103 protein-coding genes (1 of these 103 running past the window's edge) are annotated in these 115,343 nt (G+C 46.2%); 45 read left to right on the forward strand and 58 right to left on the reverse strand.

Annotated features, from left to right (window positions below; all coding sequences use genetic code 11):
* Positions 1-233: 233 nt before the first annotated feature.
* The 4 genes from LZD49_RS17240 to LZD49_RS17255 all read right to left on the reverse strand — a co-directional run bounded on the left by LZD49_RS17240 (position 234) and on the right by LZD49_RS17255 (position 5,993).
* Positions 234-3,377: a DUF3427 domain-containing protein gene (locus tag LZD49_RS17240; protein WP_234668816.1), complete on the reverse strand. Its 3,144-nt coding sequence runs from the start codon at positions 3,375-3,377 to the stop codon at positions 234-236.
* A 103-nt stretch (positions 3,378-3,480) separates the two neighbouring features.
* The gene (locus tag LZD49_RS17245) at positions 3,481-4,266 is read right to left on the reverse strand and encodes a DUF2971 domain-containing protein (protein WP_234668817.1); all 786 of its coding nucleotides are present in this window, start codon (positions 4,264-4,266) and stop codon (positions 3,481-3,483) included.
* A 181-nt stretch (positions 4,267-4,447) separates the two neighbouring features.
* On the reverse strand, positions 4,448-5,695 hold the full coding sequence (locus LZD49_RS17250; protein ID WP_234668818.1) for a type II toxin-antitoxin system HipA family toxin: 1,248 nt from the start codon (positions 5,693-5,695) through the stop codon (positions 4,448-4,450).
* Position 5,696: 1 nt separating this feature from the next.
* Positions 5,697-5,993, reverse strand: coding sequence for a helix-turn-helix domain-containing protein (locus LZD49_RS17255; protein ID WP_234668819.1), 297 nt, complete (start codon positions 5,991-5,993; stop codon positions 5,697-5,699).
* 152 nt (positions 5,994-6,145) lie between these two features.
* Here LZD49_RS17255 and LZD49_RS17260 point away from each other — a divergent pair, with 152 nt between their 5' ends.
* On the forward strand, positions 6,146-6,742 hold the full coding sequence (locus tag LZD49_RS17260; RefSeq protein WP_234668820.1) for a hypothetical protein: 597 nt from the start codon (positions 6,146-6,148) through the stop codon (positions 6,740-6,742).
* Between the two features lie 100 nt (positions 6,743-6,842).
* Here LZD49_RS17260 and LZD49_RS17265 read toward each other — a convergent pair whose 3' ends face one another.
* Positions 6,843-7,259 (reverse strand): hypothetical protein, encoded by a 417-nt coding sequence (locus LZD49_RS17265; RefSeq protein WP_234668821.1) that lies wholly within the window; start codon positions 7,257-7,259, stop codon positions 6,843-6,845.
* 557 nt (positions 7,260-7,816) lie between these two features.
* Here LZD49_RS17265 and LZD49_RS17270 point away from each other — a divergent pair.
* Both LZD49_RS17270 and LZD49_RS17275 read left to right on the forward strand, forming a co-directional pair.
* Positions 7,817-7,969 (forward strand): Arm DNA-binding domain-containing protein, encoded by a 153-nt coding sequence (locus LZD49_RS17270; protein WP_234668822.1) that lies wholly within the window; start codon positions 7,817-7,819, stop codon positions 7,967-7,969.
* 59 nt (positions 7,970-8,028) lie between these two features.
* A complete protein-coding gene (locus tag LZD49_RS17275) occupies positions 8,029-8,442 on the forward strand; it encodes a phage integrase SAM-like domain-containing protein (RefSeq protein WP_234668823.1) in 414 nt (137 codons plus the stop codon).
* Between the two features lie 57 nt (positions 8,443-8,499).
* On the opposite strand, the gene LZD49_RS17280 is transcribed toward LZD49_RS17275, so the two are convergent.
* A complete protein-coding gene (locus LZD49_RS17280; RefSeq protein ID WP_234668824.1) occupies positions 8,500-8,883 on the reverse strand; it encodes a helix-turn-helix domain-containing protein in 384 nt (127 codons plus the stop codon).
* Positions 8,884-9,024: 141 nt separating this feature from the next.
* On the opposite strand from LZD49_RS17280, the gene LZD49_RS17285 reads away from it, so the two are divergent.
* From LZD49_RS17285 to LZD49_RS17295, 3 genes are all read left to right on the forward strand, one after another.
* Entirely contained in the window at positions 9,025-9,816 is a 792-nt protein-coding gene (locus LZD49_RS17285) for an SDR family oxidoreductase (RefSeq protein WP_234668825.1), read from the forward strand.
* A 21-nt stretch (positions 9,817-9,837) separates the two neighbouring features.
* Positions 9,838-10,095, forward strand: coding sequence for a nuclear transport factor 2 family protein (locus LZD49_RS17290; protein WP_234668826.1), 258 nt, complete (start codon positions 9,838-9,840; stop codon positions 10,093-10,095).
* A 416-nt stretch (positions 10,096-10,511) separates the two neighbouring features.
* Positions 10,512-11,147, forward strand: coding sequence for a hypothetical protein (locus LZD49_RS17295; RefSeq protein WP_234668827.1), 636 nt, complete (start codon positions 10,512-10,514; stop codon positions 11,145-11,147).
* Between the two features lie 85 nt (positions 11,148-11,232).
* On the opposite strand, the gene LZD49_RS17300 is transcribed toward LZD49_RS17295, so the two are convergent.
* From LZD49_RS17300 to LZD49_RS17315, 4 genes are all read right to left on the reverse strand, one after another.
* A complete protein-coding gene (locus tag LZD49_RS17300) occupies positions 11,233-12,636 on the reverse strand; it encodes a hypothetical protein (protein WP_234668828.1) in 1,404 nt (467 codons plus the stop codon).
* 182 nt (positions 12,637-12,818) lie between these two features.
* Complete coding sequence (locus LZD49_RS17305) at positions 12,819-13,577, reverse strand: SDR family NAD(P)-dependent oxidoreductase (RefSeq protein ID WP_234668829.1); 759 nt, start codon at positions 13,575-13,577, stop codon at positions 12,819-12,821.
* A gap of 119 nt (positions 13,578-13,696) precedes the next feature.
* Positions 13,697-14,320 (reverse strand): NADPH-dependent F420 reductase, encoded by a 624-nt coding sequence (locus tag LZD49_RS17310; protein ID WP_234668830.1) that lies wholly within the window; start codon positions 14,318-14,320, stop codon positions 13,697-13,699.
* 53 nt (positions 14,321-14,373) lie between these two features.
* Positions 14,374-15,138 (reverse strand): SDR family NAD(P)-dependent oxidoreductase, encoded by a 765-nt coding sequence (locus tag LZD49_RS17315; protein WP_234668831.1) that lies wholly within the window; start codon positions 15,136-15,138, stop codon positions 14,374-14,376.
* Between the two features lie 108 nt (positions 15,139-15,246).
* Here LZD49_RS17315 and LZD49_RS17320 point away from each other — a divergent pair, with 108 nt between their 5' ends.
* The 5 genes from LZD49_RS17320 (at position 15,247) to LZD49_RS17340 (ending at position 19,498) form a co-directional block, all read left to right on the forward strand.
* Complete coding sequence (locus LZD49_RS17320; protein ID WP_234668832.1) at positions 15,247-15,606, forward strand: helix-turn-helix domain-containing protein; 360 nt, start codon at positions 15,247-15,249, stop codon at positions 15,604-15,606.
* Between the two features lie 48 nt (positions 15,607-15,654).
* Positions 15,655-16,179: a relaxase/mobilization nuclease domain-containing protein gene (locus LZD49_RS17325; RefSeq protein WP_234668833.1), complete on the forward strand. Its 525-nt coding sequence runs from the start codon at positions 15,655-15,657 to the stop codon at positions 16,177-16,179.
* Positions 16,180-16,241: 62 nt separating this feature from the next.
* Positions 16,242-17,252: an alpha/beta fold hydrolase gene (locus LZD49_RS17330; protein WP_234668834.1), complete on the forward strand. Its 1,011-nt coding sequence runs from the start codon at positions 16,242-16,244 to the stop codon at positions 17,250-17,252.
* A gap of 72 nt (positions 17,253-17,324) precedes the next feature.
* Positions 17,325-19,013, forward strand: coding sequence for a DUF4375 domain-containing protein (locus tag LZD49_RS17335; RefSeq protein ID WP_234668835.1), 1,689 nt, complete (start codon positions 17,325-17,327; stop codon positions 19,011-19,013).
* A 71-nt stretch (positions 19,014-19,084) separates the two neighbouring features.
* Positions 19,085-19,498 carry a hypothetical protein gene (locus tag LZD49_RS17340; protein WP_234668836.1) on the forward strand — a complete coding sequence of 138 codons (414 nt, stop codon included), beginning with the start codon at positions 19,085-19,087 and terminating at the stop codon, positions 19,496-19,498.
* Between the two features lie 247 nt (positions 19,499-19,745).
* Here the strand turns inward: LZD49_RS17340 and LZD49_RS17345 are convergent, their stop codons facing one another.
* The 22 genes from LZD49_RS17345 to LZD49_RS17450 form a co-directional block, all read right to left on the reverse strand.
* On the reverse strand, positions 19,746-19,991 hold the full coding sequence (locus LZD49_RS17345; protein ID WP_234668837.1) for a DUF3253 domain-containing protein: 246 nt from the start codon (positions 19,989-19,991) through the stop codon (positions 19,746-19,748).
* Between the two features lie 124 nt (positions 19,992-20,115).
* Positions 20,116-20,787 (reverse strand): FISUMP domain-containing protein, encoded by a 672-nt coding sequence (locus LZD49_RS17350; RefSeq protein WP_234668838.1) that lies wholly within the window; start codon positions 20,785-20,787, stop codon positions 20,116-20,118.
* A 113-nt stretch (positions 20,788-20,900) separates the two neighbouring features.
* The gene (locus tag LZD49_RS17355; RefSeq protein ID WP_234668839.1) at positions 20,901-22,424 is read right to left on the reverse strand and encodes a hypothetical protein; all 1,524 of its coding nucleotides are present in this window, start codon (positions 22,422-22,424) and stop codon (positions 20,901-20,903) included.
* A gap of 93 nt (positions 22,425-22,517) precedes the next feature.
* Positions 22,518-23,702 (reverse strand): radical SAM protein, encoded by a 1,185-nt coding sequence (locus LZD49_RS17360; RefSeq protein ID WP_310590493.1) that lies wholly within the window; start codon positions 23,700-23,702, stop codon positions 22,518-22,520.
* Positions 23,703-23,713: 11 nt separating this feature from the next.
* A complete protein-coding gene (locus LZD49_RS17365; protein WP_234668841.1) occupies positions 23,714-23,881 on the reverse strand; it encodes a hypothetical protein in 168 nt (55 codons plus the stop codon).
* A 7-nt stretch (positions 23,882-23,888) separates the two neighbouring features.
* Positions 23,889-24,080, reverse strand: coding sequence for a bacteriocin (locus LZD49_RS17370; RefSeq protein ID WP_234668842.1), 192 nt, complete (start codon positions 24,078-24,080; stop codon positions 23,889-23,891).
* Positions 24,081-24,248: 168 nt separating this feature from the next.
* Positions 24,249-24,980, reverse strand: coding sequence for a glycosyltransferase (locus LZD49_RS17375; RefSeq protein ID WP_234668843.1), 732 nt, complete (start codon positions 24,978-24,980; stop codon positions 24,249-24,251).
* A 19-nt stretch (positions 24,981-24,999) separates the two neighbouring features.
* Positions 25,000-26,907, reverse strand: coding sequence for a glycosyltransferase (locus LZD49_RS17380; RefSeq protein WP_234668844.1), 1,908 nt, complete (start codon positions 26,905-26,907; stop codon positions 25,000-25,002).
* Positions 26,908-26,973: 66 nt separating this feature from the next.
* The gene (locus LZD49_RS17385) at positions 26,974-28,908 is read right to left on the reverse strand and encodes a glycosyltransferase family 2 protein (RefSeq protein WP_234668845.1); all 1,935 of its coding nucleotides are present in this window, start codon (positions 28,906-28,908) and stop codon (positions 26,974-26,976) included.
* A gap of 73 nt (positions 28,909-28,981) precedes the next feature.
* Positions 28,982-29,707 (reverse strand): hypothetical protein, encoded by a 726-nt coding sequence (locus tag LZD49_RS17390; protein WP_234668846.1) that lies wholly within the window; start codon positions 29,705-29,707, stop codon positions 28,982-28,984.
* Positions 29,708-29,717: 10 nt separating this feature from the next.
* A complete protein-coding gene (locus LZD49_RS17395; protein WP_234668847.1) occupies positions 29,718-31,976 on the reverse strand; it encodes a peptidase domain-containing ABC transporter in 2,259 nt (752 codons plus the stop codon).
* 13 nt (positions 31,977-31,989) lie between these two features.
* On the reverse strand, positions 31,990-34,386 hold the full coding sequence (locus tag LZD49_RS17400) for a TonB-dependent receptor domain-containing protein (protein WP_234668848.1): 2,397 nt from the start codon (positions 34,384-34,386) through the stop codon (positions 31,990-31,992).
* Between the two features lie 26 nt (positions 34,387-34,412).
* The gene (locus LZD49_RS17405; protein ID WP_234668849.1) at positions 34,413-35,435 is read right to left on the reverse strand and encodes a 2OG-Fe(II) oxygenase; all 1,023 of its coding nucleotides are present in this window, start codon (positions 35,433-35,435) and stop codon (positions 34,413-34,415) included.
* 11 nt (positions 35,436-35,446) lie between these two features.
* Positions 35,447-36,433 carry a hypothetical protein gene (locus LZD49_RS17410; RefSeq protein ID WP_234668850.1) on the reverse strand — a complete coding sequence of 329 codons (987 nt, stop codon included), beginning with the start codon at positions 36,431-36,433 and terminating at the stop codon, positions 35,447-35,449.
* Positions 36,434-36,484: 51 nt separating this feature from the next.
* Complete coding sequence (locus LZD49_RS17415; RefSeq protein WP_234668851.1) at positions 36,485-37,858, reverse strand: radical SAM/SPASM domain-containing protein; 1,374 nt, start codon at positions 37,856-37,858, stop codon at positions 36,485-36,487.
* Positions 37,859-37,988: 130 nt separating this feature from the next.
* A complete protein-coding gene (locus LZD49_RS17420; protein WP_234668852.1) occupies positions 37,989-38,147 on the reverse strand; it encodes a hypothetical protein in 159 nt (52 codons plus the stop codon).
* A gap of 65 nt (positions 38,148-38,212) precedes the next feature.
* Complete coding sequence (locus LZD49_RS17425; RefSeq protein WP_234668853.1) at positions 38,213-38,371, reverse strand: hypothetical protein; 159 nt, start codon at positions 38,369-38,371, stop codon at positions 38,213-38,215.
* 116 nt (positions 38,372-38,487) lie between these two features.
* Positions 38,488-38,658: a hypothetical protein gene (locus tag LZD49_RS17430; RefSeq protein WP_234668854.1), complete on the reverse strand. Its 171-nt coding sequence runs from the start codon at positions 38,656-38,658 to the stop codon at positions 38,488-38,490.
* A gap of 256 nt (positions 38,659-38,914) precedes the next feature.
* Positions 38,915-39,808, reverse strand: a complete 894-nt coding sequence (locus tag LZD49_RS17435) for a DUF6734 family protein (RefSeq protein ID WP_234668855.1) — start codon at positions 39,806-39,808, stop codon at positions 38,915-38,917.
* A 246-nt stretch (positions 39,809-40,054) separates the two neighbouring features.
* Entirely contained in the window at positions 40,055-43,132 is a 3,078-nt protein-coding gene (locus LZD49_RS17440; protein ID WP_234668856.1) for a lantibiotic dehydratase, read from the reverse strand.
* 275 nt (positions 43,133-43,407) lie between these two features.
* Complete coding sequence (locus LZD49_RS17445; RefSeq protein WP_234668857.1) at positions 43,408-44,172, reverse strand: LytTR family DNA-binding domain-containing protein; 765 nt, start codon at positions 44,170-44,172, stop codon at positions 43,408-43,410.
* Positions 44,169-45,167: a sensor histidine kinase gene (locus LZD49_RS17450; RefSeq protein ID WP_234668858.1), complete on the reverse strand. Its 999-nt coding sequence runs from the start codon at positions 45,165-45,167 to the stop codon at positions 44,169-44,171. Before LZD49_RS17450 ends, LZD49_RS17445 begins: the two co-directional genes overlap by 4 nt.
* A gap of 286 nt (positions 45,168-45,453) precedes the next feature.
* On the opposite strand from LZD49_RS17450, the gene LZD49_RS17455 reads away from it, so the two are divergent.
* The 6 genes from LZD49_RS17455 (at position 45,454) to LZD49_RS17480 (ending at position 52,618) form a co-directional block, all read left to right on the forward strand.
* A complete protein-coding gene (locus LZD49_RS17455; protein ID WP_234668859.1) occupies positions 45,454-48,495 on the forward strand; it encodes a TonB-dependent receptor in 3,042 nt (1,013 codons plus the stop codon).
* A gap of 17 nt (positions 48,496-48,512) precedes the next feature.
* Positions 48,513-49,859: a RagB/SusD family nutrient uptake outer membrane protein gene (locus tag LZD49_RS17460; protein ID WP_234668860.1), complete on the forward strand. Its 1,347-nt coding sequence runs from the start codon at positions 48,513-48,515 to the stop codon at positions 49,857-49,859.
* Positions 49,860-49,888: 29 nt separating this feature from the next.
* Positions 49,889-50,422, forward strand: a complete 534-nt coding sequence (locus LZD49_RS17465) for an antibiotic biosynthesis monooxygenase (RefSeq protein WP_234668861.1) — start codon at positions 49,889-49,891, stop codon at positions 50,420-50,422.
* A 62-nt stretch (positions 50,423-50,484) separates the two neighbouring features.
* Complete coding sequence (locus tag LZD49_RS17470) at positions 50,485-51,072, forward strand: bifunctional 2-polyprenyl-6-hydroxyphenol methylase/3-demethylubiquinol 3-O-methyltransferase UbiG (RefSeq protein WP_234668862.1); 588 nt, start codon at positions 50,485-50,487, stop codon at positions 51,070-51,072.
* Positions 51,073-51,128: 56 nt separating this feature from the next.
* Entirely contained in the window at positions 51,129-51,767 is a 639-nt protein-coding gene (locus LZD49_RS17475; protein WP_234668863.1) for a hypothetical protein, read from the forward strand.
* Positions 51,764-52,618, forward strand: a complete 855-nt coding sequence (locus tag LZD49_RS17480) for a nucleotidyl transferase AbiEii/AbiGii toxin family protein (RefSeq protein WP_234668864.1) — start codon at positions 51,764-51,766, stop codon at positions 52,616-52,618. Before LZD49_RS17475 ends, LZD49_RS17480 begins: the two co-directional genes overlap by 4 nt.
* 34 nt (positions 52,619-52,652) lie before the next feature.
* On the opposite strand, the gene LZD49_RS17485 is transcribed toward LZD49_RS17480, so the two are convergent.
* Entirely contained in the window at positions 52,653-54,290 is a 1,638-nt protein-coding gene (locus LZD49_RS17485) for an ABC-F family ATP-binding cassette domain-containing protein (RefSeq protein ID WP_234668865.1), read from the reverse strand.
* A gap of 148 nt (positions 54,291-54,438) precedes the next feature.
* Here LZD49_RS17485 and LZD49_RS17490 point away from each other — a divergent pair, with 148 nt between their 5' ends.
* The 3 genes from LZD49_RS17490 (at position 54,439) to LZD49_RS17500 (ending at position 56,004) form a co-directional block, all read left to right on the forward strand.
* Positions 54,439-54,687, forward strand: a complete 249-nt coding sequence (locus LZD49_RS17490) for a hypothetical protein (RefSeq protein ID WP_234668866.1) — start codon at positions 54,439-54,441, stop codon at positions 54,685-54,687.
* A gap of 144 nt (positions 54,688-54,831) precedes the next feature.
* Positions 54,832-55,185 carry an outer membrane beta-barrel protein gene (locus LZD49_RS17495; protein WP_234668867.1) on the forward strand — a complete coding sequence of 118 codons (354 nt, stop codon included), beginning with the start codon at positions 54,832-54,834 and terminating at the stop codon, positions 55,183-55,185.
* A 42-nt stretch (positions 55,186-55,227) separates the two neighbouring features.
* Positions 55,228-56,004: a hypothetical protein gene (locus LZD49_RS17500; RefSeq protein WP_234668868.1), complete on the forward strand. Its 777-nt coding sequence runs from the start codon at positions 55,228-55,230 to the stop codon at positions 56,002-56,004.
* Between the two features lie 31 nt (positions 56,005-56,035).
* Here LZD49_RS17500 and LZD49_RS17505 read toward each other — a convergent pair whose 3' ends face one another.
* On the reverse strand, positions 56,036-56,323 hold the full coding sequence (locus LZD49_RS17505) for a hypothetical protein (RefSeq protein ID WP_234668869.1): 288 nt from the start codon (positions 56,321-56,323) through the stop codon (positions 56,036-56,038).
* A gap of 193 nt (positions 56,324-56,516) precedes the next feature.
* Between LZD49_RS17505 and LZD49_RS17510 the strand changes: the two genes are divergently transcribed.
* The 5 genes from LZD49_RS17510 to LZD49_RS17530 all read left to right on the forward strand — a co-directional run bounded on the left by LZD49_RS17510 (position 56,517) and on the right by LZD49_RS17530 (position 60,926).
* A complete protein-coding gene (locus LZD49_RS17510; protein WP_234668870.1) occupies positions 56,517-56,780 on the forward strand; it encodes a MarR family winged helix-turn-helix transcriptional regulator in 264 nt (87 codons plus the stop codon).
* A gap of 92 nt (positions 56,781-56,872) precedes the next feature.
* Positions 56,873-57,085, forward strand: a complete 213-nt coding sequence (locus LZD49_RS17515; RefSeq protein ID WP_234668871.1) for a hypothetical protein — start codon at positions 56,873-56,875, stop codon at positions 57,083-57,085.
* A 39-nt stretch (positions 57,086-57,124) separates the two neighbouring features.
* On the forward strand, positions 57,125-58,426 hold the full coding sequence (locus LZD49_RS17520) for a glycosyltransferase (RefSeq protein ID WP_234668872.1): 1,302 nt from the start codon (positions 57,125-57,127) through the stop codon (positions 58,424-58,426).
* Positions 58,427-58,482: 56 nt separating this feature from the next.
* Entirely contained in the window at positions 58,483-60,282 is a 1,800-nt protein-coding gene (locus tag LZD49_RS17525) for a 7TM diverse intracellular signaling domain-containing protein (RefSeq protein ID WP_234668873.1), read from the forward strand.
* A gap of 2 nt (positions 60,283-60,284) precedes the next feature.
* Positions 60,285-60,926: a response regulator transcription factor gene (locus LZD49_RS17530; RefSeq protein ID WP_234668874.1), complete on the forward strand. Its 642-nt coding sequence runs from the start codon at positions 60,285-60,287 to the stop codon at positions 60,924-60,926.
* A gap of 350 nt (positions 60,927-61,276) precedes the next feature.
* On the opposite strand, the gene LZD49_RS17535 is transcribed toward LZD49_RS17530, so the two are convergent.
* From LZD49_RS17535 to LZD49_RS17570, 8 genes are all read right to left on the reverse strand, one after another.
* Positions 61,277-62,926, reverse strand: coding sequence for a hypothetical protein (locus LZD49_RS17535; protein ID WP_234668875.1), 1,650 nt, complete (start codon positions 62,924-62,926; stop codon positions 61,277-61,279).
* Between the two features lie 128 nt (positions 62,927-63,054).
* Positions 63,055-63,621, reverse strand: a complete 567-nt coding sequence (locus LZD49_RS17540; protein WP_234668876.1) for a putative glycolipid-binding domain-containing protein — start codon at positions 63,619-63,621, stop codon at positions 63,055-63,057.
* 24 nt (positions 63,622-63,645) lie between these two features.
* Complete coding sequence (locus LZD49_RS17545; RefSeq protein WP_234668877.1) at positions 63,646-64,680, reverse strand: SGNH/GDSL hydrolase family protein; 1,035 nt, start codon at positions 64,678-64,680, stop codon at positions 63,646-63,648.
* A gap of 293 nt (positions 64,681-64,973) precedes the next feature.
* Positions 64,974-65,603, reverse strand: coding sequence for a response regulator transcription factor (locus tag LZD49_RS17550; protein WP_234668878.1), 630 nt, complete (start codon positions 65,601-65,603; stop codon positions 64,974-64,976).
* A gap of 3 nt (positions 65,604-65,606) precedes the next feature.
* Positions 65,607-67,892, reverse strand: coding sequence for a sensor histidine kinase (locus tag LZD49_RS17555; RefSeq protein WP_234668879.1), 2,286 nt, complete (start codon positions 67,890-67,892; stop codon positions 65,607-65,609).
* A 150-nt stretch (positions 67,893-68,042) separates the two neighbouring features.
* Positions 68,043-70,430: an ABC transporter permease gene (locus LZD49_RS17560; RefSeq protein ID WP_234668880.1), complete on the reverse strand. Its 2,388-nt coding sequence runs from the start codon at positions 70,428-70,430 to the stop codon at positions 68,043-68,045.
* Between the two features lie 170 nt (positions 70,431-70,600).
* Positions 70,601-72,316, reverse strand: coding sequence for a PQQ-dependent sugar dehydrogenase (locus tag LZD49_RS17565; protein WP_234668881.1), 1,716 nt, complete (start codon positions 72,314-72,316; stop codon positions 70,601-70,603).
* Between the two features lie 155 nt (positions 72,317-72,471).
* Entirely contained in the window at positions 72,472-73,638 is a 1,167-nt protein-coding gene (locus tag LZD49_RS17570; protein ID WP_234668882.1) for an AIR synthase-related protein, read from the reverse strand.
* Between the two features lie 295 nt (positions 73,639-73,933).
* On the opposite strand from LZD49_RS17570, the gene LZD49_RS17575 reads away from it, so the two are divergent.
* The gene (locus LZD49_RS17575) at positions 73,934-74,410 is read left to right on the forward strand and encodes a C40 family peptidase (RefSeq protein WP_409021333.1); all 477 of its coding nucleotides are present in this window, start codon (positions 73,934-73,936) and stop codon (positions 74,408-74,410) included.
* Here LZD49_RS17575 and LZD49_RS36090 read toward each other — a convergent pair.
* Positions 74,359-74,568, reverse strand: coding sequence for a transposase (locus LZD49_RS36090; RefSeq protein WP_409021334.1), 210 nt, complete (start codon positions 74,566-74,568; stop codon positions 74,359-74,361). The genes LZD49_RS17575 and LZD49_RS36090 overlap by 52 nt on opposite strands.
* 115 nt (positions 74,569-74,683) lie before the next feature.
* Here LZD49_RS36090 and argH point away from each other — a divergent pair, with 115 nt between their 5' ends.
* Both argH and LZD49_RS17585 read left to right on the forward strand, forming a co-directional pair.
* Entirely contained in the window at positions 74,684-76,018 is a 1,335-nt protein-coding gene (gene argH / locus LZD49_RS17580) for an argininosuccinate lyase (RefSeq protein WP_234668884.1), read from the forward strand.
* A 6-nt stretch (positions 76,019-76,024) separates the two neighbouring features.
* Complete coding sequence (locus LZD49_RS17585; RefSeq protein ID WP_234668885.1) at positions 76,025-76,531, forward strand: hypothetical protein; 507 nt, start codon at positions 76,025-76,027, stop codon at positions 76,529-76,531.
* An 88-nt stretch (positions 76,532-76,619) separates the two neighbouring features.
* On the opposite strand, the gene LZD49_RS17590 is transcribed toward LZD49_RS17585, so the two are convergent.
* From LZD49_RS17590 to argB, 6 genes are all read right to left on the reverse strand, one after another.
* Positions 76,620-78,314: a SusD/RagB family nutrient-binding outer membrane lipoprotein gene (locus LZD49_RS17590; RefSeq protein WP_234668886.1), complete on the reverse strand. Its 1,695-nt coding sequence runs from the start codon at positions 78,312-78,314 to the stop codon at positions 76,620-76,622.
* Between the two features lie 40 nt (positions 78,315-78,354).
* Complete coding sequence (locus LZD49_RS17595; protein ID WP_234668887.1) at positions 78,355-81,693, reverse strand: SusC/RagA family TonB-linked outer membrane protein; 3,339 nt, start codon at positions 81,691-81,693, stop codon at positions 78,355-78,357.
* 193 nt (positions 81,694-81,886) lie between these two features.
* Positions 81,887-83,218, reverse strand: coding sequence for a vanadium-dependent haloperoxidase (locus tag LZD49_RS17600; protein ID WP_234668888.1), 1,332 nt, complete (start codon positions 83,216-83,218; stop codon positions 81,887-81,889).
* Positions 83,206-86,538 (reverse strand): VCBS repeat-containing protein, encoded by a 3,333-nt coding sequence (locus LZD49_RS17605; RefSeq protein WP_234668889.1) that lies wholly within the window; start codon positions 86,536-86,538, stop codon positions 83,206-83,208. Before LZD49_RS17605 ends, LZD49_RS17600 begins: the two co-directional genes overlap by 13 nt.
* A gap of 26 nt (positions 86,539-86,564) precedes the next feature.
* Positions 86,565-87,893: a cytochrome c gene (locus LZD49_RS17610; protein ID WP_234668890.1), complete on the reverse strand. Its 1,329-nt coding sequence runs from the start codon at positions 87,891-87,893 to the stop codon at positions 86,565-86,567.
* Between the two features lie 151 nt (positions 87,894-88,044).
* Positions 88,045-88,833, reverse strand: coding sequence for an acetylglutamate kinase (gene argB / locus LZD49_RS17615; RefSeq protein ID WP_234668891.1), 789 nt, complete (start codon positions 88,831-88,833; stop codon positions 88,045-88,047).
* A gap of 187 nt (positions 88,834-89,020) precedes the next feature.
* Here argB and LZD49_RS17620 point away from each other — a divergent pair, with 187 nt between their 5' ends.
* Together LZD49_RS17620 and LZD49_RS17625 are read left to right on the forward strand one after the other, a co-directional pair.
* Positions 89,021-91,129 (forward strand): cytochrome c biogenesis protein CcdA, encoded by a 2,109-nt coding sequence (locus LZD49_RS17620; protein ID WP_234668892.1) that lies wholly within the window; start codon positions 89,021-89,023, stop codon positions 91,127-91,129.
* A gap of 114 nt (positions 91,130-91,243) precedes the next feature.
* Entirely contained in the window at positions 91,244-93,727 is a 2,484-nt protein-coding gene (locus LZD49_RS17625; protein ID WP_234668893.1) for a glutaminase family protein, read from the forward strand.
* 103 nt (positions 93,728-93,830) lie between these two features.
* Here LZD49_RS17625 and LZD49_RS17630 read toward each other — a convergent pair whose 3' ends face one another.
* Positions 93,831-94,610: a hypothetical protein gene (locus LZD49_RS17630; protein WP_234668894.1), complete on the reverse strand. Its 780-nt coding sequence runs from the start codon at positions 94,608-94,610 to the stop codon at positions 93,831-93,833.
* 273 nt (positions 94,611-94,883) lie between these two features.
* On the opposite strand from LZD49_RS17630, the gene LZD49_RS17635 reads away from it, so the two are divergent.
* From LZD49_RS17635 to LZD49_RS17650, 4 genes are read left to right on the forward strand one after another with little or no spacing between them, the layout of a single operon-like run.
* Complete coding sequence (locus LZD49_RS17635) at positions 94,884-95,294, forward strand: hypothetical protein (RefSeq protein WP_234668895.1); 411 nt, start codon at positions 94,884-94,886, stop codon at positions 95,292-95,294.
* Entirely contained in the window at positions 95,291-95,644 is a 354-nt protein-coding gene (locus tag LZD49_RS17640) for a helix-turn-helix domain-containing protein (protein WP_234668896.1), read from the forward strand. Before LZD49_RS17635 ends, LZD49_RS17640 begins: the two co-directional genes overlap by 4 nt.
* A 41-nt stretch (positions 95,645-95,685) precedes the next feature.
* Positions 95,686-96,864, forward strand: a complete 1,179-nt coding sequence (locus LZD49_RS17645) for an ATP-binding protein (RefSeq protein ID WP_234668897.1) — start codon at positions 95,686-95,688, stop codon at positions 96,862-96,864.
* Positions 96,865-96,888: 24 nt separating this feature from the next.
* Positions 96,889-97,266 (forward strand): hypothetical protein, encoded by a 378-nt coding sequence (locus LZD49_RS17650; protein WP_234668898.1) that lies wholly within the window; start codon positions 96,889-96,891, stop codon positions 97,264-97,266.
* Here the strand turns inward: LZD49_RS17650 and LZD49_RS17655 are convergent.
* Positions 97,263-97,493 carry a hypothetical protein gene (locus LZD49_RS17655; protein WP_234668899.1) on the reverse strand — a complete coding sequence of 77 codons (231 nt, stop codon included), beginning with the start codon at positions 97,491-97,493 and terminating at the stop codon, positions 97,263-97,265. The two genes, LZD49_RS17650 and LZD49_RS17655, sit on opposite strands and share 4 nt — an antisense overlap.
* Entirely contained in the window at positions 97,490-97,837 is a 348-nt protein-coding gene (locus tag LZD49_RS17660) for a hypothetical protein (protein WP_234668900.1), read from the reverse strand. The genes LZD49_RS17655 and LZD49_RS17660 overlap by 4 nt, the downstream gene beginning before the upstream one ends.
* Before the next feature lie 585 nt (positions 97,838-98,422).
* Between LZD49_RS17660 and LZD49_RS17665 the strand changes: the two genes are divergently transcribed.
* From LZD49_RS17665 to LZD49_RS17675, 3 genes are all read left to right on the forward strand, one after another.
* Positions 98,423-98,665, forward strand: coding sequence for a hypothetical protein (locus tag LZD49_RS17665; protein WP_234668901.1), 243 nt, complete (start codon positions 98,423-98,425; stop codon positions 98,663-98,665).
* 109 nt (positions 98,666-98,774) lie between these two features.
* The gene (locus LZD49_RS17670) at positions 98,775-99,005 is read left to right on the forward strand and encodes a hypothetical protein (RefSeq protein ID WP_234668902.1); all 231 of its coding nucleotides are present in this window, start codon (positions 98,775-98,777) and stop codon (positions 99,003-99,005) included.
* Complete coding sequence (locus tag LZD49_RS17675) at positions 99,002-99,436, forward strand: PIN domain-containing protein (protein WP_234668903.1); 435 nt, start codon at positions 99,002-99,004, stop codon at positions 99,434-99,436. Before LZD49_RS17670 ends, LZD49_RS17675 begins: the two co-directional genes overlap by 4 nt.
* Positions 99,437-99,586: 150 nt before the next feature.
* On the opposite strand, the gene LZD49_RS17680 is transcribed toward LZD49_RS17675, so the two are convergent.
* The 5 genes from LZD49_RS17680 to LZD49_RS17700 form a co-directional block, all read right to left on the reverse strand.
* Positions 99,587-102,709 carry an efflux RND transporter permease subunit gene (locus LZD49_RS17680; RefSeq protein WP_234668904.1) on the reverse strand — a complete coding sequence of 1,041 codons (3,123 nt, stop codon included), beginning with the start codon at positions 102,707-102,709 and terminating at the stop codon, positions 99,587-99,589.
* Positions 102,710-102,733: 24 nt separating this feature from the next.
* Positions 102,734-103,786 carry an efflux RND transporter periplasmic adaptor subunit gene (locus LZD49_RS17685; protein WP_234668905.1) on the reverse strand — a complete coding sequence of 351 codons (1,053 nt, stop codon included), beginning with the start codon at positions 103,784-103,786 and terminating at the stop codon, positions 102,734-102,736.
* An 86-nt stretch (positions 103,787-103,872) separates the two neighbouring features.
* Positions 103,873-105,204, reverse strand: coding sequence for a TolC family protein (locus LZD49_RS17690; protein ID WP_234668906.1), 1,332 nt, complete (start codon positions 105,202-105,204; stop codon positions 103,873-103,875).
* An 84-nt stretch (positions 105,205-105,288) separates the two neighbouring features.
* On the reverse strand, positions 105,289-105,756 hold the full coding sequence (locus tag LZD49_RS17695) for a MarR family winged helix-turn-helix transcriptional regulator (protein ID WP_234668907.1): 468 nt from the start codon (positions 105,754-105,756) through the stop codon (positions 105,289-105,291).
* A 184-nt stretch (positions 105,757-105,940) separates the two neighbouring features.
* Positions 105,941-107,410 carry a M48 family metalloprotease gene (locus tag LZD49_RS17700; protein WP_234668908.1) on the reverse strand — a complete coding sequence of 490 codons (1,470 nt, stop codon included), beginning with the start codon at positions 107,408-107,410 and terminating at the stop codon, positions 105,941-105,943.
* Between the two features lie 308 nt (positions 107,411-107,718).
* On the opposite strand from LZD49_RS17700, the gene LZD49_RS17705 reads away from it, so the two are divergent.
* Together LZD49_RS17705 and LZD49_RS17710 are read left to right on the forward strand one after the other, a co-directional pair.
* Positions 107,719-108,534 carry a 1-acyl-sn-glycerol-3-phosphate acyltransferase gene (locus LZD49_RS17705; RefSeq protein ID WP_234668909.1) on the forward strand — a complete coding sequence of 272 codons (816 nt, stop codon included), beginning with the start codon at positions 107,719-107,721 and terminating at the stop codon, positions 108,532-108,534.
* A gap of 28 nt (positions 108,535-108,562) precedes the next feature.
* Entirely contained in the window at positions 108,563-109,474 is a 912-nt protein-coding gene (locus tag LZD49_RS17710) for a TIGR01777 family oxidoreductase (protein ID WP_234668910.1), read from the forward strand.
* Positions 109,475-109,555: 81 nt separating this feature from the next.
* On the opposite strand, the gene LZD49_RS17715 is transcribed toward LZD49_RS17710, so the two are convergent.
* On the reverse strand, positions 109,556-111,052 hold the full coding sequence (locus LZD49_RS17715; protein ID WP_234668911.1) for a M61 family metallopeptidase: 1,497 nt from the start codon (positions 111,050-111,052) through the stop codon (positions 109,556-109,558).
* Positions 111,053-111,159: 107 nt separating this feature from the next.
* On the opposite strand from LZD49_RS17715, the gene LZD49_RS17720 reads away from it, so the two are divergent.
* The 6 genes from LZD49_RS17720 to LZD49_RS17745 form a co-directional block, all read left to right on the forward strand.
* Entirely contained in the window at positions 111,160-111,825 is a 666-nt protein-coding gene (locus LZD49_RS17720) for a hypothetical protein (protein ID WP_234668912.1), read from the forward strand.
* 142 nt (positions 111,826-111,967) lie between these two features.
* Entirely contained in the window at positions 111,968-112,600 is a 633-nt protein-coding gene (locus LZD49_RS17725) for an acetyltransferase (protein WP_234668913.1), read from the forward strand.
* 45 nt (positions 112,601-112,645) lie between these two features.
* Positions 112,646-113,254: a DUF177 domain-containing protein gene (locus LZD49_RS17730; protein ID WP_234668914.1), complete on the forward strand. Its 609-nt coding sequence runs from the start codon at positions 112,646-112,648 to the stop codon at positions 113,252-113,254.
* 118 nt (positions 113,255-113,372) lie between these two features.
* Positions 113,373-113,567, forward strand: coding sequence for a 50S ribosomal protein L32 (gene rpmF, locus LZD49_RS17735; protein ID WP_015813599.1), 195 nt, complete (start codon positions 113,373-113,375; stop codon positions 113,565-113,567).
* A gap of 131 nt (positions 113,568-113,698) precedes the next feature.
* Positions 113,699-114,637 carry a phosphate acyltransferase PlsX gene (plsX, locus tag LZD49_RS17740; RefSeq protein ID WP_234668915.1) on the forward strand — a complete coding sequence of 313 codons (939 nt, stop codon included), beginning with the start codon at positions 113,699-113,701 and terminating at the stop codon, positions 114,635-114,637.
* An 88-nt stretch (positions 114,638-114,725) separates the two neighbouring features.
* A protein-coding gene (locus LZD49_RS17745; RefSeq protein ID WP_234668916.1) for a beta-ketoacyl-ACP synthase III crosses the window boundary here: on the forward strand, positions 114,726-115,343 show its 5' portion. The gene runs 378 nt beyond the window's last position; only the first 618 of its 996 coding nucleotides appear in the window; the start codon lies at positions 114,726-114,728; its stop codon lies off the right edge, out of view.

Raw genomic sequence — 115,343 nt, forward strand, 5'->3', positions numbered from 1 at the left:
CTGTGAATTTCCTCCGGCTTTGTTTCATTTTCTCATCGGTTTAATGTCAAGTTACTAAACTTAACCGATGGCCTCAATTTTGGGGAGTATTACAAGGCATTATCGAATGAATATAACGATGGGAAGCTTTGCGAATCATATCTTTGGCCTGACGTCAACCTAAGGAGCTGCATTCGTGAAGCGCTACTCGTCCTGTCAAGGGTGACACTCACACTAGCTACCATAAATTAAACTCACCCAACCGCCATCTTCGCCATCTCCTTCCAGATATAATGCGGAGCTGATTCGCGCAATGCCCAATTGATACTCATCGGCTTCGCTCCGTAATGGTCGATGTAATCCGCCAGGCCCAGGAAGACATAGGCAATCGTATTATTGAATTCATCATTGTTCTTCTCCCGCACAAAAAGAAGGATCGATTTCTCCGTTTGCTTTTGCCTTACATATGACAGCCCCTTGCCAGTTTCCGGCCGGGCCGTGTTTTGAGATTGCCAGTGAAATATCTTCTCACTGACTGCGTAATCGTTATACAATGTTGTTGGAGAGTAGTTTGCTTCGGTCTTTTCAAGCGTTATGAGCAGCAGCTCGGCATTCTTTGCTTCCAGGTTTACGACCCCCTCGCGGTTGCTGGATTTCCTTTCAAATGTGTTTTCTCCGAAAGCGGCCAAGATCTGTTCTCTTGAATACCGGCTATGTACTTTGAGTGGTTGAAGGAAAGGCAGATCAGCGTCCATTTCGATGTGGGCAATTTTGTCGATAACAAGTTCGAGCAGCTCGACCATTTCACTCACTAACTGTTCGTTTCTTCCAATTTTTGCAATACTTGCCGATAAGTCCTCTGCTCCACCTGGGCTTTGCCAAAAGTCGTAGTGAAGCATGGTCAGCATTAATTTTTCATGATTGGGCAACGCATTTACATCTACCTGAAACTTCCGCTTCGCCATCCTTAGAATGAATGACAAATAGCTGAATGAATTACAGCAGAGCCATTTTTTCAGGATCGTGCGCTTCGTCTCTTCCTCATTGATTGGCGATAGATCATCTAACCGATTCGCCAACTGACAGAGTTTGCTCCAAGTCCCTCGCTTGTAGATCGCTTGCAGCGGAATGTTATGGAAAGCGACAAAGTTTTTAAGCGATAACTGCAGTGTGGTTTGATGCCGAAAATTGGCGATTTTGGTAACGAGCTGATTCGTATTAAGCTGGGTCGCCGACCTAATATTTTTTAGAATGATTTCCTTTGCCTTCTTTTCCAAAACAATGGAACATCCCAATGGCAAATGTGGAAAATCACGTTCGAGCTCTTCCAGTGTGGAAGTATTCGTTTTGCCGATGAGCGCTCTGAATTTACCTTCAAAATCGTATTCCGGCCGGGCATTGCCAACAAAGTCAAGAACAGTCAGGCACTCCTTACCTTCTGACAGTCGCAAACCCCTACCAAGTTGTTGAAGAAAGACTGTCAAACTTTCGGTAGGTCGTAAAAACAGCACTGTGTCAATTTCTGGGATATCGACCCCTTCATTAAAAATATCAACCACGAAGAGGTAATTGATATCCTTTCGCAACAATTTAGATTTGATGGTGGATCTCAGTTCTTCACGGTCGCCTCCGCTGATAAGGTAATCCGCTTTTAGCCCCGCAAACGTAAACTTTTCTGCCATGTAGATGGCATGTTCCCGAGTTACACAAAAACCTAATGCCCTGACATCCTTATAGTCTGTGAGATAGTTTCTGCAATGATTAATTATTTCTCCCACCCGAAGATCATTGTGTGTGTAAATTCTTGTCAGCTCGCTTGGGAGATAGCGTCCATTCTGCCAGGTCGCATTAGATAAATCTGTACTGTCGCTAATTCCAAAATATTGAAATGGACAGAGCAATTTTCTGTTCATCGCCTCAGGCAATCTGATTTCGGCTGCAATTGTATCACAAAAATCCGCCAGAATATCAGCCCCGTCAGTACGCTCGGGAGTCGCGGTTAAGCCGAGAAGCACCTTCGGCTTAAATTTATTTAGAATTGGGCGATAGCTATTTGCGGCGATGTGGTGCACTTCATCAACGATAATGAAGTCATAATAGCTTTCCGAAAGTGGTAGCTCCTGAATGCGATTTGCAAGAGTCATCACGGACGCAAACACAACATCGTAATTGTCTGGCTCAATGCCGTCAACCCAGAGATCGCCAAAGTTGTTGTTACGCAGAACGCCCGCAAAAGTCGCCCTTGCTTGCATAAGTATTTCCTTTCTGTGTGCGACGAAAAGCAGTCTCGCATGGGGCTGCGTTTTAAGAAAGTTCTTGAAATCAAATGCCGAGACTACCGTTTTGCCTGTACCGGTCGCAGCGACAATCAAGTTTCTATACCTATTATGAATTTGCCTTTCTGCTAAAAGCTTTTCTAAAATCTCCTCCTGGAACGGCAAAGGCTTTATATCAAAGAAAGAAGTCCCTTCGACCTGGCCTTTGTTCTTCTCTCTTCCAAGGGCCACTTTTAGTTTCTGCGAATGTTCCCCTGACCGGAAAAATTCAAATTCTCCGTCTTGCCAATACGTTTCGAAAGTCTTTGCGAATTTGTCTATGATGTGACCAACTTCCTGAGTCGTTACTTTCAAGTTCCACTCCAATCCGCTGGTAAGCGCGCTTCTCGAAATGTTGGATGAGCCAATGTAACCCGTATTGAAGCCCGTATTTCGGAAGAACAGATAAGATTTAGCGTGTAGCCGCTCGTTTTCAGTATTGTATGAGACCTTCACTTCACAATTGGGCAATCCGGCTAAAAACTCCACTGCTTTCAAGTCGGTCGCGCCCATGTAGGAGGTCGTGATGATTTTAAGGGAATTACCTCGACGCGTGAATTCTTCTAGTTCTTCCTGGAAGATTCTAATACCCGACCATTTAATGAAGGAAACCAGGAAGTATATCTTATCAGAAGAGAGAATTTCTTTTTTCAACTCACTTTCAAGCGAAAGCCCTACATTGGAACCTGTGAATAACTCGCTTTGTCCTAAGCCTGTAAATGGGGTTATTTCCTTAATATGTTTTTCAAAATCGGAGAAAGGCGCATCCATTTTCGCGAATACAGCATTCAGGATTTTTCCATTTAGGGAGATTAAATCCTCGTCAAAATCAGCGTGCTCAAGCTCTGTGCGAAGCACGCTTATAATTTTGTTAGATACTTTAATTTGACGTTCAATACTGTCATCTCCCGTAAGCAAGCTCAGACCGTAGTTCAAAAGGCGACTTACATGCTGACTAAGCAAGCGAGCGACCTCACTCTTTTCGATAGGTGTTTCCTTGACAAAGAATTGTTTTTTATCGAGGGAGCTGATCTTTGAATCGATAAGCTTGGTTATTAAATTCTCGTAGAGGCCTTGCTGCATAGGGAGCGTTTAGAAATAGTATGGCAAAAATGATGTTACTTGATCCTTCTCGGCTTTCATAAGTAGGTATTTATAGCCCGAATACCTTAATTGTCGATTACTCTCAATTGACGCTCTCAAAAATCACCTCATATTCATTCTCGTCAATAACACCCTGAAAAACACCCACATGTGAGAGGTCTGGACGAGCCAAGATCTTTAGAATGTCTTCCTTCAAAGTTGCATTAGAATTTACTCCTAAGAAGACGTTTAGTATCGATGCTGCCTCTAATCCTTTGACAAAAATTCCCGGCGATACCTCTCGAACACCTTCATCATTAAGCGTTGTCAACATCCTTAATTCTTGCTCATATTTCCAGTCGAGACTCTTCATTAGAAATATCTTCCTCAACAAGCTTGACAAACCTTGGGCGTTGTCAAGTGAATCCAGTAAGGTAGCCGACGGTCTTTGTCCCCTGTATGATACCTTTTGTAGTGATCTGAATAATTTGATCTTCGACTTGGCATTTTGGAAAATTTGTGATTCCGGCCTTAATTCGATCACAAAACCCTTATGCTCAAAGGCATAATGACTCCACATTGTTAAATTATCGTTTCGAGTTGTAAGACTTAGAATACCAAATCTGTTATTCAGGTCATTTTTCAGGTTGAAATTAAGTCCTGGCTGCTTGGCAGTTAAATGCAGTAATATAAGTGGATCTAAAAGTGTACTAAATAGCGTCGGAAGCTGAGATGATTTCAGAAATTGTTCAATCACTTTCTTTTCCGCAGGAGAGAGAAAAGACAAATTCTCATCGATTACATTTGGAATCAGATTTTGAAAATCTTCTTGTATCTCGAAATTCGACAATAAAGGACCAAGAAAGTTCCTGTATTGAGATTCCGTCATTAAAGCTGATACGTTTAATAATAGCTCGAATGGATCGTTTAATTCGTTCGGCTGCGTGAATCGAATGGATAAGTTTTCGAGGATATTGATCCTGTCCGGGTGAACATATTTAAAGAGTCTCAAGGTGCTGCTATATTTAAACTCATATGAATTAATACAAGACCTTCGATAATAAATAATACTAAATTCTAAACGCCGCAGCCATCAACGTCTGCTCGCCACGACTTATTCCAATTTCACTAGCCAATTTCTGCCATCCAGCCACGGCTGATCTTACTTCTTCTATGATGCCATCGATATCCTTCTTCCCCAAACGAAAGTAGACGCCAACCTGCTTAGCCAGGTCCAAATCAAGTTGATTGCTGTCCATATCAATATTCAGCGCAAGTCCATCTTTATCAATCGAAGGATTAATATCAAAAGCTGGCGAAAGCCTCCATCCTGAGGAAGTGAGTAAGAAGCCGTGATTCCGCAAATGGTCATCCGTATTGGATATGAGGATGTTGAATACCAATCGTCGCCATAGCTGGGCTAGGTCTTCGGCCACGTTGGCTCCTGAAAACTGTATAAATTCGACTATATCAAGATATGAAGGAATATCGTCGCGAATCAGTTCTTCATTCTTACCTGTCATGGTCATGGCGGAGGCAAAATGAATGCGCGAGCTCTTTACCCGGTCGAATCGCTTTGTGAAAAAAGTATGATACTTTCCCGCCACATGCTCTAATTTGCTTTCGGCCATCTCGATTCCTGCATTTGTCGCCAGTCGATAAGCCAGGTATTCCCATGCTGCCCTGTCTAGTGTATCATTTTTTGACGGAAATTTAGCGATCCAGGGCTGCCCCTTCTCGTCAAGGATGTTCGCTTTCGGTCTTGCCCCACCCAAAGAGGAGCCCGGCGCCATCAACATCGCTAGCCATTTTCTCACTTCCGCAGTGTCTTCGTTGGATTCTATGAGCTCCGCTCTATGTTGAAGTTCGCGGATCGTCGCCCATGGCGGTGTAGGCGAAACAGAATTGTTGTCTAAAAATGGGCCGTCAGGATCAAGTTTGAACCGTAACGCACCCATTCGGCTTTCGTCATGGACTCCTAGCAAAAAATCTATATCATAAAGGGTAGATGCCTGCTTTCCATTTTCCTTTGCTACGATGGACGCTCTTCTCTTCATAAGCGTGCGCCCCCAGGTATCCGGCATCGAGTCGAGAAACACGCCAAAATTCTCCTTTTGGTTAGGATACTGCGCACCGCCAAACCAGGCGATGTCAGGATCGAGCAGAAATTGCTCAAGAGAAGCGATCCACCCTCCATTATATGTAAAGCTGAATGATTTCCTACCCTTGGCCTGTTGCGCAGAAAGGGTCCCGATCAGCTTTGGCTCCTTCATGCCAATCCAATCCGCATAAACATAAATGTCCGTCCGGTCTGCCATACTAAGACTTGCCAATCAGTTTCAAATCCTGCAATTTTCTGCCCAACTCATCATCAGCCGCCAATTTGAGAAAATCGTCTTGCAAACCCAGGACTCGCAGGACATTGAAATACGCTCCTATCGATACGCTAGGGTTACCTTTCTCAACGTGGTACAATGTAGTACGATCAATCCCCGCCCGCTCAGATACCTGAATGGTTGTAAGTTTCCGCCGCTTGCGGGCCAGTTTTATGTTTTCACCGAGTTGTTCCAGGATTTTCTGGAACCGGGGTAGCACAATTTGCTTTTTAGTCCGCATAATGTTGATTATTACAAACAAAAATATAAATAATGTTGAAGATAATCAACATTATTTATAGGCCATGCTCCATCTCGTAGTCCCGGAGGATAATTTCGGGTGCCTGCCAAGCCGTTAGAACTTCACTAAGCATTATATTGCTTTTAACATCTATGTCTTCTACCATGAACCTTTGGACTGAGTCGAAATTTCTTGACGGGATCATTAAATTGGCTAGTGAACTGAAAAGCCCTACAACGGAGAAAATCTCTAAAACTTTACAGTTAGAGCATCGGGATGTCGCCTGCTTTTGTGAAGAATTAAGAGATAAAGGATACTTAGCTCTACTGCCAATTAGTACCAAAGGAGGTTACCGAGGACAAGAATATATTGTAACAGTAACCAATAAGGGACTGAATTTTTTACTCACCGAGGGAGGCTTTAAGCGGCAATTCTTCAATCGGGCCTTGGATCAAAGCTGGAAATTAGTCAAAATATTCGCAGCCGTAGCCAACAGCATAGCGATCTTGGTACTATCATACCTCTCCTACGATTTTCAGAAGCAAAAGGATGAAAGGGAGTTAAAGCTGAAAGAGCAAGAACTAACTATTAAGCGTCAGGACGCCGATGCTGCGCGATTAAAAGACTCAACAGAGAGAATTTTGCTCAACAAGCAACGGCAAATGGACTCTATTCAAAACGTACACAAAGAACTTTTGAAAAAGCTGAAAAAAAGTACGGACGATTTACAGAAGTCCCCGTTTGCATAGATTGGTATCCCACCAACACCTCGCCTTTATTGGTACCAATAGTTACCAAATCCTTATTTTTCTAAAGCGAAAAGGCCATGTATACCACTTGATGTCTAGTCTACCTGCTCACCCAATAAAACTCGCATTTACTATATTTCTCGAGAAGAAACGAAAACGAAGGAAAGTCACGCCGGATGTAAGGGCCAGTCATATGATCATAACTAACAAACAATAATTCACCTTGCCAAAAAAGGCGTTGATGAACGATCTTATCGTAAATTTCAAACTCCTCAATTTTTTTGATCAGATCTTCGTGGTTGCCTTCACTGATTTCTATATCCCAGCCGTTGCCGCGATACGGAATTTGATACTTAGAGAAATCTACTGGAATCCTTTCCCAGGAATCTTCGGTGATGTTCCAAATGGAGCCTGATGGCGCGTTTGCAATGATGTCAGTTAACAGATCTTTCTCTGTGAGCATGTTTTGTAGCGCTTTGTCCCAACGGAAATATGAGACCGGGTCTTCGTCTTTCAAAGGGGCACGAAATTTTGTAACTTTACCCCAGCAACATCACAGTTACCACCGCCAAAACCCACAGGCATTTTACAACCTTTGAACACCCAAAACCACCCGAAAACTCACCCAAAACAAGCGAAAATCCACCATTAAATCGAGCAATTTTCGCTAAAAGAATTATACATAACAAATATACTGTTGTACTATATGTATAAAAAATAGTGAGTCTTTCGTGTAGTTCACCTCAAATAAAGGAGGCAAATCCTTGACTACGAGCCCATTAAAGGCAAAGTTCGAGACCCGTCTCCCTCCGCGCGGCGGCCGCCCTTGAAATAAATTCAAAGTCAAACAAAATGCCTGTAACTCAATGATTTGCGGGCATTTTTGTTTTTCAGATCATATCAAAAAATGCAAAAATTCCCATGTTTTCCAGCGTCATTCGTGTAGTTCGACGCTTTGCGAAAAAAGACGCTGGAAAATGCCCGTAAGTTTCTGATTGACAAGCTGTTTACGCCGTAAACATCTTGTTTGGAAAGGCCGGTAACGCGATATTTAACCACTTAAATGTTAGCGTCATGTTGGAAAAAAATTTCGGCCTGTTTTTCTATCTAAAACAAGCCAAGAATCAGAAGGACGGTTTACGTTACGTTTACCTCAGAATTACCGTCGATGGCAAGCCCGTCGAAATGTCTACAAACAGCTTTGGAGCCCTGCCAGATGGAATGTAGATGCAGGGCGAGCCATCGGCCAAAAAGAAGATACCCGCACTCTCAATGCCTATCTGGACATGCTGAGTTCAAAAGTTTTTCAGGCAAAGAAGATGCTGATCGAGGATGACAAGGAATTGTCCGCAGAGGCATTGAAGAATGTTCTGCTTGGAAAGAGCAATGAGACTCGCACTATCCTTGAAGTCTTCCAGCGCCATAATGAGCAAATGGAGGCACTAGTCGGCCAGGAATTCGCACCGCTTACTTTAAAGCGCTATAAGACCGCCAAGGAGCATACCGCCTCCTTCATCAAGTGGAAGTACAAGAAGGACGACTTTGAAATCAAAGACCTGAATTTTGAATTCATTACTGAATTTAATTTTTGGCTTCGCAGCGCGAGAGGATGCAATCACAACTCTGCAATCCCCTTCAGTCTTAAAATATCCTCGGTTTGCGACGAGGGTTATTGCATTTGTCAAAAGCTGTCCACATAGGCACCTCGTTATATTGACGCCCAAAGATTAGAGCTATCTTGTTGATAAATAGATTAGCTAATTAAGGGTTATGCCCAAATCAGAACTTACCGCCTGTTTCAAAATCACCTCCCGCAAACGCTCTTCGTGCTCATCGCTCCATTGCCCCAATGTGGCAATCACGGGAATTAACGTCTTACCAAAATCAGTAAGGCTGTATTCTACTTTCGGCGGTACGACGGGATAAATTTTCCTTGTAACCAGTTCATGATCTTCCAATTCTTTCAACTGGATATTCAAAACCCTGCGGGAAGCATCGGGAATTTTACGTTGCAGTTCGCTCGGGCGTTGATAACCCTGGTCAATAAACCAGAGTAAGCGGATTTTCCATTTGCCATAAAGCACTTCACCGATCAGGTCAAGTCCGCAATTCAGGTTTGGTGTTGTCTTTCTCTCATACATATTTCAAAATTAAGCGTATGTATCAGTTAGTGCAATAGGGGATCAATTTATCCCTATATGAATCGTAATTCCGTACTTGTCTAAACTTCATTTACACTCCAATTTTGTCCTATCATTCATTTTTAAGCAAAGGACAATACAATGGAACAGTTTAATTTCAACAATGAATTATCAGGTAAAATTGCACTGGTAACCGGGGGTACAAAAGGCGCCGGAAGAGCAATTGCAGAAAGGCTTTTGCAAGCTGGTGCAACCGTTATTATTACCGCGAGGAATGCGCCGGAAGAAGAAAACAAGAGGTTGCATTTCATTCCCGCTGATTTAAGTAAGGCAGAGGGATCGCAAAAGGTGGTCAGCGAGGTGCTATCCGCTTATGGAAGGCTGGATATTCTGGTAAACAATCTTGGATCGTCATCAACGCCTGCCGGTGGATTTGCTGTATTGAGTGATGAAGATTGGGAATCAACGTTACAGGCCAATTTGCTCGCCCCGGTTCGGCTGGACAGAGGATTTTTACCACAAATGGTCGATCGAAAGAGTGGTGTTATCATTCACATTGCTTCCATACAGGGTAAGCTGCCTTTGTACGATTCAACGTTGCCTTACGCAGCCGCCAAAGCAGCATTGAGAAACTACAGTAAAAGCTTATCCAACGGAGTTGCCCCTACGGGTGTGCGGGTGCTGACTGTTTCGCCAGGCTGGATCAATACGACAGCATCGGAAGCCTGGCTGGGCGAACTTGCAAGAAATGCGAATAGTACGGTAGAAGAAGCGCAACAGGGGGTGATGGATGCATTGGGTGGAATACCATTCGGAAGACCTGCCCAGCCCGAAGAAGTTGCAGAATTTGTCGGTTTTTTGGTTTCGCCAAGAGCAAGTTACCTCACAGGGACAGAATATATCATTGACGGCGGAACTGTTCCCACTGTTTAACAACCTCAAAAAAAGACAAAAATGAACTTACCAAAAGTAGTAGCCGATTTAGTAGAAACGCAAAACAGCTTTGATAGCGTCGCATACGCAAAATGCTTTTCTGAAACAGCCGTAGTGTTTGGCGAAGGAAAAACGCACGATGGGAGAAAAGAAATAGAACATTGGATTGCCGATTCCAACGAGCGATACAAGGCTACCATAAAGCCTGCCGGCTTTGAAGAAAAAGAAACGGAAAGCCTTTTGATGGCAGAAATTTCGAAGGAAGCCCTATTGTATTAACCTATCATTTAGTAATCATTAATGACTTAATTCAGTCATTGAAATTTACAGGGTAAAGAAGGAATGGCTAGCATTAGCCATTCCAATTTCTATTGCTGTCAACAAAGCGCTCCCAGCATAGCTTTCGGCGGAAATCCACTCACATACATACGCGCTAGTCACTCACCAATACTTGCAGCAGGTGAATCACAGGAATATGGAACAATGGGAAGAGAAAAGCCAACTTTGTGAAGTTTATGATGTGGGCGAGCTTTGCTATACCTATTTTCCCTATGAAATGGCAGCAGCGAGCTGAGTCATCTGAAACAATGGTTTGGCAAATGCGAATTATCATCAGTTAGATGTATCTCAAAAGGCTCTGCTTTTTAGGCGAAGATAGTGCATTTGAAATTTGTCTAATAAACACGACCGTTTGCATGTGGACGCTTGAAGTTGAATCTCGGCTGTCTACAAGAATTAGTACATTTGCTTATAAATGCCTTTTTGTCGTACTCAAAACTACACGTACAGCAGAGTGGAGCTTAAATACTCAATTCAGTTGTAAAATCTCCACTGGACACTTACTAATTACAACTATCAATTATTATCTGTTACCCGTTAATAAACAAATGAGAAATTATTCTTTTGCAGTGTATTTTGTACTTCTGGGAATGCTTGCATGTGCGCCAGTGCCGAGTAGAACAAAAGAGAATATTTTTAGATATATTGATATTGGGAATGATTACCGCCTTTTACTGGGAGATAAAATCGAAAAACATTTGGCCATCTTAAAACCGGTAGGACTTGGATACAAACTGACGGGTGAAGGCTATGGTGACGCAAGCAGCATATTTATTCAAGTCTCAGAAGAAGGTAAAATTGAGAGATTTCAATTTTTGTACGACTCCGAAATTAGTAAACAATCAAAAATTGATAACTATAAATCTATGTTTGGCGCTCCAATGGCAAACAATACCATGTCGATTTGGAGAGACAGGATTACCGAGTTACAGGTAACTAACCTTCCAGACGGATCCTTGGTCATTTACTTAGTTGACATATCCAAAAAATAAGCTTTTTTTTAATTTACAAACCTATCGCGCTGTACTGCCTGGCTTTCGAAATATTTAAAAAACCATCATGGCTTTTACGTGCGCATCAGTCTTTAATTTTACGTTTCTGCGCAAAAAGCCAATCCCAGATGCCGGGTGTTTCAGCAACCCGTTTACCGATGTAGTGGTCAGCTCCGGGAAACTCTGTGTAACGCGGCTTGCTGCCTACTTTACGGAGCCCATTCACCATCTTTCGCGAATAACTTACAGGAACAAGCAGGTCCTCAGTTCCATGAAAAGCCCAGATACTTACATCGGCCATGTTTTTTACCAACTCTTCCTCGCCTCCACCGCAAACCGGAATAGCCGCCGCAAACATACCCGGATGGTTACCAATGAAATGCCATGATCCATAGCCGCCACCAGACTCACCGATAATATATCGTCGTAGGGTATCAATACTATAATGTTTTTCGAGAGAAGCTATTAATTCCATGATCGCAGAATCCACGTCCGGGTCCATCCAACTTGATCCTACTTCGCATTGAGGTACCACAAGGAAAGCGGGATGATTTCTGCGATTGTCGTAATTCGCCAGCACCGGCGCATAGGAGCCTTGGACCTGTGCTGCATTGTCACGCCCGTGCGCTCCGCCATGGTGCAGACAAAGGACGACGGGGTATTTCTGGGTTGAATCGTAGTTAAGCGGTTTCATCAGACGGTAAGGTAATTTTTCAACGTCACGACTTACAAAAAAATGCGATTCCAAACGGTCTGCAAGAGCTCGTTCCGTGGCCGAAACATTTCGCACAGGCAGTGGAGCCCTGCTTTCTTCGTAAAAGTCGGCGCCGAAGGAGATGAAAAAATAGCTAACGATAACGGACAAGAATATAAAACCAACCAACGACACCCTGGGTATGCTATTTAAACTTTTAATGGCTTTTACCTCACTACCAAAATGTATGATCCATAATCCTGTTATTGCGACCATGAGCCAGCTAAACACAAAATTAGCTTGCGAAAGCATTGCCTTCATTTGGAAATCAGCGAAGACATTGTACCAAATCAATAGTGCTATCTGAGCTGTATCGACGCAAATCGATGCGATGCCAATCCATTTCAGCCAAAAATGCTCACGACTTTTGGAAACAACCAAACTTACCCCTAATAGCAAATTTGCAGCGGATACGGCGCAGTAAGAATAGTAATACCAGCTTTCGAGGTTTTGATTAACAAGAATCTCATACACAACGGCTGTGTGTACTGATAGTGAGATTACACAAATCCAGCCCATCCGGAAAGGCCAGATGTATTGGCGACTGTAACAATAAAGCAATGCGATTACGCTGCAACATGCCTGTGTTGTCGATACCAATATAAAATAGGGCATGAATGAACCTAAGGCATAAACTCCTCGTCCGACACTCGTTAGCATCGTTGTTATTAAGATTTCCTGCAAAATCAGAATTACAAAAAGGAAGATTGCGAAATAGTAAAACTGTTTGGTCATGTGCTGTAAGAAGGGGTTTTACCAAACTTATGGAAAACTTCTCGGTGGGCTACTTGCAGAACTGTTAAAGTAATTTAAAATGCCCATTCCGAACAACTCGAGCATTTTCAAAAATTCTCGAACAAACACAAACATTTTCGACCATTCGCAACTTCCGCCATTCGCAGCGGAAGTTATCTCATTCAAAACCCAAACATACCACCCGAAACAGAAATCTGCTCTCCCGTAATCCACGCTGCATCATCGGAAGCAAGAAATACGGCAGCTCTGGCAATATCTTCGGGCTGGCCTCTGCGGCCAAGCGGTGTATTGGCAACAAACATTTTTTCATACTCACTGCCAGGGGTGACGCCCGCACTGGTTGCGCCTTCTGTTTCCGTAGCGCCCGGCAAAATAGAATTAACACGGACGTTTTTTGCACCCAGTTCCTTCGACAAAGAAATCGTGATGGCATCTAATGCAGCCTTCGTTGCAGAGTACAAGGAGACTCCCGCCATCGGCGATTTGCTTGCACCCGAACTGATGTTGATGACATTACCACCCTTATCGCCAAATAGTTTTAACGCTGCCTGGATCGTAAGTACCGGGCCCAAAACATTGACGTTGAAATGCTGATGAAAAGCTTCTGCCGATGCCTGTTCAACAGGTAAGAATTGCTGAAAGACCGCGTTGTTTACCAAGATATCCAATGCACCGAAAGCATTCTTTGTTTCATAAAACAGCCTGGTTACATCGGCTTCTTTCGAAACATCAGCCTGTACCGCAATGGCTGTGCCTCCATTGTCTGTAATTTCCTTTACCACACGGTCTGCGCCTTCTTTGCTTGAGGCATAATTCACAACCACCTTGGCACCTTCGGCGGCAAAATGTTTTGCGATGGACGCACCTATTCCTTTGGAAGCTCCGGTAATGACCGCTACTTTGTTTTTTAATCTATTCATGATGCTATTAATTATTATTAGAAAGCATCCTCAGTTTAGTTGAGTGCTTTGTAACTATTTTATATCAAAACTGTGGCTCCATTGTCCAGGAACGCATGGATGCTTTTCGATAACGATTTTCAGTTGAACTTGACGAGGTCCTTAAAGATCAGTTGACCCCAGCTATTTCCGCGTGCCTGCACAAGCAATCCGCCTTCCGAAAGCCCGCCAAGCTGGATGGGTGAAAAACCGAGATTTTCCGCGAGTACACCAATCTCCGCTGCTGCGCCCTCATCGTCGCTTGCCAGGAACACGACTCTCCTGCCACCATGCACAGCCGGATCCTGACCAAGAATGGCAGCGCCCAAATGATTGAAGCCCTTCACCAGTTTTCCGCCCGTGAAGGCCTGTGCCACGAACCTGGCAGAAGGCAGTCCTCCCAGCTTTTCAGGAGATACGCCGTAGGCATTGGTCACATCGACGATGATTTTTCCCTCCCAGCTGGGCAGAGCCTTTGCAACGTCCGGGTGCGATTCAAAACGCACCGCCAAAAATATTACATCCGCCTTTACGGTTTCCGACAGGGTTGCGGGAATGATCGTGGGTCCGATTGCGGCCGCATCGGATGCAAAGTCCTCCGGGTCGCGCGTGGTTGCAACGGATACTTCGATGCCTTTGCGGGCAAATGCCTTGGCCAGGGCCTGGCCGATCTTTCCGAAGCCGACAATTGCGTAGCTCGCTTCTTTATTTTCTGGTTGATTCATTTTGAAATTATTTTTTGACACAGGCTAATAGGCCTGCGTCGGTGTGGAGTGAATTATTTAGACAAATAGCTTAGTCCGCCATCAACAAGGAGTTCAGCGCCAAGCATGAACGATGAATCATCGGAAGCCAGGAAAACCGCTGTTTTACCAATGTCAGATGGTTGCCCGATCCTGCCTATCGGCATGACATCTGCCCAGTATTTTTTCACAGCTTCAAGTTGTTCTGCGGGGACGAACCTGTCAAATACGGGTGTATCTGTTGTACCGGGTGATATTACATTTGCTCTGATTTTTCTATGCAAAAGGTCGTTTGAAAAGCCTTTTGCGAAATGAATGACAGCCGCTTTGGCAGCGCCATAAAGTGAAAATGAGGCATATGCCCGGTGCGCGGCATTTGAACCGATCAGAATAATAGAACCACCATCATTCATATACGGCAATGCTTTATGGACAGTGAAATACACACTTTTCAGGTTCAGATCCATTGTCCTGTCATAGTCTGCTTCACTGGTATCAGCCACAGAACCAAATACTGCTCCCGTGACGGCACCACCTGCATTGGCTACAATCACGTCTATTTTACCAAACCTTTCGGATGTCTCTTTAAAGACCCTTTCTAGGTCGGCAAGGTTAGTCACATCGGCATTGATGCCAATGAAATTACCTCCCAGTTGCGCTACGGAATTATCCAGAGTTTCCTGAGATCTGCCGACAATAGCTCCCACAGCACCTTCCCTTACGAATTCCTGAGCAATACCAAACCCAATGCCACTATTCCCGCCTGTAATAACTGCTACTTTATTTTCTAATTTGTTCATTATCAGTTTCATTAAAATTTATATTGCAAAGGAACCACCAATAGTTTATTTTTGAAACTATAATAGTCTATTCTGGTTACCAATGGGTAACTACAAATTTTTCCGTATATGAGAGACGACAGATTCTGCAATTCAAATTGCCCCTTTACGAGAGCGATAGGCACGATTGGTAATAAATGGAAGCCTATCATTATCAATGTAATGGGCACCCGTACCATGCGTTTTGGTCAGCTAGATGCCATAGTGCCGCACATTTCAAGGAAAGTACTGACCGAACAGTTGAAAGAGCTGGAAGAAGACGGCTTATTGGAAAGATTGGCTTATAAGGAATTACCGCCAAGGGTGGAATATCGGTTGTCCGAAAAGGGCTTAGCTTTCTTGCCGATTTTAGAACACATTAAAGAGTGGAATTTGAAGTATGAAGTAGCTACAATGCCTAGGGAGAGTGATTACAAATATGCCGGATAGGATGTACTTTCATGGAAAAGTGGAATACAGACAAAAGAGTACGCCACATTGGAAGCCAAACGCGGCCGCACCACTTGCCGGAAATTGAGCGAATTTTTAAGGCTCTTAATTTTCAGCCGACCGGTAACTGAGATCGAAAGGAACGGTTCGCAAGATCAGATGATTGGTGAATTGTCAGACCAACCACATGTGCATATTGTGACGACCAACGTCAAAGCAGATGGAAGCCGGATCTCATTGCACAACCTAGGCAAAAATCAGTCGGAGAAAACCAGGAAGGAGATTGAGATAGATTTTGGTTTGGTGAAGGCACAAGACCGAAAAGCGCAGGAGTTTAATTTGAAGCCCGTCAGTATTACAGCGGCGTATGGAAAGTTAGGAACTAAGAAGGCCATTGCCAATGTGCTCGACAAAGATGGCAGTGGCAACACTTTGCGGGGTATATCCTACCAGCCTGGTTCTGAATTATGTGCTTGGACCGTTCCTTCAGGGGCTTCATCCTGCATTACGGACTTTGATTGTGGCCGGATGTATGGTGGGGCTACTTACCTGGGTCGTGATGCCGCAGGTTAAAGGTTTTGAAACCGTGGCTTTCCGGAAGCTCGAAAAGTAGCAATTAAAAATTATAGCCCCATTTGCAATTCAGCGCAACCAAAGGTACAAAGCAAAAAGTGACGACTGCAAACCCGTCGGTTAACCTTGCACTTAATCCAAAATTGACTATTTCTTTTTCAAGCACTCACCATATGTCTATAAGAATCCTGACCCTTCTTGCTCTATTGGCATGCACACTCTCTGCCTTCTCCCAGGAAAAAATGGTGAATTTAAATGGCGTCAACTACCACGTCCTCACAAAAAGTTTGGACAAGAGAAAGCCCGGGCAGTTAGTGTTGGTTTTTGAAAATGGCATGGGTATGGGGCTTGGAAATTGGAATACCATAACGGATTCGCTTGCTAAAAATGCTCCTGTTTTTCTTTATGACAGACAGGGCGTTGAGAAATCAGAGGAGGTTTTCCAGCTACCCACTCCTCAGAAGATAGCAGTGAACCTCAAAATACTTTTGACTGAACTGAAAATAGAACCGCCGTATATATTGGTCGGTCATTCGATGGGTGGTGTATACGTGCGGGCTTTCGCAGGATATTATCCCAATGATGTTGCAGGACTAGTATTTGTCGATCCGGCAGATTTTACAGAAACAAAAGCCGATTGGAATCAAATATTCAGAACGATCGGCGTTTCTGAAAAGCAAATTGACGAAATGCTTATAAAGCGATTATACACTCCTTCGAAAGTAGATTCGTCGCGCTACGCCGCATGGAGTGAGGGACAGGTTTTAACGGATCTCCGAAAAAACGACTTCGCTGCGCTTAGTAGCTTACCCATTCCTCAGGTGCCAATCCTATTTTTTGTCGGCGGAAAGCTTGAAGTTCCAATGGAACGCCGGAGTAAGGAATATGATCATGAGCGGTTCTTTGAAGTAAAAAATAGTTCAAATATGCTAAGATGGCGGCGCTTTATTCACTCTTCCAATAAGGGTGGCGCACTGATCTATTTAAGCAACAGCGGACATTTTGTGCATCGGGACGACGCAGCGATGGTGATTGGAAATATCAGAATGATGTTAAAAGCATTTGAAAAATAAAGCTTAAAAAAGTAGATAATAGATTACCTTGATTTTCTTGCTAAATAGTAGTTCGGAACCTGACTTGAAAACATGGGCTTATTTGATTTTTTGAAAAAGAGCGGTTCCAATGAAGATCAATATTGGGAATTTGATCCGGCTAATCACTTCAGGCCAAAAATTAATAAAGCTGACTATTTTAAGCTCTCGGACTTCGACCTTGGATGGCTGATACTTGAACCAATCACGGCTTTTGTAAATGGTAGTGAGCAGCAAAAAGGAAAGTCGTTGTCGTATGGCCAAAAGGCGCTTAATTATTGGTGGTATGTTGATGGACAAGTAACGAACGGCGGATTTGTACAGTTTTATTTCAATGGTTATGGAAAATATGTGCAAACCGTATTGAAGGGGCTTGAACACATAGGCGATTTCGAAATGGCTGATCTCATACGGAAGGCTGATGCGATCTATAAGCAGAATGAAAAGTTGATTGCAAAGGCCAGGAAAAAAGATTTGTTCGACAGCGACCTATATGAGCAGCTGGACGACCTCTCGCACCTAGACAATCAATATTATCAACTTCATGGAAAAACTATGAAGCACATCGAAAAATATATTAAAGCGAATCCGGCCGAGATTTGTGTCGATGAAAATGGTGATGAATTCGACATCCATTTTTCAGGTGAATACAAAACATTTTATCCTGATAAACAGGTTAAGGAAATTTTTAACATTAAAGATGGGTTAGTAGAAGGCGTTTTCAAGAGTTATTTTGAAAATGGAAAGCTGCAAGAAACCATTCATTTTATTAATGGCTTGCAAACTGGCGAAAAAGAAGAGTATTTTGAAGATGGCAACCTACGGTATACAGCCAAACTAAATGATAATTCAAATCAATTTGAACACCGCACCTACTTCGAAAATGGATCGCCAAAAAGCCTGGAATATAAGTCCATCCCTGACAACGAGAGAATTGGATTGTACAAGGAATGGTATGACAATGGCCAACTATCGAAAACGGGGACCTATATATCAGCTTTCGAAAGAGATAAAGATTGGCTCGAATACTACCAGGACGGAAGTAAGAAATTAAAAGCAGAGTTTAAAGATGGGACTTTCTTGATCCATGACTTTTGGAATGAGCATGGTGAACATCTGCTGATAGATGGAACGGGGCTCTATATAAATGAATATTCCTACTCTGAGGATGTAATTGGTAGAGAAGAACAGGAATACAAGAATTACAAACGAGACGGAAAGCAGCATTCATACCGAAATGGTCAGCTTAGTTTGTATCAGGAGATGAAAGATGGCAAAGAGGACGGTCTCATCAGAAGTTATTATAACAATGGCAATGTGCAGCGGGAAACGATCTATCAAAACGGTGAAAGTGTATCAAGCCAAGTGTTTCCAAAATCCGAAAACCCGGTTGGAAAAGTCACCTTTCAGTATTTAATGAATGACCAGTGGCTGTTAGATAAGGATTTACCAACAGCGAATACTTATCCTGTTTGCGTTAATGAGCAAGAAATAGCCCTGAATATTAAAATGCCCAAAGCATTTGCTGATCCTGATAATCACCACCTGGAAGGATCAACCTGCCTTTGGTTATCTGTTGATAAAGCAGGGCGTGTCCGAAAAGTCGATTTCAAATCGGCATACATGACCAATGGGCAGGAATTTATGGCAGTTGCGGATAAGATGAGGTTCCGACCAGCTATGAAGGATGGAGTGGAAGTGGCATCGTATATGTATGTTATTGCAAATTTTAATGTTGAGTAAATGCAAATCGCGTTGAAAATGAGAATAAGATATTGGTTGATCAGACAAGCGTCACCAGCCTTTAAGCATTTATGAAAATAACAGGCTTAATTCTCGGGGGACTAGTCGCTAGTGTTATTTTGCTAATCGGCTGCTTTCTCCTGTGGGCACCCGGCTGCGAAGACACCATATGCGAAATCCTATATTCGCCGGACCGCTCGCATAAAGTTATTCTTTACACCAGGAACTGTGGAGCCACAACTGGATTCGGGACGCATATTGCGCTAGCACAGTCCGATGAAGACATCGATGACGGAACCACTATCTTCGTTGCGGACGATGACCATGGAAAAGCAGAAGGGCATCCCGGTTACTACGAATTAATTGATATTAGCGCGAAGTGGATAGATGACGATTCCTTAGAACTATCCTACGACAAGAACGCAAGGCTGTTCACAGACAAGGATGCGGCGAGAGGGATTACAATAATCCATCGTAAAAGATAGGAAAGGGCTACGAGCCGATTAAAGGCAAAGTTCAAGGCCCGTCTCCCTCCGCGCGGCGGCCGCCCTTGAAATAAATTCAAAGTCAAACAAAGTGCCTGTAAATCAATGATTTGCAGGTATTTTTGTTTTTCAGATCATCTCAAAGAATGCAAAAATTCCCATGGTTTCAGTGAGTCTTTCGTGTAGTTCACTCACTTTGAGAGAAAGACTCACTGGAAAAAGTATTTGAAGTAGAAAGGATCGGTTTTTAGATCATTTTAATGCGGACCGGCCCCTTGATATTCTTAACATCAACAGGCATTCCCTTTTGCGTTATTACTACGCTACCTTTGTTATGCAAATCAATTGCTACCTCGAGTACATCTTTCATATGCTTACGCCAGCCGTTAGGAAATAGCATGCGTGCAATTTCAGAAGGACAGGTACTCTTCTCAGCGCCACGATGAATGGCAGTTGATAGGATGGTTGTTGCTATTTTCTCGTAATGCTGCATGCGTATACTAGTGCAATAGGTTGTCGGAAATACTATATCAAAGATTGGAAGCAGCAGAATATCGAAATTTGGTATAACAAGACCAAGATTTTAACCAATTAACCGTTCCAAAACCGCAAATAGTTTAATCCCGGACCAGACGAACTGAGAGTCCGGTAGAATCTCCGGCATCCCAACGGAACGCTTTTCTTAAATTTTTTTTATTGCTACTGGGAGGACCACCATAGTGAAAGTTCCATGCCCAGGCTGTATCAACCGAATTAGTAGGTGTGGACGTCCAAAAGACACCAAGAACACCTTGGGTCATATAACTGCCATCAGGTCTTCGGTGACCCCCTGCAAGCGCATCGAACCCGCTGCTGTTAGTGCCGTTACCGTCTTCATTCCAGCTTTTGACGCTTTTTAGAGCTTCACCAGCCTTGTCCGTACCGCCAAATTGATTCACAAGCATAGCCCATTCGCTATCCGTCGGTAAATGCCAACCGCTGGGACAGGCCTTTTTCGCTGCCTCCCAAGTGTAAAGCAAGCCCAGCTCTTTTCGATTATTCTCATTGTCATCATAAGCGTAGCTACCTTCAACTTTATAGTTCAGGTTTTGTGCCATCCAGGTAACGGTTTTGCCCGTCAAAGTTTCTTTGAAGCTGATCGTTTTATACGTTTGCCCATCTCGCGAGTCAGTGAAGGTGCCGGTAGATTGGGCAATTGCCACTTGTGTATTTGGTTTGCTGTAATACATTCCATCTCCGGTGCGCAGATAGATTCCATTATCATTTGCAAGGAAACCATTGCTCCACAAAAATTTCGGAGAACTGCTCCCCCGCGAAACGCTGATGCAGGAAGTCTGGAGCAATGAAGGGGTCTTCATCGGTCGCAGCCTGGGACATGTTTGTGGCGAAACTTCGAAAGAAATTAAGCCATGACCCTTAGCTGAGAATAACGAATGTTCATGGGAAGGGGTATAAGCTGGAAATTCTCCACTGTTGGAATCAGTATACCCTGCCTGATCAGCAATAGCAATCTGTTTTTCAAGTGCTCTTCATTAATTTCTAAATTCAGGTTGTCCAGCACATCCCTTTTAAATTGACTGACACAACTACCTCGGCCCGACAAATACATAAAAAGCCTGATGAGAAATCCATCCAGCAACTCCGTATTGACAAGTATGCTTTTGTCATATCTGTTTACCGAAAAACACCCTATAAACCTCTTCTTTTCATAGTTATATGAATATAACCAGTTACTGTTTATCATGCGGTAAAACACCCCTTTTTGATTAATGGTCAAATCTGTGTTGAAAAAATCATCGACCGACATACTAGCGAATAGCATGCAATTCCTATAAAAAGTGGAGTTAACAGGGGTCTCGTTAGTAAGGATCTCTGACTTGTCAATCATTTCGACCCTCAGCTTAAGTCTTCGAAATATGATTCTAAACCTGGCCTTTTCCTTTTCCACATGCGTGGCTTTAAGAATATTCAATACCTGATACTGATTCAACTCCGAACATGATCTTGCGAGTTCGGAGATGACATTATCCAGTACACGCGGAGATATTTCCCTGACAAACTCAAAGAAATTATTTTTTATCAGGGTTGAAAAACCGTCATACTTTGTTAAGCCATTCAGATTGAAATTTAATCCCTCTTCCTCTTGGATCGATGAGTTTGTCAGTCCTTCCAGCATTCCAACCCATTCCAGTAATTCCTGGCTTTGCCCTTCATACACAGAATTCGGTATCCTACGCATTGTGCTGCTTGCTCCTGGTTGTTGCAAACGACCAGCATTATCGCGAACCGAACGCCGGACATCGACCAAGATGCTCGAAAGCAATATGCCCAGAAACTCATTCCTGAATACGCTGTTTACATAACTTAGCGCAAAAATCACATCGCTGTTATCACGAAACAACTCTCCTCTGCCTTGAACGAGATCAGATCTGAACCACGTGATTGACTTCTTATGGAACCTTGCGTCCGAGACCATCAGCAACAACAACTTTGAAATGAGATCTTCAATTCTGTCATCTGCGCACAAAACGTAAAGGTATGTCAACGCAAGAACGATTCCCGCGCGGCCGTTTTCTAAATCATTATAAACTGTCTCAGACAACAAATCCAGCCTTTCTGACCAGATTTTGTCACAGATCGATTTGTATCGGGCAATCCTCGCGTCTTCGGGGAGCCTGGAACAGTATAAGCTCAGTGCCAGTATCAGTTCAGACTTGCCGCTCAATAATGAGTAGTCCGGATCGCCGGAGGCAATAAATTGGTTTAAGATATCCTCACCGTACGAAGCTTGACGATTTGTGAGTTTCCCGAACGACTTCGGGGAAAGTTCCAGAATATATTTCCTGACCCCGCCGAGATCACTTACGGCCATCGAAGATGCCAGTCCCTCACAACAATCATCCAAAACCTGTTCATACATTGTCATAACCTCCAGACTTTTACTATTCATCACTGTCACTTCTATCGCCGGATCACGCGGAACCCATTTGCGGGCTCATGCAATCACATCATTGGAATGTTAATCCCAGCCGATATCGGCCAGAAGCTCCCCTACATCAATCGCTTCTATCCCGGCAGCAGTACGCGTGCTCATTGACAAACCACCGATCACGGTATTTTGTACACGTGCGATGATCTTCACCAAATCGCGACAGTAGACAGACGGATTATTGAAGCCATTTTTGGCCGCATACCTGTGCGCCAAAAAGCCGCCCCCACATATCTCACTAATAGGACATTTCTGACACGCATCAGGAAGCTTTACGTGGCTTTCATGATACAATTGAATCAGCGGAGCCTGGATGGCGTCTACTAATTCATGCGTCTCAATGTGAATACCTTCCTTTGTAAAGCCGTCCCCGCAGGATTTCAGCCCGTCAACCGTTTCAATGCTCCCGTCCGTTTCTATAATGAGGTAGTTGCTCGTGTGGTTCCCCAGCATATCAAACCCTACATTGCACCCCAGTACGGTTACTATTATTTGGGTTAAAAACCGGATGTTAGGTTTATCGGAATCTTCATCAAAATACCATTCGTTAAACAACTCAATCCACCAATCGGAGTAGCTATCCGCATGTTCCCGAGCGGGGGGATGGTCATAATTATGGTGAGGGAATAAGAAGTCAAGATTGCGAACTTTTAAATCCTTGAAGAACCTGTACAACCCGATCGGGTCACTTTTAGGCGTCATTACGGCCAGAACACCTACTTCCTTGCGTGGGCCAAAAAACTCCATCGCGGAGCTTATCCCGTTTAAAGTGCCCTGATAGGTGCTTTTCCCCCGGTGATCGAGGCGATGTAAATCATTTATCAGCTCAGGGCCGTCCAGACTTACCGACAGTGATACTGAGTGTCGTTCAAGGAGATCAAACCATCTTTGATTTAACAGGATACCGTTCGTCTGTACCGAAAATATGGGAATAATATCCGGTTTCAGGACATTGCTCATCTCTTCCAGAAAGTATTCAAAGTCGCCGATGGACATCAAAAGCGGCTCTCCTCCGTGAATAATGACCTCAAAGTACTTTTTGTCCTCAGCCAGACAATAGGTCCTAATCCTTCTCGCCAAAAGGCTTATATGCCGCTTGGCGAGAAACTTTGGTTGAAATTGAAAACTCAGATCGCCCAGGTTATACATGTAACAATAGCTGCAATTAATATTGCACCTGCTTGCAACCTTTATTACTAGCCCGTCCAAGTTCACAATTTTAGCATTTATTTGTTGTCCAAATCGTCCGGATGCTTAGGTGATATTTTTTCCAGCCAACCTCCGCTGATATTATCACCAATAATCGTGTTACTATCCCTCGCTATTTCGTCCAGCGATTTCTTTGCGGTTTTTTTATCCTTGGGATCGATCGAAAATCTTTTTTTCTTTTTCATAATAGATTTATCTTATTTGATCAAGTATTAAGCTAGCTTGCTGCCAAACATTCCTAGGACGTTTTTCGTACACGGGTGCATTGTATTCTTTATCGCCGCCTTTCACATTTTCCAATTCCGAATTAGATATTACTTCGAATCCAATATCAACTCCGTCCAGCAACTCCTGGTCTTTGAAATACTCAATTGATTTTTTCATAAGAATGGTACGATTAACAGTTAAATCAAATATCAAAAATTGCTTACGTCTATTATAATTATTTCGACAACCTAACTTCGATAATCGACCAACCGGGTTTATTGACAACCTCCTTTTACATACGGGAGGCTGCCCGCACAATTCACATTCAAAATCTGATATTGCCTTCTAATTTAGATAGCTGGATTTCAAGCTCTCAAACAAACTGTCTGCACGGTAGGATGCATTTTTATTCAACTGCTCTGAGCTCCATGCACCATTGTAGAGATGGATGGCCAAAGTTTCCGGGCTCAGCTCCATCCTCTTCTCGTTTACGAAATCCAGATAATCAAACCAGGGTATCGGGCAGAATACATGGGGCGGTTTTATAAACGCACCGGCGTCATAACTCCGGATAATTTCCCGAAACAAAAAAGGCCCGCATGACCCCCATGGAACGACCGGTGATTTCAGAATTCGGTTCTCGATTGCCATTAAACAATCGTGAATTATCTCTGCACCGGCAGGAGCTTTAAGATTACAAACATTGAGTGTCGGCCTGTTTTTACCCTTATAGAAATGTTCGGTAGCAAAGCAATAATCCTCCTCTATATCGAAAAATTGCACGCATACCGAGTCCATGTCCACCCACCATCCGCCATTTTCATACAGCATCTTATACCTAAACCAGTCGGAAAAAGCCGCAAATAGATTTCTTGAATCCTTAAAAATTTTGTCTTTGTCTAATATCTTATTTGCATCTTTCAAAACGGCGCCCTTCGGAACATCCTTTATTTTTCCATAGGCGTATAGGTGAAATTCATGGCCATTTTTCAGATATGAATTGATCGACAGTTGTTCCATAGTCGACAAGCTGCCGCCAATCCATAAACTTTGTACAACTTCATTTCCGGATTTCATAAGTTTTATCTAGTAATTGTTATTCAAAAGAATGAACGTACTCCGGTATTGCGCTGTCGACGGCTAACGGTGCGTGATTGCCATTTTTTTTCCGGATTACATTTTTAAAAAAGAGAATGAGATCGTCTGCGTGATGATCGAAGCAGAAGTGCATCCTGTTTTTCCAACAGTTGTCCCGCAGTTCCTTCATACGACGCTTGTCACACAAGTGCCCGCCTAATTCAGCTATGTCGGTAAAAAACACGCCCATATCATACTTCCGCATGATATTTTGAGCCGCCACTGTATGCCCAGCGTTTGCTCGCTGAATCATAGGCAATCCGGCCGCCGCCAATGTTGAAATACGGGCGGGATAATTGAGGTCCATCCAATCCATTCTCATTAGCTCTCCCTCGTTTGAACTTTCAAACACGTGCAGCCATCCGGCATCGTATTTGGAGAATTCAGCAGTCCATTCATCCGGACGGCAATTATGATAAAGATGCAAGTGGTCTGGCGCCAGGTTAGCAGCCTGCTGTATCCACCGATCGTAAATATTATGCGTGATATCACCATAAATGTGCAGGTGAATATTTTGTCTCGACAATTCGAGCACATCCTGAGGCTGAATACCAAACGGACGTCCGGTGACCACGGTATGTATCTGTCCGTCATCATTATCGGAAAGCCTGGCCGAAGTATCGTCCTTGAAATAAAACCGGGAAGGCAGATCTCCGTCCAGCAGGTGTGGCAAAGGGTTCTCGCATACGAGAAATTGCTCAAACCACTTTTTATTCTCGTCGTTTATATAAATCTGCCCATCCGATTTTTGAAAGAGGTCCAGTAGCATTTGCCACATACCTTGTTGCCTGCAAAAGAACGGGCCTTCTTTAAAATGCCATACGAACGGTATGTCACGATTTTTCATCAGTACCTGATAAGCAAGCGGAACGGCGACAAAATTGAGGAGCGCGTATATGATGTCCGGTTTGATTTCTTTCACCCTTTCCTGCCAGTTCCTCAACGGTATATCTTCCACATTCCCGAATGGCAGAGGCCCTACCGTGTTGAGATTGAAAGGCCTTTCCATCCATAACCCATATAACTTATGCCCGCGCTCTTCAAGGGCGCATATACGTTCAGCATTGTAGGCCAGCTCGCCGACAAGCAGTATTTTCAACGAGGAACTATCTGCCTCCCTGGCTTTATACTGTATGGATTTGTAATCATTGAACTCGTCGATATAATGACCCGTAGCTGATTGAAAGCGAAGGCGTTGTTTAACATTATAATACTGTTTGTAACGGTGGATCCCGCCACCCCACTTCAATTCGCTGATGATCTTATGCCGTTGCAATGGTTGCGAGACCCATTCAGCGGTTATCTCGGAGGTTGGAACACAACTTCCATACGGCTCTAACTTGTTCCAATACATCCGCCCCAAGTCATCCGTAACCAACTCCTCCCGTTCTACCCACCGCTCGGTCGTTTTTTTATGTAAAACCTGGACCAGTTGGAGTGGCATGTCCTTGATTTTTCCTGCTGCCGTTTTTCCATGGCTGCTGAGATTCGAGTCATAATAGTGGTACTTAACCCCCGAGTAAGCCATGACTGCCTCTTCATTCCCATTGAGTACATGATACAAAGCGTTCAGGTGCTCTTTAAAATAAATATCATCAGCAGGCAGATAGGCGATGTACCCATACTGCGCCAGTTCGACTCCCCTGTTTGCCGAATACCCTAATCCCCTATTTTCGTCGTTTTTGAAATATCTTATCCTGCTATCTTCTAACGATTTTTGGATGACTTTTTCCAAGTTATCGGTAGAGCCGTCGTTGATGATAACGATTTCCCATTTTTTAAAAGTTTGCGCATACATACTCTGGATAGCGCGCCCAATAAATTCCGATTGATTATAAACTGGCACAATCACGGAAATACCTTGCATGTCCATAGGTTACTTATTACTTATATATGAGAAGTAGCTCAATACGCGCCGGAATCCGGGCATGACTTATGCTGCTGTAAGATCAATCAAAACACTTTGCCGATTTGCATCCGTTGCAGCATTCAGCAACAGCTCGGGGGAGCCGCTGGCATATTTTCTTCTGATTACCCGCTTGAAAAAATCAACCAGTCCATGAACATGATGCTCAAAGGAAAAATGGCTCTTGCTATCCCAACAGTTCTCTCTGGTTCGTCGCATTTGCGCTTGATTCCTTAAACGTTCGCCCAGGTCTTCAAAAGATTCGAAGAAAACACCAATTCCCAGTTTGCCGGTAATCGACTGAGAGGCGACCGTATGCTTCGAATTGTCACGCTGAATCATTGGCAGGCCCGCAGCCGCCAGTGTGGACATCCTCGCCGGGTAATTCAGGTCCAGCCATTCGGCTTTCATCAATTCTCCAAAATTCGAACTTTCAAACACATGCAGCCAGCCGGCATCATACTTTGAAAATTCGGCTGTCCATTCGTCCGGCGTACAATTATGGTAAATGTGCAGGTGATCGGGTGCTAATGCATAGGCCTTATCCAGCCAATTTTTATAGGATCTATGATGATAATCTCCATAAAAATGCAGGTGAATGTCCTGGGCTGCCAACCTCTGAATGTCCTCCGGTTGAATTCCGAATGGTCGTCCCGGCACCACTGTATGCACTCCACCCACCGACTCGGACAGTAATTCCGATCTTTGGTCTTTAAAATAGTATCCGGGCGGCAAGTCTCCATCCAGAATATGTGCTAACGGCTCTTTGGCAAACATTAGGAATTGCTCGAACCACAACCGGGTCTCCTCGTTAATATAAATTTGCCCGTCAGATTTTTGATAAAGCTCAACTAGCTGGTTCCAGGTACCTTGCTGTCGGCAATAAAACGGACTTTCCTTGAAATGCCAGACAAAGGGGATACCCGGATTTTGAACCAGAACCTCATGCGCTAACGGAACCGCCGAGAAATTTAAAAGTCCATAGATCACATCCGGCTTAATTTCCTTCACTCTTTCCTTCCAGTTTGACTTGGGTATATCTTCGACATTTCCGAACGGGAGCGGGCCGATCGTGTTATAAAAAAACGGCTTGTCTATCCACAAACCATATAGCTTGTGTCCCATCCTTTCGAGCGCGCAAATTCTTTGTGCATTATATGCGAGTTCGCCCACCAGCAAAATTTTCAGCGGCTCACCATCCAGATTTACCACATTATCTTCCAGCATCGGGTAATCCCTGAATTCGTCCACATAGCTTCCGCTCTGCGATTCGAAACGAATCCGGTGCTTTACATGATAGTATTCCTTATAACGGTAAATCCCTCCACCCACGAATTCATTGAAAAACTGGTGCCTCTGGAGCGGGTGCGAAACCCATTCGGCCGTAATTTTTGACGTAGCTACAAAATTCCCGAGCGGATTGAGCTTATCCCAATACATCTTGCCCAGGTCAGCCGTCGTTAACTGCGCTCTCTCTACCCACCTCAAATCGACTTTACGGTGCATCACCTGAACCAGTTGCAGGGAGCGTTCGGGCACCATTGCCAGGGATGTTCTACCCTGGCTGTAATGTCCCGTGTCGCGATAATTGTATTTAATACCTGAATAGGCAAGAATGGCATCAGGGTTGTCATGCAATGCTTCCCGCAGCGAATACAAATGATCCTCAAAATAAACATCATCTGCCGGCAAATATGCGATTGTATCGTACCTCGCATGCCCGATCCCTTTATTCAGGCTAAATCCTAAACCTTCGTTTCTTTCATTTTTAAAATAGGAGATCCTATCGTCTTCCAGGCGAAAAAGGTTGATAACATCTTCGATCTGATCCGAGGAACCATCATTGACAACAATAATTTCCCAGTTGTCGAAAGTTTGCTTTTGAACACTCCGGATGGCCCTGCCTATGAACAAAGCCTGGTTATACACCGGAATAATCACGGAAATCTTTTCTTCGCTCATATTTCTCTATTTCAGAAGACACTGACGCTATGTATTATACGAAAGCAATCGAGGGGTAACGGAGACCATCAGGCTACCTAGTTTGCGAGTGAAATATTCTTTGCAGCACACTCCTGTTATTGGTAAGTATCTCCGCCTTCCCGGAAAACCTCGGCTGGTCGGGCACGCTGTACTGGATATTGGTGACAAGCCCGTTGTCCAGCTTCACATATACCCGATAAGAACCTTCGATTTTAACAGGAACGATATTGACTATTTTTCCTTCCAGATAACCGAATTCACTGCGCGGGTACTCATCCAGACTTATTTGAACACGCTGGCCTTCCCGCACCTTCCCCGACTGGTTAATCGACAAAAGCAGTACGATATTATAACCGGTTATTTTCTGGGTAATCCATATGGTCTGCTTCTCTGCATTGTTCTTGTATCCCTTGGTCAGAAATACCCGCCCGGCAAACGGGCTGATGGTTACATGACGCTCGTGCGACTTCAAATCTTCTTCGATTAGCAGCGTATCTCCCTTGCTAATCAACTGATTCTCTCGCACTTTTCTGGTGTAGAAGACATTGTCCTCTGACTGAAACCAGCTCACCTTATAGGGTTGCTCATCCGCAATGAGTTCCGATTCGGCCAATATCACATCCGGGTACCGAATGTAATGGGAGACGAGAAGGACACACATCAGTAAGAATAACGCTACTGTAATTCCCCAGCGAACAATCCGATTCGGGATAATCCCGATAATCTCCTGGATGTCCTCGCTCGGTTTTTCAAATTGCATGGATAGTTCCTTTGCCATAGCCAAGAAGTCAAGCAGCGCCTAGTTCCAACTGATTTTTAACCAATTCATAATAAAATCCTCTCGCACGCGAAAGCTGCGTATGCGAACCTATCTCCGCTATCTCTCCATTATTCAAAACAATAATCTGATCGGCATTTTTGACTGTGCTCAACCGATGCGCGATGATCACTACTGTTCTTCCTTTGAAAAATGCATTCAGGTTCTCCATGATAATTTTCTCATTATTCGCATCGAGAGCGCTCGTCGCCTCGTCAAAAAATAGATATTCCGGATCTTTGTAAACCGACCTGGCTATGAACAAGCGCTGTCGTTGGCCACCGCTGATCCCTGCTCCGGTGTTACCAATTTTGGTGGTAAAACCTAGCGGCAATCTTTTGATGTACTCTTCAATATTGGCAACACGAATAGATTTCATCATCCTGCCTTCATCTATTTGCTTCCCATCAACTGCTATATTCCGCGCAATAGTGTCGGAGAAAATGTATCCATCCTGCATCACCGTGCCACACTGTTCTCTCCATCTGGCTGCGGATATCTCCGCTATATCCTTTCCGTCAATGGTGATCTCTCCTTCCTGAATCGGATAGAATTTCAGGAACAATTTCAATAATGTCGTCTTTCCACTCCCGCTGGAACCTACAATGGCAGTTACCTTACCTTTCGGAATGTGCAGATTTATGTTTTTCAGCACGTTCGCAGATCCGGGAGCTCCGTATCGAAACGACACATTTCTAAAAACAATCCCGTCATTGAATGACCGATCAAATATATTGAGCTCCGGAATTCCCTGCTCGCCCTCCTGTCTCCTGTTCCAATAAAATTCCTCGTTTAATTCCTCATTAGGTTTGTTATGTATTTCACCGAGCCGGTCAAGACTCATTTTTGCATCCTGTATCTTCTTAACAAAGTCCATGATTTGATTCAATGGCCCATTCATCTGCCCGATGATATAGGAAATGCCGAGCATTGCACCCAACGTTATCTGGTTGTCCAAAACCAGTTTAGCAGCCACAAACGAAATAAGGATATTCTTTAACTGTGTAAAGAAGGAGGCTCCCATTTCCTGGTATTGTTCCAGGCTAAGGCTTTTGATATTGATCTTAAAAAGCTTAGCCTGAATCTTTTCCCATTCCCATCGGCGCGCTTGCTCGCAGTTGTTAAGCTTTATTTCCTGCATTCCCGTGATCAACTCATAGATCGAATTTTGGTTTTCTCTCAATCTTTGAAACCGGAGGTAATCCAGGTTCTTGCGCTGTTTCAGGAAAATAAACACCCAGCTGATTGATATAATGCTGCCAATAAGAAATATGCTAAGCAGTCTGACATCATACATGGCCAGCACAACGGAAAAGACTATCAGGTTGATAAAAGAAAACAAAGTAGTAAGCGAAGATCCCGTTAGGAATTCTTCTATCCTATGGTGGTCACTGATCCTCTGGGAAATGTCGCCAATATTTTTTGACTCAAAGAAGTTGATAGGCAATTTCATCAGCTTTGTCAAAAAATTAGACACAATTGAAACACTAAGCCGCGTATTGACATGGAGCAATACCCAGTTTCGGATCATATCTACTCCGATATTACCAAGGAACAGAAGAAGCTGAGAAAACAGAATGAGGTAAATGAAGTCAACATTACGCATTTGGATGCCATAGTCGACCAAGCTTTGCGTAAGAAATGGGAACAGCATACTTACCATGCTTCCAAACAACATTCCCAATATAACCTGGAAAAGATATTTTGAATACGGCGACAAATATTGAAATAGGAACCCGAATCCCGATGGGACTGTTTTTAGTTCCTCTGTGCCACTATAGAATTCCGGCGTAGGTTCCAGCAGCAGCGCTACTCCGCGCTCGTCGGCAGTACCTGCCCAGCATTTCATTAAGGTTTCTTTGTCCACATTCACCATGCCGTGCCCGGGATCTGCAATCAGATGGACTATTTCCTTGCTGAATATGTTTTTCTTCCTGGTCTCATACAAAACGACAAAGTGCTCCTGATTCCAATGTAAAATACACGGCAGCGGCACTTCCTCCACCAGCTTTTTGTAATTCAGCTTAATTGGCAATGTCTTCATGCCAATTTTTTCCGCGGCCCGGCTGATTCCATTCAGGTTTACGCCGTTGCGCGTAATGTACATGTTGGAGCGAAAAAAATCCAGGGAGTACATCTTACCGTAAAATGCAGAGATCATTTTCATGCAAGTCGGTCCGCAATCCATGTAGTCGAGTTGGCGGTAATATTTATATTTTGCACCAAACATAATAAGCTGATTTCTAGTTTCTTGCCCTGTTTTCCTCGTCTGCTCCGCTGCTTCTCCGCTCGTTTCTTCTAAATATGGACTTCCCAAATTTATAAGTGACTTGCAGCTTGGCACTTCTGTTGTCGTAAGTCTGGTAAATACGTGATTTGAAGTTTTCCAGGTTCGCGCTGATTTTGGGATTGCCGGTAAAGAAAATGTCATCCACTACCAGCTGCGCATTTAAATTGCCATGAAAAAACGATTTCTGGATCGCAAAATTAATCTGGTAAGATGAACCCACGTCATAGATAAAGTTTTTGTATTTCCCATTGTATTGATAAGATATTTCAAATGTAAAATCCTTCGTTAAAGAAAGTACGTTACTTCCTTCAAAGGAAAACGCTGCCTGCCTTACCTTGTGAATGGTTCCTACGTAAGGAACATCCTGTTTCACATAATAGACACTTAAATAGTTTTGCATTTTCCACCATTTGGTGATATCGACAGGATAGCTGACATCCCAGGAAAAGTTTTCCAAATTGCCGGTATTCTCCCGGGTATACAATGTGACATTGGTCGATGAGTCCAGGTATGGTATTTGCGAAACGATATCAACGTCCTTACGATAACTAAGCGTTGTGCTTATATCATTGTATGAGTAGGAAACGTTAGCCGTATTAGTAATTGTCGGCAACAAAAACGGGTTTCCTTCGGTGTACATAAAGGGGCTTACATACCATCGAAATGGGTTTAAATAATAAAATGACGGCCTCTGAATTCTTCTGCTATAAGCAAAAGATAACAGCGATTTGTCGTTGATCTGGTATCCCAGCTTTGCGTTCGGCAACAGTTTCAGGTATTCACGCTCAATCGCTTTATTGTCGCTCGACGAACTCCCTGTCGTTTTTGTGTTTTCTGCACGCAAACCAGCCTGGATATTAAATTTATCCCCCAACGAAGTTGCGTAGGAAATGTAGCCTGCGAGGATATCTTCGTGGTACTTAAACTCGTTGCTCCGCCTTGCGTCTCCGACCCATGTCCCACTCTGCGACAATGTGTCGAATTTCAGGTTGTTGTAACTATAAGTTTGGGCAATTTTGGAACCGACCTCTACCTTGCCCTTGGCAATAGGAAAAGTGTAATCGATCTGCCCGGACTTTATTTTGATGCGGGAATCAGCATCGTTTCTAAGGCGACCGGTCAATTGATTTTCGGAATAATCGCTTATATCCTGGTTTTGTCCGGACTTATAATCCGCATATGATGCATCAATACTTAACTGCTGCTTCTTTTTGAATTCTCCCCTGTAACTCGCGTTAACCGAGCGGTTATCGTTGTCAGAATGTTGAAAATTTTCCGTCAACACAGAACTAAGCGCATTCTCACTACCTGTATTAACCAGTCTGGTCAGGGTTGTATTGGGGTTACTTGCGATACTATTAAACCCTTTATAGAGTAAGCCAATGGTCTGCTTTGCTGCTATCGCGTACTCGGTTCCAATCTGGTAGCTATGTGCCTGATTGTCCCTTGGAACAATGAGCAGCGATTTCAATTGCTTTTTGTCGTCTTCAACAAACTGGGTTCCCCAGTTTTTATATATCTGTCGATTACGATTGAACCAGTAAGTACCGAAAAAACTGATTTTTTTCGCCTTGTAGTTGGCGGTCACACCCGACCCTCCCGAGTTGAAGGAATTTCTCATGGCATAAGCGGAAACATTTCCGCTCCAACCCAAATTTTTGTCTCTTTTCAGTTTAATATTAATAACACCTTTGTATTCCCCGTCATACCTTGCCGACGGGCTTTCGATTATCTCTATTGACTCTATCTGGTCCTGTGCCAGGCTATTGAGGTAGTTAGCCAGCTCCTCGCTACTCATAGGTACCGGCTTACCGTCAATGAGTACAACAGGAGTTATATTGTTCCTCAATGTTATCCCCCCTGAGGAACCTACCCTAATGCCCGGGGACCTTTTCAGGATATCGGTAGCATTGATGGATGTTTTAAACAAGCTGTTGGAGCTAACGTTAATGATCGTTTTATCGAACTGCCTTTCAAAGGCAGGTTTTTCTCCCTTGACCACAACTTCATTTAACAGCTTTTGATCTGAGACCATTGAAATCTCGGATAAGTCGAGCGTTACGCCTGGCGCATCGAACACTAACGGCCCTCTGTATACTTTTTTATATTCAATGGATGAAACCTCCAGAATATAAGCGCCGGTTGCTGCCACAGGTAACTCGAAGTGTCCCGTGCTGTCTGTTATATCTCCCTTAACAAAAGATGAATCGGCAGATGAAAACAGGGTAACGGTTGCAAAAGCGACCCCGTTTGAAGTCCCTTCCTGCACCGCTTTTCCCTTAATAATCCCGGTTTGTCCCTGGGCCAACCCCGCATATAGCAACATTGCCCATAAAAGTAGATTTTTCATAAATACCGGATTTTTTGTAAATATCATTAGTAACCGTTTTCTATTACAGGCCTGTTTTTGACCCAGATATTACACGCGTATTTTATGCCTTTCTTTACGGGTAAACCCGCGTGCAGGGAATATTGAATCACATTCCCGTCGATATCCTCATTTAAGAAGTGCAGGGCTTTGCCTCTGTCTGGCGTAATTTTCAGCATGAGCTCCGGAAAATAAGTTTCTCCTCCGGTGAAATCATCATTGAGATACACCAGCAGCGTATGTCTGCGGTTCAATTTGTTGTTGGAATCCCAATGGGGAAAGAATTGCTGCCCTTCTGCATATCTTACACATTGCAGCCCTTCAATGTGTGAGATGGGAACCCTTAAGAAATCCGCCGCTCTGGTTCTCAGAGTTTCATACAGCCGCATCTCGGCGGGTGACAAATTGATGCTGTAACTGGTACGCGTATCGTCAATCTTAGCAACGCCGGCGCCATCCAGTATCATACTTTTACGATAATCGTTTCTTGACTCGCTAAAATCTATAATTTCCTTACATTCCTCCTCGCTGAAGAAGTCGGGAATTTGCGTAATGGATTCCGATTTATATTTCTGCATTTCAAGCAGTTCAGGGTCTTCGTCGTCAATAGCGTCAACAGATTTCTCCGCCGCGCCGGCCACCACCACGACCCCGGTCCATTTATTCATAAAATCGGTATATGATTCAACCACATCTCCGAGGTCGGGAATGTACTGGATGACTTCCTCACTGGTTATGCTTTTGACGAGATTGAAATGGTTGGCTCCCTTACCGTCGACAAGGTTGGCAATAAAAGGCGGGTCCAGATGCCCTAGCAGCTCTGGTTTCACCTTTATAGCTGAACTGGTGAGACTGGAGAAATTCAGGACATTGGTAATGTCATGTAAAGAGATAACCGGATACTTCACACATGACCTGAGTTGTTCTCTTAGGCGGGTCCGATTAGCCTTAACACCCTTCGCTTCAATATATTGTTGAAGCGAAAGCATACTGGGACAGTATCTGGAAGCAGTTTCAGGTGCAATTTTCATAAGTCAACGCGTTATGGTTCAATGTATGTAAAGCAGGCAAGTTTATGTTTTTGAGAAACTTTCAGCCTTTTGCCATAGGAAACCAGGTTTTCGTATACCGACGAATCATAATTGAAAGTCTTTCGCAAAATGTCGGTGACATTAACCATGAGCGCCAATTTCAAAATATCGAATCTTGCTGGCGTTGTCGTGATAAAATCGACAGCGGAGGTAACGAAACTTTCATCCGGCATTCCTGATAAGAGCATATTTTTCAATTTTATCCAGCGGCTCAACGGTTCGCAGGCGGCTAAGCCGGGCACAAGGTCGAGCGAATTTCCAAAAGCAGATTGATGAAGTGTATCTTGCTGTTGAGTTGGCGGTAGCAGCTCTCCCGCAGTTTCGAGGGCGAGCTGCAAGATCATGTCCGACCTCAACGAATAAGGTGTCTGGCGCAGGGCGTCGATCGACCAATCGGAACCCAATTGCGGTATTCTCTCCTGTGCCAGATAATTTAATGCCTCAGATATAATCCAGCTTCCATGTTCGAACTGTTTACGCTTGAAGTACATTCTCGCAAGGTTATGCAGCTGCTGAACGCGGTGACATTCCACCATAAAAAACCCTTGTTCGATCAGTGGGTTACAACCGGCAATGGATTCCATCAGGAGTCGCTCCGCAAGCTGGTATTCATATTTTTTATAGTAGAAATATGCTTTCACCGGCAATGCATGAAGGCCGAGGAGCTGAGCTGTGAGAGAATTCAAAGGGAAATGCGCGCCTGCTTGCTCAGCGTCGGCGATGGAGGCGTTTGCAAGTTCCAGATCGTTTTTTCGGGCCTCTGCCAGCGCCTTTTCGTAGTTGCTGGCGATTGACGATAATACCCTTCTTTGCTCCTCGTCGAGCTTTCGGCTGATCAGGGTATTCAACAGGTCACCAAAGTTTCCGCTCTGAAACACCTCCTGATTACTGGCTGGCGAGCCCGGTATAGCCTCCGAAATGTATTGCCTGTCGTTCATAAAAAAACCTTTAGATCGTTCAATCAAACGCTGCTGATCTTCCCTCACTCATTAATCAGCGAAAACCTCAACGCCGCCCTTGCTCAATGCATAGGACAATACAAGCTTCTCTTTGACATTAAACTTATTGCTCGGACAAGCTACTAGCCCTTCTCTCCAGGATTTCGGGCAGCCACCACCGCATACAGGAAGCATTTTGCACGAAGAACAAGGATATTCTTGGTTGCTTATTTCATCATTAAAACTTAGCAACGGACGATATTTCGAAATCGTGGACAGACCATTGTTGACGTTACCCAAAACATAATTAGTGTCCGCATACGTGTCCACATAAGGCGTTTCTGTGCAATCGAAAACATTTCCGAACGCATCAAAAACCTCCGAATCCGGGGTAACCGAGATACACACAACAGGCTGTAAACCGGGAAGCAAACCTGGTTTGAAGCCATGCTGGTATTGGCTAAGAATCCAGTCGATTTCCTTCTTCGCAAAATCTTCCTTTTCATGAGAAAGCAAATGCGCTTCATTTCCCCAGGAGTGAATTCGAGCGACATAGAAATAGTCTATTTTGTCCTGTAAATTGTACGAAGCCAACAACTTAATCAATGGCACCACGCCCTCCTCATTGCGCTCGTCAACGTTACATCTGATTGAAATTGTGCATCCAAGTTCTTTAAAATCGGGACGATTAAATATCGCCAGCAAATTTCTCATGATTAAATCAAATGTGCTCAATCCGGCTTTCGTATGTCGCCGTGCATCATGAAATTCCGCTGTTCCATCCAGGGTAACTTCTATTTTATTGACACCGTGTTTCTTGACGAGTTCAAGGAAGATGTGTTCTTTAAGGCTCAAACCATTTGTAACAACCAGGGCTGAGTAGGTGCAATTGTGCCTTTCAGCCATGTCCTTTAATTTGGGCGACATTTCCCTGATCTGCGACAACCCTACAAGTGGTTCCGAACCAAACCATGAAATGGAAACGTGGCTGTAATTCTTATATCCGAATTTACCTTCAATTCTTTCTAATATCCTATCGCTGGCACTTTGGTCCAGGTAATTCTTGGTGTGTTTTTGGCCGCAATAGCCACAGCCCAATTGGCACATTGCTGTGGGCTGAATAACATGATTCAACGTCGCACCTTGATCGACCCTCAATTGGTGTCGTCCTATAACAGTTTGCAGCTCGTCATCCTCAGCCGGCACTATGGCCTCCATATTAACCAACCTGGAGAAAATATCTGACGGTATTTCATCCCAGGAAGCATTTATCAATTTGTCGTATAAATTGTTCTGTATCACCATCACCCGCGCGGTTCTGGTCGCCAGCATCACACGCTTGTTGAGCAAACCATTCGCGCTTTCCAGCGTATCTGTTACGACTAAATAGTTTGATAATTTGTAATCAGCAATTGTCGGTTCCATATTTCCGCTGGCTATACACTATTTAACTTGACAATTATTATCTATTCAATTCCAGATGCTTTGCGGATCTGCATTATTGTTGGCCTGAACAAAATTGAAATCTTTTTGCCCAGGCCAACAATACTAATGGCTAGGTACAGGCGTCATTGGATGTGCAGCCACTGTTTTTGGGAGCACAACCAAGGTTAATTCCGCCGTCCAGCTCTTCAAGGTCCTCAGCGCTCAACTCGTCCATATTGGAAGTGTCCAACTCCTTCAACTTGTTTAAAATCTTTTTTAGATCAGCCATGTTAGTCTTGTTTCAATGTAGTATAACAATAAACTCTGTCACAAAATAAGATGTACATTCAGGCATTAGGTGCAAGCTGTATTGGATGTACACCCGCTGTTTTGCGGAGCACAACCTACGTTAATTCCACCTTCCAGTTCTTCAAGCTCCTCAGAGCTGATTTCTTCGAGGTTTTTGTCGTTTTCGTCTTTTAACTTGTTCAGAACTTTTTTCAAATCAGCCATGATCTTAATGTTTTAATGTAATATCCTTTTTTACAATGCTTACAGACTGTTTCATCCCGTGCAGGCTATCTGCTCATGGCAGCCTTAATAAAGCGGGGTACAAGCTACGTTGACTATCAGCGAGGTGTACAACTTGAGTTAATCGGGCACCCTTTGTTTTCCGGGCATCCACTGTTGTTGTCACCACCGTGAAGCTCGGCTGCCTCGTCGTCGGAAATTTGCTCGAATCCATCTCCGTCAGCATCCTGGCTTTGCAGCTTGCTGAGGATCTTTTTCAAATCTGCCATTTGTAGTAAAATTTAAGTGAAAGAAAAATGTAAACTATGTTGAACTAATTAGTCCTGCTCTGGGAGCCGGCAGACAGCCAGCTATAAAATTCGTCAATGGGATAGCCGAAATGAAAAACTTTCGACATCATTGGAAAAACACCCAATATCTTCGACAAACCATATTAGATGTTCGACAAAATACTATTCACGAGAAATTACCATTGGAATATTTGGGAAGTAATATCTTGCATTTCTATCTGGCACTAGTAACAAGTCACAGCTGATTACGGGCCAAAAGGCGGTTGATTTGGTGATAATGCTCCGGAAATTCCACCCGTAAAATTTCCTCAATATATACGCAGCTAACAAGCGAGCGCTTCCCTTCCGCAATCACGTGAACGCTAGACGTTAGCGGGAAAAATTTCATACTCGTATATCTGGCCACCTTCATGACATGCTCTTCTTTCTCCACACAGGCAACGTCAATATTCCTCTCACGCGCGAGGCAGGTAAAAAGAAACTGCTCGACAATTACATTATAGTAATGGCAATCGCTTCTATTAATAATATCGAAATTGTCTTTGACTACCTCCCAACACAAATCCCATAACTCCTTGAAAATATCGATGTTATAACCTCCCAAAACACCCGCATTATAGGCAACTTTCGGACTGGTTTCGCAAAATGATCGTACCCTTGGATCCAAGGCCTGGAATGTATTCAAAAAATTAGCGAGGTTCGGGATATAGATATTCTCCTGCTTTACAGAACTAAATTCCGAGGTGTAGGCCACTAAGGGTGCCTCCACAAGGTGTGCTGGCAATGGATGAGGCAAAAAGAAATCCTGGTCAAAATGGATAAAACTTTCACGCATGCGGGCGTAAGCATATATCTTTCCCATCGCCCAAAAGGTGTCATTCAAATCATTTAGCTCATCCAACTCTACAATTATCTCGCCAAAATTCAGGTTTAATTTATCGACGAACAGCTCCTTCCCAAAACGGTCGGTAACGAAAACCGTATTACCCTTGTAATGGCGTTCCAGCAATAAAGCACTCAGAACAGAACCATATACGAATAATCTCTTATTGTACCAGAAACCGGAATTCACAAGCCTCCCGGTGCCTTGCGTCATTGGCTTGCTCCAAAAACTTTGTACAAATTTCATGGCGAATAAACGTATCAATTAGCGGATCCATGCTTATGTAGTCAGCACATCGTAAGCCGGTGAAAAATGTCAGAAATAACCCAACGCTATACAATATACGACACCCATATTAAGGGTTGACCTCCGCGGCAATCGATAGCATTTTTGATAGAATCAACTGGATAACTGATATTCAAATATGATGAATCAATCCTTACCTTCACAATTATTTCGACAACCTTGCCCGGCATTTCGACCAACGCAGCTTTATAAGTCACTCTGGATTTTTGTCTTACGTTCGCGGGCATCCCTACCGTCGTAGAATTTGCTCAAATGATGATAAACCAGCAATTCCTGCCCGCGAGAATCTCCTATCAGCAGCTTGTTGCAGAACATATGCAGAACAGCGCCTATCTGATTAGCTGAAAATTCTGCTCCGGAATGCATTAATAGTTGTTTTATCTCAAGTGTATGACAATTAAACAACGCTACGATCCTTTCTTCAGAAGAATTCTCGGATTGTTCGATCAGCCGAATTAAGTCCTGACGTGATGATCGGAATTTCTGGTTTAACTGGACCATGAGCTTATCTGCATGCTGATACTCTCCCAGAAAATTCTCCAACGATGTTGTTAGGAATACGAGCTTTTGTTTCAGGTTCAAACCAAACGCTTCGAGTAGCGCATGGGCACCGAGGCATGCATAAAGCCACCTGCTTTCATCCAACTCCCGAGCTGATATTTCTTTTAAAACACTAATAACCAGCCTACTATCCAGAAAGAATAATTTTTCAGCCGCCTCTATTGTATCTGGGCCATACCTTTCCACCTCCCGATCATAGGTATCAATCACAAACCGATCGATCATCCCATAGTCTCTCATATGTGACAACCTCTCCTTCAACAGATTCAGCACTATTCCGCTAAATAGAGGGCATGAGGGCTTATAGAATCGTAAACGAAGGTGATGGAAAGGATCCTGATAACGGACAAAAAACCACCTGTCGATGGTGCCGCTCTCTACCAATTCATCCGCTAACTGGGCAATAATGTCTGTCAGAATTTTTTCAAGAATTGTAGGTCCCGAATAAATCTTCACGTACAACCAATCGTCACCCGGCACAAATTTTCGAGTGACGTTTTCTACCGCATAACAAGGCCCGGAAGGTTTCAATTGAAGATCGACTGACTTAAACGGAATGATCAGCTCATTGGCATACATATTACCGTTATGGTCACCGACGACACATTGTTCCGGCGTTGAGAGAAACTCCTTAAGCTCTACTTTTCCTTTTTTCTTTAACTCGTCTGCAAGAATAGATTTGGCAATAGGCAAATGCAGGTCGAGCAGCATCTCGTTATCCCGGTCCACAAGCTGGACATACCTGGGAACGGCGTATATTTTAACAAACTCATCCAATTTTTCGGCCCACGTCGCGCTTAAATTCCAAGCCTTCCTACTCAGGACCAGGCTGTTAAATTGCACTCTTGGTAAGACCGGACGATCTTCCAGAACCGACCAATGCCAGTTAATTTCGGCGGAGTCTGTTTGAATATCGCAAAGAAACCGGTAGATCGGGAGCTCGGAACTGTAATTGTGTGCATTCGACAATCTGGGAATGACCTGCTTCCCTAACTTCTTTGAACGCAAAATTACCTGCTTCCCCCCTTTCACTGACACTGTAAGGTCATCAATCGGCAGCTGACAACTTTCCAATGCAGCGGACCGCGTAATAAAAGGAATCTCAAAAGAATAAAATGGAGGATGAGAAAGTACATTTCCCGTTCTGGATTCGGGGAAAAAAACTATTTCTGCCAGAACAGCGTCTTGGTAACTGTTTTGCTCATGCTCAGCTATATCCAGTAATCGCTCCTTCAAATGATCGTCCGAATTAGCAAAGCGGGACAAAAGCGTAATGCCCGAATTCCCACCTAAGTAATTGAGATTAAACTTGATATTCTGCGACTCCCCTTCTTTAAAAAGGTTTCCTATCGCATAAAAGCTTGGTGGAAGGTCAGGTGGAACTGAAAAGAACTGGAAATCACTTTTGGTTAGCTCGATACAGTCTGCCTTTTCTTCTAAGTACCGGATATAAATGCTAAGAAGGAACCGGTCCCAATCACTAAAATCTTTGCGATTCCCATCCAAAGGAACCAATTCAATTCCGTCGAGGACAGGAGTGCTGCTAAGCCGGGAAGTATCGCCGTAATCTATGCCAAGTTCCCCGTCCAAAATAATTGCAAGCGGCATCTCCGCTTCACCATACCTTTCACTAAACTCTTTTTTGAAATTCCTCAGAGCCGTCTTTGATCTGTTCACAAGTAACGGCGCTATCTGAACAAGATCTTTCTCGACCCTAGCCCTCGTTGCCTGACTGATCTGGGCACTTTTGTACTTCTGTTGTAAAGTTGCCTGAATCTGAACGCCTTCTGTTTTTATCTGCAAAATCCTATCTAACAAACCTTTAACCGTTTGCATAGATTCAATGGAGAACCCCGGATCACCTTTCAACAAGGCTGCAATTTGTTCCAGATCCGACAAAAATAATTTGTCCGCCTTCGACCTTCTTAGTTTGTCGATAAGCATTGCCAGGCTGTTCCCGCCGGTAACTTGGGCCTCAAACTCGTTCTGAATAAGCTTCAGATCGATAAGATCCTGCATGCATTCGTCGGATTCGGTCGCGGAATAACCCCTTGACACGAGTTCCTGCCGGATGTCATTCAGATAACATCCATTGCTGGCCAAGGTTAGAACCGGTTCAAGGGCCGCGAAATTTTGCAAAAAAGACAGAAAGTATTCTCTGTGCCCCTGAACGAGTTCATACTCGACATACCGAAACCCACTACCGACCTTATAAATACTGTTATTGCTAAAAAATCGCGAGTTTTCTTTAACACAATCGTCCAGCAGAGCAAGCTCTGCCAGGCGATTGATAACGAGAATGTCCAGTTCGACAAAAGACTGATCGCTTTTCTTCTCCACCTCGATAAAAGTTTGCTCACCCCATCCCGCCAAAGCAACTCCTGAGAACAGTCCGTAGGGAGTAGCTCTGGTACAGATCCTGCCCCAATATTTATAGAGTGTTTTCAGTAAACTCTCTTCTTCGGAAATGATTTCTCCATCCAGCCATTTTCTTGCCCGTTCGAAAAGTACCGGGGAAGCAATGTAAATGGCTTTAAGAAACTCGGGCTCTTTTCGGATACAATCCTTGAAAAATTGCGGAAATGACGATGGCTTCTCAGGCCTGTTTTCACCAGTTTCCAAGAACAGGTTAACTGGAAAATTAGGTCTTCGAATGGTAAAGAAATTAAAAGAAGTAAATTGAAGTTGATGCTTTACATCCATTGCAGGGCGGAAATGATCAAATACGCATTAGGGTCGGAAAACTATCGTCTCATAAAAGTGGTAGTTTCCACAATAGTGGTACTGTCAGTTCCGAATTCGCCATTTAGCTTAATCGAGCTTTTCGCTTTAAGCTTCAAAATTCTTTTTCTTTCTGGTCTGATTGCAATGTTGTTGCTAGGCATGGTAGTTGGTGTTTAAGATTTACATCCTAAACTAATCCCACTCTCATTAACCAAAAAATAAATTAGACAAAACGGAGAATTTTTTAGACAAACTTATATTATTCGGCCTTGCAAGTTTTTCAGCAGCGTCTCACGAAACGTGGCGCCTATTGTAAGCTTCTGCTTATTCGAAAGTTCTACTTCATTACCATTTATCGCATTTATCTCCCGAATGTTAACAATATATGATTTATTGATTCTGATAAATTGGTGCTTTCTTAGAATCTCCTCCATCTTTGTGATAGTCATATGAACAATAACCATGGCACCCATGAGGTGAATTTTAAGGTAGTCCTTCATCCCCTCCACATACACTATCTCTTCAATGTTGATCTTGATAAGCTTCTTGTCACTTTTAACCATAAAGAACTTTTCCGCAATAAATTCGTTCTCGGTCACTATTTTTGATGACGGACCGCTATCGAAATCTCCACCCCAAACATTATTCTTCAATTCAATCTGTTCAGAGACCTTGTTTACAGCACGAACAAAACGATCGAAGGAGACCGGTTTCAACAGGTAGTCAACAACTCCAAAATCATAGCTTTCCGCCGCATAGTTGGTATACGCAGTGGTGAATATAATGTACGGTCGTGCGCCGGCCAACATCTTTACCATCTCCATACCAGATACCTCTGGCATGTTGATATCAAGAAATATAATATCCGGATTTGTATTATGAATGACTTCCAGTGCCTTCAAAGAATTCTGGCATATCGCCACCAGATCCAGGTATGCAAGCCGATCTACATATCGCCGCAAAAGATCCTGAGCAAACGGTTCGTCATCTACAATCAGACACGTAATGTTTTTCTTCATTTTAAACTAAGACGTAAATTAATCTTATACACTAAATCAGAGTCTTCAATTATCAATTCATGTTGACCGGGGTAATAAATATCCAATCTTTTCCTTAAATTAACTAATCCAATACCCCCTTTTTGAGCACCTGATGCCTTTCGTTTGGGTTTGCTATTACTCACCTCAAAATTCAGCCGGGAGCTCTCGACCAGAATCCTGATCTCCACCAAGCCGTCTTCTATGGTGTCAAGCCCGTGTTTAAATGCATTTTCAACGAATGGAACCAGCAAAAAAGGAGGAATGCGATAATTTTCAAAGTTTCCCTCGGATGAGAAGGTAATTTTTGAAGTGTCTAAATGCCTTATCTTTTCCAGAGCAATGTAATCTTCCAAAAACAATACTTCCCTGGAAAGATATACCCGCTCAGAATTGGACTCATAAAGTAAGTAGCGCATCAGGTCAGCCAACTTAAGAATCGTGTCGCCCGCTTCCTGGTTTGTCTCCTCAACCATCGAATAGATGTTATTAAGGCTGTTAAACAAAAAATGAGGGTTCAGCTGAGATCTTAAAAAGTCAAGTTCCAGGGCTAGGTTATCCTTTTGTAATTGCAGGTTCCTATTAAAGTAAAAGAAAGTATTACCAATGCCGATTATCGCCAGGGGAACGACAATATAGTTACCGGTCATGGCCCAGATGTACAAATCGACGAAACGATCAAAAGGGACTTTAAGCAGGCTGATATCACTCATCCGCTGATTGGCTAAAAGCACAAACTTGGACGCACCAGGCATCCCTGCCAGGAACCTGATTGAAAAGTAAATAAAATACGCATTAAAAAAATATACCACTATCGCGACGATCACAAATAAGTAGAATCGGGAAGAAAGACATTTCTTCAGCGCATAGGTTAGCGAAAACAGTGATGTAATAATGACTGCGAAGATACTGTTTGTGAAAATACTGTTCCACATCTTTTCGCCGGTTGAAGCGATAGTCATGTTGAAGTCCGACATGATATAGAACCAATACAAGCAACTAAATATCAGATATTTAGAAATTCTGATGTATCTATTATTCAACCACAGGTCCTCAAACGAAATGGCCATATATTTTATATTTTCTCGCAAAACCTGGGAATGCCTGCTTAAAGTGTATTGCCACATTAATATTCAAAATTAGTTACCATTGCATATTTCCACCATTCTCCAAAAAGCACAAATGCTTTTCTTATCATTGCGCATCGCATTGCACCTTATCAACCGATTTATGAAAGCATTTTTGCTGGCATTTTGCATGTTTATGAGTCAAGGAGTCCTAAATGCGCAAGATAGACAAGTGTCTGGCAAGGTGACGGACCAGGATGGAGCCGCATTACCTGCGGTGTCTATTCAGATTAAAGGAATCAATAAAGGAATAATAAGTGACGAAACCGGTTCTTTTAATATTGTAATTCCGGAAAATTCCGGCGTACTGATATTTTCCCTGGTTGGTTTCGTAAGAAAGGAAGTAAAGGTAGGGAATGAATCAGTAATTAACATTGTCTTAACAGCCGATCACAAATCGCTTGCTGAGGTGTTGGTCGTTGGTTATGGTACCAAAATTAAAAAAGATATCACGGGCAGCGTAGCAAGTCTTAAAGGATCTGAGGTTGCAAACACTCCGATTGCCAATTTTACACAGGTCTTACAGGGGCGGCTCGCGGGGGTATTTGTCGAATCCAACAGCGGAAAGCTCGGTGAGGGGATAAAGGTTCGTATTCGTGGGACAGGCTCGATCAGCGCTTCAAACGAACCCCTGTATGTCGTCGATGGAATTCCGATCAATGCTACATTGCCACCAGGCATACCTCTTTCCGGAACTACCGCCACGTCCTCTTCTGTGAACCCGCTCGCGGATATCAATACCAACGATATAGAATCTTTTCAAATCTTGAAGGATGCTTCTGCTGCTGCAATTTACGGGTCACGTGCGGCAAATGGTGTTGTTCTGATCACCACGAAAAGAGGCAAATCCGGAAAGACGAGTCTCACCGCTAATTTCCAATATGGGTTCAACGGACCTACCCGCCGCCGTAAATTTTTGGACGCAAAGCAGTATGTAAATCTGCTCAGGGAAGCAGCTATTAATTCGGACGTCCGTAATGGCATCGATCCCACCGATCCAAACCAATACAAAGATTCATGGCTTGAACTTGCCGAAATGCGCTTGGACCGGTATTCAGGAGGAACTGACTGGCGTAGTCACCAAACAAACACCGACTGGCAAAAACTCGCATTCAACAACCATTCCCGAACGACCCTCATCGATATTGGTGCATCAGGCGGCAGTGACAAAACGAGATTCTATATAAATGGTAGCTATAACGATCAGGACGGTATTCTGTTTGGAAATAACTTCCAAAGATTATCAGCTCGAATAAATCTGGAACATGACTTTAATTCAAGATTAAAGCTCGGCCTAAACATCGGACTATCCAGAACAGTTGCCAACCGAATTGCGCAGGACAATCAATTCTCAACACCTATGCAGATTGTCGCGCTCGCACCGGTTACACCTCCCTATGACAAAAACGGCGCTGTCAATGACAGGCCTGTTACCACCTATTACAACCCGTTAATCGAACTTGGTAACTCCCGCGACATATCAACCGCTTACAGAAACATTGGCAGTGCTTTTTTAAGCTATAATTTTACTAAAAACCTGGCTTTCAGGTCGGAATTGGGGTTTGATGTTGTCAATCAGGATGAGGATGTTTTTTACGGTGTAAAAACAGAAGCAGGCCAATCGGTGAATGGGCAGGGAACATCCTACTGGTATCGCAATGTAACCTACAATACTAACAATTATCTCAACTTTAAAACTTCGATCAATACAATCCATGTCCTGGATTTCACTGCTGGCATGTCATTTCAGGACTATAAAAATGACCGCAATTACGTAACAGGGCAAGATTTCCCAGTGGATGCGTTAAAAAAAATCGAAAGCGCCGGTAAAATTGTCGCGGGTTCATCCTCGTCAGCGGAATCTTCTTTTCTATCCTATTTTGCTCGCGCCAACTACAAGCTGAAAAATCGGTATCTATTTAATGCGAGTGGAAGAATTGACGGTTCTTCCAAATTTGGCAAAAACAAAAAATATGGTTTTTTCCCGGCAGTCTCAACAGGCTGGATCATCTCAGAAGAACCATTTCTATCCCAATCCAGAGTGCTCAGTTTCTTCAAATTGAGAGGAAGCTGGGGCATAACAGGTAATGCAGACGGTTTTGGTGATTTTAAACAACTTGGCTTGTGGGGAGCCGGGAAGTATGCAGGCTCGTCCGGACTAGTTCCCACGCAGCTGGCTAATCCGGATCTCAAATGGGAAAAATCCACGCAGATTGACTTCGGTATCGATTTCGGAATATTTGATAACAGGCTTTCCGGCGAACTAGATTACTATATCAAAAATACCAATGACCTGATCTACGACGTTCCCGTGCCGGGCATTTCGGGGTTCGCTACTCAAACTGTGAATGTAGGGTCTATGCAAAATAAAGGTATTGAAATCGCAATCAGCTCAATGAATCTTGCGACTAGTTCATTCAAATGGAGTACAAGTTTTAATCTCGCAAAAAATAGTAATAAACTAACCAAACTGGATGGAGAACAAAACCTGGTACCTAGTAACGATGGGCGTTTCTTTAACGCGCTGAAAGTAGGCGAATCCATTGGCGTATTTTATGGCCCAAAGTTTGCCGGTGTCGACAGGGCGAACGGTGATGCACTTTATCATGCACAGGACGGAAGCCTCACGAACAATTATAATGCGGCAGGCAATTTTATCGTGGGAAATCCTAACCCGGACTGGATCGGCGGCATTACCAATTCACTGACTTTCAAAAATCTCGAACTGAGTATTTTATTTCAAGGCGTATTCGGCAATCAGGTACAAAACGGGGCTGGTGCGTTTATGAGTTCGAGCTTCGACTGGTTTGATAACCAAACCGCCGATCAGCTAGGCAGATGGCAAAAAGAGGGAGACGTAACAAATGTACCAGAGCTAAGATTGTCGGGAGGTAATGGTACAGGCGCGTCCAGCCGTTTCATTTATAATGCCTCCTATGTAAGGCTGAAAAATATTACCCTGGCATATCGATTTTCGACGTCCCTTCTTCAAAAAGTTAAATTGAGTGCTGCGAAACTTTACGTAACTGGCATAAATCTGGCGACTTTTACAAAGTATCAAGGCTGGGATCCCGAAGTAAATGCGGATTATCGCGCGAATAATCGGAATCAAGGCGGCGATTTCTATTCTGCACCGCAGATCAAATCATTTACATTAGGAATTAATCTGGAATTCTAATTTCAAATCACTTCGACGTGAAACTATTCACTCTCTTCCTTGTTGCTTCTGCTGTGCTGCTAAACTCGTGTTCAGGTAAGCTGGATTTGATTCCGCAGCAAAACACAACATCAGAGACGGCGCTTAGCTCCGATGCCAACGTGAAACGTGTGCTTCGAGGTGCGTATGACGCCGCTAGTGACCCATACGTTTTGGGAGGTAACCTGATGCTTTTCTCGGAATTGCTGGCGGCGAACGGAGAAATTAGATGGGAAGGCTCCTATGCCCAGCCACGTGAAGTTTTTACCAAGAAAATATTGGTTACCAACAGCTACGTCACCGAGGGATGGCTGAAAAGCTTCCAAACCATCCATATTGCTAACAGTGTTTTGTCCGCCCTGGGAGTAGTGGCCGAAAAAGATCGCGAACGCGTGAAGGGCGAGGCACAGCTTATGAGAGCGCTGATGTATTTCGAATTAGTGCAATTGTGCGCCCCGCCATACAGTGCCGGCAATGTAAAGGCAGCCCTGGGGCTGCCGCTCGTGCTTTCCCCAACTGTCTCAGCAAATGATGTCAAAAAAATATCAAGGAATACGCTGGAAGAAACCTATGCACAAATCGTCAAGGATATGACAGAGGCCGAAGCGCTCCTGCCCGCAACCAATGACATATTTTTAAACAAAATCGTCGCATCAGGATTTCTTTCCCGCGTGTATCTGCAAATGGGAAACTATGAAAAGGCCCTGGAATTTGCAGACAAGGGAATTGCCCTTGCGACAAAAAATGGCTACGGTCTGGTGCCAACCTATGCGGAAGCTTTTAATAACACCATCAATTCACGAGAGGATTTGTTCTCGATTCAGGTGTCCGAGCAGGATGGAAGTAATAATATGCAGCTTTTCTGGTCTGTCCCCGAATACGGCGGAAGAGACGGCGATGTTGTTGTTCAGGCAAAACATCTGGCTCTATATGAAGCGGGAGATACAAGGTTGGCTCTCTTTTATATCAGCAATGGTGCAGCGCGCAGTGGAAAATGGAAACTCAAATATAAAAATATCCCAATACTCCGGCTTGCAGAACTATACCTGACCCGCGCCGAATGCAATGTGCGCTTGTCATCATCCGTGGGCGACAACCCGGCCAACGACCTGAATCTTGTAAGAAAGCGCGCAGGTCTTTCGGCAATCGCCGGGCCGTCTCTGCCTGATATCCTCCACGAGCGCAAAGTAGAACTCGCACATGAGGGGCAGGCAATTCATGACCTGAAAAGACTTAAAGGACAAACAGATGGTCTGGAATACGATGCTCCTAGTCTCGTCCTACCGATCCCGCAGCGGGAAATCAATGCGTCAGAAGGTATTTTGAAGCAAAACACGGGTTATTGAGTTAGCAACATTACTTTATTTTTATCTGTATGCCCATTCACGTAGCTATCACCCGCAAAGTACTTCCCGGAAAAGAAGAAGAGTTCAAAGATGCACTTCGTCGTTTCCTGGGCGATTCATTTCTACATGGCGGCGTGCACGGCGCGGCAATGATGACTGCCTTGCCAGGCAGCGAGAGCCGCGAGATCGGAATATTAAGAACTTTCGCCGATCAGACCGAGCGGGATGCCTTTTACAATTCGAAGCTCTTCAAAGATTGGGAAGCCTATGCATCGACGCTCACCGAGGAACCGGTGTACCGGGAGCTTACCGGCCTGGAAGCCTGGTTTCGCTCACCGGTTCCTCCGCCGAGATGGAAAATGGCGGTTGCGACGCTTTGCGGTGTATATCCGACTAGTTTATTCCTGACTTATGTACTTGGCCCGTACATTCAGGGGTTGCATCCTGCACTCAGGACTTTGATTGTGGCTGGATGTATGGTGGGGCTGCTTACCTGGGTGGTAATGCCGCAGGTTACGAAGGTGCTGAAACCTTGGCTTTCTAGGAATTTGCACAATAAATAATCCCAAATTAATCTGCATTTGCACCGAGTAGAAATTAAATGGAAATCTTGACCTCACCGCCCATGGACAAATCAAACGGATACGAGGACAACGCGGCCACATTCATTCGCTGTCGCTCGAAGGGCATCGACGGAGTCGGTGCGCCATCGGTTCGACACTGGGCAAGGTCATTACCTCCAAATGCGATAGTTCTGGACATCGGTTGTGGTATAGGCCTGCCCATTTCGAAGGCATTGGTAGATGAAGGTTTGACCGTTTATGGGATTGATCCGTCACCTTCGATGGTTCAAATCTTCAAGCAGAACTTCCCCGATAGTCCCGTCGCCTGTGAAGCCGCAGAAGATTCCACATTCTTCAATCGGCAGTTCGATGCCATCATTGCCTGGGGGCTCATGTTCCTTTTGCCTGAAGAAACACAGGAAGTTGTGATTCAAAAAATGGCAAATGCGCTGTACGCCGGCGGAAAGCTGTTATTTACGGCTCCTGCACAACAAATGAAATGGAAAGATGCGATTACAGCAATAGAATCAATATCGCTTGGAGCGGAGAAATACCAAGAGTTACTAGCTGCATCGGGACTTTCGCTTATTGAAAAATTTGAAGACGAGGGGGAGAATCATTACTATCAAGCGGTAAAAATTAAACTTTAGTGTTCTTATTTAACAAGATAATCGGATTTTTCCCGATTATCTTGTTAAATTTACACATGGATCTGTCACAGAGCATAAGAAACCTTTCCAGCCAGCCGCTGACTCACCAGTTGCTGAGCTCACTTTTAAAAGACTACAAGCGCCCCAACGATAAAATCCATGAACTGATCTCTGCGGGCATTATCGAACCAGTAAAAAAGGGGCTGTACTTGCCATCCTTGCAGCTTTCAAAAAAACGTACAGAGCCATTCCTTCTCGCAAACCACATGCTGGGTCCAAGCTACGTGTCATTCGACAGCGCGCTATCATACTACGGGCTAATCCCCGAACGGGTATTCGAAGTATCCTCCGCAACGACAAAAGCATCCCGCCGCTTCGACACGCCGACCGGAGCATTCAGTTTTACACGAATGCCACTACCTTATTACAGTTTTGGGATTCGGCAGGTTGAAATCGGAGAAAACCAGAATGCGCTTATCGCATCACCGGAAAAAGCTTTGTTCGACAAAATAATCAACACGGCAGCCTTGAAACTGCGCAGTAAAATCGCAGCCGGTGAATACCTGATTGAAAACCTGAGAATGGACGAAGATCAATTGAAGCAACTGGATGTGCAGGCAATGGAGACGTGGCTAAGCGATTCGCCAAAACGTGAGAGTTTGACACAAATCATTAAACTCATCGACGAACTATGATTAAAGAATGGCTGGCAAGTTACAACCCTACCAACAAGGATGATGCGACTCAGGCGCTGCGTGAAATCATGCAGGAAGTCGCGTTAGCGGGGCTGTATCGTAAAGGCTTCTTTGAAAAGGCTGCTTTTTACGGCGGCACCGCGCTTCGCATCTTTTACGGACTCGACCGATTTTCTGAGGACCTCGACTTCTCGCTGCTCGAAGTGGATCCCGATTTTTCGATCAATACCTATTTGCCTGCGATAGTCGATGAATTCGAAGCCTTGGGAATGCATGTGTCAATCAAGGAAAAACAAAAAGCAGTTAATACGAACATTGATTCGGCATTCCTGAAATCAGAAACTATATGGCGTGAACTCGTTTTGGAGGGTGTCGTGCCGCAGCAGGGGCTCGGACAAACGGCCAGCATCAAGATCAAGCTGGAAGTCGATACGATGCCGCCTCCGGGATTTGATACCGAAGAAAAGCTGCTACTTCAACCATTCTCGTTTTATGTGAAGTGTTTCAGCATTTCCGACCTCTTCGCCGGAAAAATGCATGCACTGCTTTTCAGGAAATGGAAAGATAATGTCAAGGGGCGTGACTGGTACGATATGGAATGGTATATCAGAAAAGGCGTTGCATTGAACCTCAGACACTTTGCGCTACGTGCGAAAGACAGCGGCGACTGGGAGCAGGAAAATATCAGTGAAGCGGAGTTCAGGGAACTGCTGAATGCAAAAATTGAAGCAGTTAACTTCCAGCGGATCAAGGATGACATTCGGCGATTTATACCGAATGCCAGCGTTTTAGATATTTGGAGCCCACAGTACTTTCATGATTTGTCGGCAAAATTGAAAGTCGGGCCTTGAACTGACGTATTTACTTAAAGTAATTTCTGAATCCCTACTTCGCCAATTGCAAATCCGCAATACTCTTAATCCTATTCCTTTCCAAAAACGCATCAATAGTCTCAAAATGCTCAATCACTCGTTTGTCTTTGAATTCAAAAACCTTTTGTGACAAACCTTGTAAAAAATCACGATCGTGAGAGACCAGCACCAACGTTCCATCAAAGTTTCTAAGTGCTTCTTTCAAAACATCCTTCGACTTTAAATCCAGGTGGTTCGTAGGCTCATCGAGAATCAACAGGTTTACAGGTTCCAGGAGCAACTTCACCATGGCAAGCCGGGTTTTTTCTCCACCCGACAATACACTTACTTTTTTGTCGATATCTTCACCCTGAAACATGAAGGCTCCCAATATATTCTTGATCTGGGTTCTTACATCTCCTTCTGCAACCTCGTCAACCGTCTGAAAAATAGTCAGATTAGGATCCAAAAGTGATGCCTGGTTTTGCGCGAAATAGCCAACCTTCACATTATGCCCAAGCTGGCAGGTTCCGTCCACAGCTATCTGGCCCATAATGGCTTTGATCATCGTCGATTTCCCTTCACCATTTCGGCCCACAAATGATACCTTTTCCCCTCTTGAAATGGTCATGCTTGCGTTTTTGAACACAACCTGATCCCCGTAGGATTTTGACACATCTTTCACGGTAACCGGATAGTCCCCTGACCGTGGTGAAGGTGGAAAACGAAGTTTAAGAGCTGAATTGTCAATTTCATCAATTTCAATAATTTCCAGTTTCTCCAACATGCGTTCGCGGGAGGATACCTGGTTGGTTTTGGAATATGTCCCGCGAAAGCGTTCGATGAATTGCATATTATCAGCAATCATTTTCTGCTGTTCCTGATACGCCTTCACCTGATGTGACCTGCGCTCCTCACGCAACACCAGGTAATGTGAATAGTTGGCTTTATAGTCAAAAATCCGCCCCATAGTTACTTCAATGGTACGGTTGGTGATATTGTCGATAAAGGCACGGTCGTGAGAAATAACCATTACTGCATTGGCCTTATTCACCAAAAAATCTTCCAGCCACATCACCGATTCAATGTCAATATGGTTGGTAGGCTCATCCAGCAAAATAAGGTCCGGCTTCTGCAATAGTATTTTGGCAAGCTCAATGCGCATACGCCATCCGCCACTGAATTCCTTAGTTTGCCGCTGAAAATCTTCCGGCCTGAATCCTAATCCTTTCAAGGCTTTCTCAACCTCCGCGTCATAATTGACTTCTTCCAGCTGGTAATATTTTTCACCCAGTTCGGTAACCTGTTCGATGATGGCCATATATTCATCGCTCTCGTAATCTGTGCGGGTTTCGAGTGCAAGGTTCAGTTTTTCCATCTCGGCACGCATTTCAAAAACCTGCTTGAACGCCTTGGCCGCTTCCTCGAAAACAGTACAGTTATCTTCGGTAAGTAAATGTTGCGGCAAATAAGCGATCACGGCGTCTTTGGGCGCACGTACATAGCCGCGATTGGCTTTTTGTTCACCAGCGATAATTTTCATCATGGTGGATTTCCCCGCTCCATTCTTACCCATCAGGGCAATTTTATCAGTAGGATTGATAACGAAGGAAACTTCGCTAAAAAGGACAGATCCGCTAAATTCAACGGCCAAATTTTCAACTGTAATCATCTTCTCATTTTTTGAAGCCGCAAAGGTACGATGATACGACCGAAAGAACGAAAAAAGCCATTGAACCAATTGTTACTTAGCGGCGTATCCAAGTGAGAACGCTACGTTCTGCCTAACTACTTTACAAGCAGGTAAACCACTACAATATATGGACTTACGTACGACATTATCAGTAAATGAGACCTTTATGGAAATGCTGATGGATTGCAAAAACCGTGGAGCGAAAGCGGAAATGATTCTGGACATCAACGGACTTGAACGGGCTGAGGGAGTAATACAGCAGATTTACCCTGACGATCCAAACCCTTACATTGAACTACAAGACGGGAGGACGATTGTAGAAAAAACGATTATTGCCCTTAATGGAATTTTTCGGCCGGAGTATTCAGGGTGTTAACAAGCTATTGAGAAAGGATTCTGTGTAATTCGAGGTTGATGAAGTAATGGTTGCCCCCGATAGTCTTCATTTCAACTATGTCCATTTCCGCAACGCGCCCAACTTTCACTGTGAAAATTTACAAATTATACCGAACATTGTAATATGTCACCGCACGTTAAACAGAGAATTGGAAAATTTGAGGGCATTGTTTCCCTTGGTCCGGAACTTCGTTATCGCGTCGGCAAGATGAAGTTGAAGTACACTTCCAAAATTACATATGATGGTGTTGTGACAAAGGACGAGTCAGGTGTGGTGAAGATGGATGGAGGCTTCGGGCAAAGAGCATTTGATTATGGCCTCGCAGGCGGCGCCGGCATTGCTTATCCTACAAAATCCTTTAAGATTTTCGCAGAAGCACGTTATCACCTCGGACTCCGGCGATTGGTTGACGATCTGAAAATGTACAACCGCGGCACATCGTTCCACGTGGGCGTGCTGGTCCCGATGCCGCGCTGAACGTAGCTACCTGATATTGAAATTTTCAATATCTTAGGCTCCATGCTTAATCAATTGATCAATGTATTTTGGACCCTCGTTTCATTCAGCGTGACCGGCCACTATTGGGGTCAGTACTTTGCTGAAAGACGCTCTCTATGGTTGGTCTACGTTTTTATCGTGATCAGTGTGTTCGCCTACAATATCCCTGCAAAATGGCTTTCGTTTTTCACACTTAGTACAAATACCCGCACTTATGAATTGGTTGGTATAAGAGTAATGCGCTGGTTCGTCCAGGATGGGATGCTTGTCAGCCGAATCCAACGAATGTCAGGCAAAAAACATAAGGTCATTATAAACAGCCAGAGCATCATACGTCAACCGATTCAAGATCAACATATTCGTGCAACCATTTCTGCCGAAATATGGTCTCTGCTTTACAAACCGATCGTAGGTATGAATAAGATTAATCTATCAAAATCCGGGCCGTCAGTTTTCTTAATGGCCGTTTTATTGTTTACAACGAATTGCAAAAGCGACGACCCTGTTCGGGAAGTGGACACGGTATGTGGAGTTGCAGATCCTATAAATAATTTGAAATGGCTGAATGACGAGTTCAGGTTATTTGTTGGAGGACCGGAAATAAATGGAATTGTCTTGTTCGAATACAATGGAAATCAGGTAATTGAAGTTCAGAATAGCCTTTTTAGCTCTACAAACATACACCAGCATCTGTGTAATGGAGCGAAACTCGACTTACAGTCTCCACAGGCACTCAGTGATTATCGCGCCCGGCGAAAAGAGGTCAAAGTCCTGTATGGCACCAAGATGTGGCAATAAAAAAGGACTGTCACCAACAGTCCCCAAGTTCCTAAACCTTTTCCCCCATCTTTTCAAATCCTTCCCAAAGTACCTTCAAATCAAAAAGCGCCAATTTCTCGGGCGTATCGAACGGGATATCCGAATGATAAAGCGCCAGATCATGGATCATTCTGAGCGAATGCGCCAGCTCCTTACAGCCCTGACATTCCACAAGATACCAAAACTCGGCCTGGGAATCTGTCAGCGATGCGCTGACATTTGATGCGTGACGTGCATCATGCGTTGGGGTGACTGAATGTGCATTCGAGCCAACACCTGAACCATCCGAAGTTTGCATGTAAAATGGATTAGTGTGATAAGATAAGGAGAGGTCACCGCAAACTTCGTCAAAGAGCTAACTTTGATAGGTTTCGGGACTTGCACCCGTATGCCTCTCCAAGGCCATTTTTTCCTAGTTTTTACCATTAGCTCTATATTTTATTTTCAAAGTTTGCGGGGCAAATATAGGGGAATATTCTGATGGGTGGTGGATGGATGAACTAACGGTGGCAGTGCGGATGAGCGCATTGGTTTATCAGTTAGAAAACCTGGGATATCTGAATCGCACTCCGGATCCGGATGATGGTCGGGCAGCCCTTTTTATTCTGACTCCCAAGGGCGAGCAACTGAAAAAAATAGCCAAGAAAATAAATCGCGGTTTTGAACAACGATGGGAAGAGGCAGTAGGCGTAGAAAACTATAAACTACTCAGGGAATTATTGCTAAAAATGATTGAATCTGCTTCACAAGGATGAGTGTGATCATTCCCTGAAATATGAGCACTACTACCTATGGAAATGGGTGGTAGTCTCCATTTTATGCGGGTAGCGGGGCTGGTAATTTTGTGATGTCGAAAGACAAAATAGAAAAAGAATCCGTCAAGCCGGACAGGAACCTTCCGGACAGTCTGTACGGGTCGATCAATCAGACCCAATATTGGGTGACCGGCACCTTCGTCGTTCAACCGGCCGGATGGCTCAATACGGCTACCCAACTAATCTCGATAGGTACTGCGTCCATCAGAGGGGTTTTCCGGGTCAAACCTGTCGGCCAGCTGTGAGAGTTTTAGTAATAATCATCAAATCAATCCCTGTTAGTCATGAAAAAAATACTTTTTGCCAACATGCCTTATGAAGGTCATTTCAATCCCCTCACCGGCATAGCCATGCACCTGAAATCACTCGGTCACGACGTCAGATGGTATTCGGGAAGCATCTTTAAAGAAAAGATCGGCCGCCTCGGCATTCCCTACTACCCCTTCAAGAATGCACTTGATTTCAATCAGCACAATGTCCACATCCTGTTCCCCGAGCGCGACAAAATCCGTGGGGCCGTTGGCAAACTGAAATATGATCTTAAAACCGCATTCATATTAAGGTCAACAGAGTTTTATGAAGATATCAAAGAGATAAACGAGTCCTGGTCATTCGACCTGCTTATCAGCGACATCGCATTTACCGGCATGCCGTTCGTCAAGGAAAAACTGAACAAGAAAGTAGTGTCGGTAGGCGTGTTCCCTCTTATCGAAAGCTCCCGGGACCTGCCTCCTACCGGGTTGGCTATGACGCCTTCCAACAGCTTTTTCGGACGAAGAAAACAGGACGTCTTTCGCTTTCTGGCGGACAAGATCATCTTCAGGGAAGCCGCCAACCTTTTCGCCAGGCTTTTCCGCGAGCATGGACTGGTTCCGGTCGAGGGCAATATCTTCGACGTCCTGTGCAAAAAAACGGATCTCCTCCTCCAAAGCGGTACACCGGGGTTTGAATACAGCCGCTCCGATATGAGCAAAAAGGTGCGGTTCGTGGGACCATTGCTGCCCTTCACAAAAGGGAATAAAGGCCCTACTGACCTTGGAGAACAACTCGGAAAATATGAAAAGGTGATCCTGGTCACACAGGGTACGATGGAAAAAGACCCGGAGAAGATTCTCGTTCCTACGCTTGATACATTCAAAGACACCCCCGTGCTGGTGATCGCCACGACGGGTGGGATGGGCACGTCGGAGTTACAGGCACGTTATCCGCAAAAGAACATCGTCATCCGCGACTTTATTCCTTTTAATGACATCATGCCGCATTGTGATGTGTACGTCACCAACGGAGGGTATGGCGGTGTAATGCTGGGGATACAAAATCAGCTGCCGCTGGTCGCGGCGGGTGTCCATGAAGGCAAAAACGAAATCAATGCCCGGATCGGCTATTTCAAACTAGGGATCGACCTTAAAACTGAATTTCCAACACCCGCGCAAATCAGAGCGGGTGTGGAAAAGGTACTTTCCGACGGTGCATATAAAAACAATGTGAAAAAACTCAGCCTGGAATTCAAAGATTATAACCCCCATTCGCTTTGTACACAATACATTGATGACCTCCTCGATATCAAAACACCTGAGCTGATATAATGTTACCCGTCGGTCGATTCGTAGTCATTTTATACTTGCTGTCTGCAATGACCGTAATGGGCCAGACAACGGAACTGCCTGTAATCGAGCTGGATTACAGGCAGTCCAATTATTCTGTCGGACGAAATATGCTGATGCTGGAAGATCCTACCAACGCATTGCAGCTAAGCAACGTAGAAGGCAAGCCGGAATTGTTCCGGCCTATGACCCAGGAAATCCTGAACGTAGGGCCCAGTGCTTCCACATTCTGGTTGAAGTTGCGTGTAGTAAGCAAAATGCAGCAGGAATGGTTTCTGCACGTGCGAGCACCATTTCTGAAACAGGTCGACCTCTTTACAGAGACCCGGCCTAGTTATGACCAAATCGAAATGCACATCACGAACGTCGGTTCTGCATTGCCTTATCATGACCGACCGGTCCTCACCAATCAGACAATCCTGCCGCTCAATCTGATTAGAAAAGATACTGCAACGATCTATCTGCGCGTGCGCAGCAACTCCATTATACGCGTGCCGCTTGAAATCTCGACCCTTCAGCACATTTATGAAAACAGCCAGGAGAATGACATCGCTCACGGCTTTTATTTTGGATTGATCGCTGCGCTGATCATTTACAATCTGTTTGTATTTATTTCGATACGGGAGCGCTCTTATTTGTACTACGTGTTTTATATTTTCTGCGTAGCAATGAACATCAGCTATATCAAAGGCCATTTTCTGCAGTTCATGGTCCCGCATTTTCCACAGGCCAATCATTCCAATTATTCCGGCAGCCTCGCTTTTATATTCGCGTTGCTTTTCACCAATTCATTCCTGAACACAAGCTATTATTGCCCACGCCTGAAAAAACTGGGCTGGCTGATTGTGGTGTCATGCGTCGCGATAATTGTGCTTTCACTGTCAGGTTATTTATTGCTGGGCTTTCAGCTTAACTGGCTGACCGTGGGCTTCTTCCTTATCTACTCCAATCTGATCGGTTTTGCAGTGCTAAGGCAGGGATTCAAGCCAGCCAAGTACTACCTGATGGCCTTCACTGCATTACTGGCAGGCATTTTAATTTTCATGATGAAGGACATGGCTGTTATTCCCGAGAACTGGTTTACGGAGGGCTCCTATCAGATCGGGTCCGGCCTGGAAGCGATCATTCTTTCTTTCGCGCTGGCTAATAAGCTTAATACGTATAAAAGGGAGAAGGAAGTAACCCAGGCGGAGGCCCTGGCGCAGGCAAAGCTTTTCTCACAGCAGTTGATCGGTTCACAGGAAAGCGAGCGCAAGCGGGTGGCAGCAGAACTGCATGACAGTCTGGGGCAAAGTCTGGGGATGGTTAAAAACAAGGTCCTGATGATCAAGAGAGATACTGAGAAACCTCAGCTGCGGGAAAAACAGCTCAGAGATTTGGAAGAGATGGTCACTGACGCTATTCAGGAGGTCCGCAATATTTCTTATAATCTGCGTCCGCTGCATCTGGAACTGCTGGGGATCACGCAATCGCTGCATAGTTTACTGGAAGATGTCGTGGAAACAGGCTTGATCGGGCTGGAAACCGATATTCAAAACTTTGATAACCTGCTCACCAAAACCAATGAGATGAATGTTTTTAGGATCGTCCAGGAGTGTTTTAACAACATTCTCAAGCACGCCCAGGCCAATGCGGCGCGAATTCAGATAAGCAAGAAAGATACGATGATAGCTATACGTATAGAGGACAACGGTGTGGGTATCGGGCCTGTTGCCACGGAAAAGGGAGGCTTTGGGATGATCGGAATCCGGGAGCGGCTCAACATCCTCAACGGCCAGATCGAAATCCTCGAAAACAAGCCATCCGGTACTATTATTAATATTCAAATTCCTTTCTGACCATGGAAATCAGGCTGCTGATTGCTGACGACCACCCCATATTTCTGAAAGGGCTCAAAGAAGTGATCGAAATGGACGCCGATCTGAAAGTGATCGTCAGTGCGAAAAACGGTCAGGAAGCGCTGCTTTCTTTTCAGTCGCACAGCGTGGATGTCGTCGTTCTGGACATCGACATGCCGCGTATGACCGGACTGGAGGCTGCTGAGAAAATGCTTCATATCCAACCGGACCTTCCGATCATTATCCTTACGATGCATAAGGAAAAGGCTCCATTTTTGAAAGCGCTGGAAATCGGCGTATTGGGCTATGTCCTCAAAGAAAACGCCGTTTCCGATATTGTGCACGCGATTTACAAGGCCAAAGACGGCGAACTTTACCTGAGCCCCGAAATATCGGCCTACCTCCTCAAAAAGACATCGGCCCTGCAACGACAATCGAAAAACGACCTGAAAGCATTGCTCACCCCGTCTGAAACACACATCATGAAAATGATCTCCGAATACAAATCCAGCAAGGAAATCGCTGACGAGCTTTTCATCAGTGAAAAAACAGTGTCCAACCACCGTATGAATATCGCCAAAAAGCTGAACCTGACGGGAAAGAACAGCTTGTTACGATTTGCGCTGGAGCAGCGTTGGGGGTAAGGAGAAAGCCGTGAAAATTCGTTGTTACCTGTCGGCGATAGTCGACGAACTTGAAACCTTGGGAATCACATCAAACAGAGCTATTAAAACACCAGCATGACACAGGATCAGGCCATTGAAGAAGCAAATAAGATAGCTGCTTCTATACCCGCAACGAAAGACAATCCCGTTATAAATATCCCTATATCGGACAAGGATTCTTCGAACCCCTCATTTTGGATGGTTACGTTTAAACAGGTAGAACATTCAGAGATGGACGATAGAGGCTTTTGGATGGATTGGATCAAGTGGGAGTTCGAAAGTATACTTGAACAAAATTGAAATCAAAAGTCCGGGCAGAGCTCCTTCCGTCATCGAGCCTCCCTGACCTTCACATCCCTAAACATAAACCCGTTATCACTAACCCGCACTGCCTTGCCACTCACCGTCGTCACACCCTTCAAAATAACCTCCCTGGTCTTAACATAAGGATACTTTTCCTGATAAGATGCATCAGTCATTTCCGGATTGAAATTGGCGAAAATAGCGGGGCCCTGGTAGTTTTCAGGATGCTGGGAATCGTCGATGCGAAGGTTTTCAATGGTGATTTTTTCGGGCATGTAGCAGGTGTAGCCGAAATCGTGCTGCCCCGAATAGGAACCGCTGATCAGCGAGGCGCTCACCGGCTTGCCGCCCGCCGGTACGAAAACGCAGTTGCGGATTATCAGCTCTCCTTGCCAAGTGCTGCCATAGTCGGGGCGCAGGTTGACGATGCTTCTGCCCCGGATGGTCGAGTTTTCTATCAATAAAAGCCCACTGCCGATGGCATTGATCCCCATATGTCCGAGGGTCGAGTTACGGATAGTAGCATTCGCAACGCCTTGATGGGCATCGAACCGGGAGAGGGTGCAATGGTCGTAAAGAAGATTTTTGCAGAAGTTAGAACCCAGGATGCCCCAGTACATATTGTCGTTAATGTCATTGGTTTGGCTGCAATTCACAAAGGATATGTTCAGTGCGCGGTTGACGGAAAGGTCGTAAGTACCCATTGAGACAGGCTTGCCCGCCGCGCCAATGGTGTTATACGTTTTGTGCCCGGTCAGGATGGCACTTTTTACGGTTACATTGGCGCAGTCACCGATGTTGATGAAGCCTCCATAGGGAGCGCCCTGGTCGTCTTCACCCTTTATGCGATGTTCCAGCCCCTCCAAAAGCACATGCGACCGCCTGATCGCGATGTTCCGGTTATAATAGGTATACTTGGATTCGGCTTTATTGGCAATGGTCGTGAAGCGTCCACCGGTGATTTTTAGGGGAGTTTCATCGATCGGCAGAGCGGTAATGTCCGTGATCTGATCGAAGTCCCAGATGATAGGGGCATTCATATCCACGTTGCCGTTTTTGTCGACGACAAAGATATCGGTCTGTGAAGACCCACTGTTCTGGTTCAGTCCGAACCGGATGTATTGCTTTACATTGGAATTCGTTACCGTGATCAGACACGGACCGGGCAACGAGGCTTCGATTTTTTTCTGGTTCCTTTTGAGGGAAGTTATTCCTTCCGGTTTAAACGGTTTGAGGCCTGAACTTACCGTAAAAACGGAGGCATTGCGATTTTCTACTTCGGTGTCATCAATGATGAAAGCGGCCTGGCCGAAATCCGTATCAGTCTGGATAAATGCGGTACGCTCCTTCCCGCCTATGTAGTAGATAGCCCTGTCGTCAGCTTTCACGGCGAGGCCGTGCATGTTGGCAAACGCGTGAGTTGCCCTAATCGCGTCGATATCATCGGTTTTGCCATCACCTTTGGCGCTGAAATCACTGTAATGAACCGATTTGGCTGCCTTATATTTATGGATGTCCTTTGGAGATACGTTTACGTGCAATACACCATTTTCGTCCGTGTATGTCCGGGTTTTCGTGTTTTCGGAGGTAATTACCACATTGTCATGCGGGCTCTTAATCTGCCCCATTGCTGCAACAGCACAGATTGAGAGGCACATCAGGATCATACACTTCATCGTAAAAGGTCAGGTTGGTTATAGTTACTTTTAAAAAGCAATATTGCTCAACCGCTACTCTCTGATTAGTATATAAAACTGGCTATGACATCACCTGTACCACATACAGGTCGCCTTCCGACTAGTCATTAAAAATCCTTCCGCACCGTCCTGACAAACAGCTCCGGATAATCTACTACCAAGCCATCCGCATCTAATACAATATCAGCCTCAAAGTCATTGGGGACATTTTCGTAATGGAACACGGTCTCTGAAACCCTGGTATACTTTTGGGTGACGGGCGTGATGCTATCTTCAAGCAAATCGAGATAAATCACTCTAATCGGCCGCTCTTCGCCAATGGGGATATTTAACCTTCTAATCGGTAATGTATTTGTGAAGGGCGTCAACGGCAGGTCTATGTCTACGCAGTCGCTAAATGAGTCATTCAATTCGCCATTCAAAAGCCAGTTCCCCTCTCCACTATTTATCAGATTAAGATGACGATAGACATGATTGATATAGAAACTGATATCTACTAAAACTGTTTCCCAGTACTCATTGACCCTGATTTGATAATTGACCTGATAGAGGTCATCGCCATACTGCCCCACGATCGCCGATTCGATGAGTGTGCCATTTTCGTTGCCGTCGATGCGGCAATTCTCAAGAGAATAGTATTCCCGGCCCGTCCAGAGAATATTGGTTCGTATCATTTGATCACAGTTTCCGGCAATGCATTAGTATTTCAAATCTTTGATCTTTTTAACTACCCTATTCGCAATGATCCGATAACCATCATTATTAAGGTGTATTTCATCCGATTTGTTGTCAGGGCGCATTCCGACAGGAAAATTTCCGGCTTCGATCCGCGCACGGTCCTCAGTGGTCGGTGTGTAGCCGATGGCTTCCATTTCAGCGTCGGTGGGTGGCGTCATTGCTACGTATGAATCTCGGTACAGCAGCGCCAGGTCGTCATTGAAAGCGGTGACCTTCGCATAACGGCTGGTGCCCTTCGTTTCGGCTACGGCTGGCAGTACACCTAAAACAAGGTATCGCCGGGGTTCGGTTATATAATCAATGGAGGCCTTGATCGCATCTTTAATATCTTTTGCCGGCCTGTCCTCAGTCATGTCGTTCCTTCCGTACCATAATATTTGTGTTGCCGTTCGCAGATTTGCCGCATCTTCCAGCTCAAATACCGAATTGTCGGGGATTTCAGTGTCTACCGGAGTTTCCGTCCCGGTTTCGGCGATCGGTTCCACAGTGTAGACCTCGCCTGAACCAGGCACCACTTTGCGCGTGAGCTGGCATTTAAAACTCGCGAGCATGCCGGTACGACTGTAAACATTGCCATTAAGCGGTGTCGACAGGAACTCATTGCTGAGTTTGGTAACCCTTAAAGGTTCCAGCCCATCAAACTTGCCGCCGGCTACCGACATTGTCAGCGGGATCCCACCCTGTCGGATGGCAATAGATAATGCAACCTGCCCGTTTATCCCGTCGCTTACAATCGGTCGTTCCGAAAGCGCATCACCGACCCATGCTCCAAAAGGGCGGCTCCCACCCGTACCGGCAACGAGGCTGTCGCCGAAGAATGCAAGTGTTTTGTCGCGATCATCCTTTTTGGAAGGGAAGATTTTATCAAAGAAGTTATCACAGGAAGTGAGAAGCGCTGTGGATAAAACAGCCGCCCCAGATTGGCGAAAAAAGCGTCTACGGCTTACTGAAATGCCCATATCGCCGGAGGGCTCAGGGCGTTGGAATGGTTTCATTTGATCGACGGAACGTTAATATCAGGGTGCTTTTCAGGTGCGCAAACCGGCACGGACATTAAATAGCAGTAATAATCATTCCAGTCCAGAACATGTACAATTACGCACCCCATAACCCAAGCCAACCGGAAAATAAGTTAAAATACACATTGGATATTTTCCAAATAAATGGATTATTTCCATTATATTTGCATCTCCAATATTGTCTCTCATAAATTGGGTTTTAGGGTTGTATAATGATTACATTCCGGGGGTATTGCTTCCGGAATGTCTGTTATTAACCCGTTTAACTATTAGAGTATCCGGTTCTTACGGACAAAATTAACCAGCCCCACCGATGTGTAGATATTCAGTTTCCGGCAGATATTCCGGCGGTGGGCATTAATGGTAAACTCACTGATAAACAGCTTTTCGCCAATTTCCTTGCTCGTAAGCCCCTCAGCAATGTGCCTGAGGATTTCCACCTCCCGCGGGGTGATTTGGTATTTTTTTAGAAAATCGTCAAGCTGAAAAGAGGGCATCAGCGTGTCTGAAAGGATGCCCCGGAACCACTTGCCGCCCTTCGCGACAGCTATAATAGCTTCTTTAAGCTCCACCGATGTACAATCTTTGATCAGATAACCCTCCGCTCCCAGCTTTTTGATCTCGCGCAGCAACTCGGGCTGCCCGTAACTGGTGAAAATGATCACTTTGGTTGCATTGAAATCGCGGCGGACTATTTTCAGGGTTTCGATACCGTCCATTTGAGGCATATTGAGATCGAGCAATACGATGTCGAAATGCGTCTGTCTTAACCGCGAAATGAGCTGCCTGCCGTTGCTTGCGGATTCGGCCACGGACACGTCGGGAATTTCCCTGATCACCCCCAGAATACCGTCCACGAGCATTGGGTGATCGTCTGCGATGATGATTTTGATCGGCATAGGTTACTCTTTCGTTTCCAGGTAAATTTCGATCACCACCAGCACACCGCCTTCTTGCTTGTTGCTGATTTCCATTTTTCCGTTCAGGTATGCCACCCGCGAGCGGATAGCGCTCAGCCCCTGGCCTTCTGCACGTCCACCATGGGAAAGCCCCACCCCATTGTCCTCCACGATCACCGAAATCATATCGGTATGTTCCACTACTTCCAGCGAGGCTTTGGTAGCATTGGCATGTTTGAGCACATTGTGCAGCAACTCCTGGATAATGCGGTACAGGTCATTGAGAAAGGAAAGCGTATGGCTGCCCGAGTCCTCAAAACCAATTACCACCGTATCCAGCACGATCTTACCCGACAGATTAATGATCTCCGCAGAGTCCAGAACGGCCCTTCTGAATCCGTAACGTTCGATAGCCAGCGGATTGAGCTGATGGCTGAGGTCCCGGATTGTATTCGACACCGATGAGAGTATTTCTTTCGTTTTGACAAGCTTCGGTTCTGCCTGTTCGTCGTCCCGTCCTTTTTCAAGGGTCGACGAAACCGATAGCGACGCCAGCGCGAGCATTGCGCTAACCTCGTCGTGCAACTGGTCCGCAATCTTTTTCCGTTCCTTTTCTTCCGCCTCCATTACGCCTTGCATCAGATCGATATGCCGCTGTTTTTCCATTCTTTCGATTTCGCTTCGCTGCAAAGCCTCCTGCTGGCGCGCACGTATCTGTCTGTTACGCGAATGCAATACAAGCAACCCGATCGCCAGCGCCGACAGGCCGATCACCACCCCGTAAAACAGCCGCTCTCTCTGGATTTCCCGGTCGCGGTAGGCACTTTCCTCATTTAACCTGACTATCTGCTCTTCCTTGTCTTTGATCCTTACTTTTGCCAAAACCTCCTGGACAGCACGGTATTTGTTCAGATTGGTAAGCGAATCCTTGATATCGTAGAACGTCTCGAGAGCGGAAGTGTAAGCCTTGTAGTCGCCCTTCGCTTTCAGGTATTCGGCGAGGTACTGGTTATAATAATAGCCCGTGGCCGAATATTTCTGTTTGGCCAGCATCCCGGGAAATCTCCCCAGGATTTTACCTGCTTCATCAAATTTCCGGTTTACAGTCAGGATGTGCGCATAATAGAGCTCCACGGGCAACACATGCATCCCATGCGAGTAGCCGCGATCGCTGACAAATTTCCCATAATAATATTCTGCTTTGCCATAATCCTTACGATGCTCGGCCAGCAGTCCGGCGGCTGCGAAATAGCTGACATATGGGATCTGTTCCTCGGGTAGCTTAAACTGTTTGAAACTCCTGTCCAGAAACTCCGCTGCGGTCGCATATTGCTGTCGGCAGGCATTTACAAGTGCCATTTCGGCATTGAAATAAGGCGCCTGTGCGCCGTCAGGATTAGGTTTAATGCTGGCATTGTAAAAGAGCTCGGCAAATTTTCCCGCCGATTCGAAATCGGTCAGCAACAGGTTCAATTGCATAAGCTGGTAATAAACGCTCGGGCCGGGATTCCGGAACGTGAATGCAGTCCTTTCGTACAGTTTTTTGGGGAAGCGCGCCAGCGAAGAATCGTTTACGAGTTCCAGGAGCGACTCGAATTCCATGACCTGCTTCAAAGGGTTGGTTTGCAGGAAAATGTTGGCATAATTGTAGCGGGCGGTGAAAAGGGCGTTTTTGTCTTTCAGGTTTACGGCAAGGGTAATGGCTTTGTTCAGATCGCGGCGCATGGAGGCCGTGTCGGTCATGTCCGAAAGCGCTTTGAAAGTGTATACAAAAGACAGGTTTTCCTTGTCGGACGCGGCTTTACATTCCTTTTCCGCCAAAGCGATATACTTGCGCATCGAATCGGGGTGGTCCCATTCGCCGTAGAGCAATATCGTTTGGGCCAGGGCTTCGCGGTACATTCGCCCGGTACCGGCCGCATTTGCCCGCGCTTTCACAAAAAGCTTCTCGGCATCCTCGAAGAAATCAAGCGATGCCTTGGCTTTGGCCCAGCTCATCAGCAGAACGTGCACCTTTTGCCGATCGCCCGTTTTCTGTACGACGGGCACATATTCTGCGAGTATTTCATAGCTGATATCGAGGTTCTTCCTACCGATATCCTGGATCAAATCGCACGCTTCGCGAAAGTTGGCCTCCGTTACCGGCTGTGATTTCATGCGCTTCCATGCCGCTCGTGCCTGGGCAGGCGTGTAGTCTCCGGCCCGTAGCATGTGGCTAAGCATTAGCAGCATTGCCGGAAGAATGATCCGACATCCCGACAAACTCCATTTGATAAAGGAAGAGCGCATAAACAGATTGACTGACAGTCAGTTAAATATAAGTAACAAACGGCATTATAGCTTATTAAATGCACCGATTTGTTCATTACTTACCCTCCCCGAAAGCTATTCACATCACGCTCCCACCGAAATACTTACTTCTAACTAATTTCCAGCGCTTTACTCCGACCGGAGGCTTTTTACCGGGTTCACCAGTGCTGCTTTAATGCTCTGGAAGCTGATTGTGAGTAGCGCAACGCCCACCGAAAGCCCAGCAGCCAGTACGAAGACCCATATATTGATATCTATCTTGTAGGTGTACTCCTGCAAAAAGCGCTGCATCGCAAACCAGGCGATCGGTGCGGCGATAACGAATGCGATGAGCATTAGTTTCAGGAAGTCACGGGAGATCAATTCTACAATGCTGAAAACCGTAGCGCCGAGGACTTTGCGGACGCCAATCTCCTTGGTACGTTGTGTTACTACAAATGAAACGAGCCCGAACAAACCCAATGAACCAATGAGCACACCTAGTACCGCGAAAATTTGCAGAAAGTTGGACAGCTTGCGCTCACTGTCATAGAAACTCCGTATGTCGTCTTCGAGGAATTTGGGCTCGTAATAATAATTTGGAAACAATGCTTTCCAATGTTCGCCGATATGTGCTAGTGCCTGCGCTTTCTTCGAATTGTCGATGCGGATGCTGGCCAACTGGAAATTCCAGCTATCGTATACATAAATGTGCCCGATCAGTTTACTTTTAAGATCTTCGGAATGATAGTCTTTGACGACGCCAACGACGTTCAGCCTCATCCCCCAGAAATCGAGAGGCTGCCCGATAACCTTTTCTACATTCTTAAAACCCAGCTCGCGCGCGGCTTTCTCGTTCACCACCACATCCGTGATCCTGACTCCCTTACGCTGCCGGGTAGTGTCGCTCGTCAATAACATCCGGCCCGCCACCAACGGCACCCGGAAGAAGCTGAAATAATTGGTATCGACATGCTGGATACGGAACACTTCCTCGCCATTAGGCAAATTGACATGTTTGACGGTGCCCCACCAGTGGTTCCGCTTGCTGGCCGGCGTCGTGAGGCCGAATGCGACTTCGCGGATTTCAGGGTGTTGTTTTAATTGATGGCGGAACCGCTCGCGTACTAATGCGCTTCGATCAGGCATGGGAACTGTAACAATGCCGCTTTTCTCAAAACCGAGGTCTTTTTCATAAAAATACCTGATTTGCTTCATCGCGAGCAATGTGCAAATCACCAGCACCTGGGCGATCACAAACTGCATGGTTACCAACGATGATCTCAGCGAAATGCCCCCGCTGGACAGTACAACACGGTTTTGTAGCGCTCTGACTGGCTGAAAACCCGACAAGATAACAGCGGGGTATAATCCGGCAAACAAGGTTACCACTGCCGCCAGCGCACCGAGGAAGGCAAAGGTTTCCACCGTCCACACAGCCGAGCCGTCCACTTTTGTATTAAGCAGCTCCGACGAATAAGTTATAAGCTGACCAGCCAGGAGTACACCCGTCAACGTCGCCAGCAATACAATCATCGCCGTTTCCCCGAAAAACTGGAATATCAATTGCTGCCTGCCGCTACCAAGCACTTTGCGGACAGCCACCTCCCGTCCCCGCTGGATAGCCTGAACGGTAGCAAGGTTTACAAAATTGATGCAGGCAATAAAGATCAGGAAGATGCCAATGCTGGTAAGTGTATAAAGCATCCATTTGGGCATGGAATAGTTGAACGGATCTTTGCTCACATCGAAATGCATATCGGCCAGAGGCTGCAATTTGTAGGAGGTGATGGTAGTTTCGGTTTGCCGGCTTTTAGAAATGCGGGTTAGTTCCGCGTTGATCGGTGCGGTGGAAGCGCCTGGTTTCAGCAATACAAACCCCTGATGCATCGAATCGCCGCCGCTCAGGTTATCTTCCTTCGCCAGATCGGGTTGCATTTGTTTCATCGTTTCCCATGAAATGATCATTTCCATTGGGAATTCGGTATTGTTGGGCAGATTGCCGATCACACCCGTCACCGTAAGATCTGCCCGGTTGTCGTAGCGGAGGGTTTTGCCCAAAGCATTGCCTTTAAATAGTTTTCCGGCAGTTCGCTCATCGATCACCACCTGTCCCGGAGCGCTCAGCGATTGTTTCGGGTTACCCGTTATCCAGCGAATGTCCAGCATTTCGAGCATTTCGGGCTGGGTAAAAAAGATATTTTTCTGGTTGAAGATCGCCTGCCCGATCTGTACCGTACCGGGATTCATACCATAGAAATTGGCCGCTGCCTCCACGTCCGGAAAACGCGTTTTCAGGATTCTGATGATCATCTGGTGCACATGCGACTGCGGCTCGCCAAACTTGTCGAATGAATTTACCCGGTAAATGCGGTCGGCCTTGGCATGGTAACGGTCAAAACTATACTCGAACCGGACGATCCAGAAAAGTGTGATCGCCACGCCGAGCCCTAATGTCAGGCCAGTCAGATTAATGAATGTGTATAATCTGTTTTTTTGGAGACTGCGGTATGCAGTTTTGAAGTAATTTCCGATCATGGTCCGTGAGCAGGTTGAATTTGAACGAACAATCCGCAATCAATCCAAAAATAGCCTGCCAACGAATAGAGACCTCAAAAACGGCCTCCATTCATCAAAAACAAATAAACGAAAAACCGCCCGTGTCCGCATACGAACAACTACGTTCAGCGCTGGACATCGGCAAACCGCTACCTGAGGACCAGCACCTTTTGCTGCACCACCCGGTCGTGACCCGCCATTCTGACGACATAGATGCCGGATGCAGTGGTTCCAAGTGGAATGCTCAATGGGCCGCTCCTGCCGCCTATCTTTTCCGTTAACACCACTTGCCCGCCGGCACTGACTATTTCAATGGTCTCGAACGGTTCCTCAACAAGCAAATTCATCTCACTGGTGCTAATTAGCGAAGGCCGTACGAACAGTTCGCTGACCTGCTCCCCGGCCCTGTTTACCATAATCATTTTAGAGTATCTGAAGCTTTCGTCGGTATCGACCATTTTCAGCCGATAGTACAAATTCCCGTTTTCGAAGATGCTATGGGTAAAAGAATAGGAATTGCCTGCGTCTGTATTCGCACCCGGTACAGAGCCGATATTGTCAAACTGGCGTGCATCATGGCTGTATTCTATTTCAAATGATTTGAAATCTTTCTCCGTCGAAGTCTGCCACGAGAGTTTCACCCCTTCTGCCGAAGACGCACCTAAAAAATCGACCAGCGTCACGGGTAGCGGATTTTCCGCCTGGATACGATAAACAGCATTGGCGGTTACGGCAAAAATCTCACCGGATTCGTCCTCGCCAATATCCCTCACATTTAAAAGCGTCGAAGTCTGATATTCTTTTACAAAACCATTCGAAAGTATCACGTGGATGTCACCGGAGTAATAATCCATTCCGATATAGTAGCCCTGCATAATGGGCCAGTCAGTCCCCCGGTACACTACTCCGCCAACGACCGAACTTCCCCTCGCACTTCCGGTTGCATAAGTGTAAATAGGTTTGACAAAACTTGCCGAATCCGGACATTCTGCTATCGATATTCCCTCTGTGTAGCCATTACCTTCAAAACACCGCCACCCAAAATTAGCACCCGACGCGTTGGCGGCCGTTCTGTAATTGATTTCCTCCCAATTATCCTGACCCACATCCCCGATCCACATATCGTAAGTCCCGCGGTCGAAACTCCACCTGAAGGGATTTCTCAGTCCAAGCGCGAAGATCTCGTTACCGAACGGATTGCTCGGGGGCACTGCATAAACAAGGCCCGATCCGGCTGGCGGGTTCACGTCGATCCGCAGTATTTTGCCCAGCCGTGAGCCAGTGCTCTGTCCATTCTGGTCGGGGTCGTAACCGGCTCCGCCGTCTCCCGTCGACAAATAGAGATAGCCATCCTCGTACCCGAAGTGCATTTCACCCCCGTTGTGGTTGTTGTGTATCGGATGTGATATTTTCATAATCTCTGCCCGTGTGCTGGCCAGAACGCTATTTCCCAGGGGACTTGCAGATGTGTAACGTGCTACGACCAGATCTCCGGCAGTATCTGTGTAATAAGTGTAAAGGTAACCGTTGGTAGCAAAATCGGGATGGAATGCTACGCTAAGCAAACCTCCTTCACCGGCAGTCGAGACGACCTGACCACCACTATTCATATTTAAGTATTGAATAGATGTTCCAGGTGCACCTGGATTAAACACCCGGATGATCCCTTCGCGCTCCACAATGAAAATCCGGTTGGAACCATCGCCGGCGTGCACCAACTGCATTGCGGATGTAAGCCCACTGATAACCGGTGAGGAATTGATGTCCACGTCGGGAACCTGTCCGCAAATGCGTGTTGTCAGCAGAACGAAACAAAATACCAGGACATAGCCCCGAGGTATTTGATAGTGGTTGAAATGCTTCATACGTCCAAGTTTAGTAAACTACATAATTCTACTATTTATCACGAATTTATACTACAATTCTCATGCCGTGACTTATTTGAATTGGCATAAAAAAGAAAAAGCCTTCGGACGCATAATGTCCGAAGGCTCAACCGCTTGACGGGCTTTGTAACCGATCAATAGTAAAAAGTACCGTATTCGCCGCTGATGGTCAGTTTTTTGTCATCCGACGCCTCTACGCGCCCGATCACCTGCGCATGGATACCAAATGATTTTGAAATTTCGATTACCCGCTCCGCATAGGCTTCGGGCAGGTAAATTTCCAGTCTGTGCCCCATATTGAACACCTTATACATTTCCTGCCAGCTGGTACCGCTTTCCTGCTGGATCAGTTTGAACAAGGGCGGCACGGGAAGCAGGTTGTCTTTGATAATGTGAAGGTTATCAACAAAATGTAGAATTTTTGTCTGAGCTCCGCCACTGCAATGTACCATGCCATGGATTTGCGGGCGCATCTCGTCGAGCAATGCCTTGGCTACTGGTGCATATGTACGTGTAGGAGAGAGGATTAATTTACCCACATTCAACGGTGCCCCTTCCACTTCGTCTGTTAGCTTTTTGCTGCCACTGTAAATAAGGTCCTCGCTTACTTCGGGGTCGAAGCTTTCGCTATATTTTGAAAGATATTTGCCCAGGATATCATGTCTGGCGGAAGTAAGGCCATTACTGCCCATCCCGCCGTTATATTCGCTTTCGTAAGTCGCCTGCCCGTACGAAGCCAGCCCGACGATCACGTCACCGGCCTGGATATTGGCATTGTCCACCACTTCGGAGCGTTTCATGCGGGCTATTACCGTGCTGTTGACCGTCACGGTACGCACCAGGTCTCCCACATCTGCCGTTTCGCCGCCTGTGCTGTAAATTTCCACTCCGTAACCGCGCAGCATATCCAGCACTTCCTCTGCACCGTTGATTACTTCGGCGATCACTTCACCCGGAATGCGGTTCTTGTTGCGGTCGATAGTAGAAGAGTACAACATCGGACCGGTAGCACCCACGCACAGAAGGTCGTCGGTATTCATCACAATGGCGTCCTGCGCAATGCCTTTCCAAACGGAAATATCGCCTGTTTCTTTCCAATACAGATACGCCAGGGAAGTTTTAGTACCGGCACCGTCGGCGTGCATGATCGTACAGTATTCGGGATCGCCTGAGAGTGTATCCGGAACAATTTTGCAAAAAGCCTTTGGAAAAAGCCCTTTATCAATCTTTTCGATGGCCTTATGCACATCTTCCTTTGAAGCCGATACACCGCGCTGGAGATAACGGTCGGTAGTTTTCATCTGAGCGTATTGATTAGTAAGCTATCCTGATTCTGCCACAAAAGTAGGCAAAAAGGGGGCTTAAACCTTTACTTTAATGAAAGTAGCCCTAAATCTGCCAACTCAGTGATTTACAAAAAATTGCAAAAATTAACGATTTCTTAAAATAACACAAATGGGAAAAAGTCGTTAGCTTTACATTCATGCGGTAAAGAGGTCACAAAACCGTAGAATCTCTTGTGTGACCTTTTAAAGTCCTGAACCCACTTTCGATTTCATGCATTTTTTGATTCGTTCAATAGTAGTTTTAATCTTATTGTTTGCCTCAAGTTCATTCAATAATTGCTCTTTCGCACAGGCATCTAAGCCGCGCGTTGCCGCTGCTGACACTTTGAATCCGATCCAGTCGCTGGTATCATTCGCTAATAGGCATTTGCACATCCCCTACCGCTCTGGGGGTTCGTCCAAGAGAGGTTTCGACTGTTCCGGTTTTGTCCGGTATTGTTTCAACCAATGGAATATCACATTACCACATTCAAGCGCCGCCCAGGCCGAACACGGTGAAGCCGTGGAGCTCGACGACGCCAAACCCGGCGATCTCATTTTCTTCAAAGGCAACAGCACCAAAAGCAAGCGCATAGGCCACGTTGGCATCATCACCGAAGTAGCGCCCGGCTACGTCAAGTTCATCCATTCGGCCTGGAAAGGCGGGATCCGCTACGATTTGCTCGATGCGGCGTATTACAGCAAGCGGTTTGTGGCCATCCGCTCGCTGACACTTACAGCCAAATAGTCGTCCTGCCAGACAAACCGGTCTTTAGTCAGTTTGTTTTTATTAATCCAATAGGAAGACTCTCCCTTAACGGTCTTCATCGCATCCGCGAGCGCCTGCACACGGGTGAGGCATATTAGACAATGTGCATGGTCAAGGTCACTCCCCAAAACCGCCATCCCAGCAAAAAATCCCCTGCCGCCATCTTTAGATGATGGAAAAAGGGCAAGAATGAGCTAATGGTGCTAAATTTGTTATGAAATTATAAATTGATAAATTTTATAATCCTGCATTTTGAAACTCTGGCAAAAGGAAAATACTGTCACTTCTGAAAAAATAGAACGCTTCACCGTCGGCCGTGACCGGGAGATGGATTTGCATCTGGCCGAATTTGACGTGCTGGGTAATATCGCCCATGCGACAATGCTGGAAACGATCGGCTTGCTTACCACCGATGACCTCGCAGCTTTAAAAACCGAGCTTAAAGCCATTTACAAACAGGTTGAGAATAGCGAATTCGTCATCGAAGAAGGCATTGAAGATGTGCATTCACAGGTAGAGCTCCTCCTGACCCGCAAACTCGGTGATACGGGCAAAAAAATCCATAGCGGACGCTCACGTAACGACCAGGTGCTGGTGGACATGAAGCTGTACACGCGTGCGCGGCTTTTCGAAGTTGTGCGGGCGACGGAAAAGCTTTTCGATGTCCTCACCCGGAAATCCGAGGAACATAAAAATGACCTGCTTCCCGGTTACACGCATTTGCAGATCGCCATGCCGTCGTCGTTCGGACTGTGGTTTGGCGCCTATGCCGAAGGACTGATCGACGACGTAATTCAATTGAATGCTGCTTACCGTCTCGCAAACCGCAACCCGCTGGGCTCTGGCGCTGGTTATGGTTCATCGTTCCCGCTCAACCGCCAAATGACCACGGAACTGCTGGGTTTCGAGGGCATGCACCACAATGTAGTCTACGCACAAATGAGCCGCGGCCGTACCGAGCAAGCCGCATTGAGCGCTATCGCATCCCTGGCCGCCACCGTGTCAAGGCTGGCGATGGATGTATGTCTTTACAACAGCCAGAATTTCGGCTTCATCGTCCTTCCCGACGACCTCACGACCGGCAGTAGCATTATGCCGCACAAAAAGAACCCGGACGTGGCTGAGCTCCTGCGGGCCAAAACCAACCGCATGAAAGCATTGCCGATGGAAGTCACGATGGTGCTAAGCAACCTGCCATCGGGATACCACCGCGACATGCAGCTCCTGAAAGAGATATTGATGCCCGCTTTCGATGAAATCCTCGATTGTCTCGACATCGCCGCATTCATGCTCGAACATATGAAAGTGAAGCAAAACCTGCTCGACGACCCGAAATATGACCTTTTGTTTAGTGTGGAGCGTGTGAATGAGCTAGTGCTTGCAGGTGTACCATTCCGCGACGCTTATAAGCAGGTTGGGGCCGAAATCGGGGATGGCAGCTACATTGCACCTCGTGAGCTGAAACATAGCCATGAGGGGAGCATTGGAAATTTGCAAACAGAGCAGATACGCGAACGGATGGAGCGGGAGATCAGCGCATTCGGTTATGAAAAGGTAACTGCCGCTTTTGAACAATTGTTAAGCTAGATTCAAATGAGAGTCGGGTCTGCCATCGTTGGAATATTATGCTGCATCAGCTCCTATTTTGCAATGGCAGCACCGCCTAATCTTAAAATTATCTTCTTCCTCGACCCCGAATGCCCCGTCTCGAACGCCTATATGCGCGAGATTAAAAGCATTCATGCCGATTATGCCAAAAGAGGAATTGCATTTGAAGCGGTTTTTCCGGTCCCGACCGTCAACCGGGATGAAATCCGGCAGTTTTTACTTAAATACCAGACCGCAATGCCCGGCTACCAGGATCCTGGATTGCAGAAGGTAAAACGATACCAGGCCACGGTAATGCCCGAAGCGGTATTGGTTAATTCAAACGGAGAAATTCTTTACCGCGGCGCGATCGATAACTGGTACTATGCCTTGGGAAAAAACAGGGCGAGAGCTACGGAGCTTTATTTACGGAATGCTATTGAAGCTGCAATAAATGGCGAGGTGATTGTCAAAAGCAAAACCGATGCGATCGGGTGTTTGATCAATCAGTGAATTCCGATCTTTTCAGCGATATTTATCAAACAAAAAGGCAAGCCAATCGGCTTGCCTTTTGCGTTCTTTAACTAAATCTATTATAAAACTATTGTTTATCCCACCAAACGCGGCCTTGTGCGCTCGCAAGGTCTCCGAAGCCTGGCTGTGCTGCCATGGCATCGTAAGCTGCCTTCTTGTTCGCGAAGTTAGGATCTGACGACGATGGCAATGTGATAGGCGAGCGACGTGGGATTACCAGCGTTACATTCAGATAGCTTGTCTTTGGCAAAGGCACTACCGAATTCTCGTTTGGATAGCCGGTACGTTTCCACAATGCCCATCCTTCTTGAGGCTGTCTCATGAAGTTCAGGTAGCTCTGGCTCGCAATTTGATCCATTGCCTTTGCTGCTTCAAATGCTACACCTGGTTGCGCAAGGTAAGCATCAACTTCGGTGGCGGTCATAGGCGTATAATTGGTCAATCTAGCTTCTACTCCTACCTCATTATAAAATGCAAGCGAGCTTCTTACACCAGCTTCGTACCAGCTTTTTGCAGTTCCAATTCCGATAGACTTGGTAGCGAGCTCCGCACGCATAAAACAAAATTCGGCATAAGTAATCACTGGAATGTATGATCGACCGCCTCCCGCATTACCCGCAGCATCCGCACGGCCCGCATTGAAAAGGCGCGGCTGGATGAACGACAACGTATCGACGGTTGTATTATTAGAAGAAATCAGCTTCGGCGTGTAGTAACGCTGGATGTTCGGCGTCTGACGTGAATCGTCAGGGCTGGTGAAGCTACCGACATAACGCCTTCCTTCTGTTGTTCCTGCTGGCAACTTTTTGTCGGCGATCAACAGGTTGATATTTGCCTGAGAATACTGGTTAGGTGTAAAGAACGCATCGATACGTGGATCTTTTTTATCCCACATGAAATCAACGATCGGCTTTGGTGCACGAAGTTCATCAGTTGCCCAGTTTCCACCAGCTGCATCGCCTGTAAAAGCAGCGTTTCCGATAAATATCCATGCATCTGCATTGCTTGCCATCAGCTCTTCTGCCGGCATAGCCATCACTTCGTTGATGATGGCATTACCCGCAGCAGCATCGGCCTTCTGCACACGCATTGCCATCCGTAGCCTCAACGCATTGGCAGCCTTAATCCATTTGGTAGCATTGCCTCCGAAATACTGGTCGTAGTCACCTAGGGAATATTGAGGTACCGTCGATGGCTGTTTCAGGGTAGCGACCGCTGTTTTGATCTCTACATCCAATTTAGCGAACAACTCTTGCTGCGTATCGTATTTAGGCTGCAAGGTGCCGCCATAACGTCCCTGGAAAGCTTCCGTGTAAGGAATGCTTCCGTAAATGTCGGAAACATAAAATGCATAGTAAGCTTTCAGTATACGTGCCATCTGGATCATGTTGGTGTAACGAGGCTGTTCGTCAGCGCCCATTTTCCCAACCAATTGTTCCAGATCATAAAGGCGGTCGCCTACCCCGTTATACAAACGTCCGTAACGGTTCGAGAAGTTATCGTAGTTCAGGGTAAAGGAGCCTTGGTTACCGTTCGTAGGCGTGGTGTATTGCATCCAAGGCATAATACGACGGTAAAAATCGTAGAATGCTTCGAAATCCTGGCTGTGAATTCCACTGGTCGCTTGTAAGAATTGGTTCTGAGGTGGAATCTCCGTAAGAGCATCCGGGTTTTTGTTGATGTCAACAAAGGCTTGCTTTTCGCAGGAGCTCAGAAATCCTACGGCCGCCATTAATATGAGTTTACTCTTGAAAGATTTCATAAAAATTTCTGTTATTAAAAATGGGCTGTAATGATTAAGATTACAATCCTACGCTAACTGAAACACCGAGGTTACGCGAGAATGGCAAACCACCATACTCCATGAACTCACCTGCTTTGTTGCTATACAAACCTTCGGGGTTGATTCCGTCCTTCGCAGTTTTGTACAAGTAACCCAGGTTACGGCCCACCAGGCTCACGCGCAGGCTTTGGATTTTTGCTTTACCCAACCATGCCGCAGGCACGTTATAACCGATTGAAACTTCACGCAATGCAACCCATGAGTTTTCGAAAGTGGAGTATTCACGGATACCCGATGACCATTGGGTCAGGTTCAGATAGTAAGCGTAAGCAGGGATTGGTTTCACATAACCCGCTGTAACCGCGTCCGCATAGCTCATTCCTCCCAGATCCTTAGGCTGGCCATCTACTACCACCTGGAATCCTTGTGCAAGCACACCGTCTGGAATGATACCGTCGTTTTTCGCAACGCCATCCGCATCGGTATATGCTACGCCACCTAGCTCCGCGTTACGCCCTGGCAACGTGAATGCAAATGCTCCTGTTGAAGAACCATACTGGTGAGTCGCCGATGACATCAGGCCTCCGATTTTAGCATCGGCCTGAACTGTCGCTGTGAAGTTTTTGTAACGGAAGCTGTTGACATTGCTGGCAAGGAATTTCTCCATTACAGTTCCAAGTTCTTTGTCGGCCTTGTCGCCGTATGAACCGTTACGTAAGTAACCAATACCACCTTCACCCGAAATTGTTCCGATTACTTTCTTGCCATTTGCAGGATCGCTGGGATTGTCGGACTTGTAAGAAGCGAAGCCGTAGGGAGTGATGATCGTTCCGTAATCTTTCCCTACACGTGCCACAGATTTAATATCGGCACCAAAACCGAGTGAAAGCTCGTAAGTATCCGTTCCTTCTACCAGTTCAAGCACCTTGTTGCGGTTGCGTGAGAAGTTGATGCTCGTATTCCATTCAAAATCGTTTCTCTTGATTGGTGTCGCAGTCAAAAGGATCTCTACCCCTTTGTTCTGAATTCTACCTGCATTCACAATTCTCTTGCTCACACCCGATTCAGGCGTCGTGTTAAGACTCAGGATTTCGTTCTTAGTGATTTTGTTGTAAACAGTCGCGTCGATTCCCAAGCGGTTGTTGAAGAAACGAATATCAGCACCGAATTCAACTTCGCGGGCCAAACGGTTTTTCAATGCATAGTTTGGCAAAGTGTTGTCGCGGAAGCCCGACCAGTTAACAGTACTTCCGTTAGGAAGAGTATACGCTGGTTTTGGCTCGTAAGAACCAGTCTGGTTGGTAGACCATGGATCTGTATCACCACCGGTGTAACCCAAGCTCGCACGTAATTTACCGAATGACAACCATGTTGGAAGGTCTTTCAAGGACTCCGTCGCGATCCAGGACAAACCAACTGATGGATAAGAATAGATATAATCTCCTCCACCGTTAGCATAAGTCAGAGTTGACGACCAGTCGGTACGGAAGCTTCCGCTCAATGTTAACGCGTCCTTGAAAGTCAAATCACCGTAAGCATACAAAGCGTCGATGCGCTTGGAAGGAAGAAGTTCGTTCCGCTCGAACAATAGCGGGTTGATGCTGTTAGCCAGCGAGAAGTTGTCCGGAACACGAAGACCACCATTTGTCTTTACATTAAACCGGCGTCCTCCGATCAAGCGGTTTGTTTCTCCACCCGCAGATAAGCTCAGGTTGAAGTCGGTGCCAAGTTGCTTGTTCGCAGAAAGGAGACCTTGGAAACGGGTCTGCGTCTGGTTCTCTGAATATTCGCGATATTCGCCACCTGAGAAGTTGACGTTATCACCTCTGTCTTTATTATTCCCGGTGTACAACTCATTCTGAACGTTACCGCGTACAAGGAAGGTCAACCACTCAGTGATATTTCCGGTCAGGTCAATATTTCCACGGAATACTTTTTCATTTCTGAATTGCTTGTATTCAAAAGTCTGGAACATGAACTCGGTAATGTTGTAAGGGTCAGCAGTACCACGACGACGTCCGCCCGCAATCGGATCAATGTAGTTTTTCGACCAGTAATCGATATCCAGGCTTCGTGGACGGTTATATACAAAACGGAATACCGGGTTGTAGTTACCTCCCTGACGAATCGGGTTGATCATGTCGTTATCGGTATAATCCGCGCTCACATCCAAATTCAGGATCTTGCCGATTTTCTGGGTTCCGCGGATGTTAAAGTTGTTTCTTTTCAACTCAGTTCCGGCAACCATGATGCTGGTGTTCTTCAAAGAAGAGAATGAAGCCCGGAATGAGCTGCGGTCGTTTCCACCTTCCACAGCTACGTTGTGGTTGATATACTTACCTGTCTGGAAGAATTTCAATGGATCATTGGCTTTCCATTCTACCATTCGGCCATCAAGGTCACGAACCTGCTGTCCTTCGAATTTAGGACCATACGAGAATGGGAAGTTCGGGCGGTCTACCTCGGGCACGCCGTCAGCGCCATTTGCAAATGTTGGGCTCAAACCCGCACCGTAATCGTTCTGAAGATCGAGGAATTTATAGGCATTCTCAAATGTCGAAGTATGGGTGTAAGTGACACCCAGTCCTTTATCAACACGTCCTTTTTTAGTTTGAACAACTACTACCCCGTTCAAAGCCTCCGAACCATACAATGAGCTCGCAGCCGAACCTTTCAATACGGTCATCGACTCGATGTTGTCCGGGTTGATGTTCTTCATAATGTTACCGAAGTCTTGCGCAGCACCCCATGAATCTGCACCGGATGTTCCCGGGCGGATCAAAACACCATCTACCACGAAAAGCGGCTGGGTGTTAGGGCTCAACGACGCGTTACCGCGGATACGGATACGTGATGAAGACATCGGACCACCTGTTCCCTGGTTGATCATCACACCCGCAACTTTTCCTTGCAGCGCGTTGACCATGTTCGCATTGTTGGCGCGGGAAATGTCCGAACCTTTCACTTCCTGAATAGAATAAGCAAGCTTGCGGACTTCGGTTGACATACCGAAACCGGTGACAACCACTTCATTAAGCGTTTTGTTGTCTTCGTCAAGGCTGACGGTCAGTTGAGTGGCATTACCCACCGAAACTTCTTTTGTCACAAATCCTATAGATGAAAAAACAAGCACAGAAGAGCTGGAAGGCACAGCAACGCTGAACTTTCCATTGGCATCTGTTGCGCCACCTGTGTTACTTCCCTTAATGAGGTAGGAAACGCCGGGCAAAGGATTCTGATCCTTGTCGAGCACCGTCCCATTGACGGTCTGCTTGTCTTGGGCAATACTCCAGGTACTTCCTGTGAGGAGGAGGAGCAATGTTACCAGACGTGTTAAAGTAGTACACTTTTGTCTCATGGTAAACTTGGTAAATTGAAATTTTAGGTGGTTTAACTGGACTTACATACTCTGATCCGAAGACCGGCAATCAGCCGAGACTGACCCCCATTTTGCACATCAAAAGCATTGGATGTCAAAAATAAATATTTTTATTAACAAAAATATAACATTTATTAAAAAATATTAATAATTAACATACAATTGTGATAGACTATTTGCCCATTGGCGCTTTTAGCCTTATTTTCTGAATGACCTGATTCCCAATATTTCTCCCCTGCATCTGCCCGTTTACAATCGCTGATCTGTAATGAATTCCACCATACAAACGGCTGATCGCAGCTTCTTCTGCCGCCGCCGAAAATGAACCAAAATGCCTTAGCGGTAAGCCATAGGGCATTTCCGTCCGATCGTCGAAGGCAAAAGATGCCCCCAATTCTCCCTCCAGCACCACGGCAGCAGCGGTTGAAATGACGCTATGCCCGCTGGTGTATTCAGGGAAGGGCGGGGTCTGCAGAAACGGCCGCCATTTTTCATCCAAATACGCATTGATCACCGTTTCAGGGCGTACCAGCTGGCTCCGGTATTTTTCGTCCCAGCAACTGATAAAGCCGTCGAATAATGCAATGGAGGTGAGCAGGTAGATGGACGACGTTTCGATCCAGCTCTTTCCGGCGCTTTGCGCGGTTTGTCCGGCGATAGATATCCAGTGCCCGCCGGGTGAGAGCTTTTTTGTCGCAAAATTTAAATGCCCTTGCGTATTAAGGTAAAAGGGATTGCAATCCCAGAAACTGGCAATCAGGATTTCTTCTTTGCTCAACTTGCGCGTTTTGTCATAAACCTCCCTAACATCTTTCATAAAATCACTTTGCGCAGCTGTACTGAACGGCGGAGGAGGAACGGGCTTGAACTGCGCAGCCGAATCCAGCGCCACCGGACGGATCTGACTCCAATACGGCTCAACGGCATCAATATACCCCGGCGGGGTCGGCGTCCATTTCCCCTTTTCCTTACTATACGTATACCGGCGTTTTTTCCGTGTCAGGGCATAGTTATCCCTCGACGACCACGACAGAATACTGTCGCTTACCATCTCCCCTAACCTTAACGAATTTTGATATACCGCTTCATCCTCCTCTCCCACACTTGCCAGAATATAACCACTACTGTCCTTCAACATCGACTCCGAGAAAACCAGTTTCTCGCCTGTTCTAAGGAATGCATATAACGCAGCTAGTTCATAATTTATGTTGTTGTCACCCCAAGGTTTATTAATATCCGGAAAAAAATTGGCCTGGCAGTGCAGGCTTCTATACCGGCTATCCCCTAAAACGAGTGTCTCGTAAGCTGCCGCATTGGTATACAAATAAATCCGGCTTGCCACGGGCGGCGAAAAAATATCATGAACGATAACCCGGGTCAGGTTCTGCTGGGCGCGGTGCAGCAATGCAGTTGTGGGCTGCGCATAGGTAGTACACACACAGGCAATCACACACCATGTGCACGTAAACCATTTACGAAACTTACCCCCAGCTACTTGTTCCATTCCAATAAAACGGGTTGATTGTTACTAACGGATAATAATATACGCAATCCATTCAGCGTGGTTGCCTGACGGACATCGCCCCCCGCCCAGAAACCTGTCTCCGACGGCGGGATCACTTCAAACCGGAACGGTGCTACCTGCATCAAAACCGACCCCACCGAGGCGTCGCCAGGTCCAAGCTGTACCCGGTAAGAAGAGAAGTTACCGGCCAATATCAGATCAGATTTCCCGTCGCCATTCAAATCCTGTACAATGACACCGCTCGTCCTGGAAAGCTGCACGGCTTCGGGCAAGGAATGCCTTTTGAAAGTAAAATTCCCCTGGTTTTCAAGGATCATACTTCTCAGCTCTTTGCAATAGACTTTGTTACTCTTTTCCATCGCTTCCTTCCCAAAAACATCTTCCATCGTCGCATCTGCGTAGGAGGCATAGCTGGTGTACTTTCTTTTGAGTGCCGTGATCTGGTCAAGCATTTCGTCGCGCGAGAACATCGGGTAACTTTTGTCGCCGATGTAGTAGGTACAAATCGGATCGACCACTCCATTTTTATCAAAATCATCATAATAAATGGCCAACGGGCGGTCAGGGGTAGCCTTGTACTGATTATTCAGCCCGGCATTGCCCAGTATGAAATCCAGATCGCCGTCGCTATCCAGGTCTGCGGATTCGATGGTGGCCCACATGCCGTCGGAATTCTTTAACTCTTCAACCGATTGTATTTCAAACGTATTTCCGGTGTTTTTGAAAGTCAGGACGGACATCCAGTCGCCTGCGATCAACAGGTCCGGCTTATTGTCGGCATTCAGATCTGCAAAAACGGCCGCAGTGACCATTCCGGGGTTCAGCAGAGCGGGGACGCCCGAGGTAATGTCTGTAAATTTTACATTTGCCCCCTGCGTATCGTTCCTAAGCAGATAGCTTCTCGCAGCCATCGGAAATGAACCGGGCACCGCACGACCGCCTACAAAAAGGTCCAGGTCGCCGTCACCGTCCACATCGGCTGTCGTCACGCATTGCTTGGGGTTGCGCATGGAAGGAAGCGCGAGTACCTCCTCGTGAAAAATGGCCTTACCATCATTGAGATACAGGTGATCGCGGTATTCAGGCGCATTTTCGTCGAATTCATTGCCGCCGCTTACAACGTAAAGGTCAAGGTCGCCATCGCGGTCAGCATCGAAAAATAGGGCATTCACTTCCTCACAAACCACGTTTTGCCGCCAGGGCTGCGCTGTGGCTCCTTCAAAAGTCCCATTTTGTTTTTGAATGTAAAGCACACCAAACTGATGCGAAGCGCCACCCAGGAAAACGTCATCCAGCCCATCGCCATTCACATCTCCCTTTGCCAATGCAGGGCCCAGTCGCGAGAGCTGGTATGGAAGCAGCACTTCTACTTTGAAATCCACGAACTCGTTTTCCTGATGCACAAAATCGATCCCTACGGCAGCGACAGGAACTTTACTGAACCATGGCCGACTAGGCCGACTTGTATTAGGCTTATTTTCAATGCCTTCAATTTCTTTTAACACCAGCAAACCCGCAGACTGCGCCTTCACCAGGGTAGTTCTACCCGACGGCCATTCGATCTTCACGGAATCGGCCTTACCGCGATTGCCTAAGCCGAAATGCAGATCGGTAGTTACCGTCGATTGGTAACCACGCACCGGATAAAGCTCCGCATATTGCCTGGTTCCTGCGGCATATAGCCATGCCTTTGCGCCAAATGCTTGCGTATTAGCATTTGTTCCCACCAATCGAAGCGTTAAGCCCTTTTGCTCTGATTGATTCTGATAAACCGAAAGCGGTTCGTTGATATGTGAAATCACCAAATCAAGGTCGCCGTCGCCATCAAAATCCGCGTAGGCCGCCGCATTGGAAACTGCCGGTTCGTTCATTCCCCATTTTTCCGAAACATCCTCAAAACCAAAGCTTCCCGTGGCGCCATTGTTTCGGAAAAGGTAATTTCTCAGCTTGTTGGAAGGCATTTTCTGCACCAAATTATAGGTTTTGAAATCCAGGTTACCTTTCCCTGCCTCTTTCATTTGCTCGTCGGCCACCGTGTATTTCAGGAAATCCATATTGGTGAAGTCCCTTAAATAGCCGTTAGTGATCAGCAGGTCTTTCCAACCGTCATTGTCCAGGTCGGCCATTAACCCGGCCCAGCTCCAATCCGTATTACTAATACCCGCCAACTGCCCTATTTCACTGAAACGGGCATTTCCATCACCATCAATTCCCCTGTTCAAATGCAGCATATTGCGCATATTCTGATGGTAATAGCCGCTATCGAGCAACAGGTGGTACTGGTCGTACATGTCCGGACCTTTCAGCAACTTCTGCCGATGGTTGTCCGCGGGAAGCATGTCGAGCGTCAGCACATCCGGCAGGCCGTCATTGTTGAAATCGGCCACGTCGGCCCCCATCGAGAATTTGGAAACATGGGTAAATGACTTCCTCAGCGACTCCGTAAATGTGCCGTTCCGGTTGTTGACGTAGTAACAATCCACTTCTGTATAGTCACTTGTCGTGTAAAGGTCCGGCCAGCCGTCCTGGTTGATATCCGCTACGACCACACTCAACCCGAAGTTCAGCGCATTATTGATGATACCTGTCTTCTGCGTTACATCCTGGAATTTCAGTTTGCCTTTTTCACTCACATTCTCAAAGAGGCGGTTGCCGAAATAGGGATTCGGCGTCGCCCGCATTTCCCTGGTATTCAGGAGAGGGTTGACGGTATGATTGGAATGGTTGAGCAGGAACATGTCCAGGTCACCGTCTTTGTCATAATCAAAGAAAGCCGCCTGCGTCGATTGCGAACCGATTGCATTCAAGCCCACTTCTACCGCTACTTCTTTGAACACCGGGATGCCATTTTTAACACCCTGATGAATAAACAGCTCATTATTCTTGTCCGATAATTTGCGGTAAAAACCGGAATGGCAAACATAAATATCCGGCAGGCCGTCGCCATTCACATCCGCCACGCTCACTCCCGTAGCCCATTTACCATTTCCTTCAACCTTCGCCTTTCGGCTCACATCCTCAAATTTGACGACGTTTGCCTCCGATCGGTTGATATAAAGCTTGTTAGGAACTGTATTCCCGGAAATAAAAAGATCAGGCTTGCCGTCGCCATTGAAATCGCCCACACCGATCCCGTTTCCGTTGTAGAGATATTCATACCGGAAAATGTGCAGCGAATCGTTCTCCTCGATCCTGTTTACAAAACTGACGCCGGTTTCTTTGGCAGGCAGCTTCTTAAAAACAGGTTGGGATAAAACGGACAATGGCAGCAAAAACAACAGATAATAGAATTTACCCATGCAATACCGTTATGAACCAATGAAAATCAATTCCAATCGAAAACAAGCTCGTCGTCGCCAGGCAGCCTGTCGACATACATCAGGATGAGCGTCATCATCTCCTGATCGCTCCGCATATTGCCCGTCGACAGTACGAGTTGCGGCGGATTGTGCGGATTTGCCGGGTTGCTGGCCGTGTTGTCGTAAGTCGCCTCGACTGTCAACACAGCTCCTTTCGGCAACAGTAATGGCTTTTTGTATTTATAAATCTCCTGCCAGCGGAAATCCCAGGCCGGGATATTCACAAGCCGGATCGTATCGCCCGTGGCTGTGGTTGCATAAGCCTTGAACTCCTTGCCCAGGTAATGCATGTGCGGCCATGCATAAAGCAGTGAAATGTCAGGCTGGTTGTTTGCAATACGCAGTTTAAAGCTATTCACTTCATTCGCAAAGATCATGAGCGGCGGGCTGATCTCCTTTTCACCTATACCACCCGAACCAAGGCTAATAACCTTCACTTTACGCTTGATAGGGGTCTTTTTAAAAAAGATATTGACGCCGTCGATACTTTGCGCATCCACTGAGCTGGGGCCGAAATGCACCGTGAGCAGTACCACTCCTCTTTTTGGCATTACCCAGCCCATCTCTTCCGGATAGGCCTCCACGGTCGTTCCGGGGATCCAGCCGCCGTAATAGGTCATTTCCTTTTTGTATTTGACCCATTCATAATATTTGTCACCATCGGGCCCGCTCAGGTCGACAAAGTCGACGGTATTGTGCAGGTCTACCGATGCATCTGGCACGGGATGGATCGCGAAATTAGCGTGGTGAATGAGCTTTTTGTTATTGGAAGTAAATTCAATGGCCTCCACATTCGCCTCTTGGGCCATTTCAAACGGAATTTTGAACATGACGAAGCGTTCTTTTGCGTCACCTTTTAATGTGAACGCTTCTTTCATGCTCAGGCGGAGGTCGGGCTTGCGTTTGTAAGACGTTCCGGCGTCGAGGCGCGACTGCAGCTCCTGTTCGGCTTTGACATTGGCCTTCCCTTTCGGAGTGCCACCATCGATCCAGGCGACAATGGTTTTAATATCTTTTTCGCTCAGGGAGCGATCATTGGCAAACGAATTGTAATGATTATCGGCCTTCCAGGGTGGCATGTATCGCGAGCTAACGACCTGCTTGATAAACTTGGAACGCTTAGAAACATCCTCGAACGTAACGAGGGAAAAAGGTGCTGCTTCGCCCGCGCGATGGCACGGTACGCAGTTAGCATGAATAATCGGTTGTACATCCTTATAAAACTCGGGAGCCTGGCCTGCACACCAATCACACAACAGCAAAAAAACCAGAACAAGGCCTTTTCGAAACAACATGGTAATGAGTGGGTTTAACTCATGCAATTTAAGAACTTTAAATAAAATTTTAAGAAAATTTAATAATTAGGTTACAAATATGTATGTAACCATTAAGCCACATCACCGTTAACCTTGAACATCAAGAATTGAACTCCTTAATCTTACACTGTTAAGCCAGCACAATCGCCGTTCCTGCACCCCCTGAAACCGCATTGGCCAACTCGTCCGCATGACATATGATCACTTGCTTAACACCCGAATGCAATGCCGCAAATGCGTTGTCCAGCTTGGGGATCATGCCTTTATTGATCACACCGGTCGATTTGTAGTCTTCGTAGGTAGCTGGAACCAACTTGCCGATCACAGCGTCGTCATCGTCCGGATCGGACAGCACGCCCTTTTTCTCGAAACAATATATAAGGTTGACTTCGTATGCGCCCGACATCGCAACGGCAGTAGCGGAAGCCATCGTATCGGCATTGGTATTGAGGAGTAGTCCTTCGGCGCTGTACGTCAATGGCGCGATAATGGGCGTAAGGCCGCTTGAAACGATAGCGTTGATCTGCTCGCCGTTGACGGCTTCGATGTCGCCGACAAATCCATAGTCGATGGTCTTGATCGGACGTTTCACAGAACGTATGATACCGCCGTCAGCACCGGTAAGTCCGATGGCATTGCAACTTTCGGCTTGAAGCTGCGCTACGAGGTTTTTGTTAACCAGTCCGCCGTAAACCATCGTCACCACGTCCAGCATCTGCTTGTCGGTAATGCGGCGGCCATCCACCATCTGTGTTTCGATCTGCAACTTCGCGGCGATTTGCGTAGCGACCTTTCCCCCTCCGTGGACGAGGATTTTGGGGGCATCGAGCTGGGCAAAAGCTTTGAGAAAACGGGCACATGCTTCCGGATTGTCGATCACATTACCGCCGATCTTGACTACAAATAAGGTCTGGGACATGTTAATAACTGTTAACTAATCTGAATTTGAGGCGACAAAGGTAGCAGAATCGCGAATCGGTGGAAAGGGAATTTCAATTGATGAATTTTTTTATGAAAATTACGTTCGTTAAGAAAGCTCTATCAAAATTATAGATTGATCGCCAGCCTCATTAACACAGGCCAAAGCAGATTTCCCCAAAAACATCATGAAACGCGGTATTATACTCATTGTCAGCATTTGTCTCTTCCTGACCGGATTCGCGCAGGCGCAGGTCCAGAAAGCCAAGGCGCATTGGACTTACTCATTCTCCAAACCGGAAGTCAAAAAAGGCGAGTCCGTCGACCTGGTGTTTACTGCCATCATTGATAAGGACTGGTACATGTACTCGTCAGATTTCGACCCGGACCTGGGGCCGATGCTAACGACATTTACCTTTGAAAAAAACAACACTTTCGAGGTTGTCGGCAAACTGAAACCACAGAACCCGAAGACTAAATTTGAAGAAGTATGGCAAGGTAATGTGCGCTATTTTGAAGGAAAGGGTGTTTTTAAACAAACCGTAAAAATCCTGGCCGACAATCCAGTTATCAAAGGAAGCTCGGAATACCAGACGTGCAGCCATGTCTCCGGTCTTTGCATTCCTGGCGGTGACGATTTCGAGTTCAAAGGCCTGAAGGTTACCGCTGCCAGCGCGGCCACAACCGAACAGCCGACGCTAGGCGCAGCCAAACCGGCGGTTGAACCCATTAAACCAGCGGTAGCAGCCGCGCAGCCGGCCGATACCGCGATAGCTGTAACAGCAAACGACATTCCCGCCACCACAGACACAGCCGCCGCTAAAGTGGCTGCTCCCGAAGCAACCCAAACGTCTTTTTCCGAAACACCCGACAGTGACGGTTCCCTATTAGGCTTCGCATTGGCCGCGTTCCTTTCCGGCCTTGTCGCATTGCTCACGCCATGCGTTTTCCCGATCATCCCGATGACGGTCAGCTTTTTCACCAACCAGGAAAAGGGCAAATTCAAAGCATTTTTATATGGCATTTCGATCGTTCTGATCTATACATTAATAGGTACGGTCGTTTCGCGGCTGAATGGCCCTGCATTTGCCAACTTCCTTAGCACGCACTGGTTGCCTAACCTGCTGTTTTTCGCCATTTTTATCACATTCGGATTGTCGTTTCTCGGATTGTTCGAAATCGTGCTGCCAAGTGGTTTTGTCAATAAAATGGATCAGAAAGCCGATCAGGGCGGTTATGCCGGGGTTTTCTTTATGGCATTTACGCTCGTACTGGTTTCCTTCTCCTGTACCGGGCCAATTGTCGGCAGCTTGCTCGTTGCTTCGGCTGGCGGTGAAGTTGTGAAACCTATTGTGGGTATGGCGGCATTTTCGGCGGCATTTGCCATTCCGTTCACTTCATTTGCATTGTTCCCGCAGTGGCTGAAATCGCTTCCAAAATCCGGCGGATGGCTGAATACCGTTAAGGTCGTTTTGGGCTTCCTGGAACTGGCGTTGGCGTTGAAATTTTTCAGCATTGCCGATCAGGTTTACCACTGGCATTTGCTGGATCGCGAGATTTACCTCGCATTCTGGATCGTTATTTTCGCATTACTGGGCTTTTACCTGCTCGGAAAAATCCGCACGCCGCACGATTCGCCCATTGAAAAAGTAAGCGTTCCACGGTTGCTGCTTTCCATTATCACCTTTACATTCGTCGTCTACATGCTCCCCGGCATGTGGGGCGCGCCGTTGAAAGCATTGGCCGGTTACCTGCCGCCACAATCGACTTTGGATTTTGACCTAAACAAAAGAACTGCCGGTGCAGCGCCATCCGGCATCTCTGCCGAATCCCGCAAATACGCAGACCTATTCCATTTACCGCACGAACTTGCAGGCTTCTTCGATTATCAGGAAGCATTGGCCTATGCCAAAAAGGTGAACAAACCAGTATTCATCGACTTCACCGGCCACGGCTGCGTCAACTGCCGCGAAATGGAAGCCCGGGTGTGGGTTGATCCTGCCGTGCTGCAGCGCCTCAACAACGATTACGTGATCGTCGCGCTGTATGTGGATGACAAAACCGAGTTGCCTGAATCGCAATGGTATACTTCGAAATACGACAACAAAGTCAAAAAAACCATCGGCGCCCAAAATGCCGATCTGCAAATCGTAAAATATAACAACAATGCTCAGCCGCATTACTGCCTGGTAGATCACCAAGGCAACCTGCTGGTAGCTCCCAAAAACTACGATCTCGATCCCGCGAAGTTTGCGGCGTTTCTGGATAGCGGGAAGGCAGCGTTTGGGAAGAAGTAGATGTTGGAACTTGTGGCACCTGGGCAAATTTTCTTCACTATTTGCTCTATTTAGAACTTATCCCCTATCATTACGGGATTTTCTAATACTATTTCCACAAAACCGACCGAAACTATGCTCAAACGCTGGCTTACCGCGCTGACGCTACTCACCACCACAACGATCTTTGCCCAATCTATCCGACCGCCTGCTACCCCCCTGGTGACCGTCGACCCTTACACCAGCGTTTGGTCCTTCGGCGACCAGCTTGCAGGCTCCGTCACCAGGCACTGGACCGGCAAGCCGCACCCGATGGATGGCCTTATCCGCGTCGACGGTAAAACTTACCGCTTTCTGGGCGCAGCAACGGCCGAAATGAAAACCATCTTGCCCACGGCCAAACAGGAAGCCTACACCGCCAAATTCACGATCACGAAACCGGACCCCAAATGGTGGTTCAAAGACGGCTATAATATCAGCACCTGGAAACAGGGCCCCGCGCCATTCGGCACGCACGACCGCAACGATGCTATGCTGAAAGGCGGCACCGAATTCCCGCAGGAACTCTGGTATCGCCGGGAATTCAACCTTGCTAATGTCGATTTTGAAAAGCCCGTCCTGAATATCTTTCATGATGATGATGTCCAGGTGTTCATCAACGGCGTTCCCGCATTTGACTGCGCGCCTTGCTTTACGGGTGATTATGAATTCAAGCCCATCAGCCCAGCGGCGGCCAAAGCATTGAAGAAAGGGAAGAACACCCTGGCTGCTTATGTAAAAAATGGCGCTGGGCCGGGGTACATTGACATTGGTTTGTCAGACGAAATTGCTCCAAAAGGTGCCGACGCCGTCGCACCGGCGAAGCAGACAGGCTTTGAAATGAAGGCAACGCAATCCATATATCGTTTCGATGCAGGTGCCGTACAATTGACGGTGCGGTTTGTGGCTCCGCTCATTGCAAAGGATATGGACTTGCTTTCCCGTCCGGTCAACTACGTCGTTTATGAGGTAAAATCTGCCGACGGCAAAAAGCATGAGGTAAGCATCCTGAATTCCGTTTCCGGACTTTGGGCTACCAATGACGGCAGCCAGTCGGTAACCGGCAAGGAAGCCACGCAGGACGGCCTTACGACATTGTCATTGGCGAATGCAGTTCAAAATCAGCTCGTTAGAAAAGGCGACGACGTCCGCATTGACTGGGGCCAGGCCTACCTTTCGGCTCCGCAAGGCACTGTAAAAGGCTCGGCAATCGGCTTATCGACCGATATTATCAAAGAATTCGCTGCAAAAGGCACGCTCAGCGTCGATCAGGCCGGAGCAGCTCCCGCCGACACGAAATCGATGGGCCTCGTATTGAATGCAGGCAAAATAGGATCGGAACTCAAAACACTGCACGCATTGCTGGCTTATGACGACGGCTTTTCGGTCCAATATTTTGGTCAAAATCTTCGTCCGTGGTGGAACCGCGAAGGTAACAAAACCATTGCCGGGGAGCTGAAAAACGCAGAAGCGGATTTTGCCAAAATTCTCCAATCCTGCGAAGAAACGGACAAGACTATTTACGACGACGCATTCAAAGCCGGTGGCAAACAATATGCCGAGCTTTGCGTATTGGCATACCGTCAGGCCATTTCTGCCCACAAACTCGTAGCTGATCCATCCGGCACGCCTTTGTTTTTCTCCAAAGAGAATTTCAGCAACGGTTCTATTGGAACGGTTGATATAACTTACCCATCGGCACCTTTATTTCTTCTCTACAACCCTACCTTGCTCAAAGGCATGATGGAACCTATTTTCCATTATTCCGAAAGCGGGAAATGGACCAAGCCCTTCGCCGCGCACGACGTGGGTACCTATCCCCTCGCGAACGGGCAGACCTACGGCGAGGACATGCCCGTGGAAGAATCCGGCAATATGCTCATCCTCACTTACGCCATTAGCAAAGCCGAGGGCAATGCGGATTTTGCCAAAAAGCATTGGAAAATGCTCAGCGTCTGGGCCAATTACCTGAAAAAAGAAGGTTTCGATCCTGCCAACCAGCTTTGCACCGACGATTTCGCCGGACATTTGGCCCGTAATACCAACTTGTCGATCAAAGCGATTATGGGCCTCGCCTCCTACGCCAAACTTGCCGAGCAACTTGGCGATTCAAAAGAGGCGACTGAGGTAAATGCATTAACCAAGGACTTCGCTCAAAAATGGGTGAAGATGGCCGCCGACGGTGATCACTACGCTTTGACTTTCGACAAAAAAGGCACTTGGAGCCAGAAATACAACCTCGTCTGGGACAAGCTCCTGGTTCTCAATGTATTTCCAAAAACAGTAGCCCAAAAGGAAATCGCCTATTACCTCACCAAACAACAACCTTTCGGCCTCCCGCTCGACAGCCGCAAGAGCTACTCAAAATCCGACTGGATCATGTGGACGGCGACATTAGCCGAAAAACCGGAGGATTTCCAGGCATTGATCCAGCCTATTTACAAATACGCAAATGGCACGACCGACCGCATTCCACTTTCGGACTGGCATGAAACTACCAATGGCAAGTCGGTTGGGTTTCGTGCCCGATCTGTCGTTGGTGGGTATTGGATGAAGGTGCTTGGGGAGAGGTGGAAGTAATAATGAGTTAGGTCAATGTCGCCCTGAGCGAAGTCGAAGAGCATCTCGCATGGAGCCCTTCGACTTCGCTCAGGGCGACATCCCCAGACAGCCTGAAACCATCTCAAAAATCATAACTAACACCATCCGGCAGCGCCTCCACGGCAACTTTCATCCATTTGCCTTTGATTTTGATCACTACAATGTCGCGATCTTTGTCGTAGAAGATTGTCCCGTCCCCGCCGTTTTTTAATTCTTTGTAATTGACATATTTGGCATCCGCATCTGCATTTTGTTCGTCGTCACCGGCCGGTTTCGTAGTTGAAATATCTTCTTTTCCAATGGCGCCGAGGGTTAATGCATTGCTCAGTTTAAGCGAACCGTAGAATAATGCCTTGTCGCGCCCGAACATAAAAGAATGCTGCCGGACGTCGGAGCCGATTTTAAACCAGTTGTAGGCTGTTTCGTCGTGGTTATAGACCGTGGAATAATAGTAAAGCTCCGCCACTGGCCGCTCGGCCTCCACATGTTTGTTGACAAGCATGGTAATGCGGGATCTATCGTCTTTGGCATACCCCTCAAACACATGATACCCCCACCGCTTCCGGTTCCGCTCCTCCGCATTGCCCCGGACCTGGATCATGTACGGCGTGCTCAGGATACCGTCTATAGTGGTGTACATGGGTGTTTTGCTTGGTGCAAATCCAAAGCTGTATCCCCGCTCCTTCCATCGAAACCACGTCGTATCGATATCGGAGCGCAGCTCTATCCGGTGGAGTTCTGATTGTTCGCTCCCCTTTATGAATTGGATGTGGCGGTTTTGCAGGCTGGCATCAGGCGTTTGTTGGGCGTGGGCGACAAAACAGGGAATAGCCATCAGCCCTAAGAAAAAGTATGCTTTCATGTTAGTTATATATCGTCAGTTAAGTCCTGGCCATTGCTTGTCGACAGTTACCGCAGGCTGTCTGGCTCCTTTCCGTCGGCCGCTCAACCCTTGTCATCCGTGTAAATTTAACGCCTGATGTTAAATCTGCAAGGATAAATGCCGATCAATCATTGATTTAAGACCGTCTGCTCATTGCCTATCCGAAGTTAGGTTAATGGAGATAACTACAAGCCTTTTACTGTAATAAGTCAAATGTAGGGCTTGATAAATATTAAGTTATAACTTAACTTTATGTCGAAATTCAGCATTCGTTTATCTGACAAAATATCACCCGCCCCGATCAAGCTATTTAAGCTAGTCACGAACAAAACTTGCCAAATCGATGATTTTGAGGCGAGAATTTGTCGGGAAGGTGGTCTCGATCGGGAGGTAGACAAAATATATGCGGTGCTTGATAAGGTTTGCAACCTGAAAATGCTCCCCAAGACTATGTTTCGACTCATCCAGCTTAGGGACTTACCTTATCAACTGTACGAGGCCAAAAGCGCGAACCTGCGGTTTTACCTGATCAAGCTTGAAAAAACAGGCAAGGTAATTCTCCTGGGCGGCCGTAAGAGCAATCAGAAAGCAGATTTAAAAAGCTTAGTAAAGCTGGTCAAAAACATTCATTTCGAAGGTATATCAAATATAAACAATCCATGAGAACGCGCGAAGATCTTTTAAAAAGCTCCACTTACTGGCTAACCGGTGTCCAAATTGAAGTTTTCAATCTACTCAACACTTATATGGAAGAAAACAATCTGACCCAAAGACAGGTCGCTGAGAAGTTGAATGTCTCTCCTTCCTACGTGTCACAGATTCTGAATGGGAATTTCAATTTTACGATCTCGAAGCTTATTGAACTTGCTTTACTGGTTGGAAAAGCGCCAATTATTCAGTTCGAGACGATTGAGCAGATTTTAAAAGCTGAGGCTATTCAAATGAAGGCAGAGCGTACATTGAAGAGGAAAAAAAGCGCAGATTTGATTAGGTCAAAAGTGGAAATTGCGTGAATATCCTTGTAAATTGAACGCTCGATGTTAAATTTACAAGGATGATTATAAGAGATGCACAAATTGAAATACTTAATTCGCTGAAAGAATTTCCAGCAGTAGGCATTCTCGGTCCCAGGCAAATTGGTAAAACAACACTTGCGTTTCAAATCGCCGAGACGATTTCTCCCGAGCCTATTTACCTCGATCTGGAATCTCCGTCAGACGTCGCCCAACTTAGCGAGTCCGAATTATATTTCGAGAAATATGCTGACAGAACCATTATCCTGGACGAAATCCAACGAACGCCAGAAATATTCGCAGTCCTCCGGGGAGTCATCGACAAGCGTCGCCGCGCAGGAAGGCGTACTGGCCAATTCCTGATTCTCGGCTCCGCTTCGCTCGATCTCTTGCAACAATCCTCAGAAAGTCTTGCCGGCCGCATTGCGTACACCCGCCTTCCCGGCATTAAAGCGACAGAAATCGATGCGAACGATCAGGACAAGCTCTGGATACGTGGTGGGTCTCCCGACAGTTTTCTCGCCTCGAACGACTCTGCTAGTTTCGAATGGCGGCAAAACCTGATCACGACTTATCTTGAACGAGACATTCCACAATTCGGATTCAAAATCCCGGCCATGGTACTCCGCAACTTCTGGACAATGCTTGCCAATTCGCAGGGCGGAATTGCCAACCTCAGTCGTATAGCCGCAGGATTAGGCATCAGCGTACCCACAGCTACACGCTACCTGGATCTGCTGGAAGACTTATTTCTCGTCCGAAAACTTCAACCGTGGTCGGCCAATATCGGCAAACGGCTCGTCCGCACGCCCAAAATCTACATTCGCGATAGCGGCATTACCCATACATTGCTCAAAATCAGAAACCAGGAGGACTTGCTCGGACATCCCGTTCTGGGTGGAAGCTGGGAAGGGTTCATCATTGAAAACCTGATCGCCATGCTACCTTCATGGGTCACACCCTATTATTACCGCACGGCAGCGGGTGCTGAAATCGATCTGGTGCTGGAAATCAATCATCAGACCAGGGTTGCTATTGAGATCAAAAGGTCTCTTACTCCGGCGTTAAGCAGGGGATTTACTACTGGATGTGAGGATATTCAAGCATCGCACAAGTATTTTGTGTATCCTGGGCAGACCAGTTATGTTATTTCGAAAGATGTGAATGTGGTGCCGTTGGTGGAGATGATGGGGATTGTGAAAAAGCTAATCATCCCATAATTCATATTATTTATAAGAGTCGGTATGTCAGAATTTCAAACTTACGAAATCAGTTTTGCCCGCAAACCTAATTTTCGGGTCAGATACCGGCTCTATTCCTACGAAGAAGGTGGCCGGCATAACCCCGCATTACAGCATTACAGATGCGATTTTCACTACAAGAATGACGGCAAGTTCAAGCATTCACTCTACATGATCTGGCCGGAGTTCGAAGATGAAAATGGCCGCATTCTCGACGAGACAGAATTCGCACCTATCTCAGGGACTGCTACAATGTGGATAGCTAGCAAGGATTTTATCCCTTACCATAAGGAGTATTTGAAAGTTGGGACGATTGGGTATTTTCACGAAGGGAATACGAAGGTTGGGGAATGTGAGGTGATTGAGTTGATTGAATTTTAACTAGTTATGTTATTCAAATCTGTTTGATCAATGCCATAGTCATCTATTCTTGAAACATAATTACCAAGATTGGGAGCCCAGTCAAAAAAGATTGTGCCACCATTAGCAAGATACTCAAGCTGAGATTTTTCAGAAATTAAATTGTACTCAAAAATCTTGGTAATTGGCTTATCAACTGTTTCGGCAAATACTTCTATTCTCCATTCCCCTTCGTTAAGGCCTATCACTTCTTTTCTCGATACAAAAAGTGGTGATAGTTAGAAGTACCATTTTTACCTACATATAATCCGCTACCTCTAACCAAACCTTTATCATCATAAGCCCAAACATTAAAGTCATGACTCGTGCCTCTGCATGAAACGCGAACAAACATATTCTGCACATATTGCCCTGTATCTGAAGTCGAGAAAAGCAAAGTCCTAATAACAATTTTCAATCCGTCGCGCGTATTCTTCCCAACAAAACAAATAAGTGATGGCCGGGTCATTTTAAGTGTCCCTTTTTTTAATCTGCTCATCCAAAATGTAAGAGCTGAAATCAGCAGCGAAACGATGGAAATTACGATAGCCATGTATTCAGTTAAAGTGTCTTGTTCTTCACTGAGATATAGTTTCACTAGCAAAATCTGATCAAAAAGCCATTCTTCTCACCTTTTAGCCTTGTTTTTTACCGCAGGAAAACTCAAATCGAAGTTACTTGTGTTTTTTCAATCCACTTTCCAACTTACACTCATCTAAAACTTGTGACCTTGTGAAGAATCTTGATTGCATTGCCCTGCAATGGTGCGGGTGTGGCGAAAGCCCCTCGAACGTAGCTACATACGTTAGGTCACCTAATGCAGGGCATTTTGTTCATCGTGCGGCATCTAGCTGTAATGCTCATCCGAATCAATATTGACGACCCAATTGTAAGCAATTCTGCCTCGGCGCTATTGTTTTCTTACAATTAACCGGCGGATAATCGCATTAACGCCTCCTTGTATTTCTCCCCCGGCTTTCCCAACTTACGCCTTCCTATAAATCACTGAAGCAATGAAAAATCTTAGACGATCTGCCCTGTTATGGTGCGGGTGCGGCGAAAGCCCCCCGGATGCCCGCTTTGTGAGCATTAGGACACCTTAGACAGGGCTTTCTATTCATCCTAAAAAACAAAGTCAATGACACCATCAACACACATTCCCGAGTCCGAGGACTCGGTGTGCCTCGCTTACGGCAGGCAGGTAAAGGAACTTTTGAATGTAGGCAGCCCTTCCGAAATGCTTGATCACCTGTGGGCGATTTACAGCGATTCGATGGCATTTCAACAAGAGGCTGGCTACAACCCGCGGATTAATGACACATTTATGACTTTCAGGGAGCTGGTGTTTTTCTTTCAGCGGATTGAGCGTGTGAAAGCCTAAATCGAAGAAATGGTCAGAAGCAGAGATACCTCAGTTTCTGACCATTTCGATCATTGAGCCCCGCCTCTTGCTCCTTTGCAGGTTTTTATCTCCGCCAAAATGGCTATATTTGAGTATAACTGACGACTCGATTATGGTTATCGAACGACAAAACGAAGACATCGTCATACGGCTCAACGCTTCTCTCATCGATATGGAAGAAGTACAAAAGCTTACCAACTATTTCCGCCTCATCGAATCCAATGCCAGGAACAAAGGCACGGAAGAAGAGGCTTCGGAACTCGCACGCGAGGTGCATAGCGCATGGTGGGCGACGAACCGTAGCCGTTTTATCAAGTGATTATAGTCGTAGATGTAAATATCATTTTCAGTGCCCTCATCACGCCCAATGGTAAATTGGCGAAAATCCTTACTCATCCCGACCTTCCAGCCAAACGCGTAAGTTGCTACTACGCGGTTGTGGAGCTCTTTAAGCATCAATCAAAAATTGTAAAGTATTCCAAAAAGTCTGTGGATGAAGTAATCGATGACCTGTTCGATGTGCTTACCAGCATGAGCCTTTACAATGAAACATTAATTGAGGCAGCGCATTGGAAAGAGGCTGAACGGCTCACAGTCGATATCGATTCCTTTGATATTAACTACGTAGCGCTCGCATTACAGACTGGCGGTGTGCTTTGGACGGGGGATAAGAAACTGGTCGAACATCTTCGAAGAATGGGTTTTGACCGAATCATAAACACTACCGAGCTATATTGTATGCTCTTTTAAAACGAAGCGCCCCAGTCATCCTGAGCGCAGTCGAAGGATAATTGCACAATGCTCATTGGCATCTCGCATTGCACTTCGACTGCCGGGCGGCTCAGTGTGACTGGGGCGCTTGTATTAGATTATTTCCTTATTTGCTGCGTCTCGAAACTTCTACGCCCCCAAAACCACTTCCTCCCTAACCTTCCTTTTCTTCCGCTTCGCGAACCTTTCCTTAATCCTATCCACCACATAATAGGCACTAGGAACCAGGAACAGCGTCAGCAGCAAGGAGCTGGTAAGTCCGCCGATAATTACCCAGGCCATGCCGTTCTTTACCTCCGCACCGTCGCCTGAGGCGAGGGCGATGGGGAGCATACCGGCTACCATCGCGATGGTGGTCATCAGGATCGGGCGGAGACGTTCTTTGCCGGCTTCGATGAGGGCTTCTTTTAGTCCGTGGCCTTCCTCTTTCAATTGGTTGGCAAAGTCGACGATCAGGATCGCGTTTTTGGCTACCAATCCAAGGAGCATGATCATCCCTACAATCGAGAAGATGGTAAGGCTTTCGAGAGTCAATGCGAGGGCGGTTAATGCGCCGACTAATGCAACCGGGATCGAGAAGAGTACTACGAACGGGTAGATCGTACTTTCGTAGAGGGCCACCATGATGAGGTAGATGAGCACGATACCGAGCAGCAATGCGATCCCGAGGCTGCCGAATGCGTCGGCCTGGTTTTTCAGGTCACCCCGGTATTCGATGCTGATGCCTTCGGGTAGTTTCACTTTCGCCATTTTGGCCTGAATGTCGGCACCGATAGAACCGGATGGCCGGCCTACGACTTGCGAATTGATCGTGATCGACGACAGGCGGTCGATGCGCTGCAAGACGCTTTCGCCCATTCCTTCCTTGATGGTCGCGAATTGGGACAGTTCGAAGGTCTGGCCGGAGCTGTTCACAAATGTCAGGTGACGAATGTCGTCGGCTTTGGAGCGGTCGAACTGGTCTAGATTCACCATAATGTCGTATTCCTTACCATTTTGCTTGAATTTAGAACGGTCGTCGCCGCGGAACGCGGTTTGCAGTGTGGTTCCTACCTCGGAGGCGTTGATACCAAGCTGCGCCATTTTTTCACGGTCGAGGGTTACACCCACTTCCGGCTTCGGATCGTCCACCGAGTAATCTACGTTCGCTGTGCCGGCTACCGAATTCACGATTCCTTTCACCTGTGCAGCAGTTTTACGGATCACGGCCATGTCGGTACCTTTTACGGCCACCTGAATCGGCGCCTGGTTGGCATTACCGGTGATCGAGGTTGGAGCGACGGTCACTTTCACGCCCGGGATTTGCAGGATTTCTTTTTGAATGGACGTTCCAAAATCTTCTGATGAGATCGTACGCTCTTTTTTATCCACCAACTGAACCGTAAGGTCAGCAATGTTACTGTTTGAAGTCGTTCCCAAACCGGTGCTGCTGTAACCCACATTGGTAAACACCCTGGTTACTTCTTTTTTGGCCAAAAGGATCTTCTCGACACGCTGCGCTACCTGGTTGGTTTGGTAAACGGATGCAGTAGGCGCCAGTTCAATCGACACATTCAATTCACCACGATCACTTTGCTGCATAAATGCCGCTCCTACAAATCCGCCCGGAACCAATGCAATGGAACCGACGATCAGCAGAATCGAAAGCAGGAAAATGTAGCGTTTATGGCCGAGTACCCAAGTGAGGATTCTGCCGTATTCTTCTTTTACATTATCCAAGAATCTTTCAAAACCTAAGTTCAGACGCCCCCAAAGCGTGTTTTTATCCAAAACTTCGACCTTACCGAACCGAGATGCTAGCAGAGGCGTCAAGGTGAACGATACGAGCAAACTCATCAAAGTGGAGAATACAACTACGAGTGAAAACTCACGAAGAATGTTACCAATGAGGCCCTGCGTCAATGCGAGCGGCACGAATACTACCACGTCTACCAGGGTGATCGCCAATGCAGTAAAACCGATTTCCGCGCGACCGTCCAATGCGGCTTGCCAGCGGCTTTTGCCCATTTCGAGGTGGCGGTTGATGTTTTCCAAAACCACAATCGAGTCATCGACCAGGATACCTACCACGAGCGAGAGTGCCATGAGCGTCATCAGGTTCAATGAGAAGCCCATTAAGCTCATTAAAATAAATGTCGGGATCATCGACGATGGCAATGCCACCAGGATGAACATCGAGCTACGGAAGCTGTGGAGGAACAGCAGCATTACCACGGACACGATCAAAACCGCCAGTCCAAGGTCAAATACCACCGCGTCGGCCGATGCCAATGTGTAGATCGATTGGTCGGATGCAATGTTGAATTTCAAACCCTGCGACGCATATTGTTTTTCCAAACTCGTCAAACGTTCACGGGTGAGCTTGCTTACGTCCACTGCATTCGCATCCGACTGTTTCTGGATTTGCAGTGCCACCGACGGACGGCCATTGATGTGGTTCACCGCCGTAGCGTCGGCCACTCCGTCATATACCTCGGCAATGTCTCTCAAAAAGATCTGCCCACCATTCGAGGAACGGCCTACAATTACACTTCGAAGGTTTTCAACCGTCGTCAACTTCGCATCGAAACGGATCGAAAGCTGATCTTCCTGGGTTTTTACCTGACCGGCAGGATAGGAAGTGTTCGCATTGTTGATCGCGGCGGAAACCTGGCTGATCGACAAATGGTAAGCTTTCAGTTTAGCCTGACTAATATTTACCTGGATCTGACGCTCGGTTCCACCGATAATGGTCACCTGTCCCACGCCTGTCACGTTCGAGAGCTGCGGTTTCAGCTTGTCGTCAATCAAATCATACAATTGGGAAGGCGACAGGTTCGCCGTCACACCCATTCTCAAAACCGGGATTTCGTCGGTCGAGAACTTGTTGATCACCGGACGGTCCGCATCATCGGGCAGAAGCGAAATTGCCTGCTCGACCTTCCGCTGCGCTTCCTGCTGTGCCAAATCGACACTAATCCCTTGTTTTAGCTGAATAATTACAGACGAAACGCCTTCCTGCGAAGTGGAATTGATCTGGTCCAGACCTTCAATGGCCGACACCGCGTCCTCGATATGCTTCGTCACATTCGTTTCGACTTCATCCGCAGAAGCTCCGCGGTAAGTCGTCATCACACTCACAACGTTCGCCTCAAATTTAGGCAACAAGTTGTAAGACAATTGGTTATAGCTAATCAAACCGAATAGTATCAGTACTACGAATACTACGGTGATGAAGAGCGGTCTTTTTACGGCTACTTCGGTAATCGACATAATTCTTTCAGTTTGCTATGAAACTTATTTTGTAACGGTAACCGCCGCGCCTTCGCTGAGGTTGATCTGTCCGGTTGTAACCACCGTTTCGCCCGATTTCAGGCCAGCCAACACTTCCACATTGTCGCCTACTTCGCGGCCAACCTCTATCTTGCGCTGCTTCGCCACGCCGCCTTCTACGACGTACACATAAGGATTACGCACGCTTTCTACCAATGCGCTGCGTGGGATCAGCAAGGATTCCTGGCTGCTTTTCTGCTGAAATTCAACCGTTACGAATGTGCCCGCTTTCAGTGCGTTTGAATTTTTCACGACAATTTCCACCGGGTAATTATGCGATTCGTCGCCTTGCGGAGCGATGTAAGAAATGGCTCCGTCGATCTTTTTACCAGGGAAAATGCTGGTGCTGACCTGCACGTGCTGGCCTTCTTTGAGTTTATAAACATCATTTTCGTTGATCATCACCTGCACTTTCAGGCGTGATACGTCGAGGATGGTTCCCAGCGAAGTACCTACGTTCACAAACTCGCCCGGCTCGATATTTTTCTTCACAATGCGGCCGCTGATCGGCGCCTGAATGGAGGCGTCGGTAATCTGCTGCTTGATCTGCTGGGCCTGGTTCAATGCGTTTTCGTAGTTGTATTTGGTATCGTTTACCTGAACTTCGGTCGCCGCGTTACCCGCGAGAAGCTTCGAATAGCGATCGGTATCCTTTTTCAGTTTATTGATATTGAGCTCGGTAGCTTCCAGGGAAAGCTCTTTCAATTTGCTGTCCACTTTCACAAGTGTTGCACCTTGCGATACATGCGTACCGAGTTCGTATTTGACAGATAACACCTTACCTGCCGCAGTAGCCATGATTTCGGCTTGTTTATAGGGAATAAGGCTACCGGTGCGGATCAGTTGCTGATCGGCGCTTCCTTCTTTGACCGCAATAGCCGTGACAGGAATCGTCACATTCTTGTTGTCCGGCATCTTCTTCTTTTCGTCGATCTTGGCCTTGTTGGCCACAAGTCTGACCCCGATCAAAACGCCTATAATGACGATGGAACCGATGATGATGAGTTTTCGCTTCATAATTTTGAATTACTGAATGAGCCGCCGTGGAACGGGGAATGAGTGAATGACCGAATAGGCCAATTTTTTGTTGTTGATGAAGTGTATTATGGTAATGCTGCGTAGAAATCGTTGAGACTTCCGGTGGATTGTTCCAGCCCAAGTTTCGCTTGATAGTAACTTAGCATCGAGTTGATATAATTGCTTTGTGATTCCTTGTAGGAGGTTTCCGCATTGAGCAAATCCGTTAGCGGGACGGTGCCTTCGCGGTATTGGAGCGTCGTTACATCGTATACTTCCTTGGCAAGGGCCACGTTGTTTTCGTCGCTGGCAAGACTGGTTTTCGCCTTTTGAAGTTGGGTCAATGCATTGCTGTTTTGCAATTCATAGTTATGGACATTCAGCTTCAACTGCTCTTGCTGCGTCATCAGGTTCAGATCGGCTTGTTTGTATTGCGCGTCGCGGCGGAAGCTGTCGAAAATCGGGATATTCAGTTTCAGACCAATGGCGCCGTAGCTGAACCAGTTGCCCCAGGATGTTCCGAGGTCGTTGCCCAAAGCCTGCATACCATAGCGACCGTACACCGAAACTTTCGGCAGGTAACCTGCTTTAATGCGTGCTTTTTCGAGCTGCTGCAATTCCATATTCAGGTTCTGCATTTTGAAATCGGTCAGGTTGGAAGCGTCGAACTTGCCGGGCTCGACCAGCTTGAATGGCTGTTCCAGCGGATTGTCGGCCAGTACGAGTTGCTCGTTGAGCGGCATTCCCATCTGAAATTTCAACTGGTTTTCGGAGAGGGTAAGATTGCTTTCCGCAAGCGTCAATTGTGATTGGATGTTATTAAAATTCACCCGCGTGCGGTCGTAATCCACTTTTTTGATCACGCCATTGTCGAGTTGCAGCTTCAATGTCGCCAGGATCTGGCTGGTTTTATCCAAATTATCCTTCAAAAGCGCGATCTGCTGCGAGGTCACAAACACCTGGTAATAGGCATTCGCTACATTATAGATGATGTTCTCTTTCGTCTTGCGCGAATTCAGGACAGCGTTTTCCTGGTTCGGCTTATTGGCTTTAATGCCCGCCAGCAGCGACTGGTCGAAAATGACCTGATCTACCTGCGCTGAAACGTTGCTCTGGTATTTGGTACCCAATGCAACCCGGCGATCTTCCCCACCAAACAATGCGCCCGGCAATACCGTCGATTGCAGTTTCAGGTTATCGTCGAGCGTGCCAGTACCGGCAACCTGCGGCAGGTAACCTGCCAGCGCCTCGCGGCCCTGCTGGGTGGCGGTGCTTTCTTTATACTGCGCTATTTTGACATTCCCGTTATTCTTGATCCCGTACGCAATGCAGTCTTTCAGGCTCAGCGTCGTCTGCGCCCATCCCGGCGCCACCGAGGCGGCCACCGCTATCATTGCTGCTATCCATTTACTTTTCATTTTGACTTGCTGTTGATTTTTGTGGCTAATGCAAGATAGTTGACGGCTCTACTGGTGATATATCAACTATTTATTTAAAAAATTTTATTTGTCTACTACTTTAACAACTCTGTCCAGATAACCGAGGAAAGTACCCCATTCCTGCTCGGAGAAATGCTCCATGATCTGGTTATTAAATGCGATGGCCAGCGACTGAATGCGCTCGCAGACAAATTTCCCGCTTGGCGTCAGTGAAATGAGGTTCTTTCTTTTGTCCTCCATATCACTTTCGATTTTCAGGAAACCATCCTTATGTAATGTCTGCACAGAGCGCTGGATGCCTGCTTTATCTTTTTGTAGAATATTTGCAATGTCCTGCTGCGTGCGTGCCTGTTCCTGGAAATATACAACCATCAGAATCGGAAGCTGTTCTGCCAATACAGGGATACCCTCATTGACCAGCTCCGCATTCATCTTTTTGAAAACAGTTTTGGTAACAGCCCCCAGTTTGAACTGCAATGAGTTCTTCAATTCATCCCGAAGATTCTGCCAGCTATCTATATTCGTGCTCATGGTAGTACAAAAGTAATTTGTGTTGATATATCAACCAAATTTTCGAAGAAAAAGTTTTTGATCTGATGATTAATGGTTGGATCGCTGGTATGAGCGGCTTTGGAACAAGCGGTCAGCACTTCTATGCCACAAAAAGAGGGCGACATGAAATCATGCCGCCCTCGCTGAACCTTATTGCTTTTTCTTATTTTCCGAGCGTCTTGAAGAGCATTCCCTTGGTCACTTTGTCGGTCAGTGCCATTCCGTTGATGATCGCCAGCTCGTCGAGCTTGCCGTCGGGTTGGTTGTTGTCTTTCAGCACATCTTTCAGCGTACCATCGCGCTGTGCGGTTTTGATGCGGATGCGTTCGGGCTGGCGGTTGAGGATATTGCCGTCGGAAACGGATTTGAATCCCTGCGCTACCGAACGGAACTGACCTTCGTTGCTGGCAAATGCACCAGCCAACGATACCCCGTGAAATGCGTAGATATTGCTTCCGTACTGGATCAGCCAGGTTCCTACCTGCAAGGTGTTCGCAGTAGCGGCCGCAGCCTGGCCATTCTGCCCCTGCTCCACTTGCTGCGATACCATTACCACGGCCTGGTTGCCATTAATGGTCGTTTTGTTGGTTTCCAAAACTTTCAGACCGAAATTTTTCACAACAGCCTGGGCGGCTTCATCCAGCGATTTGCCTTCTGCCAATGTGAAAAGCATCATCGATTTACCATCCTTAGGTGCCATCTGGAACTGTGCAGGCGAGTTTTCATACTGCCAGCCGCTCGGCACCGGGAATTGGAATTTCAACGAGGGATGGTAAAACTGGTTATTTTCAACGAAGCCCTGCTGTGGGTCGTTCCCATAAATAACCCCATCAATTTTACGCAGAAAGGCATCACGGTTGACATTGTATTTGCCCGGATGCTCCGTTTGATATTGCGTGGCCAGCTTTGCTACCTTCGTTTTACGGTCGCCCGGATCGGGGTGGGTCGATTGGAATGTAGGAATCGTCTGCCCTGCTTTTTCACCGATTCTTTTAAGTGTCCCAAAAAAATCAGCCATTTCCTTGGCATCATAACCGATCTTACTTGAATACTCAACCCCGATTTTGTCAGACTCGGTTTCATGGTCGCGGCTGTAACTTAAAAACAGCAAACCCAATGCCTGTTGCGCCTGATCACCCAGGGCCCTCACTTGCGGAGACAGCACCATACCAGCCGCCAGCCCTACCTGCCCGAGGATCTGGGAAGTCTGCTGCCGTGCCGAATGCCTTGCCGTAATGTGCCCGATTTCGTGGCCCAATACCCCGGCAAATTCAGCTTCATTATTAAAGTGGGCCATAATCCCCCTTGTAAAGTATACGTAACCACCAGGCACCGCAAATGCATTGACTACCGGAGAGTCGACGATAAAAAATTTGTAGGGCAAATCGGGCCGGTGGGAGATTTTGGCCATGGCCATGCCTTTTTCATTGATGAAGGATTGCAGGTTCTTATCGTCGTAAATGCCCATTGTAGCCACAATAGACGGGTGCGATTCGGCCCCAAGCGCGATCTCTTTTTCTTGCGACATAAAGATGATCTCTTTCTTGCCGGTCACCGGATTTTTAGAACAGCCTGCCAGCATACCAGCCGCCAGTAGACCGGACAGCATGCGGAATGAGTATTTCATTTTCATAAATTTTGAAAAATGACTTGAATGAAGGAGTTGGTCAAAATTAAACTTTGTCCTCAATTTAACGAAAGAATCATGCCAAATCCTGAACGACCCTTAACGATCGGGTATTCGGACCTTCACAAAAAGTCGATAGCAAATAACATCTTTATGGTCGGTCACCGGTGGTCATTGACAAAAAACTTTTCTTTCGCTCCGCTTATTATCTAAATTACAACTTCGTCCAAAATAGCGGGATTCATACCGATGGATCAAATTTTGTATTACTAACAGACCTAACCTCAATAGCATGCCGTATATTTTACAGCACTATGAAATTTAAAAAGATCACATACAGCACGCTACCCTCTTGGCTGGCCCGGCTGGACTTCCTGGGTTTTTTTGAAAAAGACCCATTCGGCAATTTTCTGGTTATCAAAAGGTTATTGATATTCATACTCGGCTGGTTTACCTATTACCGTTATACGGCCGTCAATAAGATCCGCATCACCGGCTCCGAGCATCTCATGGACCTGCCCGACCAGGGTGTGCTTTTTCTTTCCAACCATCAAACCTATTTCGCCGACGTCATTGCCTTTTTCCATATTTTCTGTGCCATCAAATGGGGCTATAAGGACACCATGGCGCCACCGTTTTACCTTTTTTCACCTCGCGCAAGAATGTATTATGTTGCCGCCGCTGAAACTATGAAAGGAGGGTTACTGCCAAAAATATTCAGCATGGGCGGTGCGATCACGATTGAACGCTCATGGCGGGCTAACGGCGAAGACGTAAAACGCCAACTCGATACCTCCGCCCAGGACCGAATTGGCATGGGACTGCAGCACGGCTGGGTAGTGAGTTTTCCGCAGGGAACCACCAAACCGTACGCCCCTGTACGCAAAGGCACGGCGCATTTGATCAACGAACAGCAACCGATTGTAATCCCGGTGGTCATCAATGGCTTTCGGCGCGCATTCGATAAGAAGGGGTTGCGTTTCAAAAAGCGGAATACCAAACTCACCGTGCAGTTCAAAGCCCCGATGCATTTCCGGGCCGACGAGTCCGTAGAGGAAATGGTTGCGCGTGTGACGCAGGCCATCGAGCAGGAAGTACCGCGAGAGGGCTCATTGCAGCAAGAAATTTAAAGTGGTACGCTTTTTTGAAACAGATTTCATGGCAAAAAAAGTATTGATCACAGGCGGCACCGGCCTCATTGGCAGGCGGCTGACCCAAATGCTGCTCGAGAAAGGCTACGAAGTCGCATTCCTTAGCCGAAAAAAGGCCAATATAACTTTCGTGAAGGTTTTTGAATGGGATATTGAAAAAGGTTACATCGAAGACGGCGCGCTCGAGAACCTACATTTCCTCGTGCATCTAGCTGGTACAAACGTTGGCGAAGGCCGCTGGACCGAGGAGCGTAAAAAATCGATTCTCGAAAGCCGCACGGAATCACTTGGACTCATTGCACGAAAACTGGCTGCACAACCCGCAAAGCCTGTCGCGTTCGTGTCGGCGTCCGGCATCAGTTTTTATGGTCAGGACACCGGAGATCAGAAAAACACCGAAGCAACGCCCGCCGGGAATGACTTCCTTTCGCATGTCAGCATTGAATGGGAAAAAGCCGCGGATGAAATTGCCGCGATGGGTGTCAGGACCATCAAGCTCCGCACCGGCATCGTTATCAGCAAAGAAGGTGGCGCGATTCCCAAAATGGCACTACCGGCCCGATTCGGTGTTGGAGCCCCGCTAGGTTCGGGAAAACAATGGATTTCATGGATTCACCTTTACGACATGTGTAAAATGTACGTCGAAGCGCTCGAAAACGAAAGTTGGCAAGGAGTATACAATGCTGTCGCGGCACCGCCGGTAACCAATGAGGACCTCACAAGGTCAATCTGCAAAGTTCTTAACCGCCCGCAATGGTTTCCAAATGTTCCAGCTTTTGCATTGAAACTCGTTTTCGGAGAAATGGCCGCTGTGGTACTGGGTGGAAATTATGTAGTGAATGAAAGGATAGAAAGGGAGACGGGTTTTAAGTATCGGTTTGGGGAGCTCGAAAATGCTTTGAGGGCTGAACTTGTTTGACCATCGACCGCCAACCACAGACCATAGTTTTTTGTAGAATATGCAACGTGGTCTATGGTCCATGGTCAAAACGGGCTATCATCACTCGGCCTCCTCATCCTCCTCCAACTCCTCCTCTTCAATCGTCAAAACCTGTACTGTACCGAGCCATTTCTCTCGCTGTACCTGTGCCTTAAAATCATCCAGGACGTTCAGTTGCACATTTCCATTGCTAAAAACCGACATCTGCAACCCTACAAAAGCGAGTACCTCGTTCAGCCGGTCTTCGAGCGGCGTGGCGCTGAAAATGCATTCCTCCCAATACCATTCCAGCGATTCTCCCGCTATCTCTTCAACAATACTGATGTAATCTTCGAGCTTATAACCAATAAACGGCTTGCCGAAGCGAACCCATAACAACCGCATGACTTCATCCAGTGATTGTGCATGATTGGTTTTCTTCCTTAAATACAAATCAAGGATCAATGCAACGAGCGCACCTTTGTGGTAGACCGAAACTTTACGGTTAGGAATGCCCTTTTCATAGCCATCCAACCAAAGGTCGAACGAGGATTCCGCTAGCGACTGTGCTGCGTGTGCGCTGCTTTCGAAATGCCGCTTCATATATACCTGCAATTCCTTAATATAGGTTTCCTCATTAAAAACGCCGGCGCGTTTTAGAAACAAGTCCCCGTAGTAAGTCGTGCAGCCCTCCGCCACGAAACAGGTCCGGAAGTAGTTTTCTTTGGTAAAATCATACGGCAAAAGCTCTGCCGGACGAATGCGAATGATGTTCCAGGCATGGAAAAGTTCATGCGAGCTCACGCCCAGGAGATCGGAATAAAGGCCTTCACCTTCGTCGTCGGGGCCGAGTACGATCATCGTCGAGTTCTGATGCTCCACGCCGTGGTAGAAAGCATTGGGTAAAATCAGGTTAAGGAAATGGTAATCGTTTTCCGGAAATTCCCGCATCATCGCAATCTGCTCCCTCGAAAACCGCCGGAAATCCCGTTCGATACGCCGCCAGTTCGGTTTGAGGTTACCATGCATCCAAATCTTGAACTGGACGCCACGCACACCGTATTCACATTTTTGCAGACTTTCCGAAGCTAGCAGCGGGCTATCAACCAGTTGGTAAAAATCCCTGGCCGATAATATATTCTTTCCGGCCGATGGCAATCCGCAGGCGATCTGGTAACCGTCCGGCAAAGCCAGTTCTACCCGGTAAGGCTCTGTGATCCGCCCTTCCGTATACATGCAGAAGTTAATAAAATTCAGATACCACAATTCCTTATCAATGTAGCTACTCCCGGCATTCTGGATGGACGCGAAATAAGTATAGTGTATCCGTACCTCGTTTTCACCCGCAGTTCCAACCCGCCAACGGTCTTTGGTTACCTTATGAATAGGCAGTTTGTGACCAGCGGCTGATATCGCTTCAATAAATTGAATATTTTTGGCGAAATTTTGAAGTTCGTACCGCCCGGGCCGCCACGCAGGCAACTGGATCTCAATTTGATCGCTGTTGATTTCGGGAATGGTGTAGATGATATCAAGAAAACGGGATTGTGGGTCAGGTACGGAAACGTAATAATGCATAGACGAACGCGTGGTGTTAAGGGGGGCTGGAAGCGCAGTTTGGAGAAGACCAAAAATGGAAGTTCCTACGTTACCAGTTACAATAACATAAAATAAACGATTTTAAGATGAAAAGTAAAATCCTCCTGCCAATCATCATCCTGCTGGCGGTTTTGATCAGTCCATCCCTCATGGCCCAGAATGACGAGTACTACCGGCCGGATTCACTTCGGAAGGAACGGCCCGAGCGCAAGGAAGTTCCGCCTGTTGAAAACAAAACGCCTGATCAAAAGCCGGTGCTGGCAGAAAAAAAGAAGCTGGAAGATTTCAAAGACAAAAAATTTATTGATAGACTGCGCCTCGGAGGCAGCTTCGGGCTGAGCCTAGGGACGGTCACCAACATTAACCTTTCGCCTATGGCGGGCTATGAACTTACAGAAAAGCTCATAGGTGGCGTGGGGGCCACGATCATGTATTTCCGATACAAATATTATGATATCAATACTGCTTATTATGGCGGCCGCGCATTCATGATGTACAATGTGATCCCGGTGGTCAATATTATTGGTGAGTTTGAAGCATTGAATGTGGAAGGATCGTATCAAAAGCGGCAATGGCTGGGTTCACCAATGCTGGGCGCCTCCTATTCTCAACCCCTCGGCGGCAGGTTTATCAAAGCGGTGCATTTGACTGCACTATACAATCTTAGCTACGATAGCCAGATTGACAAATACAGCGGACAGAACCTCTCGCCTTACGGAACGCCCTTTGTTTTCAGGGTTACATTCCTGTAACTGCAGCTCCACTGCGGCTTTCTACGTCGGAAGCTCCATTTCGGCGTTCCACCAAGGGACGCTCCACTCCGGCCCAATTTTTTGGTCTTCATTTGAACTAACCATTCATATGAAGACTTTTTATTCAATATCAACATCAGTTATGGAAAACCCCGTATTAATTTTTGGCGCCGGCGACCTTGGTATGCAGGCCCTCGATATTTTCAGAAGGAACAATGTGCTCGTGTACGGCTTTCTCGACGACCACCAGGAACTCCACGGAAAGGAATTTGGGGAAGTAACTGTCCTGGGCAATACCGACGACACGAGCTATCTCAACATTATCGGTTCTACATGCGAGGTGTTTATCGCTATCGGTGAGAAATCGGTGCGGGAACGGCTCGTAGAAACGGTCACCGAGGAATACAAGAACATGCCCGTGAATGCAGTCCACGACAGCGCCGTAATTTCCGCTATGGCGGCAATCGGTCATGGCAACCTTATCGCAGCCCGTGCCACAATCGGTGCCCGCTCGGTGATCGGTCACCATTGCCTTGTACAAACTGGCGCTATTATCGATACCTCGGCAATAGTAGGCGATTTCGTCACGATAGGCGCAGGAGCAGTGGTGAACGACCGGGTGAAGCTGGGCGATGGCGTCTTTATCGGTTCTGGCGCGGTCATTGTTGCGGGAATTGAAGTAGGCAAGAATGCGCGGATAGGAGCGGGTTCAGTGGTGGTAGAGAATGTACCAGCCGGAGCGACCTATTTTGGCAATCCGGCGCGGAAAATCTGATAACATCAGGCAATAGTGCCGGATAGGCAACAATTTTCCCGCGCATTGTTTTTTATTAAATTGAAACACATTACCTTTGCACTCCTTTTGACAGAAAAAGTGAAAGAGCTAAGTAAATACAACATAGACATTTACGGTTTGGAAGACAAACAGTATGACTATGATATGGAGTCTGGCGATGCCTTTTTTGAGGAAATGGAACAAGATCTGATCGAGCACGGCCATTTCAAAACGCATGTGGTTCTGAACAAATCGGCGACGATGATCCAGCTTCGTTTTCAGACAAAGGGAAGCGTAACCCTTGTTTGTGACCGCAGCCTCGAAGAGTTCGAAGAACCGATCGATTCCGACCAACGCATTATATTAAAGTTCGGCGATCACAATGAAGAATTGACGGAAGAGATCGAGATGATCAACCGTAATACCAACAGGATCAACGTAGCGCGCTACATTTTCGATTTCATCGCGCTGTCTTTGCCTTTCAAAAAGCTCCATCCGAGCCTGCGTACCGAGGAAGATGATTTTGACCTCGAAGACGACGACGAAGAAGGAAAGCTGGTATATACCTCGGGAGCAGAAGAGGGAGGGGATGAGAAGGAGGAAGAAGAGAAGATCGATCCCCGTTGGGAGGCTTTGAAGAATTTGAAAAAATAAATCTGATTCTTCTGATCCGTCGGTTGAAACCGATGGCAAGAGGATTGAGAAGAACATAAAAAGATAGGGCATAAAAGCCTGAATTATAATTAGTAAATAACAATAGACCAAAAATATCATGGCACATCCTAAGCGGAGACATTCCAGCACCCGTCGCGATTCACGCAGAGCGCACGATTTCCTTACCGGAAAGCAGTTGGGAACTGACGCTACAACCGGAGAGATCCACCAATTGCACCGTGCACACGTACACGAAGGCAATCTGGTTTACAGAGGAAAGGTTGTAGTTGAGAACTATACGAAAACCGTTTAGTTTCAGTCGATGAGCAATTCAATTTCGCAGCAACCCTATAAAAGTTGTTGCGAAATTCTTTTTTACTGCGGCACATCTGCTAAATTTACACCTTCGGTTTCTAACTTATTTGTCAAAATAACAGCGTGTAAATGAAAATTGCGGTAGATGCTATGGGGGGAGATTTAGCTCCGCAAGCAATTGTTGAAGGGGTTATCCAAGCCTCTTCTGAGCTACCATCCGAGGCGAGAATCGTTTTAATTGGCCGTGAAGGCGTGATCTGGGACATTTTCAACCAGCACAATTTCACCCCTACTAATGTTGACGTCGTTCACGCAGAAGATGTTATCGAGATGGGGGAACATCCTACCAAAGCCCTTTCTCAAAAACCTAATTCCAGCATCGGAATAGGTTTCAAACTTCTGAAAGAAAAAGAGGTAGATATATTCTGCAGTGCAGGAAATACAGGCGCAATGCACGTTGGTGCCCTTTTCAGCATTAAAGCAATAGAAGGTATTCTCCGTCCGGCCATCGCAGGGCTCGTGCCACAAGTTGGAGGCGGCTATGCGGTAATGCTCGATATCGGCGCCAATGCCGATTGCAAGCCCGAAGTACTTTCTCAATTCGGTGAAATCGGTTCGATTTTTGCCCAGCACACGTTTCAGATCGACAAACCACGGGTTGCATTGATGAACATCGGGGAAGAAGAGCAAAAAGGCTCTCTTACTTCCCAGGCGACCTATCCCCTATTGAAGCAAAACAAGCGAATTAACTTTATCGGAAATATCGAAGGGAAAGATCTTTTCACCAATAGGGCCGACGTGATCGTTACCGACGGTTTTACGGGGAATATTCTGTTTAAACTTGGGGAATCACTCTATGAGATCTCCAAGAAGAGAGGTTTTCAGGACGATTTTATCGACCAGACAAACTACGAATCCATTGGAGGCAGTCCCATTATCGGGGTTAATGGAAATGTGATGATCGCACACGGGGTCTCGACGCCGCTCGCTATCAAAAATATGGTGGACTGGGCCTATAAGCAGGTGAGATCTAAGGCTTATCAGCACATAGCACAGGCATTGAACTAACGAGGGTGCTGACAACCACATGACTATGAAAAAACTGAAACTGTCCTATTTTACCAAATCTATTCGGATTTTGAATAGTTAATTTATCATGACCCATATTAAAGCCTCTATAACAGGAATACAAGGGTATGTGCCTGATTACGTTTTGACGAATGCAGAGTTGGAAACAATGGTTGCGACGAACGATGAGTGGATCGTCAGCCGTACGGGTATTAAGGAAAGGCGTATTCTCAAAGGCGAAGGTTTAGGAAGTTCTCATATGGGTGCGGAGGCTGTGAAGGGATTGCTTGCCAAAACCAATACACGCCCCGAAGAAATCGATCTGCTCATTTGCGCTACTACCACACCTGACTTTGTTTTCCCCTGCACAGCTAACCTCATCTGCGACATGGCCGGCATCCGGAATATCGGAAGCTTCGACATCCAGGCGGCTTGTTCAGGTTTTGTTTATGCATTGACACTCGGCTCGCAATTTATCGAGACTGGAAAATATAAAAAGGTCATCGTCGTAGGTTCGGATAAAATGTCCGCGATCGTCGACTATACCGACCGAAAAACCTGTATCCTCTTCGGCGACGGCGCAGGCGCTGTGCTGCTCGAACCGGACACTGAGGGAAACGGTATTCTTGATTCGATCATCAAATCGGATGGGGCGGGTTATCCTTATCTGAACCAAAAAGCGGGAGGAAGCCGCTATCCGCCTACC

Source organism: Dyadobacter sp. CY261 (assembly GCF_021440085.1).
Classification (GTDB): Bacteria; Bacteroidota; Bacteroidia; order Cytophagales; family Spirosomataceae; genus Dyadobacter.

Bases quoted from the DNA above. Each gene is read 5' to 3' on its own strand.
- LZD49_RS17240 (WP_234668816.1), bottom strand. From the start codon at position 3,377: ATGCAGCAAGGCCTCTACGAGAATTTAATAACCAAGCTTATCGATTCA.
- LZD49_RS17245 (WP_234668817.1), bottom strand. From the start codon at position 4,266: ATGACGGAATCTCAATACAGGAACTTTCTTGGTCCTTTATTGTCGAAT.
- LZD49_RS17250 (WP_234668818.1), bottom strand. From the start codon at position 5,695: ATGGCAGACCGGACGGACATTTATGTTTATGCGGATTGGATTGGCATG.
- LZD49_RS17255 (WP_234668819.1), bottom strand. From the start codon at position 5,993: ATGCGGACTAAAAAGCAAATTGTGCTACCCCGGTTCCAGAAAATCCTG.
- LZD49_RS17260 (WP_234668820.1), top strand. From the start codon at position 6,146: ATGTCTTCTACCATGAACCTTTGGACTGAGTCGAAATTTCTTGACGGG.
- LZD49_RS17270 (WP_234668822.1), top strand. From the start codon at position 7,817: ATGTTGGAAAAAAATTTCGGCCTGTTTTTCTATCTAAAACAAGCCAAG.
- LZD49_RS17275 (WP_234668823.1), top strand. From the start codon at position 8,029: ATGCTGAGTTCAAAAGTTTTTCAGGCAAAGAAGATGCTGATCGAGGAT.
- LZD49_RS17280 (WP_234668824.1), bottom strand. From the start codon at position 8,883: ATGTATGAGAGAAAGACAACACCAAACCTGAATTGCGGACTTGACCTG.
- LZD49_RS17285 (WP_234668825.1), top strand. From the start codon at position 9,025: ATGGAACAGTTTAATTTCAACAATGAATTATCAGGTAAAATTGCACTG.
- LZD49_RS17290 (WP_234668826.1), top strand. From the start codon at position 9,838: ATGAACTTACCAAAAGTAGTAGCCGATTTAGTAGAAACGCAAAACAGC.
- LZD49_RS17295 (WP_234668827.1), top strand. From the start codon at position 10,512: ATGTGGACGCTTGAAGTTGAATCTCGGCTGTCTACAAGAATTAGTACA.
- LZD49_RS17300 (WP_234668828.1), bottom strand. From the start codon at position 12,636: ATGACCAAACAGTTTTACTATTTCGCAATCTTCCTTTTTGTAATTCTG.
- LZD49_RS17305 (WP_234668829.1), bottom strand. From the start codon at position 13,577: ATGAATAGATTAAAAAACAAAGTAGCGGTCATTACCGGAGCTTCCAAA.
- LZD49_RS17310 (WP_234668830.1), bottom strand. From the start codon at position 14,320: ATGAATCAACCAGAAAATAAAGAAGCGAGCTACGCAATTGTCGGCTTC.
- LZD49_RS17315 (WP_234668831.1), bottom strand. From the start codon at position 15,138: ATGAACAAATTAGAAAATAAAGTAGCAGTTATTACAGGCGGGAATAGT.
- LZD49_RS17320 (WP_234668832.1), top strand. From the start codon at position 15,247: ATGAGAGACGACAGATTCTGCAATTCAAATTGCCCCTTTACGAGAGCG.
- LZD49_RS17335 (WP_234668835.1), top strand. From the start codon at position 17,325: ATGGGCTTATTTGATTTTTTGAAAAAGAGCGGTTCCAATGAAGATCAA.
- LZD49_RS17340 (WP_234668836.1), top strand. From the start codon at position 19,085: ATGAAAATAACAGGCTTAATTCTCGGGGGACTAGTCGCTAGTGTTATT.
- LZD49_RS17345 (WP_234668837.1), bottom strand. From the start codon at position 19,991: ATGCAGCATTACGAGAAAATAGCAACAACCATCCTATCAACTGCCATT.
- LZD49_RS17355 (WP_234668839.1), bottom strand. From the start codon at position 22,424: ATGACAATGTATGAACAGGTTTTGGATGATTGTTGTGAGGGACTGGCA.
- LZD49_RS17365 (WP_234668841.1), bottom strand. From the start codon at position 23,881: ATGAAAAAGAAAAAAAGATTTTCGATCGATCCCAAGGATAAAAAAACC.
- LZD49_RS17370 (WP_234668842.1), bottom strand. From the start codon at position 24,080: ATGAAAAAATCAATTGAGTATTTCAAAGACCAGGAGTTGCTGGACGGA.
- LZD49_RS17375 (WP_234668843.1), bottom strand. From the start codon at position 24,980: ATGAAATCCGGAAATGAAGTTGTACAAAGTTTATGGATTGGCGGCAGC.
- LZD49_RS17380 (WP_234668844.1), bottom strand. From the start codon at position 26,907: ATGCAAGGTATTTCCGTGATTGTGCCAGTTTATAATCAATCGGAATTT.
- LZD49_RS17385 (WP_234668845.1), bottom strand. From the start codon at position 28,908: ATGAGCGAAGAAAAGATTTCCGTGATTATTCCGGTGTATAACCAGGCT.
- LZD49_RS17390 (WP_234668846.1), bottom strand. From the start codon at position 29,707: ATGGCAAAGGAACTATCCATGCAATTTGAAAAACCGAGCGAGGACATC.
- LZD49_RS17395 (WP_234668847.1), bottom strand. From the start codon at position 31,976: ATGTTTGGTGCAAAATATAAATATTACCGCCAACTCGACTACATGGAT.
- LZD49_RS17400 (WP_234668848.1), bottom strand. From the start codon at position 34,386: ATGAAAAATCTACTTTTATGGGCAATGTTGCTATATGCGGGGTTGGCC.
- LZD49_RS17405 (WP_234668849.1), bottom strand. From the start codon at position 35,435: ATGAAAATTGCACCTGAAACTGCTTCCAGATACTGTCCCAGTATGCTT.
- LZD49_RS17410 (WP_234668850.1), bottom strand. From the start codon at position 36,433: ATGAACGACAGGCAATACATTTCGGAGGCTATACCGGGCTCGCCAGCC.
- LZD49_RS17415 (WP_234668851.1), bottom strand. From the start codon at position 37,858: ATGGAACCGACAATTGCTGATTACAAATTATCAAACTATTTAGTCGTA.
- LZD49_RS17420 (WP_234668852.1), bottom strand. From the start codon at position 38,147: ATGGCTGATCTAAAAAAGATTTTAAACAAGTTGAAGGAGTTGGACACT.
- LZD49_RS17425 (WP_234668853.1), bottom strand. From the start codon at position 38,371: ATGGCTGATTTGAAAAAAGTTCTGAACAAGTTAAAAGACGAAAACGAC.
- LZD49_RS17430 (WP_234668854.1), bottom strand. From the start codon at position 38,658: ATGGCAGATTTGAAAAAGATCCTCAGCAAGCTGCAAAGCCAGGATGCT.
- LZD49_RS17435 (WP_234668855.1), bottom strand. From the start codon at position 39,808: ATGAAATTTGTACAAAGTTTTTGGAGCAAGCCAATGACGCAAGGCACC.
- LZD49_RS17440 (WP_234668856.1), bottom strand. From the start codon at position 43,132: ATGGATGTAAAGCATCAACTTCAATTTACTTCTTTTAATTTCTTTACC.
- LZD49_RS17445 (WP_234668857.1), bottom strand. From the start codon at position 44,172: ATGAAGAAAAACATTACGTGTCTGATTGTAGATGACGAACCGTTTGCT.
- LZD49_RS17450 (WP_234668858.1), bottom strand. From the start codon at position 45,167: ATGTCGGACTTCAACATGACTATCGCTTCAACCGGCGAAAAGATGTGG.
- LZD49_RS17455 (WP_234668859.1), top strand. From the start codon at position 45,454: ATGAGTCAAGGAGTCCTAAATGCGCAAGATAGACAAGTGTCTGGCAAG.
- LZD49_RS17465 (WP_234668861.1), top strand. From the start codon at position 49,889: ATGCCCATTCACGTAGCTATCACCCGCAAAGTACTTCCCGGAAAAGAA.
- LZD49_RS17470 (WP_234668862.1), top strand. From the start codon at position 50,485: ATGGACAAATCAAACGGATACGAGGACAACGCGGCCACATTCATTCGC.
- LZD49_RS17475 (WP_234668863.1), top strand. From the start codon at position 51,129: ATGGATCTGTCACAGAGCATAAGAAACCTTTCCAGCCAGCCGCTGACT.
- LZD49_RS17480 (WP_234668864.1), top strand. From the start codon at position 51,764: ATGATTAAAGAATGGCTGGCAAGTTACAACCCTACCAACAAGGATGAT.
- LZD49_RS17485 (WP_234668865.1), bottom strand. From the start codon at position 54,290: ATGATTACAGTTGAAAATTTGGCCGTTGAATTTAGCGGATCTGTCCTT.
- LZD49_RS17490 (WP_234668866.1), top strand. From the start codon at position 54,439: ATGGACTTACGTACGACATTATCAGTAAATGAGACCTTTATGGAAATG.
- LZD49_RS17495 (WP_234668867.1), top strand. From the start codon at position 54,832: ATGTCACCGCACGTTAAACAGAGAATTGGAAAATTTGAGGGCATTGTT.
- LZD49_RS17500 (WP_234668868.1), top strand. From the start codon at position 55,228: ATGCTTAATCAATTGATCAATGTATTTTGGACCCTCGTTTCATTCAGC.
- LZD49_RS17505 (WP_234668869.1), bottom strand. From the start codon at position 56,323: ATGCAAACTTCGGATGGTTCAGGTGTTGGCTCGAATGCACATTCAGTC.
- LZD49_RS17510 (WP_234668870.1), top strand. From the start codon at position 56,517: ATGGATGAACTAACGGTGGCAGTGCGGATGAGCGCATTGGTTTATCAG.
- LZD49_RS17515 (WP_234668871.1), top strand. From the start codon at position 56,873: ATGTCGAAAGACAAAATAGAAAAAGAATCCGTCAAGCCGGACAGGAAC.
- LZD49_RS17520 (WP_234668872.1), top strand. From the start codon at position 57,125: ATGAAAAAAATACTTTTTGCCAACATGCCTTATGAAGGTCATTTCAAT.
- LZD49_RS17525 (WP_234668873.1), top strand. From the start codon at position 58,483: ATGGGCCAGACAACGGAACTGCCTGTAATCGAGCTGGATTACAGGCAG.
- LZD49_RS17530 (WP_234668874.1), top strand. From the start codon at position 60,285: ATGGAAATCAGGCTGCTGATTGCTGACGACCACCCCATATTTCTGAAA.
- LZD49_RS17535 (WP_234668875.1), bottom strand. From the start codon at position 62,926: ATGAAGTGTATGATCCTGATGTGCCTCTCAATCTGTGCTGTTGCAGCA.
- LZD49_RS17540 (WP_234668876.1), bottom strand. From the start codon at position 63,621: ATGATACGAACCAATATTCTCTGGACGGGCCGGGAATACTATTCTCTT.
- LZD49_RS17545 (WP_234668877.1), bottom strand. From the start codon at position 64,680: ATGAAACCATTCCAACGCCCTGAGCCCTCCGGCGATATGGGCATTTCA.
- LZD49_RS17550 (WP_234668878.1), bottom strand. From the start codon at position 65,603: ATGCCGATCAAAATCATCATCGCAGACGATCACCCAATGCTCGTGGAC.
- LZD49_RS17555 (WP_234668879.1), bottom strand. From the start codon at position 67,892: ATGCGCTCTTCCTTTATCAAATGGAGTTTGTCGGGATGTCGGATCATT.
- LZD49_RS17560 (WP_234668880.1), bottom strand. From the start codon at position 70,430: ATGATCGGAAATTACTTCAAAACTGCATACCGCAGTCTCCAAAAAAAC.
- LZD49_RS17565 (WP_234668881.1), bottom strand. From the start codon at position 72,316: ATGAAGCATTTCAACCACTATCAAATACCTCGGGGCTATGTCCTGGTA.
- LZD49_RS17570 (WP_234668882.1), bottom strand. From the start codon at position 73,638: ATGAAAACTACCGACCGTTATCTCCAGCGCGGTGTATCGGCTTCAAAG.
- LZD49_RS36090 (WP_409021334.1), bottom strand. From the start codon at position 74,568: ATGGCGGTTTTGGGGAGTGACCTTGACCATGCACATTGTCTAATATGC.
- LZD49_RS17585 (WP_234668885.1), top strand. From the start codon at position 76,025: ATGAGAGTCGGGTCTGCCATCGTTGGAATATTATGCTGCATCAGCTCC.
- LZD49_RS17590 (WP_234668886.1), bottom strand. From the start codon at position 78,314: ATGAAATCTTTCAAGAGTAAACTCATATTAATGGCGGCCGTAGGATTT.
- LZD49_RS17595 (WP_234668887.1), bottom strand. From the start codon at position 81,693: ATGAGACAAAAGTGTACTACTTTAACACGTCTGGTAACATTGCTCCTC.
- LZD49_RS17600 (WP_234668888.1), bottom strand. From the start codon at position 83,218: ATGGAACAAGTAGCTGGGGGTAAGTTTCGTAAATGGTTTACGTGCACA.
- LZD49_RS17605 (WP_234668889.1), bottom strand. From the start codon at position 86,538: ATGGGTAAATTCTATTATCTGTTGTTTTTGCTGCCATTGTCCGTTTTA.
- LZD49_RS17610 (WP_234668890.1), bottom strand. From the start codon at position 87,893: ATGTTGTTTCGAAAAGGCCTTGTTCTGGTTTTTTTGCTGTTGTGTGAT.
- argB (WP_234668891.1), bottom strand. From the start codon at position 88,833: ATGTCCCAGACCTTATTTGTAGTCAAGATCGGCGGTAATGTGATCGAC.
- LZD49_RS17620 (WP_234668892.1), top strand. From the start codon at position 89,021: ATGAAACGCGGTATTATACTCATTGTCAGCATTTGTCTCTTCCTGACC.
- LZD49_RS17625 (WP_234668893.1), top strand. From the start codon at position 91,244: ATGCTCAAACGCTGGCTTACCGCGCTGACGCTACTCACCACCACAACG.
- LZD49_RS17630 (WP_234668894.1), bottom strand. From the start codon at position 94,610: ATGAAAGCATACTTTTTCTTAGGGCTGATGGCTATTCCCTGTTTTGTC.
- LZD49_RS17635 (WP_234668895.1), top strand. From the start codon at position 94,884: ATGTCGAAATTCAGCATTCGTTTATCTGACAAAATATCACCCGCCCCG.
- LZD49_RS17640 (WP_234668896.1), top strand. From the start codon at position 95,291: ATGAGAACGCGCGAAGATCTTTTAAAAAGCTCCACTTACTGGCTAACC.
- LZD49_RS17645 (WP_234668897.1), top strand. From the start codon at position 95,686: ATGATTATAAGAGATGCACAAATTGAAATACTTAATTCGCTGAAAGAA.
- LZD49_RS17650 (WP_234668898.1), top strand. From the start codon at position 96,889: ATGTCAGAATTTCAAACTTACGAAATCAGTTTTGCCCGCAAACCTAAT.
- LZD49_RS17660 (WP_234668900.1), bottom strand. From the start codon at position 97,837: ATGGCTATCGTAATTTCCATCGTTTCGCTGCTGATTTCAGCTCTTACA.
- LZD49_RS17665 (WP_234668901.1), top strand. From the start codon at position 98,423: ATGACACCATCAACACACATTCCCGAGTCCGAGGACTCGGTGTGCCTC.
- LZD49_RS17680 (WP_234668904.1), bottom strand. From the start codon at position 102,709: ATGTCGATTACCGAAGTAGCCGTAAAAAGACCGCTCTTCATCACCGTA.
- LZD49_RS17685 (WP_234668905.1), bottom strand. From the start codon at position 103,786: ATGAAGCGAAAACTCATCATCATCGGTTCCATCGTCATTATAGGCGTT.
- LZD49_RS17690 (WP_234668906.1), bottom strand. From the start codon at position 105,204: ATGAAAAGTAAATGGATAGCAGCAATGATAGCGGTGGCCGCCTCGGTG.
- LZD49_RS17695 (WP_234668907.1), bottom strand. From the start codon at position 105,756: ATGAGCACGAATATAGATAGCTGGCAGAATCTTCGGGATGAATTGAAG.
- LZD49_RS17700 (WP_234668908.1), bottom strand. From the start codon at position 107,410: ATGAAAATGAAATACTCATTCCGCATGCTGTCCGGTCTACTGGCGGCT.
- LZD49_RS17705 (WP_234668909.1), top strand. From the start codon at position 107,719: ATGAAATTTAAAAAGATCACATACAGCACGCTACCCTCTTGGCTGGCC.
- LZD49_RS17710 (WP_234668910.1), top strand. From the start codon at position 108,563: ATGGCAAAAAAAGTATTGATCACAGGCGGCACCGGCCTCATTGGCAGG.
- LZD49_RS17715 (WP_234668911.1), bottom strand. From the start codon at position 111,052: ATGCATTATTACGTTTCCGTACCTGACCCACAATCCCGTTTTCTTGAT.
- LZD49_RS17720 (WP_234668912.1), top strand. From the start codon at position 111,160: ATGAAAAGTAAAATCCTCCTGCCAATCATCATCCTGCTGGCGGTTTTG.
- LZD49_RS17725 (WP_234668913.1), top strand. From the start codon at position 111,968: ATGGAAAACCCCGTATTAATTTTTGGCGCCGGCGACCTTGGTATGCAG.
- rpmF (WP_015813599.1), top strand. From the start codon at position 113,373: ATGGCACATCCTAAGCGGAGACATTCCAGCACCCGTCGCGATTCACGC.
- plsX (WP_234668915.1), top strand. From the start codon at position 113,699: ATGAAAATTGCGGTAGATGCTATGGGGGGAGATTTAGCTCCGCAAGCA.